Annotated in this window: 79 protein-coding genes, 1 pseudogene and 2 riboswitches; of the genes and pseudogenes, 20 read left to right on the forward strand and 60 right to left on the reverse strand. The window is 46.8% G+C overall.

Annotation, left to right across the window (positions count from 1 at the left end; translation table 11 throughout):
- Positions 1-412: 412 nt before the first annotated feature.
- Complete coding sequence (gene paeA, locus J3U76_RS11625; RefSeq protein ID WP_208006146.1) at positions 413-1,726, reverse strand: polyamine export protein PaeA; 1,314 nt, start codon at positions 1,724-1,726, stop codon at positions 413-415.
- Positions 1,727-1,937: 211 nt separating this feature from the next.
- Here paeA and J3U76_RS11630 point away from each other — a divergent pair, with 211 nt between their 5' ends.
- Both J3U76_RS11630 and J3U76_RS11635 read left to right on the forward strand, forming a co-directional pair.
- Positions 1,938-3,026 carry a substrate-binding domain-containing protein gene (locus tag J3U76_RS11630; RefSeq protein ID WP_243454231.1) on the forward strand — a complete coding sequence of 363 codons (1,089 nt, stop codon included), beginning with the start codon at positions 1,938-1,940 and terminating at the stop codon, positions 3,024-3,026.
- 109 nt (positions 3,027-3,135) lie between these two features.
- Complete coding sequence (locus J3U76_RS11635) at positions 3,136-3,954, forward strand: LuxQ periplasmic sensor domain-containing protein (protein ID WP_208006147.1); 819 nt, start codon at positions 3,136-3,138, stop codon at positions 3,952-3,954.
- A 40-nt stretch (positions 3,955-3,994) separates the two neighbouring features.
- Here J3U76_RS11635 and glmS read toward each other — a convergent pair whose 3' ends face one another.
- The 17 genes from glmS to mioC all read right to left on the reverse strand — a co-directional run bounded on the left by glmS (position 3,995) and on the right by mioC (position 20,611).
- Positions 3,995-5,827, reverse strand: a complete 1,833-nt coding sequence (gene glmS / locus J3U76_RS11640; RefSeq protein ID WP_208006148.1) for a glutamine--fructose-6-phosphate transaminase (isomerizing) — start codon at positions 5,825-5,827, stop codon at positions 3,995-3,997.
- 10 nt (positions 5,828-5,837) lie between these two features.
- Complete coding sequence (locus tag J3U76_RS11645; protein ID WP_208006220.1) at positions 5,838-6,608, reverse strand: DeoR family transcriptional regulator; 771 nt, start codon at positions 6,606-6,608, stop codon at positions 5,838-5,840.
- A 209-nt stretch (positions 6,609-6,817) separates the two neighbouring features.
- Positions 6,818-8,182, reverse strand: a complete 1,365-nt coding sequence (glmU, locus tag J3U76_RS11650; RefSeq protein ID WP_208006149.1) for a bifunctional UDP-N-acetylglucosamine diphosphorylase/glucosamine-1-phosphate N-acetyltransferase GlmU — start codon at positions 8,180-8,182, stop codon at positions 6,818-6,820.
- Positions 8,183-8,351: 169 nt separating this feature from the next.
- Positions 8,352-8,768, reverse strand: coding sequence for a F0F1 ATP synthase subunit epsilon (locus J3U76_RS11655; RefSeq protein WP_208006150.1), 417 nt, complete (start codon positions 8,766-8,768; stop codon positions 8,352-8,354).
- 18 nt (positions 8,769-8,786) lie between these two features.
- Positions 8,787-10,175 (reverse strand): F0F1 ATP synthase subunit beta, encoded by a 1,389-nt coding sequence (gene atpD / locus J3U76_RS11660; protein ID WP_208006151.1) that lies wholly within the window; start codon positions 10,173-10,175, stop codon positions 8,787-8,789.
- 33 nt (positions 10,176-10,208) lie between these two features.
- A complete protein-coding gene (gene atpG / locus J3U76_RS11665; RefSeq protein ID WP_208006152.1) occupies positions 10,209-11,069 on the reverse strand; it encodes a F0F1 ATP synthase subunit gamma in 861 nt (286 codons plus the stop codon).
- 42 nt (positions 11,070-11,111) lie between these two features.
- On the reverse strand, positions 11,112-12,653 hold the full coding sequence (atpA, locus tag J3U76_RS11670) for a F0F1 ATP synthase subunit alpha (protein ID WP_208006153.1): 1,542 nt from the start codon (positions 12,651-12,653) through the stop codon (positions 11,112-11,114).
- Positions 12,654-12,667: 14 nt separating this feature from the next.
- Positions 12,668-13,198 carry a F0F1 ATP synthase subunit delta gene (gene atpH / locus J3U76_RS11675; protein WP_208006154.1) on the reverse strand — a complete coding sequence of 177 codons (531 nt, stop codon included), beginning with the start codon at positions 13,196-13,198 and terminating at the stop codon, positions 12,668-12,670.
- A gap of 13 nt (positions 13,199-13,211) precedes the next feature.
- Positions 13,212-13,682: a F0F1 ATP synthase subunit B gene (atpF, locus tag J3U76_RS11680; protein WP_208006155.1), complete on the reverse strand. Its 471-nt coding sequence runs from the start codon at positions 13,680-13,682 to the stop codon at positions 13,212-13,214.
- Between the two features lie 49 nt (positions 13,683-13,731).
- The gene (atpE, locus tag J3U76_RS11685) at positions 13,732-13,971 is read right to left on the reverse strand and encodes a F0F1 ATP synthase subunit C (RefSeq protein WP_208006156.1); all 240 of its coding nucleotides are present in this window, start codon (positions 13,969-13,971) and stop codon (positions 13,732-13,734) included.
- A 63-nt stretch (positions 13,972-14,034) separates the two neighbouring features.
- Entirely contained in the window at positions 14,035-14,814 is a 780-nt protein-coding gene (gene atpB / locus J3U76_RS11690) for a F0F1 ATP synthase subunit A (protein WP_208006157.1), read from the reverse strand.
- An 8-nt stretch (positions 14,815-14,822) separates the two neighbouring features.
- Positions 14,823-15,206 (reverse strand): ATP synthase subunit I, encoded by a 384-nt coding sequence (locus tag J3U76_RS11695; RefSeq protein WP_208006221.1) that lies wholly within the window; start codon positions 15,204-15,206, stop codon positions 14,823-14,825.
- Positions 15,207-15,416: 210 nt separating this feature from the next.
- Positions 15,417-16,322, reverse strand: a complete 906-nt coding sequence (locus tag J3U76_RS11700) for a ParB/RepB/Spo0J family partition protein (RefSeq protein WP_208006158.1) — start codon at positions 16,320-16,322, stop codon at positions 15,417-15,419.
- A complete protein-coding gene (locus J3U76_RS11705; protein ID WP_208006159.1) occupies positions 16,319-17,122 on the reverse strand; it encodes an AAA family ATPase in 804 nt (267 codons plus the stop codon). The genes J3U76_RS11700 and J3U76_RS11705 overlap by 4 nt, the downstream gene beginning before the upstream one ends.
- Before the next feature lie 9 nt (positions 17,123-17,131).
- Positions 17,132-17,773 (reverse strand): 16S rRNA (guanine(527)-N(7))-methyltransferase RsmG, encoded by a 642-nt coding sequence (gene rsmG, locus J3U76_RS11710; protein WP_208006160.1) that lies wholly within the window; start codon positions 17,771-17,773, stop codon positions 17,132-17,134.
- Positions 17,774-17,786: 13 nt separating this feature from the next.
- A complete protein-coding gene (gene mnmG / locus J3U76_RS11715) occupies positions 17,787-19,676 on the reverse strand; it encodes a tRNA uridine-5-carboxymethylaminomethyl(34) synthesis enzyme MnmG (protein WP_208006161.1) in 1,890 nt (629 codons plus the stop codon).
- Between the two features lie 488 nt (positions 19,677-20,164).
- The gene (mioC, locus tag J3U76_RS11720; protein WP_208006162.1) at positions 20,165-20,611 is read right to left on the reverse strand and encodes an FMN-binding protein MioC; all 447 of its coding nucleotides are present in this window, start codon (positions 20,609-20,611) and stop codon (positions 20,165-20,167) included.
- 271 nt (positions 20,612-20,882) lie between these two features.
- Between mioC and gdhA the strand changes: the two genes are divergently transcribed.
- Entirely contained in the window at positions 20,883-22,238 is a 1,356-nt protein-coding gene (gene gdhA / locus J3U76_RS11725) for an NADP-specific glutamate dehydrogenase (protein WP_208006163.1), read from the forward strand.
- Positions 22,239-22,360: 122 nt separating this feature from the next.
- Here the strand turns inward: gdhA and J3U76_RS11730 are convergent, their stop codons facing one another.
- The gene (locus tag J3U76_RS11730; RefSeq protein WP_208006164.1) at positions 22,361-22,720 is read right to left on the reverse strand and encodes a RidA family protein; all 360 of its coding nucleotides are present in this window, start codon (positions 22,718-22,720) and stop codon (positions 22,361-22,363) included.
- Positions 22,721-22,916: 196 nt separating this feature from the next.
- Here J3U76_RS11730 and J3U76_RS11735 point away from each other — a divergent pair, with 196 nt between their 5' ends.
- Complete coding sequence (locus tag J3U76_RS11735; protein ID WP_208006165.1) at positions 22,917-24,722, forward strand: MOSC N-terminal beta barrel domain-containing protein; 1,806 nt, start codon at positions 22,917-22,919, stop codon at positions 24,720-24,722.
- A gap of 231 nt (positions 24,723-24,953) precedes the next feature.
- Here J3U76_RS11735 and J3U76_RS11740 read toward each other — a convergent pair whose 3' ends face one another.
- The 5 genes from J3U76_RS11740 to J3U76_RS11760 form a co-directional block, all read right to left on the reverse strand.
- Entirely contained in the window at positions 24,954-27,818 is a 2,865-nt protein-coding gene (locus J3U76_RS11740) for an FAD-binding and (Fe-S)-binding domain-containing protein (RefSeq protein WP_208006166.1), read from the reverse strand.
- Entirely contained in the window at positions 27,818-28,471 is a 654-nt protein-coding gene (locus J3U76_RS11745) for a LutC/YkgG family protein (protein WP_208006167.1), read from the reverse strand. The genes J3U76_RS11740 and J3U76_RS11745 overlap by 1 nt, the downstream gene beginning before the upstream one ends.
- Entirely contained in the window at positions 28,471-29,889 is a 1,419-nt protein-coding gene (locus J3U76_RS11750; RefSeq protein ID WP_208006168.1) for a LutB/LldF family L-lactate oxidation iron-sulfur protein, read from the reverse strand. Before J3U76_RS11750 ends, J3U76_RS11745 begins: the two co-directional genes overlap by 1 nt.
- Positions 29,879-30,652 carry a (Fe-S)-binding protein gene (locus tag J3U76_RS11755; RefSeq protein WP_208006169.1) on the reverse strand — a complete coding sequence of 258 codons (774 nt, stop codon included), beginning with the start codon at positions 30,650-30,652 and terminating at the stop codon, positions 29,879-29,881. Before J3U76_RS11755 ends, J3U76_RS11750 begins: the two co-directional genes overlap by 11 nt.
- Before the next feature lie 93 nt (positions 30,653-30,745).
- Positions 30,746-32,446 carry an L-lactate permease gene (locus J3U76_RS11760; protein ID WP_208006170.1) on the reverse strand — a complete coding sequence of 567 codons (1,701 nt, stop codon included), beginning with the start codon at positions 32,444-32,446 and terminating at the stop codon, positions 30,746-30,748.
- Positions 32,447-32,607: 161 nt separating this feature from the next.
- Here J3U76_RS11760 and J3U76_RS11765 point away from each other — a divergent pair, with 161 nt between their 5' ends.
- Together J3U76_RS11765 and J3U76_RS11770 are read left to right on the forward strand one after the other, a co-directional pair.
- Positions 32,608-33,528 (forward strand): LysR family transcriptional regulator, encoded by a 921-nt coding sequence (locus J3U76_RS11765; RefSeq protein WP_208006171.1) that lies wholly within the window; start codon positions 32,608-32,610, stop codon positions 33,526-33,528.
- Positions 33,521-34,555 (forward strand): Gfo/Idh/MocA family oxidoreductase, encoded by a 1,035-nt coding sequence (locus tag J3U76_RS11770; RefSeq protein WP_208006172.1) that lies wholly within the window; start codon positions 33,521-33,523, stop codon positions 34,553-34,555. The genes J3U76_RS11765 and J3U76_RS11770 overlap by 8 nt, the downstream gene beginning before the upstream one ends.
- Positions 34,556-34,630: 75 nt before the next feature.
- On the opposite strand, the gene J3U76_RS11775 is transcribed toward J3U76_RS11770, so the two are convergent.
- The 4 genes from J3U76_RS11775 to pyrC form a co-directional block, all read right to left on the reverse strand.
- Positions 34,631-35,107: a YehS family protein gene (locus J3U76_RS11775; protein ID WP_208006173.1), complete on the reverse strand. Its 477-nt coding sequence runs from the start codon at positions 35,105-35,107 to the stop codon at positions 34,631-34,633.
- On the reverse strand, positions 35,100-35,387 hold the full coding sequence (locus J3U76_RS11780; protein ID WP_208006174.1) for an RNA recognition motif domain-containing protein: 288 nt from the start codon (positions 35,385-35,387) through the stop codon (positions 35,100-35,102). Before J3U76_RS11780 ends, J3U76_RS11775 begins: the two co-directional genes overlap by 8 nt.
- A 219-nt stretch (positions 35,388-35,606) precedes the next feature.
- Positions 35,607-37,046, reverse strand: coding sequence for a sodium:solute symporter family transporter (locus J3U76_RS11785; RefSeq protein WP_208006175.1), 1,440 nt, complete (start codon positions 37,044-37,046; stop codon positions 35,607-35,609).
- 108 nt (positions 37,047-37,154) lie between these two features.
- Positions 37,155-37,283: riboswitch (TPP riboswitch) on the reverse strand.
- A 663-nt stretch (positions 37,284-37,946) separates the two neighbouring features.
- Positions 37,947-38,987 (reverse strand): dihydroorotase, encoded by a 1,041-nt coding sequence (gene pyrC, locus J3U76_RS11790; RefSeq protein ID WP_208006176.1) that lies wholly within the window; start codon positions 38,985-38,987, stop codon positions 37,947-37,949.
- Positions 38,988-39,531: 544 nt separating this feature from the next.
- A riboswitch (TPP riboswitch) is annotated at positions 39,532-39,634 on the forward strand.
- Between the two features lie 51 nt (positions 39,635-39,685).
- Here pyrC and J3U76_RS11795 point away from each other — a divergent pair.
- From J3U76_RS11795 to J3U76_RS11805, 3 genes are all read left to right on the forward strand, one after another.
- On the forward strand, positions 39,686-40,462 hold the full coding sequence (locus J3U76_RS11795) for a 3-oxoacyl-ACP reductase (protein ID WP_208006177.1): 777 nt from the start codon (positions 39,686-39,688) through the stop codon (positions 40,460-40,462).
- The gene (locus J3U76_RS11800; protein ID WP_208006178.1) at positions 40,462-41,769 is read left to right on the forward strand and encodes an LLM class flavin-dependent oxidoreductase; all 1,308 of its coding nucleotides are present in this window, start codon (positions 40,462-40,464) and stop codon (positions 41,767-41,769) included. Before J3U76_RS11795 ends, J3U76_RS11800 begins: the two co-directional genes overlap by 1 nt.
- A 235-nt stretch (positions 41,770-42,004) precedes the next feature.
- Positions 42,005-42,694, forward strand: a complete 690-nt coding sequence (locus J3U76_RS11805; protein ID WP_208006179.1) for a type 1 glutamine amidotransferase domain-containing protein — start codon at positions 42,005-42,007, stop codon at positions 42,692-42,694.
- Between the two features lie 76 nt (positions 42,695-42,770).
- On the opposite strand, the gene J3U76_RS11810 is transcribed toward J3U76_RS11805, so the two are convergent.
- The 5 genes from J3U76_RS11810 to J3U76_RS11830 form a co-directional block, all read right to left on the reverse strand.
- Positions 42,771-43,523 carry an ABC transporter permease gene (locus J3U76_RS11810; RefSeq protein WP_243454234.1) on the reverse strand — a complete coding sequence of 251 codons (753 nt, stop codon included), beginning with the start codon at positions 43,521-43,523 and terminating at the stop codon, positions 42,771-42,773.
- The gene (locus J3U76_RS11815) at positions 43,520-44,467 is read right to left on the reverse strand and encodes an ABC transporter ATP-binding protein (protein WP_208006180.1); all 948 of its coding nucleotides are present in this window, start codon (positions 44,465-44,467) and stop codon (positions 43,520-43,522) included. The genes J3U76_RS11810 and J3U76_RS11815 overlap by 4 nt, the downstream gene beginning before the upstream one ends.
- Positions 44,464-45,615 (reverse strand): ABC transporter permease, encoded by a 1,152-nt coding sequence (locus tag J3U76_RS11820; RefSeq protein WP_208006181.1) that lies wholly within the window; start codon positions 45,613-45,615, stop codon positions 44,464-44,466. Before J3U76_RS11820 ends, J3U76_RS11815 begins: the two co-directional genes overlap by 4 nt.
- 122 nt (positions 45,616-45,737) lie before the next feature.
- Positions 45,738-46,652 (reverse strand): glycine betaine ABC transporter substrate-binding protein OsmF, encoded by a 915-nt coding sequence (gene osmF / locus J3U76_RS11825; protein ID WP_208006182.1) that lies wholly within the window; start codon positions 46,650-46,652, stop codon positions 45,738-45,740.
- A 37-nt stretch (positions 46,653-46,689) separates the two neighbouring features.
- Positions 46,690-50,757: a hypothetical protein gene (locus tag J3U76_RS11830; protein ID WP_208006183.1), complete on the reverse strand. Its 4,068-nt coding sequence runs from the start codon at positions 50,755-50,757 to the stop codon at positions 46,690-46,692.
- A 286-nt stretch (positions 50,758-51,043) separates the two neighbouring features.
- Between J3U76_RS11830 and sstT the strand changes: the two genes are divergently transcribed.
- Positions 51,044-52,264: a serine/threonine transporter SstT gene (gene sstT / locus J3U76_RS11835; protein ID WP_208006184.1), complete on the forward strand. Its 1,221-nt coding sequence runs from the start codon at positions 51,044-51,046 to the stop codon at positions 52,262-52,264.
- A 78-nt stretch (positions 52,265-52,342) separates the two neighbouring features.
- Here the strand turns inward: sstT and J3U76_RS11840 are convergent, their stop codons facing one another.
- The 4 genes from J3U76_RS11840 to J3U76_RS11855 all read right to left on the reverse strand — a co-directional run bounded on the left by J3U76_RS11840 (position 52,343) and on the right by J3U76_RS11855 (position 57,106).
- Positions 52,343-53,752: a YfcC family protein gene (locus J3U76_RS11840; protein ID WP_208006185.1), complete on the reverse strand. Its 1,410-nt coding sequence runs from the start codon at positions 53,750-53,752 to the stop codon at positions 52,343-52,345.
- Positions 53,753-53,817: 65 nt separating this feature from the next.
- Entirely contained in the window at positions 53,818-54,927 is a 1,110-nt protein-coding gene (locus J3U76_RS11845; protein ID WP_208006186.1) for an NAD/NADP-dependent octopine/nopaline dehydrogenase family protein, read from the reverse strand.
- Between the two features lie 193 nt (positions 54,928-55,120).
- Positions 55,121-56,050: a LysR family transcriptional regulator gene (locus tag J3U76_RS11850; RefSeq protein WP_208006187.1), complete on the reverse strand. Its 930-nt coding sequence runs from the start codon at positions 56,048-56,050 to the stop codon at positions 55,121-55,123.
- 183 nt (positions 56,051-56,233) lie between these two features.
- Entirely contained in the window at positions 56,234-57,106 is an 873-nt protein-coding gene (locus tag J3U76_RS11855; RefSeq protein WP_208006188.1) for a LysR family transcriptional regulator, read from the reverse strand.
- 92 nt (positions 57,107-57,198) lie between these two features.
- On the opposite strand from J3U76_RS11855, the gene J3U76_RS11860 reads away from it, so the two are divergent.
- Positions 57,199-58,158 carry a TDT family transporter gene (locus J3U76_RS11860; RefSeq protein WP_208006189.1) on the forward strand — a complete coding sequence of 320 codons (960 nt, stop codon included), beginning with the start codon at positions 57,199-57,201 and terminating at the stop codon, positions 58,156-58,158.
- Between the two features lie 144 nt (positions 58,159-58,302).
- Here the strand turns inward: J3U76_RS11860 and J3U76_RS11865 are convergent, their stop codons facing one another.
- From J3U76_RS11865 to J3U76_RS11890, 6 genes are all read right to left on the reverse strand, one after another.
- Positions 58,303-59,160, reverse strand: coding sequence for a metal ABC transporter permease (locus J3U76_RS11865; RefSeq protein WP_208006190.1), 858 nt, complete (start codon positions 59,158-59,160; stop codon positions 58,303-58,305).
- Positions 59,157-60,014 (reverse strand): metal ABC transporter permease, encoded by an 858-nt coding sequence (locus tag J3U76_RS11870; RefSeq protein WP_208006191.1) that lies wholly within the window; start codon positions 60,012-60,014, stop codon positions 59,157-59,159. The genes J3U76_RS11865 and J3U76_RS11870 overlap by 4 nt, the downstream gene beginning before the upstream one ends.
- Complete coding sequence (locus J3U76_RS11875; protein WP_279382286.1) at positions 59,998-60,918, reverse strand: manganese/iron ABC transporter ATP-binding protein; 921 nt, start codon at positions 60,916-60,918, stop codon at positions 59,998-60,000. Before J3U76_RS11875 ends, J3U76_RS11870 begins: the two co-directional genes overlap by 17 nt.
- Positions 60,915-61,838: a metal ABC transporter substrate-binding protein gene (locus tag J3U76_RS11880; protein ID WP_208006192.1), complete on the reverse strand. Its 924-nt coding sequence runs from the start codon at positions 61,836-61,838 to the stop codon at positions 60,915-60,917. The genes J3U76_RS11875 and J3U76_RS11880 overlap by 4 nt, the downstream gene beginning before the upstream one ends.
- Positions 61,839-62,420: 582 nt before the next feature.
- Positions 62,421-63,974 carry a GTPase family protein gene (locus tag J3U76_RS11885; protein ID WP_208006193.1) on the reverse strand — a complete coding sequence of 518 codons (1,554 nt, stop codon included), beginning with the start codon at positions 63,972-63,974 and terminating at the stop codon, positions 62,421-62,423.
- Positions 63,967-65,019, reverse strand: a complete 1,053-nt coding sequence (locus tag J3U76_RS11890) for a YcjF family protein (RefSeq protein ID WP_208006194.1) — start codon at positions 65,017-65,019, stop codon at positions 63,967-63,969. The genes J3U76_RS11885 and J3U76_RS11890 overlap by 8 nt, the downstream gene beginning before the upstream one ends.
- Positions 65,020-65,136: 117 nt before the next feature.
- Between J3U76_RS11890 and J3U76_RS11895 the strand changes: the two genes are divergently transcribed.
- The gene (locus J3U76_RS11895) at positions 65,137-65,622 is read left to right on the forward strand and encodes a GNAT family N-acetyltransferase (RefSeq protein WP_208006195.1); all 486 of its coding nucleotides are present in this window, start codon (positions 65,137-65,139) and stop codon (positions 65,620-65,622) included.
- A 74-nt stretch (positions 65,623-65,696) separates the two neighbouring features.
- Here J3U76_RS11895 and J3U76_RS11900 read toward each other — a convergent pair whose 3' ends face one another.
- The 10 genes from J3U76_RS11900 to rpmH form a co-directional block, all read right to left on the reverse strand.
- Positions 65,697-66,740 (reverse strand): NADP-dependent oxidoreductase, encoded by a 1,044-nt coding sequence (locus tag J3U76_RS11900; protein ID WP_208006196.1) that lies wholly within the window; start codon positions 66,738-66,740, stop codon positions 65,697-65,699.
- Positions 66,741-66,764: 24 nt separating this feature from the next.
- The gene (locus J3U76_RS11905; RefSeq protein ID WP_208006197.1) at positions 66,765-67,922 is read right to left on the reverse strand and encodes an iron-containing alcohol dehydrogenase; all 1,158 of its coding nucleotides are present in this window, start codon (positions 67,920-67,922) and stop codon (positions 66,765-66,767) included.
- Between the two features lie 169 nt (positions 67,923-68,091).
- Positions 68,092-68,682: a TetR/AcrR family transcriptional regulator gene (locus tag J3U76_RS11910; protein ID WP_208006198.1), complete on the reverse strand. Its 591-nt coding sequence runs from the start codon at positions 68,680-68,682 to the stop codon at positions 68,092-68,094.
- A 454-nt stretch (positions 68,683-69,136) separates the two neighbouring features.
- Positions 69,137-69,454: a hypothetical protein gene (locus tag J3U76_RS11915; RefSeq protein ID WP_341534344.1), complete on the reverse strand. Its 318-nt coding sequence runs from the start codon at positions 69,452-69,454 to the stop codon at positions 69,137-69,139.
- A gap of 541 nt (positions 69,455-69,995) precedes the next feature.
- Complete coding sequence (locus tag J3U76_RS11920; RefSeq protein ID WP_208006199.1) at positions 69,996-70,991, reverse strand: branched-chain amino acid aminotransferase; 996 nt, start codon at positions 70,989-70,991, stop codon at positions 69,996-69,998.
- 182 nt (positions 70,992-71,173) lie between these two features.
- Positions 71,174-72,535 carry a tRNA uridine-5-carboxymethylaminomethyl(34) synthesis GTPase MnmE gene (mnmE, locus tag J3U76_RS11925; RefSeq protein WP_208006200.1) on the reverse strand — a complete coding sequence of 454 codons (1,362 nt, stop codon included), beginning with the start codon at positions 72,533-72,535 and terminating at the stop codon, positions 71,174-71,176.
- A gap of 88 nt (positions 72,536-72,623) precedes the next feature.
- A complete protein-coding gene (yidC, locus tag J3U76_RS11930) occupies positions 72,624-74,315 on the reverse strand; it encodes a membrane protein insertase YidC (protein WP_208006201.1) in 1,692 nt (563 codons plus the stop codon).
- Between the two features lie 3 nt (positions 74,316-74,318).
- Complete coding sequence (gene yidD / locus J3U76_RS11935) at positions 74,319-74,564, reverse strand: membrane protein insertion efficiency factor YidD (protein ID WP_208006202.1); 246 nt, start codon at positions 74,562-74,564, stop codon at positions 74,319-74,321.
- The gene (gene rnpA, locus J3U76_RS11940; RefSeq protein WP_208006203.1) at positions 74,525-74,887 is read right to left on the reverse strand and encodes a ribonuclease P protein component; all 363 of its coding nucleotides are present in this window, start codon (positions 74,885-74,887) and stop codon (positions 74,525-74,527) included. Before rnpA ends, yidD begins: the two co-directional genes overlap by 40 nt.
- Positions 74,887-75,021, reverse strand: a complete 135-nt coding sequence (gene rpmH, locus J3U76_RS11945; protein ID WP_208006204.1) for a 50S ribosomal protein L34 — start codon at positions 75,019-75,021, stop codon at positions 74,887-74,889. Before rpmH ends, rnpA begins: the two co-directional genes overlap by 1 nt.
- A gap of 374 nt (positions 75,022-75,395) precedes the next feature.
- On the opposite strand from rpmH, the gene J3U76_RS11950 reads away from it, so the two are divergent.
- Positions 75,396-77,531: a TonB-dependent hemoglobin/transferrin/lactoferrin family receptor gene (locus J3U76_RS11950; protein ID WP_208006205.1), complete on the forward strand. Its 2,136-nt coding sequence runs from the start codon at positions 75,396-75,398 to the stop codon at positions 77,529-77,531.
- Positions 77,532-78,357: 826 nt separating this feature from the next.
- On the opposite strand, the gene azu is transcribed toward J3U76_RS11950, so the two are convergent.
- The gene (azu, locus tag J3U76_RS11955) at positions 78,358-78,819 is read right to left on the reverse strand and encodes an azurin (RefSeq protein ID WP_208006206.1); all 462 of its coding nucleotides are present in this window, start codon (positions 78,817-78,819) and stop codon (positions 78,358-78,360) included.
- Positions 78,820-79,196: 377 nt separating this feature from the next.
- Here azu and dnaA point away from each other — a divergent pair, with 377 nt between their 5' ends.
- From dnaA to ilvD, 5 genes are all read left to right on the forward strand, one after another.
- Positions 79,197-80,600 carry a chromosomal replication initiator protein DnaA gene (dnaA, locus tag J3U76_RS11960; protein WP_208006207.1) on the forward strand — a complete coding sequence of 468 codons (1,404 nt, stop codon included), beginning with the start codon at positions 79,197-79,199 and terminating at the stop codon, positions 80,598-80,600.
- A 13-nt stretch (positions 80,601-80,613) separates the two neighbouring features.
- A complete protein-coding gene (gene dnaN / locus J3U76_RS11965) occupies positions 80,614-81,717 on the forward strand; it encodes a DNA polymerase III subunit beta (protein WP_208006208.1) in 1,104 nt (367 codons plus the stop codon).
- A 2-nt stretch (positions 81,718-81,719) separates the two neighbouring features.
- Positions 81,720-82,811: a DNA replication/repair protein RecF gene (recF, locus tag J3U76_RS11970; protein ID WP_208006209.1), complete on the forward strand. Its 1,092-nt coding sequence runs from the start codon at positions 81,720-81,722 to the stop codon at positions 82,809-82,811.
- A 4-nt stretch (positions 82,812-82,815) separates the two neighbouring features.
- Positions 82,816-85,233, forward strand: coding sequence for a DNA topoisomerase (ATP-hydrolyzing) subunit B (gyrB, locus tag J3U76_RS11975; protein WP_208006210.1), 2,418 nt, complete (start codon positions 82,816-82,818; stop codon positions 85,231-85,233).
- Positions 85,234-85,400: 167 nt separating this feature from the next.
- The gene (gene ilvD, locus J3U76_RS11980) at positions 85,401-87,083 is read left to right on the forward strand and encodes a dihydroxy-acid dehydratase (protein ID WP_208006211.1); all 1,683 of its coding nucleotides are present in this window, start codon (positions 85,401-85,403) and stop codon (positions 87,081-87,083) included.
- A gap of 110 nt (positions 87,084-87,193) precedes the next feature.
- On the opposite strand, the gene J3U76_RS11985 is transcribed toward ilvD, so the two are convergent.
- The 3 genes from J3U76_RS11985 to glyQ form a co-directional block, all read right to left on the reverse strand.
- Positions 87,194-88,459 carry a valine--pyruvate transaminase gene (locus J3U76_RS11985; RefSeq protein WP_208006212.1) on the reverse strand — a complete coding sequence of 422 codons (1,266 nt, stop codon included), beginning with the start codon at positions 88,457-88,459 and terminating at the stop codon, positions 87,194-87,196.
- 303 nt (positions 88,460-88,762) lie between these two features.
- Positions 88,763-90,832, reverse strand: a complete 2,070-nt coding sequence (gene glyS / locus J3U76_RS11990; RefSeq protein WP_208006213.1) for a glycine--tRNA ligase subunit beta — start codon at positions 90,830-90,832, stop codon at positions 88,763-88,765.
- Positions 90,833-90,841: 9 nt separating this feature from the next.
- Positions 90,842-91,753, reverse strand: coding sequence for a glycine--tRNA ligase subunit alpha (gene glyQ, locus J3U76_RS11995; RefSeq protein ID WP_208006214.1), 912 nt, complete (start codon positions 91,751-91,753; stop codon positions 90,842-90,844).
- Positions 91,754-92,155: 402 nt separating this feature from the next.
- On the opposite strand from glyQ, the gene J3U76_RS12000 reads away from it, so the two are divergent.
- Entirely contained in the window at positions 92,156-92,731 is a 576-nt protein-coding gene (locus tag J3U76_RS12000; RefSeq protein WP_208006215.1) for a DNA-3-methyladenine glycosylase I, read from the forward strand.
- A gap of 87 nt (positions 92,732-92,818) precedes the next feature.
- The gene (locus J3U76_RS12005; protein WP_208006216.1) at positions 92,819-93,469 is read left to right on the forward strand and encodes an OmpA family lipoprotein; all 651 of its coding nucleotides are present in this window, start codon (positions 92,819-92,821) and stop codon (positions 93,467-93,469) included.
- Between the two features lie 583 nt (positions 93,470-94,052).
- On the opposite strand, the pseudogene J3U76_RS14735 reads toward J3U76_RS12005, so the two are convergent.
- The 3 genes and pseudogenes from J3U76_RS14735 to J3U76_RS12020 form a co-directional block, all read right to left on the reverse strand.
- Positions 94,053-94,355: pseudogene (locus J3U76_RS14735) on the reverse strand (transposase); the annotation flags it as partial.
- A 119-nt stretch (positions 94,356-94,474) separates the two neighbouring features.
- Complete coding sequence (locus J3U76_RS14740) at positions 94,475-94,672, reverse strand: transposase domain-containing protein (protein ID WP_424022311.1); 198 nt, start codon at positions 94,670-94,672, stop codon at positions 94,475-94,477.
- Between the two features lie 9 nt (positions 94,673-94,681).
- A partial coding sequence (locus J3U76_RS12020; RefSeq protein ID WP_208006218.1) for a transposase occupies positions 94,682-94,925 on the reverse strand: 244 nt, incomplete at its 5' end.

The raw sequence follows: 94,925 nt of genomic DNA on the forward strand, positions 1-94,925 counted from the left end.
GGCCTGCCGCCAGCGTTCAATCTGAGCCATGATCAAACTCTTCAATTAAAAGTTCTAGCTCAATGAATTACTGATGTACTGCTATTTCTAGTTGCACTTCACAAGACATTGAAAAACAATATTTTTTTGTTCTCAACGCTCTGCGAGTGCCCACACAGTTTGCTTGATAAATTGTTAAAGAGCGTTTGACCTTGTTCAGGTCAGGGATGCGTATTCTACGCATTCCGTATTGTTCGTCAAGCGTTTGTTTCAAACTTTATTTCGTTGTCTGCAAACCCTTGTGACCGTGAGCGTGTTGCCCCGTGTCAGTGGATGCGCATTATAGGGAAGCAGAGATTTGACGCAAGTGTTTTTTACTAAAAAAATGCGATTTACTCATTAAGTGTACAAAGCTACATCAAGATGCTTATTTTTAACTCATATTATCTTCTACAGCAGGCTCAACACCCATTCTGGTTACTAATAGCTGGTCTATTTTATAGTTATCTATATCTACCACTTCAAATTTATAACCTGCGTGCAATACAAAGTCTGTGCGTTTTGGGATCTTACGCAGCATGTACATCATAAAGCCGGCAATGGTTTCGTAGTTCTCATCACTTGGGAAGCAACCAATGTCCAGTACCCGCATCACATCTTCTAAGGGCGTCGAGCCTTCGACCAACCAAGAGTTAGTATCGCGCGATACTATATGCTCTTCTTGAGATTGCACTAGCTCCCCCATCACAATGCTCATAACATCTTTAAGCGTAATAATGCCAACTACAAGCGCGTATTCATTCATGATGATGGCAAAGTCTTCACCTGCACTCTTAAAATGCTCTAAGACTTCATACATAGATAAAGTATCTGGAATGATCAAGGGCGTACGTATGACGCCTTCCTTTTGTAGGGTGATAGGTTGCTGGTGCAATACCTGCATTAATATGTCTCTTGAGTCTACATAACCCACAACTTTATCTAAGCTGTCTTCACACACTAAGAACTTAGCATGGGGGTGTTGCGCTATCTTATCTTTAATGCTGTCTTGACTTTCTTCTAAGCTAAAATAGATAAGACATTCTCGCCCTGTCATGGCCGAGGTCACGGTGCGTGACTCCATATCAAAGACATTTTCAATCAAGTGGTGCTCTTTCTCTTGCAGTACCCCCGCTTGAGCCCCTGCATCCATCATGGCAATAATGTCTTCTGGCGTAATTTCATCTTCTCGCAGGGTGGGAACTTTAAACAAACGAAAAAAGACATTAGCCAGGCCATTAAAAAACCACACTAGTGGCTTTAGCACTAGGATAAAAAAGACCATAGGCCTTACTACCGACACCGCTATTCGCTCTGGTGCTATCATGGCTAAGCGCTTAGGCATAAGATCTGCAAATAAAATAAATAACGAAGTGACCACAAAAAAGGACATGAAAAAAGCCGCTTTTTCTACCCAAACTCCCTCAAAAACCGCATATAGCAACTCAGTAATAAAAGGCGTAAATGCCGCCTCCCCTAATATCCCACCCAGTATAGCGACTGCGTTCAAACCTATTTGTACTACAGTAAAGAAGTTACCCGGCTGCTCTTGTAGTAGCAGCACCTTTTCAGCATTGGGATCACCGTCATTGGCTAGCAGCCTTAACTTTATCTTTCGCGCCGCAGCCAGCGCGATTTCTGATACTGAAAAAAACGAACTAATCGCCACTAGCAACAACAGTACTAACAGGCTTTCAAAAACAGTCATTATGCCGCTCACCAAGAAAGAGTAGAATGAAATATGTACACAGCAGACCAGTATATCACTATATTTGCGATGTAATTGTGATAGCGCCACCTTTATTGTACGAGTTTAGTTATGGTAAAGCACTATAAGTAGAAAGGTGTTATTGTAATCTTATAACGTAACTATTACTTCATTATCTAGCGGCTATACCTATATGCTAACAAGAGGATTATTGCTCACTTTTCTGCTGATGTACTCTGCAGTATCAACTTTGGCGTGGGCTACACAACCTAACTATTGGTCTTTTCAGGAGTACCTAAAGGCTTACCCCCAACAACAATCATTACTTGAATCTTTTTCAAAGCGAGTTAGAGAGCCAGCTAAGCCTTGGGGGTTAACTACAAAAAAAAAGATTCAGGTGGGTATGATAGTACCTGATCTTCAGGTTTCGGACTATTGGTTACGCAATAAGCAAAGCCTTATTCTGAGGTTACAAGAAATTGGCTTACCCTTTCAGCTAATCAGTTACTCATCGCTCCCTTCCACTAGTTATCGAGAACAAGAGCGACAATTAGCAGAAGCATTAAATAGTGATTTAGACTATCTTATTTTAACGCTCAACTCCTTAAGACATAGAGTGTTAATCGATAAGGTTATTACTCGTAACAGTCCAAAGTTAATCTTAATGAATGTCACGACTCCATTAAAAAATACGGGTAACCAACAACCTTTCTTTTATGTAGGGTTTGATCACAGAGAAGGGACACGCTTGTTAACGGATGCGATTAACCATATGCTAGATAAAAAATCCAATTATCTCATGTTATATGGTACTCATGGGTATATCAGTGAATCAAGAGGTGATGAATTTATTAAGTTAACGGCTGATCAGCCTGGCTTTGTTATGCGCCAAGCTTTTTATACTGATGTAAATAGAGATAAATCAAAGCTTGCTGTAAAATATACATTAGAAAAAAACCCAAATATTGACCTTATTTATGCTTGCACTACCGATATTGCGTTAGGAGCTATGGATGCATTAAAAGAATTAAAAAGAGATCAGCATATTACTCTTAATGGATGGGGAGGTGGTAGTGCTGAACTTGAAGCTATTGTTAACGGACAGTTAGATTTAACCGTCATGCGCATGAATGATGACAATGGTGTCGCTATAGCAGAGGCTATCCGCTTAGATCAGGAGAATAAAGCTGAATTAATTCCTCAAGTTTACAGCGGAGACTTTGTTATTGTTGATAAACATATCTCTACCGAAAAACTGGAGCGCTTGAAAGATTATGCTTTCCGTTACTCCAAACCTTAGTATAAAAGAAAAGTACTTATTAAAGCGCTTTCTTAATATACTACTGCCATTACTGTTACTTATGATAACGATTCTGCTGGTGATCATGTATCAGCAAGCTTCAACTATAATGAGTAATAGTATTCAACATCAGTTACAGGAGATCAATGATCGCTCACAAAGTCGCCTCGACAGTTACTTAAGCGGACTTGATAGCCTGCTATCCAGTACTACTGAAAACTCTGAGCTAGCAAGTATATTACTACAAGATGACAGAGTGGCAGCAAAAGAACAACTGCAGAATACGTTAAATCATAATTATGGTGAGTATTTGGACCTTCTTATTTTAACAAAGCAAAATAAGTATTGGACTAATATGAACTCTCCTCTTTACTTACTAGAGCACAGTTTAAAGCCCCTTATCACTAACACACCTTATTACAATAAATGGTCAAGTGTAGAGCTTAACCCTTCTCCTTCACCATTAATTGCGTTGATACAGCGCTATCCAATACTATCGAGTGAAACAGGACAAGTAACGGGCAGCTTATTTGGTGGTTTAATACTGAATGATAACTTGTCTTTATTAGGTTTATTAAGTGCGGGAATAAAAAACACTAACTTTCAACTAACACTAAAAGAAAGTCCCATTGGCCCCACCTTAACTAACACCAAAATCAGTGACGCTGTAATGAAACATGCCCTTTCTTCCAATAAAAAAATTGGGGTGGTGCACGGCCATTACTTTAGTAAGCAAGCGCTGATAATTAATGGGGAGCCTAGTGAGCTATCTTTACTACTAATGACAGATAAGAGTGCATCTAAATTGCAACAACAAAACACTATCTACTATATATTATTAGCCACTGTTTTATTGCTTACCTTAATTTCTGGTGTACTTATGTATCAGATAAAAGGTCAGAGTAGTATCAATAAAAATGCAAAATAACTATTCTAACCTTATCTTAACCTTTTGCTGTGCTTTGCTTTTATTCAACAGTCACTGATTTGGCTAGGTTTCTCGGCTGATCAACATCGGTACCTTTAATTAAGGCAACATAATAAGAGAGTAACTGTAATGGTATCGTATAGACAATAGGAGCAATGGCGTCGCTAACATGGCCTACTTGCATCACACGCATACTGGCATCTCCTTTAAAAGCTGCTTGCTCATCAGCAAACACATAAAGCTGCCCACCTCGGGCTCGAACCTCTTCTACGTTAGACTTGAGCTTTTCTAATAAGTCATTATTGGGGGCCACCACAATAATCGGCATATCGGCGTCAATTAGCGCTAATGGCCCATGTTTAAGCTCACCTGCGGCATAAGCTTCGGCATGAATATACGAAATTTCTTTAAGCTTTAGCGCCCCTTCCATAGCTATTGGATATTGCTCACCGCGTCCAAGAAATAAACTGTGATACTTATCGGCAAAGTCTTCTGCCAATACTTCAATATCATCTGCCAAGGCGAGCGTATCAACAATATGTCCTGGTAAAGCACGCAGGTCTTTAATCAACTCGCTTTCAGTGGCTGCTGTCATCGTATTACGGCAGCGGCCCAGCGCAATCACCAACATCAATAACCCGGCCAACTGAGTGGTAAAGGCTTTAGTTGATGCCACACCAATTTCGGCGCCAGCGCGAGTCATAAAGGCCAAATCAGACTCACGCACCAAAGATGAACTTGGTACATTGCAAATGGCTAGGCTACTCATAAAGCCCAGCTCTTTAGCCAGTCGCAATGCGGCAAGAGTATCGGCTGTTTCGCCACTTTGCGATAAGGTAATAAGCAAACTATTGGGCCGTACTACCGACTTGCGATAACGAAACTCTGAGGCAATTTCAATATCACACGCTATTCCAGCCAAGGCTTCAAACCAATAACGCGCTACCATGCCGGCATGATACGAGGTGCCACAGGCGATCAACTGAATATGTTCAACATGTTCGAAAATATTTCGAGCGTCATTACCAAATGACTCTACAACAACAGCATTATCTGTGACTCTGCCCTCTAATGTATCGGTGATAGCTTTAGGCTGCTCATATATTTCTTTTAACATATGGTGGCGATACTCGCCTTTATCGCCCGCATCATGGGTAACATTAGACTCTAATTCTTCACGCTGCACAGCATGCCCATGGGTATCAAAAATATTAATTTCGCGTCGGGTTACTTCTGCCACATCGCCCTCTTCTAAAAATAAGAAGCGGCGAGTTACCGGTAATAGCGCTAACTGATCCGAGGCAATAAAATTCTCCCCAAGACCTAACCCTATCACCAAAGGGGAGCCTGAGCGTGCGACTACCAAGCGGGAAGGATCACGCACGTCCATTAATACAGTACCGTACGCCCCCTGTAGTTCTTTTACCGTGGTTTGTAATGCTGATAACAGTGAGTTGCATTGCTGCCTGTGATAATGCACTAAGTGAGCAATCACTTCGGTATCGGTATCTGAGCTAAAGGTGTAGCCTTTATCTTGCAGGTTAGCGCGTAGTTGTTCATGGTTTTCAATAATGCCGTTATGCACCACTACTATGTCACCTGACACATGGGGATGAGCATTACGCTGAGAAGGCTCACCGTGGGTCGCCCAACGGGTATGGGCTATACCGGTCCCGCCATTTAATGGCTGAGCATCAAGAGCTTGCGCCAAAGCCTGAACCTTACCTACACGGCGTAAACGGCCTAGCTGACCCGGTGCCTCAGCAATCGCTACCCCTGCTGAGTCGTAACCTCGATACTCAAGACGACGTAACCCTTCCACTAGAATTTCTGCTACATCACGCTGGGCTACCGCCCCTACAATTCCGCACATATATAATTCCTTAAACTTTAGCCGTTATTACCAAGTTAATATTCTTATTCTTTAACGCTTGCTCTTGTTGTGCGCTAATACCGCTATCGGTCACTAAGGTATCAATCGATTCCCATGGCAACTCAAGGTTAGGAATTTTACGACCAATTTTTTCTGACTCCACCATCACTACCACTTCGCGAGCAACCTCAGCCATCACGCGTGACAGCCCAGTCAGTTCATTAAAAGTAGTGGTGCCACGCTCTAGATCTAAGCTGTCGGCACCAATAAATAATTGATCGAAGTCGTAAGAGCGTAATACTTGCTCGGCGACTTGACCTTGAAAAGAGTCAGAAGAGGCATCCCAAGTACCGCCTGTCATCAGTAGCGTCGGCTCAGGCTCTAGTTCACGTAAGGCATTGGCTACTGCCAATGAGTTCGTCATCACAACCAAGCCATGCTTGTTACCCAGCTCGCCCAACAAGGCAGCTGTGGTGCTGCCACTGTCGATAATAATGCGGTTATGATCACGAATACGCGCAGCGGCAGCTTTCGCTAATGCTTGTTTTTGTAAAGAGGCGGGCTCACTAACCCGCTCGGCCACCATTTCACTGGGCACTGGCACGGCTCCACCATAACGCCGTAATAATAGGCCGCTTTTTTCTAGGGCAGTTAAATCTTTGCGAATGGTGACATCAGAGGTAGCAAAGTGCTGAGCCAACTTATCTACCGTGACTTCACCTTGCTCATGCAGCAGTGTGATGATGGTATGACGGCGCTGTTGAGTATTAAGCTTGCCGATATGTAGGTGAGGTTTCGACATTTAAGATTTAAGTTACGAATCGAAACCAAATAGTAGCAAATCGAAAGGTTATAAATCAAGAAAAACCGTGGCAGATCCAAGATGAGGGTATAAAAATAAACAGCCTACAAAGGACGGCGTTATAAACTAAAAACGCGGCTGTGAAATTCACAGCCGCGTTTGTTTATGTTTCTCTTACCGCGTAAAGCTTACGGCTTGATCTTAGTCGGTCTTGGCCAGTCTTTAATATGGCGCTGAGGGACGCGAGTGATCACCAACTCAGCTGCGGCGACGTCTTTGCTGACGGTAGATCCCGCACCTAAAGTGGCGTTTTTACCAATGCGTACTGGGGCAACCAGCTGAGTATCGGATCCGACGAATACGCCGTCTTCGATAATGGTTTGAAACTTATTTACGCCATCGTAGTTACAGGTAATAGTACCGGCACCAATATTCACGCCAGCACCAATTTCGGCATCACCTAAATAACTTAAATGACCGGCCTTAGAGCCTTTGCCTAAACGAGCCTTTTTGATTTCAACAAAGTTACCCACATGGGCATCTTCACCTAATATTGCGCCCGGGCGTAATCGGGCAAAGGGACCAGCAGAGCTTGCTTGTCCCAACTCTGCTTGTTCAATAATAGAGTAAGGCTTGATGATGGCGTCATCGCCGATCACGCAGTCTTTAAGAATGGCACCGGCGCCAATGTGCACGCGGTTACCCAAGGTCACTTTACCCTCAATAATCACGTTTACATCTATGGTGACTTCTTCGCCGACGCTAAGCATGCCGCGCAAATCAAAACGTGCCGGATCTAACAAGGTCACGCCCTCACGCATTAAACGCTCAGCCTGCATTTTTTGATAAGCGCGTTCTAAACCCGCTAATTGTACGCGATCGTTAGCCCCTTCTACTTCGGCGCTAGAAGCTGGGTGTACGGTCGCAATATCACAACCGTCTTTATGAGCCATGGCAAAAATATCGGTAAGATAATATTCACCCTGGGCGTTATTATTATTTAACGCACTCAGCCAGCGCTTTAATAGCCCAGCCTCAGCCACTAACACGCCGGTGTTAACTTCGTTAATTAACAGTTGTTCGGCATCGGCATCTTTTTGCTCGACAATGCCAACTACTTTGCCATTTTCCCGCACTATACGGCCATAACCATTGGGGTTATCAAGCTTTACCGTTAATAACCCAACACCACCCGCAGGTTTGGCTGCGAGTAATGCTTTAAGGGTGTCGGGTTGTAATAAGGGCGTATCACCGTAAAGCACTAATACATCATCGGCATCATTAATCTCAGGCAGCGCCACTGCAACCGCATGACCCGTACCCAATTGTTCAGCTTGGTGTACCCAATTTAAGTCGGCGTCAGTAATGCGGGCTTTAAGCTGCTCAGCCCCATGGCCATACACCAGATGAATACCATCAACAGCACAGTCTTTTGCTGCAGCAATCACATGGCTAACCATAGGACGATGGGCGACCGGGTGCAGCACTTTAGGTAAAGCAGAGCGCATGCGGGTGCCTTTACCCGCTGCCAAGATAACAGCCTGTATTGTCATTATTTTTCCCGTTAATATTTTATGTGAGGCGTTAAGGGTGAAGAGTAAAAGGGAAGGCTTATCAGTAGTGTCTCCCTCTGCGCCCTTTACACTTCACACTTTAGCCTATACTAAATTATAAAAAAAAAGCGACCCTAGGGTCGCTTTTTTAGGCGCAAATGATAGCACCTTATCTTTTTAGCAACTGCAACACACGCAGCTGCGCCACAGCTCGGGCCAAATCAGCAGAGGCTTCTGCATAATCCACATCCTTAGAGGAATCATGCAACTTGGCTTCTGCCGCTTTTTTGGCTTCTTCCGCCTTGGCTTTATCCAGATCTTCGGCGCGAATAGCGGTGTCGGCTAGTACTTTGACACTGCTGCTCTGCACTTCTAGCATACCACCAGAAATATACAGAACTTCTTGTTGACCAGACTCAGTAACATATTGCACTAAGCCTGGACGAATCGATGTCAACAAGGGGGCATGTCCGTAACGGATCCCCAATTCACCCTCAGAGCCGGAAACAGTCACCGCTTGTACAATGCCAGAGAATAAACCTTCCTCAGCACTGACAATATCGAGATGAAAGCGAAAATTGCTCATCAGGTTCTCCTTCGCGGCTTACAGTTTCTTGGCTTTCTCGACAGCTTCGTCGATAGAACCAACCATGTAGAACGCCTGCTCTGGCAGCGAGTCGTAATCACCGTCTAAGATACCTTTAAAACCACTAATGGTGTCTTTCAGTGATACATACTTACCTGGTGCACCGGTAAATACTTCGGCCACAAAGAACGGCTGAGATAAGTAACGCTCGATTTTACGTGCGCGAGATACTGTTTGCTTATCATCTTCAGACAACTCATCCATACCTAAGATGGCGATGATGTCTTTTAGTTCTTTATAACGCTGCAGTACAGTTTGTACGCCACGTGCCACTGTGTAGTGCTCTTCACCTACCACTTGAGGGTCTAGCTGACGGCTGGTTGAATCCAGTGGATCAACCGCTGGATAGATACCCAAAGCAGCAATTTGACGGCTCAGTACTACGGTTGCATCTAAGTGAGCAAACGTGGTTGCTGGTGATGGATCCGTTAAGTCATCCGCAGGTACGTATACCGCTTGTACTGACGTAATAGAACCCGTCTTAGTTGAGGTAATACGCTCTTGCAGAACACCCATCTCTTCAGCCAGTGTTGGCTGATAACCTACTGCAGATGGCATACGGCCCAGCAGTGCAGATACTTCAGTACCCGCCAAGGTATAACGATAGATGTTATCTACGAAGAAGAGTACGTCACGACCTTCATCACGGAATTTTTCCGCCATGGTTAAGCCGGTTAGTGCTACACGTAAACGGTTTCCTGGTGGCTCGTTCATTTGGCCGTAAACTAACGATACTTTATCGATAACGTTAGAGTCAGTCATTTCGTGATAGAAGTCGTTACCTTCACGAGTACGCTCACCCACACCAGCGAATACAGAATAACCACTGTGTTCGATAGCGATGTTACGGATAAGCTCCATCATGTTTACGGTTTTACCAACACCGGCACCACCGAACAGACCAACCTTACCACCTTTAGCAAACGGACAAACAAGGTCAATAACCTTGATGCCGGTTTCTAACAACTCAGAGCTATTTGACTGCTCTTCGTAGCTAGGTGCTGCACGGTGGATTGACCAACGGTCTTCTTCACCGATAGGACCTTTTTCATCAATGGGGTTACCCAGCACGTCCATAATACGACCCAGTGTTTGAGTACCAACCGGTACTTTAATTGGATCATTGGTGCGCTCGATTTCTAAACCACGGCGCAAGCCGTCGGAAGAACCCATAACGATACAGCGAACTATGCCACCGCCAACTTGCTGCTGCACTTCCAGGACTAAGCCCTGGCCTTGGCCTTCAGTCGTAATCTTCAGTGCTTCGTATACGCGAGGAACCGCATCTTGCGGGAACTCTACGTCTACTACGGCACCGATGATTTGGACTATGATACCCTTACTCATGTCGAATCCTCTAAACCTTTGAATACCCTTGCCTTATACGGCACCGGCCCCTGCCACAATCTCACTTAGCTCTTGGGTAATCGCTGCCTGACGGGCTTTGTTATACACCAATTGCAATTCGTCTATCATGTCACCGGCATTGTCGGTGGCGGCCTTCATTGCCACCATACGTGCAGCCTGCTCACTGGCGAGGTTTTCTACCACACCTTGATACACCTGTGCTTCCACAAAGCGTACCAACAGCTTGTCTAATAAAGACTTAGGATCAGGCTCATAGAGGTAATCCCAGCTGTGGGTGGCAACGTGTTCTTCCGCTGCGGGTAAGGGTAACAGTTGATCGATCGTGGGTGCCTGTACCATGGTGTTTTCATACTTGTTGTACACCAAGTACAGTTTATCTATCTCACCCGTATTATATGCCTCAAGCATCACGGTAACTGAGCCTATCAACTCTGCTAGCGAGGGATTATCACCCAAGCCGCTTTTTTGAGCGATAACTTTGCCGCCATAGCGCTTAAAAAAGCTGACCGCTTTGCTACCAATTAGGCCTAAATCAATATCTACGCCTTGGTCTGACCATGCTTTCATGTCGGTGAGTGCTTGTTTGAACAGGTTAGTGTTCAAGCCACCACACAGGCCTCTATCGGTTGAGATAATAATAAACCCAACGCGCTTAACCTCACGGTCTTCCATGTAGGGGTGCTTGTATTCCAAGTTCCCTTGCGCGACGTTACCGATCACCTTGCGTATGGTTTCAGCGTATGGTCGGCTGTGGTCCATTCGTTCTTGCGCTCTGCGCATCTTCGAGGCGGCCACCATCTCCATAGCGCTGGTGATCTTTTGAGTGTTTTTAACACTCCCGATCTTGCTACGTATTTCTTTTGCGCCGGCCATGTCGCTTCTCCAATTCAGGTGGCAGCAAACGCTGCCACATGGTTACCAGGACTGAGTAGCTTTAAAGCTATCCAGCAACGCAGTCAGCTGAGCTACAACATCTTTGTTGTAGTCGGCTTTCTCGTTGATCTCTGCCATAGTGGCAGCATGTTCTGAACTGGCATAAGCGAGCAAGGCAGCTTCGAACGTAGTGATGCTTTGCAGCTCAACATCGTCCAAATAACCGTTTTCAGCAGCAAACAATACCAAGCCCTGTTCTGCAACAGACATAGGACGATATTGTGGTTGCTTCATTAACTCGGTTACTTTCTGACCGTGATCCAACTGCTTACGAGTAGCAGCATCTAGGTCTGAAGAGAACTGAGCAAAGGCGGCTAATTCACGGTACTGAGCCAAAGCAGTACGAATACCACCCGACACTTTCTTGATTAGCTTAGTTTGTGCAGCACCACCAACACGGGAAACAGAAATACCCGGATCAACTGCTGGACGAATGCCTGAGTTGAACAGTTCAGTGGTCAAGAAAATCTGACCATCAGTGATAGAAATCACGTTAGTTGGTACAAACGCAGATACGTCACCAGCTTGAGTTTCAATGATTGGCAGCGCGGTTAAAGAACCGGTTTTGCCTTTCACTTCACCGTTAGTGAACTTTTCTACATAGTCAGCCGATACGCGAGAGGCACGCTCTAGCAAACGGGAGTGCAAGTAGAAAACGTCACCTGGGTAAGCTTCACGACCTGGCGGACGACGTAACAGCAAAGAGATTTGACGGTAAGCAACGGCTTGCTTAGACAAGTCATCGTATACAATCAGTGCATCTTCGCCACGGTCACGGAAGAACTCACCCATAGCGCAACCTGAGTAAGGTGCTAAGTACTGCAGTGCAGCAGACTCTGAAGCCGAAGCTACAACTACAATGGTGTTTTCTAGAGCGCCATGCTCTTCAAGCTTACGTACAACGTTAGAAATGGTGGACGCTTTTTGGCCAATCGCCACGTACACACACTTAACGCCTGAATCTTTTTGGTTGATGATAGCGTCAACAGCCAGTGCAGTTTTACCTACCTGACGGTCACCGATAATCAACTCACGCTGACCACGACCAACAGGGATCATGGCATCAACGGCTTTATAACCAGTTTGCAGCGGCTCATCAACCGATTGACGGTCGATTACACCTGGTGCAATAACTTCTACTGGAGAGGTAGTATCGGCATCAATGCTACCTTTACCATCGATAGGCTCACCCAAGGTGTTAACCACACGACCCAATAGACTACGGCCTACTGGCACCTCCAGGATACGACCTGTTGAGCGTACTTTCATGCCCTCGGCCAGATCCGCATACGGACCCATAACCACGGCACCAACAGAGTCGCGCTCTAAGTTTAATGCCAAGGCGTAGCTTCCGCCTGGCAGTTCAATCATTTCACCTTGCATGATATCAGCAAGGCCGTGAACACGGATAATACCGTCACTTACAGAGACGATAGTACCTTCATTTCGTGCTTCACTGACAACGTTGAATTGCTCAATACGCTGTTTTATCAGCTCGGCAATTTCAGTTGAATTCAGTTGCATGCTCTATTCCCCAATCAAGATTGCAGCGTTTCAGCCAAGCGGGACAGCCTGCCCCGAACACTTCCGTCAATAACTAAATCACCGGCAGTAATAATAATGCCAGCCATTAGCTTTTTATTGACACTGCAATTCAGCTTCACTTTGCGATCTAGACGCTTTTGTAGTGAGGCTTGAATCTTGGCCATTTGTTGCTTAGTCAGTTTAGTTGCAGACACCACATCGGCTTCTACTACTCGATCCAATTCAGCCTTCATAACGGCAAATTCTTGAACCACTGCTGGCAACGCACTCAAGCGTCCGTTTACGGCCATCGCCTTTATCAGGTTCTGGCCTTGCTCATTGAGCTGTTCGCCACAGATAGCCAAAAACATATCGGCCATCTTTTCCGCGTTCAGATTGCTGTTGATCAGATCATCTATTTGCGGGTTTTGCGTTACTTCTGCAGCAAAGCCCAACATAGTTAACCATTCATCAACCGCTTTTTTCTCAACGGCAAAATCGAAAGCTGCTTTGGCATAGGGGCGAGCAATGGTAATCATATCCATAGCTCTATATCCCTTACAGTTCAGCTACTACTTTCTCTACAATGTCGCTGTTAGCAGCGGCATCAATCTGACGCTCAAGGATCTTCTCTGCACCCACTAGGGCAAGAGTAGCAACCTGCTTACGCAGTTCCTCTTTGACACGATTGCGTTCGGCTTCAACTTCAGCCTGGGCCTGTGCCAGAATTTTTTCACGTTCAGCTTGCGCTTCGCGTGTAGCATCCTCGACGATCTGGGCCTTACGCTTATTAGCCAACTCAACAATTTGAGCAGACTCAAGCTTGGCTTCTTTCAGCTGTTCGGTTGCATGATTTTGCGCCAGTGCTAAATCTTTCTTAGCACGTTCCGCTGACGATAAACCATCGGCGATTTCTTTCTGGCGAGCATCAATGGCACCCATAATTGGGGGCCATACAAACTTCATACAAAACCAAACGAAGACAATAAAGGCGACCGTTTGACCGAGGATTGTTGCGTTCATATTCATCGCAACTCTCCTTTAAAATAGTTGACAGACTGATTGATAAACCGTGGCATTAAACGGCGAAAATCAGATACAGAGCCATACCAACAGTAATCATAGGAATAGCATCAACCAGACCAACTACGATAAAGAAGTTAGTACGCAGAGCTGGCAACATGTCAGGCTGGCGAGCAGCACTTTCCATAAACTTACCACCCAGCATAGAAATACCGATAGAGGCGGCAATTGCGGCAAAACCTAACATCACAGCGGCAGCGATGTAGACGATTTCCATGTTCAGTTGCATTTCCATTTTATTCTCCAATTATTTAGCGGTTTAAACGACTGCTTGTTAAAGTATTGTTATCTTTTGTTATTAATGTTCTTCAGCTGCCATTGATAAGTAAACAACGGACAAAATCATGAAGATAAAAGCCTGCAAGGTGATTATCAAAATATGGAAAATCGCCCAAGGCACATTAAGGGCCCATTGAGACCACCACGGCAACAGGCCTGCAATCAAGATGAAGATCATCTCACCTGCATACATGTTACCAAACAGTCGTAAACCTAGAGAAATAGGCTTTGCGACCAGTGATACAGTCTCAAGCACCAAGTTAACAGGGATCATGGACCAATGGTTCAGTGGTTGTAGTGTTAGCTCTTTAACAAAGCCAGACACGCCTTTCTCTTTGATACTGAAGTAAATAATCAAAAAGAACACACCAAACGCCATTGACATGGTGATGTTAACATCGGCGGAAGGAACAACCCTCAGGTAAGGAACACCTAGCAATTGTGCGCCATAAGGTATTAAGTCGACCGGTAATAGGTCCATCAAGTTCATTAAGAACACCCACACAAAGATAGTTAACGCCAAAGGGGCAATTAACTTGCTTTTTGCATGAAAAACGTCTTTAACTGAATGGTCTATAAAGCCGAATAACAACTCAACGGCACATTGCAACTTGCCGGGTACACCACTGGTTGCACGAGTGGCAACTTTATGGAATAACCACAAGAACAGCATTCCCAGGACAACGGAAACAAGCAAAGAATCGATATTTAACGTCCAGAATCCCGAACCAACCTGTAAATGTGTCAGGTGGTGTGAGATATAATCCTGGGAAGTTAAGACATCTCCTGTTGCAGCCATGTGTTTTCCTAGTAACGGTTGTTGAGAGTGAACGAAAAAATCCACTGCATCAGCAATGCGAGGGCGTAAGTAGTAAATAGAGGCACAACTTGCACTTCCATAAACTTGAGCACTATCACAAACAATAAGATAGTACTGCCAAACTTAATCCCAGCTCCGCTGTAAAAGTCCGCCAAAATACTATCGGGTGTAGCCTGTTCAGCATTAAATGCCAGAACTCGCATACTAAATAGACATTGGGGAACCCAGTAGATTCCACCCCCAATGAGGGCGGAACGAGCAGCAGCTTCGCCTTGCATATAAAAAAACAAAGCGCTAACCACTACTACCAAGAGTAATTGTCTCGACAAAATCACCAGCGCCATTCGCTTGTCGCTAAGGTGTGGCTTCATTTGTTCCACAAAAACTCCTGATACAGTTAGGGGCCTATTGGCTACACATCACTCGCTGGCCATGTGTTGTCAGTTAAGCCCCAAAAAATCAGGTCAAATTATACCCGTGCCAGATGTAAATGCAATTATAGTAACCTGTTATTTTCTTAGGTTAACAACGGTTTTTCCGAGTATTTACTACGGGTAAACCTCATTAAGAATCTAGCTCAACTATTCACCTTCTTGGTCACTAATCCCAAAAAAATGACTTATTTTATCTAACTCATTCAATGAGTTATATGATATCACCAGCTTGCCTTTATCTTTTTGAGTCGACTTTATTTCTACTTTTGCACCTAACTTGGTGCCTATCTCTTGCTCAAGTTGACTCATTAACAAAGATCTTGGCTCTTCTAAGGGCACACTTTTTGGTGAAAGAGTCTGCTTCACTAATTTTTCGGTAGCGCGCACCGTCAACCCTTTTTGGGCCACAATACGGGCTAACTCTGTTTGTTGCTCACCGGTAATGGCCAATAAGGCACGGGCGTGTCCCATCTCTAATGAACCATGTTCTACTAATTGTTTTACATCGTCATTGAGCTGGGTCAAACGTAAGAGGTTAGACACGCTGCTGCGGCTCTTACCTACAGCTTCAGCAACCGACAAATGCGTAAAACCAAACTCGTCAATGAGTCGTGAAAGAGCCCGCGCCTCTTCCATGACATTTAAGTCTTCTCGCTGAATGTTTTCAATTAGACCAATGGCCATCGCTTCTTGATCAGCAACATCTTTAATTAGGCAGGGCACTTGGCTTAATCCTGCAATGCGTGCTGCTCGCCAGCGGCGCTCACCGGCTAATATCTCATAACCACCCTCAGACAATGGGCGTACCACAATGGGCTGAATAACCCCTTGCTGTTGAATTGAAGTGGCTAATTCCTCAAGCGCTACCTGAGACATATCACGGCGTGGCTGATATTTACCAGGCTGTAGTTCATTGAGCGCCAAAGATTTTAAATCACCACTGGCGTCTGGTTGTGAGTGAGTATCGGCCTGTTGTTGACGCAGATTAGCGGCCGAACTGGTACTCAGTAAAGCATCAAGTCCTTTACCTAAGCCCCGTCGTTTCATATTCATGCTGATGTTTCCGATGATAGATGAGAGTCTGTTGCCAATTCCTCTCGGCGTAAGATTTCCCCAGCCAGTGCGAGATAGGCTTTGGCACCTAAAGAGGACTTATCATAATACATAGCTGGCTTACCAAAGCTGGGAGCCTCGGCTAAGCGCACATTACGCGGTATCACAGTGCGATAGACCTTATCACCAAAATAAGATTTAAGCTGATCGGACACCTCATTAGATAACCGATTACGATGATCGTACATCGTTCTTAATATACCTTCGATTTTTAAGTCGGCATTCACCACGGCGGCCAATTTACTTATGGTATCCACCAAAGCGGTAAGGCCTTCAAGTGCAAAGTACTCACACTGCATCGGCACTAATACAGAGTCCGCCGCCGACATGGCATTAACGGTTAACAAATTAAGAGAAGGAGGGCAGTCTATAAAAATGTAGTCGTATTCATCCCGTACCGAAGCTAGGGCACTGCGTAAGCGGGTTTCTCGCGCAAAGACTTCCATTAACTTAATTTCAGCAGCGGTGACATCGCCATTGCCGGCAATCAGGTGATAGCCGCCACTAGTTTCACGCTCCACCACTTGCTCGATAGGAACTTCATCGACTAATAATTCATAAGCGGTATTAGGCACTTGGTACTTATCAATGCCACTGGCCATAGTGGCATTTCCTTGAGGATCCAGGTCGATTACCAAAACATTGCGCTTAGTTGCAGCCATGGAGGCTGCCAAATTAATACAGGTTGTGGTTTTCCCCACGCCCCCTTTCTGATTGGCAATGGCAATGACTTTTCCCACCGAACACCTCTATTTCGCTAATTTAATAACCACCAAGTGGCGGTCTCCGTCTTGCTCTGGCACCACTAAAGAATGCACCTTATCTAATACCAGATGTGCAGGTAATGTTTGTAATTCTTGCTCTGGATATTGGCCTTTTAATGCCAAAAACCGGCCTGTAGACGCTGGCAGATCCGCGCACCAGCTTACCATGTCATCGAGCGAAGCAAAGGCTCGACTTAGTACACCATCAAATTTTTGCTCTGGCTGATAAGCTTCAACCCGACTTTCAACCGCTATCACATTCGTCAACCCTAGCTGATGGATCACCATACGAATAAAGCGAATACGCTTACCTAAACTGTCTAATAACACAAATTGTTTATCGGGATTCGCAATCGCTAACGGCAGGCCAGGCAAGCCTGGGCCTGTGCCCACATCAATAAAATGACGGCCACTCAAATAAGGGCCAACCACTAAACTATCAACAATATGGCGGCCCACCATGGCGTCTGGGTCTCGTACCGAGGTTAAATTAAAGGCTTTATTCCATTTATCAAGCAAGGTTACCAAAGTAACGAGCTGATCGCGCTGTAGGTCAGATACTGATAACTCTGTCTGCGACAGTAAACGGTCTAACGTACTTTTCAATTGTGCTTTCATGTTTTCCATCTACGCCAATATCTTAAGCAGACTTACGCAGCAAGCCGCGTTTTTTAAGGTGAACTAACAAAATAGAAATAGCGGCTGGTGTTACTCCAGGGATCCGAGAAGCCATACCTAGCGTTTCAGGCTTAGCTTGATTTAGCTTAGCAATCACTTCATTGGACAAGCCCGGCACTTCGTTATAATCCAAATCAAGCGGTAAACGAGTATGTTCGTTACGTAAATGTTTTTGAATTTCCCCTTTTTGGCGCTCGATATAACCAGCATATTTTACTTGGATCTCAACCTGCTCGGCTGCTTTCTCATGTTGAATACCAGGCCCTATACCTTCAACCGTCATTAAGGTTTTATAATCTAATTCAGGGCGGCGTAGCAACTCCTCAAAGGTATGTTCTTTGATAAGTGGCTTATTTAATAACTTATTGAGCTCTGGTGCGACCACATGAGTAGGGCTGACCCAGTTATCACGTAAGCGTTGTGTTTCTGTGGTGATTTGTTCCATTTTATCACAGAACAGTGCCCAACGATGATCATCTACCACGCCAAGCTTGCGGCCTTCTTCCGTTAAGCGAAGATCGGCGTTATCTTCACGCAATAATAAACGGTACTCAGCACGGCTGGTAAACATTCGATAAGGCTCTTTAGTTCCTAAGGTGGATAAGTCATCCATCATCACCCCTAGGTAGGCTTGATCACGGCGCGCTGACCATTCTTCTTTGCCAAACGCACGGCGAGTAGCATTAATACCCGCTAATAAGCCCTGAGCCGCAGCTTCTTCGTAGCCTGTGGTACCGTTAATTTGTCCAGCAAAAAACAAGTTATGTAAACACTTGTTTTCCATATTAATTTTTAAATCTCTAGGATCAAAGTAATCGTACTCGATCGCATAGCCTGGGCGCATAATATGTGCTTGTTCAAAGCCTTTTATTGAACGCACGATCTTGAGCTGTACATCGAAGGGGAGGCTGGTAGAGATTCCATTGGGATATAGCTCAGTACTGGTCAGTCCTTCAGGTTCAACAAAGATCTGATGTGACGCTTTATCAGCAAAGCGCATGATCTTATCTTCGATCGATGGGCAATAACGTGGGCCGACCCCCTCAATCACACCGCCGTACATAGGGCTACGATCCAAGTTTTGGCGGATCACATCATGGGTTTTTTCATTGGTATGAGTGATATAACAGGGAATTTGCTGCGGTTGATCAGCTCGACTACCAATAAACGAAAATACCGGTGTGGGATTATCGCCTGGTTGCTGCTGCATCACTGAAAAATCAACACTATTGGCATCAATGCGCGGTGGGGTGCCGGTTTTTAAACGATCTATGCGTAATGGCAATTCGCGTAAGCGTTGTGCTAATGCCGTTGAAGGGGGATCGCCAGCTCGGCCGCCTTTGTAATTATCCATACCAATGTGGATCAAGCCATTCAAAAAAGTGCCTACGGTTAACACCACGGTTTTAGCACGAAATTTAAGGCCGGTTTGAGTTACCACACCAACAACGGTATCACCCTCTAAGATCAAGTCATCACAGGCTTGTTGAAAGATCTTTAAGTTAGGTTGATTTTCTAAGCGAGTTCTTACTGCTTGTCGATACAACTGGCGATCCGCTTGCGCTCGGGTCGCTCTAACGGCAGGTCCTTTAGACGCATTTAAGGTTCTAAATTGGATCCCTGCGTTATCAGCTGCCATGGCCATGATCCCACCTAGCGCATCGATCTCTTTAACTAAGTGCCCTTTACCAATGCCGCCAATGGCTGGATTACATGACATTTGTCCCAAGGTATCAATGTTATGGGTTAATAATAGGGTGTTTGCTCCCATGCGTGCAGCAGCGGCAGCGGCTTCTGTGCCGGCGTGTCCACCACCAACAACGATGACATCAAACGATTCTTCATAGTGCATAACTAATACTCTTGAAACAAGCTGTGAAAGGATCTCAAAGAAGGATCATTTTAGCTGTTTTCTCGTCTGGATGGAAATGCGATCGAGAGGATCTTTATTGCCCTTAATAGATCTTAGATCTTTAAAGAGATCTTTTATTATGACTACTATTAAGGATCCAAGTTTCTGTTAGTAACTCGCTTTTGATCATAAAGATCATAAACTTAAGTGCGATCATTTATTGTGTACAACCTTTAGGTAGATCCCATTAGACTAGTGGGTAACTCCATTAGTTATCAACAAGCACTGGGTGAAAAATATTTGATTAATAGGATAACTATAGGTTTAACACCGATTTTTACCATTGTTATGCACATAGTGGTTTTCTGTTGGTGATTTATAAGAAGGAATTTTAAAGCATGATCTGTTGATAACTTAGTGGAAGAAATTTTTTAGAGCAGTGGATCCAGGTGATATTAGATCCATTAAGTACAAAGAATAAACGGGATCTAGTGCGTTGTTAGCCAGTGATCAAGCCATTTTTCAGCGATCACTTCTGGAGGATCGGCTTGGCTAACATCAATGGTGAGCAGATCCCCGACTCGTGTTGCTCCTAACTGATTGAGTTGTTGATCCAATGTATGTATGGCTTGGCAAAAGGTATCGTAAGCAGAATCTCCTAACCCCACTGCTAAATAGCTCAGCCCTACCAAATTAGGTTGCTGCTCTATAAGTTGCGTGAGTAAAGGCTGGATATTGTCTGGTAGATCACCTGCGCCATGAGTTGCACACACCAGTATTAGGTAATGTTCTGGCTTGATCAAGATGTGATCAACTTGGGGAGAAGTGTGAATAACTGTTTGATGATGTCTATTTTGTAAGATCTCGGCGATGTCTTCGGCGAGATCTTCTGCCGACCCTAATGTTGAACCTACGACAAGGCTAAAATGACTCATGTTATTCCTCGATAAAAAAAATGGTCATTTTAGCACCATTTTTAGCATTAGTCGGTGTAAGATAAAGACGAAAATCAGAAAGGCTCTAAGCGTAGCAAGACTACTTTAGTCTTTATATACATGGATTATTGGGTTTTCAGCGGTTTTAATGCATAAATATTCTATTTTTTTTGTATAAAATATTGACCAGATAACGGATCCATATTTCAATAGCAGTGGGGCTCAATTCGTTTCCCAACGAAAAATGCACAAAAATAACAAGGAAGATATCGTGACGTATATTCATAACACTATCACCAAACTCAAGAAGACCAGCCCAGCGCAAGCTGAGTTTTACCAGGCTGTAGAGGAGGTGCTTGAATCGTTACAGCCCATCCTTGAGACAAACGAACAATATCAGCTTAACTCCATTATCGAACGTATTGTTGAGCCAGAGCGCCAACTTATGTTCCGCGTCCCTTGGGTTGACGATCAAGGTAAGGTCCAAGTCAATAAGGGTTATCGCATCGAATTTAACTCCGCTCTTGGTCCTTACAAAGGTGGCCTCCGTTTCCACCCCAGCGTTAACGCCAGCATCATCAAATTCCTTGGTTTCGAACAAATCTTTAAAAACGCATTAACTGGTTTGCCTATTGGCGGCGGTAAAGGCGGTGCTAACTTTGACCCTAAAGGTAAATCTGATGGTGAAATCATGCGTTTTTGCCAGTCCTTTATTAACGAACTCTATCGCCATATAGGCCCTACTACTGATGTGCCTGCGGGTGATATTGGTGTTGGCGCACGCGAAATTGGTTATATGTTTGGCCAATACAAGCGTTTAACTGGCCAGTTTGATGGAGTACTGACTGGTAAGAGTTTGTTATGGGGGGGCTCTTTAGCGCGTAAAGAAGCAACCGGTTATGGTTGTGTGTACTTTGCTCAGTATATGCTAGAAGACAAAGGCGATACTCTTACAGGTAAGCGTTGCTTGGTATCGGGCGCAGGTAACGTGGCTATCTATACCATAGAGAAGTTGTATCAACTTGGCGCTATACCTGTGAGCTGCTCAGACTCAAGTGGCACTATTTATCACGAGTCAGGTATTAATCTTGATACATTGAAAGAGCTAAAAGAAGTACGTCAAGTACGCTTAAATGAGTATTTAGACGCTCATCCTGACGCTAAGTTTATTGCTAAAGCGGATTATCCAGCCGATAGTAATGCAGTATGGCACTTAACGGGCGCTCAGTTAGCCTTCCCATGTGCGACACAAAATGAACTCAATGAAGCTGATGCCAAAGCATTGGTCGCTAATGGCTGTATTGGCGTATCTGAGGGGGCAAATATGCCTTCTACTCAAGAAGCGATAGAAGTTTTCTTGGCTGCTAATATTCACTATGGTCCTGGTAAAGCCGCGAATGCGGGTGGGGTTGCCACAAGTCAGTTAGAAATGGCGCAAAATGCCAGCATGCAACGCTGGAGCTTTGAGGAAGTAGACGAGAAGCTAAAAGTGATCATGAAGAACATTTATCTGAATGCCAGTGAAACGGCTGCAGAATTTGGCGAACCTAACAATCTAGTATTGGGTGCTAACATTGCGGGATTCCGTAAAGTAGCCGATGCCATGATAGAGCAGGGCGTGGTTTAAAAGCCGGAAGCCATAAGCTAGAAGACAAATAAAAAGACCAGAAGCCCCGAGCCTTACAGCTTGGGGCTTTTTATTTTCAGTTCTAGCCGATTTAAATATGATTCTTTTCTAGCTTCTAGCTTCTAGCTTCTAGCTTTCTCGGCTGCGATGACGGCTATTTCTACTAATACTTCTTCTCGTGCCATGGCGCCTTCTACACAAGTGCGGGCAGGGGCGTGGCCTTCGGGTACCCAAGCGTCCCATACGGCATTCATTGCGGCAAAGTCTTTCATGGTTTTTACAAAAATCATCGCCGACAGCATATGCTCACGGCTTGAGCCAGCTTCTAACAAAAGTTCGTCTACTTTCTCGAGCATACTGGCAGTTTGCTCAGTTATACCTTTGCTCGCATCTTTTGGCACTTGGCCACATAAATAGATAATGCCATTATGTTTCACTATACGGCTCATGCGTTGAGCTACTTGTTCGCGTTCAATTGTCATTATGATTCCTATTAGGTTGAGAAAGAGGTGAAGCTTTTCGAGTTGCGCTTTACGCCGTATGCTATCTGTAAAGAAAGACGGTGTTAGTCTTTAACGTATGGCCTACAGCGTAAGGCTTATAGCTTCTCTTAGTAGGTAGACCTTACCTTGTGCGTTGAACTTGTAAATATTTAATTATCAAAAGGAAGAAAATAATATGGCGGTGGTCACACAGTTAAATATCTACCCACTTAAATCGGCCGCTGCTTTATCTGCCAATGAAGCTTTTGTTACCCAAGAGGGAATAGTAGGTGATCGTCGCTTTATGCTGGCTAAGCCAAACGGTCACTTTATTAGTGCCCGTACTCATCCGCGCTTGCAACGCATTCAGGTACAGACTGTCGCCGGCGGGTTAAATTTACAATATGGTGATCACTGCTTAGCTGTACGTCATAACGCCTTTTTACAACAAGCCGTTAGCGCCCAAGTTTGGGATGATCATTTTACAGCACTTAGTACACACCCAGAGTATGATGCTTGGTTTAGCCAGATATTAGGTGAGCCATTACAATTACTTTGGTTAGGAGAGCACTCTCAGCGTTACCGTGAGCCGATTAATACCGCTGTTAGTTTTGCTGATGGTTATCCCTTGTTACTGATATCTGAAGCCTCTTTGCATGATCTGAATGCAAGAGCCGATGCTAAGCTGCTGATGTCTCAGTTTCGCACTAATATAGTGGTTGCCGATACGCGAGCGTTTGCCGAAGACGGTTGGCGGCGAGTTCGCATTGGTGAGGTTGAATTCTTAGTCGCCAAACCCTGTAGCCGTTGTGTGATGACAACCATAGAAGCTGGCACCGAACATTTTAATGCGCTTAAAGAGCCATTAGCGACCTTAGTAAATTATAGGCGTGGTAGTGATGGAGAAGTCTATTTTGGGCAAAACTTAATTCCGCTAAATAAAGGGCGTATCAAGCAAGGCGATAAGCTTAAAGTATTAGAATATACCAGTGCACCCATTTATCCCGATACTGCGCCTAAACGTCGTTTATTAACCTGTGTTGCCCGCGAGTCCCTCACCCCGGATATAGAAACCTATTGGCTAGCGGCAGCCGATGACAAGCCACTTGCAACTTATCAGGCAGGGCAGCATTTACCCATAGCGGTAGATATAAAAGGCATTCGTTATATTCGTTATTACACTCTAAGCTCGAGCCCGACTCGAGCTAACCGTTATGCCATTAGTGTGAAGCACCAAGCTAATGGCATAGTATCTTCTTGGTTGGCTGAGCATTTTCAGCTAGGTTGCACCTTATTGGCTCATGCTCCAGCGGGTGACTTTATGCTGCAATCAGCCAAGCGGTACTTATTGCTATCGGCAGGTTCTGGTATCACTCCTATGCTTTCCATGGTGCGCGCATTAGCCGATCAGTCTTTGTTAGATGATGTGCTGTTTATTCATGTTTGTCGCACAGAGGCAGATATGCCTGCAATAGAAGAGCTACAGCAATTAACGAAGCTGCATGCTGGCCTACAAGTGCAGTTTATTATTACGCAAGACGAAAAAGGCGAGGGCGGTCGACTGACCTTAGGGCAGTTAGCCGCTATTAATCGGCTGCAAGAACGACAAACTTATCTCTGTGGTCCAGCTGGCTTTATGGAACAAACCCGCAGTTGGTTGCTGGCACTCGGTCTGCCAGTAAATCGTTTGCGGCAAGAATATTTTGCTCATCGACAAAGTGAGAGTGTTTCACGTGAAACACAAGCCGTTGCTATTCAAGTGGGAGAGCAGCGCTTCACTGGTAATAACCAACAAGATCTCCTGACCCAAGCTGAGCAACATGGCATCACCTTACCTTGGTCTTGCCGAGCTGGTATTTGTGGTAGTTGTAAGCAACAGCGAGTGAGTGGTAACGTCGACCAGCCAGCAGCACCTGCATTATCAGCAGCCGAGCGTGAAGCTGGCTTAGTATTAACCTGCTGCTGCGTACCATTAACAGATGTGGTTCTTAAAATACGGTGAAGGGTGAGAGGTAAAGAGTGAAGGGAACGAGATTAGATCTAAGATCTTTTGCAACGAAACCCGCGAAACCGTAGTGATCAAGTCTGACAAGCCTTTGAACTTACCAAAATCAAGTTCTTAGTCACTTTTCGACTTTATCTCATGTTAACTTTTTCGTGGGTTTAGTGGATTTCGTTGCCAATTTTTATTTCAAGTCTTATGGTTTACGCCTCACACATTACCCCTTACTCTTCACGGCGCAGCCGCTGCTTCATCTACTAAATACAGAATAGACTCATAGTTAATGCCACTGTGGTGACTTAAGCCCAGTTCACAGGTACGACTGTTGCTAATGCCTCGAGTGCAACCTTTGGGTATTTGCTGCTTTAAGGTAGCCAGTGCCGAGGCGTTGAGCTCGGGTAGGGTAAAGCCTTTATCACCAGCAAAACCGCAGCAGCTGATGTGCTCGGGCACAATCACCTCAGTAGCGCAGCGTTTAGCCAAGGCTAACATCTTATCGGCTAAGCCCATGCGTTGGCTGCTACAAGTAATGTGTAGCATCACCGTCTCATTAATAGGAGTCAGCGGTAAGTGCTCTAATGCGTATTCAAGTACGAAAGTAATCGGTTCATAGACAGTCAACTTCTGGCTACCTTCCTTTTGCTCAACGCGGCTTTTATTGAAGCTATCTACACTTTGTTTAGCGCAGGGGCTGGTATCCATGAGTATTGGCCAGTGACCTTGTTCAGAAGCTTGCCATAATGCTTGTTCTAACTCTTGTACCTTGTTATCTGCTACATCAAACAACCCCTTGCTTTGATAAGGCATACCACAGCACAGGCTATGAAGCTGCGAGGGTATGATCACCTCAAAGCCTGCCTTGGCGAGTACCGACAGTGTTACTTCTGTTAAAGAGCGGCTGTCGGTAGCCTGCTTCGATTGCGCTAAGGTCCGGCTGGCGCAAGAGGGGAAGTACACCACTTTTTTAGCTGTCGATAGCTTCTTCGGCTGCTGGCTCAGCTGAGTTGCTACTGATGACTGAGCTGAGTTTGCTGCCGGTAGTTCAGGAAACCACATAGGAAGTTTGTTACGGCTAACATAGCGTAAACTGCTATTGAAGCGAGCCATGGCTTGGTTACCGACCACTTTACTAATGCTATTCGCAGTATTCAAACCTATGGCTACGGCTTGAGTGGTACCCGTAAAGTGTGCGGCAGTCCAACGAGCAATAGGCTGAAATTTCTGATAACGCGCCGTACGTAGTTTACGAACTAAGTCGCCAGTGTTGATGCCGACCGGGCAGCGCTGCTCACACAAGCCGGTGGCGGCACAAGTATCAACTCCTTGATATTCAAATATCTGCTGTAAGTTATCATCTATTATTTCATGGTTTGCCTGGCGGCGTTGTAGCTCTCGGTACAGCACAATGCGCTGGCGAGGCGTTAAGCTTAAGTTTCGAGAAGGGCAAACGGCTTCACAAAAGCCACATTCAATGCACTTATCAACGAGAGGTTCTGCAGGTGGTAGCGGCTTTAAATGTTGCAGGTGAGCCTTAGAGTCTGCATTAACAATAACGCCTGGGTTAAGAATGCCTTGTGGATCAAACAAGGCTTTTATTTGTTGTACTAGCTGGTAGCCATCTTTTCCCCATTCAAGCTCAACAAAGGGCGCCATATTACGGCCAGTACCATGTTCGGCTTTGAGTGATCCTTGATATTCAACGGCAACCAACTGAGTTACCGCCGCCATAAAGTCACCGTAGCGTTGGCGTTCGCTCTCACTATCAAAGCCCTGAGTAAATACAAAATGCAGATTACCAGCTAAAGCATGGCCAAAGATGATGGCTTCGGTATAACCAAACTGTTCAAATAACTGGTTGAGTTTACGCACCGCAGCTGCAAGATGTTCCACGTGAAACGCTACATCTTCGATAACCACAGTGGTGCCAGTTTCACGCACAGCTCCCACCGCAGGAAACATACCTTTACGCATTGCCCATAGGTTTGCGCATAAGGTTTTATCTTGAGTAAAAGCAACTTGATTCAGGCGAGAAAAGCGCTCGATGGTGGTCATGGCGTGAGCGCAGCTTTGCAGTAATTGCGCTTCGGTTTCGCTCCGTACCTCTATCAATAAGGCGGCAGCCTCTAAATCTAACTGCTTAATAAAATCAGGCATACCTGGGTTATCAGCAATAGAACGCAATGCTCGGCCATCCATCAGTTCCACTGCCGCTACCTGAGTGTTAGCCAGTTCGGTGACGGCCAAACAAGTGGTTTCTATATCGGGATACACCAGCAGACAAGAGGCTTTAAAAGCAGGGTCAGAAACTGTGTGATAAGTAATATCATTAATAAACCCCAAGGTGCCTTCGGAGCCAATCATTAAATGGGCGAGCATATCAAAGGGATCAGTAAAATCGAGCAGGGCGTTGAGGCTATAACCTGTGGTATTTTTTAGCCGATATTTATGGTGGATCCGCTCACTTAAAGCTGGGTTATTAAGTACCGTATTATGTAATTGCTCAAGCCCCGCCAGTAACTGTGGTTGTTGCTTAGCAAATGCCGCTTTGCTTAACTCGTCTCGGGTATCAAGATAAGTACCATCGGCTAATACCAAACTTAAGCCAGCTAGCGTACGATAAGAATTCTGAGCCGTACCACAACACATACCAGAGGCGTTGTTAGCTGCAATGCCCCCTACCTTACAACTGTTAATAGATGCAGGATCCGGTCCTATTTTTCGGCCAAAAGGAGCGAGGTATTTATTCGCATCAGCACCAATAACACCCGGTTGCAAGGTGATAGTATTGCCCTGATCACCTATTTCGTAGCCGCGCCAATCATCGGTTAAGGTGATGAGTACAGAGTCTGAAATCGCTTGCCCCGATAAACTGGTCCCTGCAGCGCGAAAGGTACAGTGAATATGATGTTGATTACACAGGGTGACGACATCTATCACTTCTTGAGTGTTCTTTAAGCGTAATACTATCTTGGGGAGCATACGATAAAAGCTGGCATCGGTTCCCAAGGCTAAACATAGCGCAGTATCCGTGATGATCTGCTCGATAGGTAATAAGTTAGTCAATGCTTTCTTTAATAAAGCATAACGAGACACCATTAAATATCCTCCAAAATAAGCACCACCAGTTGCTTCGGCCCATGAGCACCATAGGCTAACGTTTGTTGAATATCGGCCGTTTTAGAAGGGCCAGATATTAGTAGTAGGTTGGTAGGCATACTTTTAGCCCAGCCTTGTTCTTGCATCATTAGCGGGAAATTCGTATGCAGCGTTGAAGCCTTAAGAATAGCAATATGGCAAGGAGGTACTAAAGACAGCGTTCGGGGCTGTATAATTGTTGGCCAAACGACTAAGGTACCCGTAGCGGCTATTGCGCCGTGACACTCAGTAATGCCGGCATCTATTTGGTTAAATAGCTGGTCTTTCCATTGTTCTAATGGTTTATCAAAAGGCACTTGTTCTGTATGGCCTGCTAAGGCTTGAGTTATTTCAGCATGAAACTCTCCGCCAGTACCGGTAGCAATACGCTTAAGTCCCAGCTTGTCGAATTGGCTTTGTAGTGTGGTGATTAACTCTGCATATTTCAGCGTATATACGTTGGCATGATTTTGCTGTAGCAAGTCAACCAGTTTGGTGAGCATGGTATCTTGGTCGGTGATGTCCCAAATAGGATAATCAGGATCATTGACCGGTAATGGCTGAACTTCAGCTTGACGAAGTCGATTAAGAATAGCATTGCGGGCAGTCGACATTATTTATTCCTTTTAGCCATTAGCTCGCGCAAGGTGTTAGCGGCGGGCTTGGGTGCGGTTCGACAACGAGTCCATGGGCCTAGTTTGCGAGGAATAAAACCACGCAAGCGAGTAGCAAACCAACTACTCATTTTATATAAGGAAGGATGACTGGCAAACAGTCCAAAGCTGCGCCAAGCAAAGGCTTCCAAGTTATTTTTGGCGGCACCTTGGCCTCGCAATTCCAGCACATCTGGCCGGGGCTCTTGTTTGGCTTCGCGACGTAGTCTCAACAGCATCTCTGGGATCGGGATCCGCACAGGACAGACTTCACCGCAGGCGCCACATAGGCTAGAAGCGGTGGGCAAGTCTTGTGTGGCCTCTAACCCTATTAGGTGGGGCGAAATAATTTGACCGATGGGGCCTGGGTAAACGGTGCCATAAGCATGGCCGCCAACTCGAGTATAAACTGGGCAGTGGTTCATGCAGGCACCGCAACGAATGCACTGTAGCGTCTTACGCATTTCTTCGTCGGCGAACGCTTGGCTGCGGCCATTATCAAGCAGCACCAAATGCACCTCTTGGGGGCCGTCCAGCTCATCGCTCTTACGTGGGCCACTGATCATATTGAAGTAGGTGGTAATGGTTTGGCCGGTTGCCGAGCGAGTCAGCGCACTATATAGCGGGGGCACATCAGCTAAAAACTCCACTACTTTTTCAATACCCGTAATCGCAATATGCACATCGGGTACTGTAGTACACATACGGCCATTGCCTTCGTTTTCAACTAAACACAAGGTACCTGTTTCGGCCACTGCAAAGTTAACACCTGATATGCCGATATCAGCCGTGCGAAATTTTTCACGTAATACATTGCGGCCTGTTTGAATTAAGAAATCTACATCCAGTGTATGTTTAAAGCCAGGAACGTGTTCATTAAAGATGTCGGCTACCTGCTCTTTATTCTTATGGATGGCAGGCATAATTATGTGAGAGGGTGTCTCGTTATCAAGTTGGATGATGTACTCACCCATATCGCTTTCTAAACAGTCGATCCCCTCTTTTTTCATAGCGTGATTGAGTTCAATTTCTTCGCTCACCATAGACTTGCCTTTCACGGCCATAGTACCGCCATGAGACTGAATAATGTCAGCAAAGAGGGCGTTAGCCTGTTCAGCATTTTCGGCCCAGTGCACGCGAATACCGTTAGCAATACATTTGGTTTCTAGTTGTTCTAATAAAGTTGGCAACTTACTTAGGCAGCGCTGGCGAATAACTTCTGCTCGATCACGGATGGCACTTTCTTCATGGGGATCATCAAAAGCACTTTGGCGTTTATCTCTTAGATAATCCATTGCACCGCGAAAGTTAGCACGCAGCTCAGGATCGGCGAGTGCGGCTTCTGCTTGCGGATGAAATAATTGTGGCTTATTGTGCATTCGTTCCCTCCACGCGGCTCAATATAAATGTGGCTAAATGGGTGCCTTGTAGCTCTTTACCCTGATACTCCAATGCACCATTGATATTGAGTAAGCAGCCCCAGTCAGCACTAATTAATTGACTTGCATTAGTCTCAGTCAGGTGTTGGGTTTTATCTTGTACCATGGCTTCGCTGATGGCTGGGTGCCTCACCGAAAAAGTACCACCAAAGCCACAACACTCACTTTCATAAGATTGTTCACGTAGCTCTACTTGACCCAGTTGGCTTAGTAACTGACGACCAGTGGTATGAACATTCATCTCTCGGCGAGCGGCACATGAGGTGTGTAATACCACCGAAGTTGCTGCGCCTTGGTCATCAAGCTTGATGCGGCATACTTGTACCAAAAATTCAGTTAATTCGAATACACGCTCACTGAACAGGTTGGCTTGCTGCTCATGCTCGCTGCCAGCAAATAATCGACGATAGTGGTGGTGCATCATGCCGCCGCATGAGCCGGAGAGAACGACTATTGGCCAAGGCTCGGGGAACAGTGCCATTTGGCTGAGAGCAATAGTCTTGGCGTCGTCTTCATAACCTGAAGAATAGGCAGGCTGGCCGCAGCATGTTTGTTTGGGGATATAAATAATCTCGACGCCCGTCATCTCCAGCAGTTTAATGGCATCTAATCCACTTTGTGGAGAAAACATATCAATTAAACAGGTGGCATATAAATATACCTTTTTTGGTTTGGCCGGATAGATACGAATGACTGATGACATTGAGTTGTCCTTTTCAGTAGCATAGTTTCAGTTAGTTAATAAAAAGCGAGGACCATAACCATGCTCCTCGCTTTTTGCTCTCATGGAAAGGTTTTAGGATAGGTTAAATAAAGGGTCAGATATTCCTAGCCAGTAAATAGCAATCATTCCAATAATGGCCATAAATACTAAATAATATAGGGTAGGTAATGCAGTTTTACGTAGAGTGATACCTTCTCTTCCTAGAAGCCCGACCGTTGCAGAGGCTGCAACCACATTATGAATGGCAATCATGTTACCTGCTGCAGCACCGACTGCTTGTAGCGCCACCATCATGGCGGTGGACACGCTTAGTGTTTGCGCTACTTCAAACTGAAACTGAGAGAACATCATATTGGACACAGTATTTGATCCAGCAATAAAGGCTCCTAATGCACCGATAACACCACTAATCGCCGGGAAAAAGTCTCCTACTAAGTCCGCCGCGACTCTAGCGGTCATCACTGGCATACTCACAATGTCGGCTTCATTAATACCTGAGTTAATAAAAATACGAACCATGGGGACCGTAAACATCAATACAAACCCTGCACCGATCAGAGTTCGAGATGACTCACTTATTGCTGGCACTATATCTTTGAGTGAGCGAGTTTGTATTAATACAGCGACCAAAGAGACCATTATCAGGATACCACCAGGTAAGTACAAAGGTTGGATACTTGCACTTACACCTGCCTCACCTAAAATATTGTTAAAAGCCATGCTCCAGCTAGTCAACCACCCTTTGACAGTATCATTTGTTCTACTGATAACGAGTAAAATGGGTAGTAGTAGATAAGGAAGCCAAGCTAACGCTAAGTTGACTGGCTTTTTCTTTAGATCATCGGTATTAATTACGAGCGACCCCAACCACTCTTTAGGCCAAGCTTTATCATCTGGGAAGTCAAAGACGGTTTTAGGAGTTAAGAACCCCTTACGTGCTGCTGGTACAACAATCGCTAGTGAAACTAATCCACCTATTAAAGAGGGAAACTCTGGGCCTAAAAAGATACCTGTAATAGCGTAAGGGATAGTAAATGCTAAGCCTGCAAAAACGGCGAAGGGAAGTATATTAACCCCTTCTTTCCAGCTTTTATTTTTACCGAAGAACCGTGTTAGCATCATAGACATGAACAGCGGCATTAAAATACCAATAATAGCGTGAGTCACAGACACATAGCTGGTTACTGTTTGTAGGTAGGCCTCCCAGCTTGAGCCATTTTCAGATAAGGTATTACCAATAGCGTTACTATCAACACCAGATGTGACCCCTACAACTATCGGAGTTCCTACCGCACCAAAAGAAACGGGTGTACTTTGAATCATCATACCCATTAGTACAGCCGCGAGAGCAGGGAAGCCCAACGCAACCATTAACGGAGCAGCCACAGCTGCTGGTGTGCCAAACCCAGAAGCACCCTCTATAAAACACCCGAAACACCAAGCTACAATAATGGCCTGCACACGTCTATCAGGAGATATAGCAGTGAAGCCGTTACGTATACTGGTAATTGCTCCTGTGTGCTTTAAAGTATTGAGTAGTAATATGGCACCAAAAATAATCCACAGTAAAGAGATAGAAACGACGAGCCCTTGTAAACTAGAAGCTATTACTCGTGTCACTGTCATATCCCAAGCGAATAGAGCTACTAGGGCAGTTAAGATAAATGCCAAAGGCATAGCTCGTTTAGCCGGCCATTGTAGACCTACTAGTAAAACAGCAGCGAGCAAAATAGGCGTAAAAGCCAATAGTGCTAGCAGAGAGTTATTAAGCATAAAGTGTTCCTTCCTTGGTAAGATATTGCTAACAATGAGTTACATCTGACAGTAGTAATGCATGAGCACAGTAAGTGTTAACAGCATGTAACCATAAATAGTTGTTTTTTGTGGATATATAGAGGTAAAGAAAATCACTATTTCCAAAAGTGGATGAATAAATGCCGAAAGTTGATGATTTAGTGTTATTCGCTCAAGTTATTGAGCTGGGGTCGTTCAGCAAGGCTGCTGAAGTAAATGAGCTAACTAACTCTGTAGTGAGTAAGCGTATTGCTCGGTTAGAGAGAGAGCTAGGAGCTACGCTTATTTACCGTACTACAAGGCGCTTGAGCTTGAGTAAGGCTGGCCAAGTTTTGTATCAACAAGCACAAGTTATCGCTCAAACATCAAGGGAGGCGTTTGACTCTGTTATCGACTTTAATCAGTCTTTACAAGGCCACATTAAAATATCCGTACCCACTATTTCTGGTGAGTTAGTATTGGCTGAAGCGATTGCTGAGTTTTGTGAGCTACATCCGGATATCTCCGTTGATATGTCGTTAGATAATCGCTTTGTTGACCCAGTTAATGAGGGGTATGACTTGGTGATCAGAACTGGACACTTGGAGGACTCGAACTTGGTAGCGCGTCATATATTGGAGTCCCGTTGGGTCATATGTGCAGCACCTAAATATATTAGTTGTCATGGGATGCCTATGCAGCCTGAAGACTTATTAAAACATAACTGTCTTATTTACAGCTATCAGGAAAGTGGCGCTCGAGATTGGTTATTTACGCGAAACGATACAGTTTATCCTTTGCGGGTGAATGGAAGCTTCTCCACTGATAATGCTGCAGCCTTACGAAAAGCAGCACTAGCAGGACATGGTCTTGCTTATGTACCTCGTTGTTTGGTATACCCTGATTTGCAGGCAGGTACTTTGGTGGAAGTTTTACCCTATCAGGTAGGTAAAGTATTGGGTATTTATGCTGTTTACCCATACAGTCGTCAACCACCCCGTAGAACTAAAATGTTAATTGAACATATCCGGTCTCGCTATTTGGATATAAAGCACTACTTTAACGAGGTTGATCATGATTAAAACCGCCATTGTTGGCTATGGGCAGTCCGCGAGTATTTTCCATTTGCCATTTATAGACAGCCTGCCAGATTTTGAGCTGGTGGCTATTAGCACTTCTAAACCAGAAAAAGTGGCTCAAGAATGGCCAGAAGTGAAAGTTTATACTGATGTTGATCAGATGCTGGCTGAAGCAAATGCTGATTTAGTGGTGATTACAGCCCCTAACGAAGTGCATTATGAATTGGGGCGCAAGGCATTAAATATGGGCTTGCATGTGGTAATGGAAAACCCAACCGTCACCCAACTACACCAAGGTGCCGAGCTAATGCGCTTAGCTGAAGGCCAAAAACGTTGCTTGATCCCGTTTCATAATCGCCGTTGGGATAGTGACTTTGTAACACTACAAGCGTTATTAAAAGCAGAAACTCTAGGGCCTATTCATGGTTTTGAATCTCACTTTGATCGCTTTCGCCCCAGAGTTAGAGCAGAGCAGCCAGGTGTGGGTGCCGGTGTGTGGTTTGACTTAGGCGGGCATCTTGTTGACCAAGTATTAGTGCTATTTGGTAAACCGCAATCGGTAACGGCGCGTTGTTTGTCTATGCGGCCGGGATCTGAGGTGACGGATTATTTCCATGTGCAGCTGCATTATCGTGATAAAGAAGTGGTACTTCACTCTAGTCCTTACCACCCTGGGCCTACCTTGCGCTTCAAGCTACAAGGCGAGTTAGGTTGTTATATTAAGCGCGGGTTTGATCCTCAAGAAGAGCGTTTACAAAATGGCATAGTACCGGATTCTCCTTTCTTAGCTAAAGAGGCGGTGGATGATTACGGTATTTTCTATTCTGATGATGATGCACAAGTGATTGAGTCTGAAATTGGTGGTTATCGTTATTTCTATCAGGCAACGGCACAAGCTATCCGTGGCGAAGCGCCACCACCGGTTAGTATGCAAGACGCACTCGATGGGCTGAATATTATTAACTTGGCTGAAAAAAGCTCCGCAGAGGGAAGAACTGTCCCTTTAACTGCAACCAGCTTTAGAGAGTAAGGTTATAATAGCACCAAGCTAAATAAAAAAGGCCGAGCATAATGCTCGGCCTTTTTGTTGCGTTAACAGTGTAGACTACTCAGCGCTTTGATTGCGTTGTAGTGCCAACCCTTGTAAGAAGTTACGCAGAAATTGGTCACCACAAGCTTGATAATGTTTGTGGCCGACTTTGCGAAATAATGAGGTTAACTCAGGCTTTCTAATTTCAAAACCGGCTAAAGAGAGCAGGCCAAGAATATCTTCTTCTTTTAGCTCAAGTGCTACTCGTAGCTTTTTAAATACCTGATTATTAATCGGTTCGGCAGAGGTATCAGCTTTAGGTGCGGGGCCACCTTCACGTGGGCCACGATTTTTTAGGATCAAACCATCTAAAAAGCCTAATAGCTGCTCGTTGCTACAGCTGTGGTAATTGTCATCTTCTTCTTTAGCCAGTAATGCTAAAAAATCAGCTTCGTTTATGGTGATGCCACCTAAATCAAACAGGGCCAGAGACTCGTGATCTTTAAGATTAAGAGAGTAGCGAATGCGACGTAAGATATCGTTATTAGTCATTTTTTTTAGTCTCGCTTATGTTATCGGCTGCTATATTCGGCTTTTCTTCTGCTTTTTTAACACGAATTTTTTGTCCGTCTACTTCAATGCCGTTCAGATTTTTGATGGCCGCTTTAGCTTGTGCAGGGTTTGGCATAAAGGCAAAGCCAAAGCCTTTGGAATTGTTGGTGTTAGGATCCATTATTAAATGAAAATAGTGCACTAGGCCATAAGGAGCCAGCAGCGCCAATATTTGTTGTTCTGTGGTGAGGCGAGATAGGCCTCTGATCATAATTTTCATGGTGTCTCCAAATGACGCCGTCGCGCCTTACCTTCAGTGATAGGTCGGTAATAAAATAAAAAATAGGCTTAGAGTGAACGCTGTAATATCGCGCACTCAAGGGGTCGCGAGTGTAGCAGTTTGCGTGGCTAACGTCTGCCTGCTTATCGGCTGAAGTGCCGCATTTATCGATTAAAAAAGCCGACCTAGCGGTCGGCTTTATGTGTTATTTATGAGCGATTAGTTTTCAAAGCTACGAATACGTTGGCGTAAAATTGAGAAATCAAATAACTGCTGAGTCGGTATGAGTAGTAGCAAAATAGAAACCAGTACCGGTACTAAGCTTGCTAATAAGAAAGACTCAAGTAGGTAGTTAATTTCAGCTCCTGGTGCAGGGAACAGCCACAAACCTGCTACCAAACCAGCTGCAGTACTCAACACGGCGTTATAGCTTTGGTAGCGAGCACTGTAAAAGCCAAAGAACACAGGGAAGGCTGCTGCACAGCAGAGTAGGTCGGCTAACAAGAATAAATACAGCACACTAAAGCCTTGTGAGGCGACTAATAGCACCGGAATAGAGAGTAAGACAATTAGCCAGCGCGATAAGCCCAGCAATCGGTTCGCACTAAATGTGGGTAACATACGGCGCAAATCCACCACCATCATGCTGGAAATACCACTGATGGTTGAGTCGGCACTACTCATAATAAGTGCTAGACCAAAAGGTAGCAGGCCAATTGCAAACCAAAGCGGAACATTAGATAGCAAGACGTTAAACAAAGCGACTGAGCCACTGCCGGGTAGCTCTAACCCAACAAAGGCCAAACCAAACAAGCCCATAATAAAGATAAATACAAAGCTGACTAAACCGCTCACAATAAAACCGTTACGAATGGCTTTATTGTCTTGAGCAGCAAAAATACGCTGCCAGGTTCCTTGGTAAAATAGCCCTGTGAGTACCACGGCAATAAAGAAGGTAAGACCCGATTTAAAACCAGACATATCAAAAGGGTTAAGCAGTTGGGGAGCTTTTTCTTTTAGCCCACTAACAGTGGGTGCAATGCCGCCAATGGCTTGCCAGCCAAACATAATCAGTAGTAGCAAAAAGGGCAGTATCACCAGCATTTGTACGCGATCGGTAAAAATAGTGACGCGTAAGCCGCCGTATAAGGTATAGAGCAGGGTGGCTACCATTACTATGCTGGCCGTTATCCATAAAGGCACAGGAGCAAGCAACTCTACCATTTTGGCAATCGCCGTTAAGCCCGCCGTTAGTGAGATGAACATATAAAACATCATGATTACCATCACGAATAAATACATAGTTTTACCGTAACGGTGCAGTACAAACTCCGTCAGCGTGTGACCTTCTGGGATCAGTTCACGCAGGCGCTTACCTAAGGGGATCATCATAAAGCGAGGGGCTAAAGAGCCCAGAGCATAACCGGTGACGGCGCCAATTCCTCCCCAAGTTGCGGCTTCAGCAGGGCCAAATAAAATCCAGGTGCCTAATGAGGTGGCGAGTAAGGTTAACATAGTCGCCAGCCCACCTTGGCTATTACGCGCCACAATAAAGCTTTCAAGGTTATCTTGTTGGTGGCGCGCATAATAGAGGCCGGGAATGGCAAAAAAAGCGGCAAAAAAGCAGAGCCAGAGAATGGCTTCAGTCATACTTAGCATGTGTTCTCCCTTTGCCTAAAGTAGGCAAGCATCATGATTACTGTCAGTCATTGACGGTTATATGGGCGATAGTATGCCGAGTAATAATAAGCCGCGCAGGGGAGAGTGAGGATCAGTCATTTCCTTCCCTTCGCCGGCATTACCCGGATCAGGTTCGAAGGGTTACCGCTGCAAATAGCGGAATCTCAGCCAAGTTCGATGCTATTTACAACACCTTAGGCCCCCCTAGGAATATTCCAGAGAGTAAGAATAAATATGATGCTTGTCAAATATCTAAAAAAGTGAAGAGTGGGCGTGAAGGGGACGAGATAGCACCAAGCTAAGAGAAAAACCAACACCGAGACTACTTCTGCAACGCTTCTTTGTTATGAGAATCACGGAAGAGCACGAAAAGATAGTGATCAGATCTGAAGGGAGCCTTATTGGTAAAATCTAGGGCAAAGATCCGAATCCTGTAGATACTCTGTTGGACGTCAAGGTTTTGCGCTACATTGTTATGCGGCCCTTATTTCGTCTTTGCGAGCGTAGCGCGGCAATCCATTTCGAAAGAAAGCGCTACATCTAACGCTGTACGCCATACGTTAAAGAAAAACTACGATTTTGTTTTTTTTCGTCAGGCTCTCAGTGTAAAGCGTACGGCTGCTTGTTAGATGGATTGCCGCGTCGTTGCACTCCTCGCAATGACCAAAGGACGTCGCTCTGGCTTTTCGTCGGGGTCACTTATTTTAATGAAGAGTATTGGCCCTTTTTATCGGCGAACGCTTGCTCTCGCATTTCGGCTTTATGTTGTTCCACAAAAAAGCCCCAAACCATAGGTTTGAGGCTTTTTGTCTAGCTAGGCGCTTAAGTTAAGTGTTTGCTTGTTCGCTTTACCCCTTACGCCTCACTCATTACAGCCGATTATTTCACCATCCAGCTAATACTTTCACCGGCGCGAATGGGTACCAGTTTATTGCCGCCTAAAGGCAAAGTGTCGGGTACACTCCAAGACTCTTTCACTAAGGTAATAGTGTCTTGGTTGCGGGGTTGGCCGTAGAAGTCGGGGCCATTGTGGCTGGTAAAGGCTTCTAACTTATCCAGTGCGCCAGCTTCTTCAAACACTTCGGCATACAGCTCAACGGCGGCGTGAGAAGTGTAGGCGCCAGCACAACCACAAGCGGTTTCTTTATTTTGCTGAAAATGCGGTGCTGAGTCAGTTCCCATAAAGAACTTCTTATTACCACTGGTGGCGGCGCGTACTAAAGCTTGCTGATGTGTGTTGCGCTTTAATATGGGCAAGCAGTAATAATGCGGGCGAATGCCACCCACCAACATGTGGTTACGGTTAAACATCAAGTGGTGAGTGGTAATGGTGGCCGCAATATTATCACCCGCTTGTTCAACAAAGTTGACGGCATGCTCTGTAGTGATGTGCTCAAGTACAATTTTTAAGTTCGGGAAGTCACGCACTACATCTGGCAGCACGGTATCGAGGAATACTTTTTCGCGATCAAAAATATCGATGTTGGCATCGGTCACTTCACCATGTACTAACAATAGAATGCCGGTCTCTTGCATCACTTCCAGTACCGAGTAAATATTTTTTACGTCAGTTACACCCGAGTCTGAGTTAGTAGTGGCTCCTGCAGGATACAGTTTACAGGCAACTATTTTACCTGATGCTTTGGCGCGGCGAATTTCTTCGGGGTCGGTTTTATCCGTTAAGTATAAGCTCATTAATGGCTCAAACTGACTGCCTTGTGGGCGTACGGCGGTTATTTTGTTGTAGTAATCCAGCGCCAGCTCTGTAGTGGTGGCAGGTGGCAGTAGGTTGGGCATGATAAGTGCGCGACCTAAGTAACGGCTGGCATCACGAACGGTATCTTTAAGTTGCTCGCCATCTCGCAAGTGTAAGTGCCAGTCATCTGGGCGGGTTATGGTTAAGGTGGTTGCGGTGCTCATTGCGTTGGGTTCTCCATTACATCCATACTCCATTATCCACGGCTTACCGGTATTAACCAAACTCTCTGGAGCTTTAAGCGATCAGCCGTCAGCTTTCAGTTAAAGAATAGACACCATTTGTGCAGCTGATAACGAGCTTGCGGCTTCCCTAAGGACGAGGTTGTATTTTTATTTAACTGACAGCTGATCGATTATGGCTGAAAGATCCCCGTAGATACTCTGTTGGACGTCAAGGCTTTGCACTATATTGTTATGCGTCCTTATTTCGTCTTTGCGAGCGTAGCGCGGCAATCCATTTCAAAAGAAAGCGCTACATCTAACGCTGACCGCGTTACGTTAAAGAAAAACTGCGGTTTTGTTTTTTCGTAAAGCGCTGAGCGTAAAGCGTACGGCTCGGGCTGCTTGTTAGATGGATTGCCGCGTCGCTCCTCGCAATGAACAAAGGGTGGCTCTGGCTTTTCGTAGGGGAGGGGTTATGTTTTGATGTATCTTTCGACTGACAGCTTACGGCTTTCAGCTCTGTGTAGGGTTATGTTATGGTCTAGCGAGTGACACGGGGTGTCTGGTAGCAAATATGCCTGGCTGAGATAACACCCGTCGAACCTGATCCAGTTCATACTGGCGAAGGGATGTCTGCCTTTTGGCTCGCGGCAATGATTGCCCATACCTTCGCCTCTGACTCTTAGAGGTTGAAAACCATGCAACAAGCAACGCAAACATTTCCCCAACAGTTAGTATTAGTCACCGGTGGTGCCCGCGGTTTAGGTGAGCACTTAGTACGCGCCTTTTTGCGCGAAGGTGCCAAAGTGGTCATTAACTACTTAACCAGTGAGCAAGCAGCCAATCAATTGGCTGCCGACTACCCAGAACAAGCGCTGGCGCTACAGGCCGATGTCACCGATGCAGACGCGGTACAAGCCTTATTTGCTAAGGCCAAAGCGCACTTTGGGCAGCCCATCACCACAGTTATCAATAATGCACTGCCAGCATTTTCTTTTAATGGTGATGCTCGTGAAAACGCCGATCAGCTTAGCTGGAACAATGTACAGCAGCAGTTTGAAGGCATAGTAAAAGGCGCACTGAATACCACACAAGCCGCTTTGCCCGGCATGCGCGAAGCCGGTTTTGGTCGTATTGTTAACGTAGGTACTAACTTATTTCAAAACCCGGTAGTGCCATATCACGATTACACAGCTGCGAAAGCCGCATTACTTTCGCTTACTCGCACCCTCTCTCAAGACGTAGGCCCAGATCAAGTAACGGTTAATATGGTATCGGGTGGTTTACTGCGTACGACCGATGCCTCAGCGGCAACCCCAGAAGAGGTGTTTGATTATATAGCTTCCGCCACACCGCTGCGCCGTGTAACCACACCGGCTGAGTTTGCTGATGCTTGTCTTTTCTTTGCCTCACCTTGGTCACGCTCGGTCACGGGTCAAAACTTGGTGGTAGACGGCGGCTTGGTGAAAAACTAATGACAACTGCTAATAATAAGCAACGCATGATGCACCTTAATCTCTTTATTATGGGGTGTGGTCATCATAAGGGCGCTTGGCGTCATCCCAACTCATCGGTAGAGCGTTTAGGGGATATTCGCTATTACGAAGAGTTAGCGCAAATTGCCGAGCGCGGTAAATTTGATGCGGTGTTTTTTGCCGATGGCCAAGCGGCTGTAAATGTGGCAGATGGCGGCACTTTTTTCTTAGAGCCGTTAACGGCCATGGCAGCCATGAGCCGCGCGACAAGCAACATCGGCCTGATCAGTACGGTTTCTAGCACCTTTTATACCCCGTTTCACGCTGCTCGTATGATGGCGTCATTGGATCATATATCGGGCGGCCGCATGGGCTGGAACGTAGTGACATCTATGTTTGATATGGAAGCGCGTAACCATAACTATCAAGCAATGCCGGTACATGCCGACCGCTACCGTCGTGCCGATGAGTTTGTTGATGCCGCACTTAAGCTGTGGGACTCTTGGGCTGAAGATGCCCTAAGGCTTGACCGTGCCGGCTACTATGCCGACCCTGATAAAGTACAGCCAATTCACCATGATGGTGAGTTTTTTTTAGTGGATGGCCCACTGAATGTGCCACGCCCACCCCAAGGGCATCCGGTATTATTTCAAGCTGGCGCTTCTGAACAAGGGCGAGAGTTAGCATCGCGCCGTGCCGAAGCTATTTATGCGGTCGCCTACGACTTGCCAGCGGCACAAGAATATTACCGAGATATTAAGCGTCGCGTGCAAGAAGCAGGGCGAGAAGTTGATGTGCCCATCATGCCAGGTTTGGTGACCTATGTGGCGGCCACCGAGCAAGAAGCCAAAGCTAAGCAGCGTGAACTAGATGAAATGCTGCCCGTGGAGGCCTCGTTGCGCCAGCTCGGTTTGTTTATTGAACAAGACTGCTCCAACTGGGACCTTGATGCGCCCATGCCAGAGTTGCCACCTTTGTCGGAATTTACCGGACCTAAAGGCCGTTATAGTACTATTTTGCGCATAATAGAAACTGAACAGCCCACGGTACGAGAACTATTGGGGCGCTTAGCCGCGGGGGGGGGTCATTGCACCATGGTGGGCACACCTGCGCAAATAGCCGATAAAATGGAGCACTGGTTTAATAACGAAGGGGCCGATGGTTTTAATCTGATGCCACCATCACTGCCCTACAGCATTGAAGACTTCGTTGAACAAGTGGTCCCTGAACTACAACGCCGCGGCTTATTTCGAACTGAGTACGAGACCAACACACTGCGTGGTCACTTAGGCTTAGCCAAACCCTAGCCCTTTGGGCAGTTGTAAGCCGTAAGCTATAAGCGGTCAGCTACTGATAATCTACTAACAGGACAGCTGTCAGCCGTAAGCGGTCAGCTACTGATAACCTACTAACAGGACAGCCAACACATGTAGGCTGTCCTTTTTTTGGCTGACGGCGTATGGCGTAAAACGGTCAGCTTGTTTTCTTCTTAGATAATCAGCTAGGCTGATAAGTGCGTCTACTTTCTTTTAAGGAACCCAAATGGAAATATTAATGGTGATGACCTCACATGAGCAGTTGGGTAATAGTGGCAAGAAAACTGGGCTTTGGCTTGAAGAGTTTGCAGCAGCTTATTATGTATTTAAAGATGCTGGCGCGGATATTATGCTGGCCACCACGCAGGGTGATATGCCGCCAATTGATCCTAATAGTGTGGAGCCCGAGGCATTAACCCTAGCCACCGAGCGTTTATTTGCTGATGCCGCAGCCAAGGCGCAGCTGGCTTGTACCCATGAGGTAAAAGATTTTATTGTTGCTGAATTTGATGCCATCTTTTATCCCGGTGGGCACGGTCCGTTATGGGATTTGGTCGATAACCCTGACTCTATTCGTCTTATTGAAGGCATGTTTGCGGCTCATAAACCGGTAGGCTTGGTGTGTCATGCGCCGGGTGTATTGCGTGATGTAAAAGGACCTGATGGGCAGCCGGTGGTGAATGGCAAACGGGTGACGGGTTTTAGTAACAGCGAAGAAGCCGCAGTTGGGTTAACTGACGTGGTGCCGTTTTTGGTTGAAGATATGCTGAAAGCCAATGGCGGTGATTATCACAAAGCAGACGACTGGCAGCCCCACGTTGAAGTGGATGACTTGTTGGTAACCGGGCAAAACCCCGCGTCATCCACCGCCACCGCCGAGGCCTTGCTAGCAATACTCCAAAGGCCCATTCATTAACGAGCCCTTCGGGCAGCTGTAAGCTTGAAGCCGTAAGCTGTCAGATAAACACCGCTTTTTGGTCTTTGCTGATCGCTTAAAGCTTACGGCTTACCGCTGGCGATAGCCGCCGCTCTAAGTGCTGTAATAGTGAATCGGTAATAATGGCCATCAGCGCCACCATAATGCCGCCTTGCAGTACGAAGGCCATATTGTCGGTGAGCAGGCCGGCAATGATCACCTCACCAAATCCCTTCGCCGCCACCGTCGATCCTATGGTGGCAGTACCTATGCTGATCACTAATGAAATACGAATGCCTGCCACTATCACCGGCAATGCCAGTGGCAGCTCAATTGACCATAATCGTTGGTGTGGACTCATGCCCATGCCGCGAGCCGCCTCACATACCCGTTCGGGTACCTGCTGCAAACCGGTGACGGTATTTTCATAAATAGGCAGCATACCGTAGAGGAACAACGCCACTAAGGTGGGAGTTAAACCAAAGCCCAGCGCCGGTACCGCTAGTGCGAGTACGGCAACGGGAGGGAAAGTCTGGCCTAAATTAGCGATGGCACGCGCCAGCGGTAAAAATTCTCTGCCACTGGTGCGAGTCACCCAAATTCCGGCGAATAGGGCGACCAGAGTGGCGGCGGAGATAGCAATAAATACGGCAGCCAGATGCCAAAGCAATAAATTAAAGACGCTGTCGCGGCTATAAATGGCGGGCGTGCGCTCGTCGACAAAGTAATTAAACAAAGGAGCCAGCCATTCTATATTGATGGTCATTATCAGCAATAGCAGCATGGGCAACCCTAGGCCTAACCAAGTACGCACGGCCGGTATTTTCATACTCGTGCACCTTGTTGTAACAAGTCATGCAGAGAAACCTGGCCTACGGTTTGGCCTGCTACATTGACTACCTGCAGCTGCTCTACTTGCTCCCAAATCAGTAATGCCATGGCTTCGCGTAAGCTGGCCTCGGCATGAATACAGGGCAGCGGGTGAGTTGCCTGTGCTATTGGCGCTGTCATGATCTGGCTGACCTGTTTGGTGCTCAACAAGCGTAGTGGTCGCTCACTGCCGCCGACAAGCTCTTGTACAAAACCAGCTTTAGGGTTGCGCAACAGTGCTTCTGGCGTGTCTAGCTGCAGTAATGTGCCTTTATCCATTACTGCAATCACATCGGCCATTTTTATGGCTTCTTCTAGATCGTGGGTCACCATAATAATGGTGATCCCTAGTAGTTGCTGTACCTTTAATAATTCATCTTGTAGCAGCTCTCGGGTGAGCGGATCTAGGGCACCAAAAGGCTCGTCCATCAGCAGTAGTTCTGGTTTGGCGGCCAGCGCTCGCGCCACGCCTACTCTTTGTTGTTCACCGCCCGATAGTTGATGAGGGTATTTACTGGCAAAGGTAGCAGCATCTAACTTGAATAAGGTCAGCAACTCGGTTACACGAGCATCAATCTCTGGCTTTTTCCAGCCTAACAGCTTAGGTACGGTGGCAATGTTTTGCTGAACGGTGCGATGGGGAAATAAGCCCATGCCCTGGATGACGTAGCCGATGCGTCGGCGCAATTGTTCTGGCGACTGTGTAGTGACATCTTTGCCCTTGATCAAAATTTGCCCTTGGCTGGGTTCTATCAGTCGGTTAAGCATGCGTAGCATGGTCGACTTACCACAACCGGATGTTCCTACTAATACGCAGAACTGGCCGCTATCTACTTTGAACGAAAGGTTATTGACGGCAACTTGTGCGCCAAACTGTTTGCTGAGTGCTTTCACTTCGATCATGCTTTGTTGCCTCGTTGCAGGGCTATTAGAGTATCGATCACCATGGCAAATAAAAAGGCCAAAATAAGTGTTGGTACTGCACCTAATAGCACTAAGTCGGTGGCGGTTTGGCCCAAGCCCTGAAAGATATAAGTACCAAAGCCACCGCCACCGACCAGCGCTGCTACTGCCACTAGGCCGATATTCATGGTCACCACTACTCGCAACCCCGTCAAAATAACCGGCAACGCCAACGGAAATTCCAGCTGCCATAATCGCTGGTTATGGCTCATGCCCATGCCGGTGGCGGCGTCGCGCACGCTAGCATCAATTTGATCGAAACCGAGCGCGGTATTACTTACGATAGGGAGTAATGAATAAAAAAACAGCGCGATAACTGCAGGGGCTGCGCCTATACCACGAATGCCGAGCTCGGCCAATATCGGGTAGCCGGTGGCCAGCATACTCAGCGGGATCATCAACAGCCCAAACATGGCTAGGCTGGGGATGGTTTGCAAGATATTCAGCACCGGAAACAGCGCCGCTTTTAGGCGGGCCGAGCGATGACAGCGCACGCCCAGCGGAATACCGATTAACACAGCGGGCACAATGCTGCCGAGTGCTAGCTGCAAGTGGCGAACTGCCTGATCCCAGAAGTTGATTTGGTTGTGGTATTCCTGCAATAACGAGAGCGAGTCCCAGTGGCCACTGGCCAACAATAGCAACAGGGAGCCCATAATCAGCGCCACCAGTGCTAGCCGAGACAGCGGCCCGAGCGCCAGCTTAATAGTGGCATCGGTGATCAGCAATACCAGCCAAAAAAAGGCCAACCAAAAGCCACCGTTAAGAGAAATGCGAGCTAAGGGGTTGGCCTCCATCAATAGCAGAGATGCGCTGAACCCGACGATATACATCAGCGTTATCAAGGTCGCTAACGTGAGTAACATTCGGGTGGGAATTGCTGTTTTGAATAGAGATATTAAGCTAGTAAGCGCTAACAATATTAGCAGTGGGGCTAGCGTTGCTAGGCTGGCGGCATCCAGTAGCTTCAAGCTTTCACCTGGCATTATGCGGTTTGGTTGCAGGCTAACCAAGGGCAGGGCAAGCAACGACAGCAGTAGGGCTACCCCAAGCGTGCTGCCCACCTTGTCCAAATTAGAAAACGTCAAAAAAACTCCTGAAATATAGATAAGGTTTGTCAGTCACAGATACTAGCCAGTTAATAACAAGTCCTTCGTTCGGTATTCACTGTACAGATAATAGGACTGTTACTTAATCAATTTGGGATTCATTAATCCTGTAAAAATCCCTTATCAGACAGATAGTTTTTAGCAACGGCCTGGGGGCTTTCGCCACCAATGGCGATGCGACTGTTGAGCTGTTGCAGGGTTTTCACGTTCAGTGACTGAAAAATAGGTGCCAAAATAGTGGCGATTTCTGGGTGGGCCTGCAAAGTCTGCTCACGCACTATGGGGGCAGGGGCGTAGACGGGTTGCACGCCCTTATTGTCTTTCATGACTACTAGTCCTACTGAGGCGATGGCACCGTCGGTACCGTACACCATGGCCGCATTAGTATTGTCGGTTTGTAGTGCCGCCGCCTTAATGGTGGCTGCCGTGTTACCTCCAGCCAGTACTAATAGTTGGTTATCGTCTAGCGTAAAGTCATAGATTTGTTGAAAAGCAGGCAGTACTGCTGGGCTAGACACAAACTCAGCCGATGCGGCGAGTTTTATTTCGCCACCTTGTTTCACGTAGTGCCCAAAGTCAGACATGGTGTGTAGCTGGTGGTTATCGGCAACATCTTGGCGCAGCGCGATGGCCCAAGTGTTATTAGCGTTGGCGGGGGGTAGCCACACCAGCTGATGTTGGTCGTAATCTAGCTGCTTGGCTTGCTCGTAACCCTGCTGAAAGTGTCTCCATACTGGGCTTTCTTCTTGCTTATGGAAGAAGGCAGCGTTGCCTGTGTATTCTGGGTAAATATCAATTTCGCCCGAAATAATGGCCTTGCGCACTATGGGCGTACCGCCCAGCTGGGCACGATTTTCTACCTCAAGCCCAGCTTCTTTTAGCGCCAAATAGATAACATTGCCCAACAGGCCACCTTCGGTATCTATCTTAGAAGACACCACAATGGCGTCAGCGGCTAAAGCGGGAGCCGCCGCTAACGAAAGGGTAAATATGGCCGAAGCCAGCGACTTCTTCATCAATTTTTGTCCTTGTCTTAAAATGAATCCCGAAGACTTAAGGCTTTCCCTTGCCTTCAAAGTCGATATGTATATTCAACGGTCGCCATAATCCTTGCTGAGAAAAACACTCCCAGCCCCAACGTAACCAATGCAGCAGGGCAAAAGCCAACCAGAGCGCCCAACTCAACATTAATAAGCGATATACCAACAAAGGCACCGACACCACCCAAGCTTGAGGCAAGCTGTTAGCACTTCGGTCTTGATACCAACGCAGCACAGTACCATAAGAGCGATTACCACTAACTTGCATATTGGGTAATCCCAGCAAACCTTGTTGTATGGCGAAAAACAGCACGCTTAACGCCAATAAAGTGAGCAAAACTAACCCTACTTGCACCAGATTAAACACCTTACCTGCCGACTGATGTTGCCAACCTTGGCGTAAGCCCAGCGCCAGCAACCAGCCCACTACAATAAACGCCATCCATAGCGGAATTTGTGTAAGCCCAATACCCAGTAATAACCAATGGTGAAAACGCAGCGGCGTAAAGCGGATACGACTTAAGCCCACGGCTAACAGTACAATAATGGCCAGTAAACTCCAAAATAATACCGCCGGGCCCATGTTTGGCCCTGCGGTAAATAATACCCAGCGATCTTCCCCCAAATTGAGATCGATATCGTTATTTACGCTCGGGCTATTGAGGTTAATAACGGGGGTCGTGAGCAATGGCTCAACACCGCTATTATGACGCCAGCTTATCTGTATATCTTGCGCCCCCGGGGTGAGGGGAATAATTAAACTATTGTCTTCTTGTAGGCGAAGAGGCTGATTTTTATGGTTAATTACTACCGATTGTAACTTGATATTGTTGGGCAGTTGTAGGCGGTGTTGTCCGCCTTGGCTGCTGCGTATTTGTAGCGCTAAATTGGCATCCATGGCTCTGTGGCCCGGCGTTAAACTGAGCTTGGTGCTGTCTATGGTGAGCGTTTGGCCCGCCACACCTGCAGGGCGACTTATGTTAAGTGTGACAGTCTCACCAGGCCAAGGCCGCCATTCAGGTAACCTATAGCCACTGGCATTTTGCTGATAAATAACCGGCAACTCACTCGTAGTGATATGCCAAATAGCGCTAGCATCTAGTTGCCAGCGCTCGTTCCAATGCTCGGTATTGGCCGCTTTTAGCGTTAACGTTTCTGATTTTTCTAATCGCGACTGCCAACTAGCGGTTTGCTGGTTGGCGCTAAAGTGAATGATCGCCTTGCCTGCTTTAACATTTACTCCCTCGGTGAGTACCGATTCATTGGCTAACAGCGGAATAGCAAGCGACATTGGTTGGCCCAGCGGAGATTGTCGACGCACTTGAGTGCTGACATTCCAGTTGAGATCTAAACGTAAAGTACGCTCTACGCTAGCAAACTTTGGCGGTGCGCCTGGCTCTAGCTTGCGCGGTGTTGGGGTTGAGCTTACCGCCGGCACTTTATTGAGCGTCAGTTGCGCGCTGGGCACGCCATTGTCATTAACCCCTTGCCAAGTCCAGTGGGCTTGGGCGGCATGCAGTGTTACCCGATGCGGGCGCAGTAACAGTGGCAGTCTGATGGATGTTTGTTCATTGAGCGAGCCGGTTAAACGCACGGTGTGAATACCTGCGGGTAAGGGCACATATAAGGCACCATTGGGCTGGCGCAATAGGGCGCTACTGGCGTTGTCATTCACAAACACCTTATTGGGCAGCCAGTGTTGGGCATTAACAGGCAAGGGGACGGCCACGGCTTGCTGAGTATGTATTTCTAACTCGGCGCTTAGTTGCTGTTTATCTAGGGTGATATCTAACGTCGCGATTTGTGCACATTGTGGCAAGCACTCTGGCGGCGCGAGCAGCTTGGTTTTTAGCTCCGTTAATAACTGCTCATTGGGTATGGCTGCCTGTGCGGGGGTGGGGCTTGCCAGTAATAAAGGCAACAATAAGGTAGCGGGCAAGATAAGTGCCCCCACACTGCCTTTTGGTAATGCGGCTTTTGCACGGCTAAGCCTGATGCCGGTCATGCGTAGCACCAGCAGGCTAATCAATAATACGCGCAGCACATTTAATATCATGTTCACGGTGGGAGAGAGCAGTACTAATTTAATCTGTTGATCTTGTTGCACTGGGCCATTCCAAGTTAGGTTTATGCTATTCCATTGCCATTTAGGCATGCCGGGACCGGTTTGCACTTTGGTGTTGGGATCAATTTGGGTTAATGGCGCAGGCTGGCTGCTGGCCTTAGGTGAAGGCAATCGTTGGCTGGTACGCACTTGTTGCGTTAGCTCTGCGGCAGCTTGCTGCACCTGATTACTGCTTATGCTGTCCATAGCTGCTTCGTTTATTTCAGGAGCATGGCGATAAGGCGTAGTGTGTGCTAACTGCGGATACATAGCGGTGCGTATTTGATCCACCATAAATGGAATAGCAATCAGCAGCAGTACCAGCAAACTTGCGTTACGATAACCGATCACCACTTTTTTGAATCGGCCCGCTGGCAATACTTTTAGCAAAGCTGCGGCTGCTAATAAATGCAGCCATATCCAACGAGGTGGGCCAAATCCGGCTGCTTGGTGCCAAATTAACGAGAGTGTCACTAGGGTGATTAACCCCCATTGCCAGCCCCACAAGCGAAATGCAGCAACGGCGGCAATCAGTACTAAAAATAAATCAAGTAAGGTCCAACTTTGCAGCCAAGTATTAGCGCTGTCCATACCCGAGGCAGACAGCAAGCTCCAACCAGGAGGAAGATGCAATTGGGTATGCAAAGACTGTAAGTCAATATTCCAGCCTACGGCAGGCAGGCTGGAAATCTCATCTTGGTAGCGGCTATCGGCGCTCACATTAAGCTGGCCACGGCGCACTTCAACGCCTCTTTGATTGGTGCCCTCAAGCTGTGTAATAAACTGATCTTGACCATCCATAGCAACACGACCCAAGATTAATTGAGGGTGTGTTGCTAGTCGCCAACCTTGGTTCATGCGCCCAGTAATGCTGTCTTGTATACTATAACCGCGACCATCAAAATCTAGCCAAAGCTGGCGGCGTAAATTAAGTTTATCGGGCTGAGCATTCTGGTGACCACGGCGAATTTCACGCAAGCCCATGCTCTCGCCTTGGCGTATTTGATAAGCGGGTAGTTGCTGCCAAGCTTGGGGTAGGTTGGTTTGCTTAGGATCAATTGCCGTTACATTCTCCACCTCCACTAAGCGCAGCTGTGGCTTAGCGTCAAATACCCATACCTCTTGCTCCGGCCAAGGCGCGTTGGCGTTAGGTACCCTTAGCTGGTTAATATTGGTGGGGTGGCGACTAACTAAGTTAATGCTCCAGCGACCAGGGCGCACTTGCACTCTTAATTGGCCGTTGGCCTCTAATCTGGCCGGCAGTGGGCTGTCGAGCTGCAGGGGGATCTGTTGATCAAGTAGCAGTGGCCCAAGCAATAGCTCGCGTTGCTCGCCAGCTACTTCTAAGTTAATTAAGGTGGTTACCTGCAACGGAATACTATCAGAAATTTTACGAAACACCTGTAACGAGAGTGCATCACCTTGTGGCGCACTTGTGGTGTTATTACTGTTATTTTCCCCCAACCATAAACGGCCGTTTTTATCTAACTCTACCTTTTTTATTGGTTGATTATTGATAGTAAGTGCTAACAAACCTGTAGCCGGATTAAGCATTAAGTTTTTCGGTAATGTCGGCCACTGCCATTGTCCAGTTACTAAGTGCTGGCCCTTGGGGAGCTTAATACGTGGGCGCCCTTTTTTTATCGATACCGCTTTGGGTTGACCATTCACTGTAATTTGTTGTGGCCAATGCTCTCGATTACCAGGCAGCGCAACCCAGCTGTCATTATAAAGCTGCCACTGCTGACGAAACTGGCCGCTGTTATCGGTTAAATCCAGCGCAAGTTGAGTGGGCCAAGCACATTGATAGCCTTCAGCTTGGTTATAAATAAATGGGCACTGGCGGTGTTCTTCGCCTTCTAACACCCAGTTAATCCAAGGCTGTAATGGTTCAGGTACTTGCTCTGGGCTAATGGCCCGAGCAGAGGTGGTCAGCAGGCTAAGCATCATTAGTAACACTAGAATGACAGAGCGCATAAGATTCCTTTCTTTGCTAAAGGGGCAACAGACAATATAGATATTAGCTTAAGTGCTTGAGTTAGCCTGTGTATTATCGACATCCTAACATGAGGACGTGCGCAACAAAGCGCTGTACTTTTAACGTGACCAAGCTGTTAGTTAAAAGCTCAGCCGTTATAAAAAAGATCTATCTGTGCGCTTTGTTGCAAAATGCTGCGCTTTTAGTTTTTTTATAGCGTGTTCTGCTATAAAGTCGCAATAATATTGGTATATAAGATGGATTTTCAGCCATCAGAGGATGATTATGAGCCAGACACAACCCTTGTTATTTCGCCTCACTCACAGTGTGAGTTTAGTAACGCAGATTTTGATTGGTATTATTGCCGGTACGCTATTAGCCATTGTTGCCCCAGAAGCCGCTAACTCTGTCGGCCTATTGGGGAGCTTGTTTGTTAGCGCCTTAAAAGCCGTGGCGCCTATTTTAGTGTTTGTATTGGTGCTGTCTTCTATCGCCAACCATAAACAGGGCAGCCAAACTAACATCAAGCCGATTTTGGCCTTGTATTTAGTGGGTACTTTTATTGCAGCTCTTACCGCAGTGCTAATGAGCTTTATCTTTCCAACCACCTTGGTGCTGGCGCTAGATGCAGCAGATGCCACGCCGCCAGAGGGCATAGCGGAAGTATTGCACACCTTATTGTTTCAGATAGTGGATAACCCAGTAAATGCGCTGCTTTCTGGTAACTTTATCGGTATTTTGGCATGGGCGATTGGCCTAGGCTTGGTGTTGCGCCAAGGCTCTGAATCAAGCAAGCATGTGTTTCGCGATATTTCTGATGGTGTTTCTAGCATAGTGCGCTTTGTGATCCGTTTAGCTCCACTGGGTATTTTTGGCTTGGTGGCCAGCACCATTGCCGCCACCGGTTTTGATGCACTGTGGGGTTATGCGCGCCTGTTGGCCGTACTTATTGGCTCTATGCTGATTATTGCCTTGGTGATGAACCCGCTCATTGTGTTCTTTAAGCTTCGTCGCAATCCATATCCGCTGGTGTTTAAGTGCTTGCGCGAAAGTGGCGTAACGGCCTTCTTTACCCGTAGCTCGGCGGCAAACATTCCGGTCAATATGGATTTATGTAAGCGCCTAGACCTGCACGAAGACACTTATTCTGTGTCTATTCCGCTGGGTGCCACCATTAATATGGGCGGCGCGGCCATTACCATTACCGTGCTTACCTTGGCTGCGGTACACACTTTAGGAATAAATGTAGACCTAGGCACGGCACTATTACTGAGCCTGATTGCCTCGGTTTCTGCTTGTGGTGCGTCTGGTGTGGCGGGAGGGTCTTTACTCTTGATCCCACTGGCATGTAGCTTGTTTGGTATTTCTAATGACGTCGCCATGCAAGTGGTGGCTGTCGGCTTTATTATTGGCGTATTACAAGATTCGGCAGAAACCGGCCTTAATAGCTCTACCGACGTGCTGTTTACCGCCGCCGCCTGTCAGGCAGAAGAAAAGAAAGCTTGATCTCAGGCCCAGTGGATAAAAAGGCCGCAAGCGTTTGCCTGCGGCCTTTTTTGTTTGCCGGTGATCGGAGAATCGAGTTTAACTTCCTAATACCACTCCCAAGCTAAGCATGCTCATGACCATCAGGATAAGAAAGCCCAGTAAGGGTCCAATAAAGCGCAGCCAAGCGGCATAGGATACCCGTCCTATGGCTAGGCCACCCATAACGATGCCGGAAGTAGGCGTCACTAGATTGGGTAGGCCGGAAGCAGACTGGAAGGCGGTCACTACTAGTTCACGACTGGTACCGGAGAAATCGGCCAAGGGTGCCAGTATCGGCATTGATAGTACTGCCAGCCCAGAGGAGGAAGGCACGATTAGACTCATTATCGCTTCTATCCCATAAATCGCATTGATAAAGGCGATCTGATGCATTCCTGACAGCAGCCCTTCAGCATAGTTGAGTATGGTATGAGTGATGTTGCCGTTATCCATTACTACCACTAAGCCTCGGGCAATGGCGATAATCAGTGCCACCCCCAGCAGATCCCGAGCACCACCGATAAAACTGTCGGTTAGTTCTGATTCAGACAGTCGGCCTACTAGCCCCACCAATATGCTAGCACCGATAAAGAGCGCTGAGAGTTCGGCCATCCACCATCCGCCCGCCGATACACCCCACATCATTACTCCAAAAGTCAGGGCGAATATAGCCAGAATGATCTTGCGAGTTGGTGTTAGCTCGGGTGCCTTTTGCTCTTTTCCGTGCAGAAAGTGTCGCTCGTTTTCTTCCTTCTGGTGAGCGACTACGGAAAGAGATGGATCCTGCTTCACTTTTTCTGCATAGCGCATGACATAGAGCACGCAGGCCAGCCAGCCTAGTACTAAAATCGCCAAGCGCAGGCCAAAGCCGTCCATAAAATTGATCTCGGCGGCATTGGAGGCAATTACGGTCGCGAAGGGGTTGATAGTTGAGCCTAAACAGCCGATACCGGCACCTATCATGATAATAGCTATGCCCACTATGCTGTCGTAACCGGCGGCTATCATCACCGGGATCAGGAGGGCATAAAAGGGGAGAGTTTCCTCGGCCATACCGTAGACAGTTCCGGCCAGAGCAAACAGGCCCATCAGCAGCGGGATCATCCATTTTTCTTGCCCCTTGAGCCGGGCCATGCTGCCATTGATACCAGCATCTATAGCTCCTGTGCGAGTAACCACCGCCAGAAAGCCGCCAATCACTAGTACAAAAAGAGCTACATCCACGGCTCGGGCGACATAGTTAACTGGATCATAAAATCCCTGCACCGATGCCATCAGGATCTCCACGATGCCTTGCGGATTGGCATCAACCAAGTGATAGGAGCCTACCTGAGGTACTAAGCGCCCTAGGTTTTCGTTTTCTACCATCTGATACTGACCGGCAGGAATAATCCAAGTCAGTATCGCCATCACCACGGTAAGCAGAAATAATATGGTGTAGGCGGAGGGAAACTTTATTTTGGTCATTAAAATATCCTTATCACGCATCAGCCGTGTTACCGGCAATAAAGCAGTGGCTTCATCGTTCGGTATTAGGCAACCAGCTCCATGATTTCCTGAACCGATTTTCCAGTTAGGCCCATTTTATCTAGGGTGCGCCCGCTACAGAAATAGTCGGCTTCGTTATAGGCATTGTTTATATGTAGGCAGGATTCAACCAGAGTGGTTTTTACTCCGGCTAGTTGTCCTAGTTCAAAACAGGGAACCAGCAGATAAGCGGCATCTTCGGTGATATAGCGATCTTGAGCCGATTTTGGGGCGCTATTGAGTTTGCCGTGAGTTTCTGATGTACGATTTAGCTCGTAGACACTACTGGCGCTCAGACCGTAAAGGCTGTTCATGGCTTCTAGCTCAGGTTTTAGAGTTAGCCCCAGAGCTTCACCCACTGCCAGACGCTCCTGTTCCATCACTGCCGCGGCTTTGGCGGTGGCGGTTGAGCAGCAGTCTTTGTAGTAGTTGAACTGGCCGTCAAAGTTTTCCAACAACCCCATACTGAGAGTGGTCAATAACGGATGGCCGCCGAAGTTGATATTTTCCAGCCCAGCGGCAATCACGTTGTCCAGAGCAGTTAATGGTAATGGCATCAGTGGCTGGAGTCGTTTAATGGCTTCTTGCGTGCGGCTGGCTGGCAAAGCAGCTACGGGCAGCTGTTTTTTCATGCCAAGAATGGCCAGTTGAGCGGGGCCGACGATGCGGGTTGCCCAAGGGATGGAGATGGCATCAACCAGAGTGACGTCCAGCATCTGGAAGCCTTCTTCCATTTTGATACGGTTAAATACTAACGAGCCGTAGTTTCCCGGCATTAGCAATATAGTCTGGCCATCGCGCAGGTGTGGCAGCATGGCCCTGAATAAGGGCTCTTGAGCAAAGGATGGAACGGGCAGTATTAGCACATCGGAGAAGGCCACTGCATCGGCCAAGTCGCGACTTAGGGTATGGATCGACTGAGTACCGGCAAACTCTAGGGGTACACCATTAAATTCTGCCAGCGACTGTATACCGCCGAGCTGAGCGATGTCGTCTAGTGGCTGATCAAAGCCGGATGCGCCATACAGGCAAACTTGGTTTCCCATTAGGGATAAATGGTAGGCGGCGGTCAGGCCTGCATTACCGGAACCGATTACGGAGACACGAGAGCACATGGTATTTCCTCTGACGATTGATTACTGATGGCGTCAGACTAGGAAAAATCGTAATCGTAGGATAATGCTCAGGCTTTCTTGAGCTATGCAAAAAAGACATACTGAAGAGAGTGATGTGATGTAACCATTTGATGCACAAGGTGTTAAATTTATGTTTTATTCTATTGCAGCCGAGATAAAAGTGTGAGTTAAGTCACTTTTGTTCAGATAGATCTCGTATTGTTCCTATGCTCATCACTATCTCCATATCTTCGGCCAGATCGGTAAAGTGTTTGATAAAACGCTGTGCATGACGATTGAGTGGGCGCAGAGCTGGATAGAGGACTTCAAATTCGAACGGTAGCGAAAAGGCCAGTGGTCGCTCTATAACCTCTTTGTATTCGTTAGCAATGCGGGCAGTAAAAGGGTCAGTAATGGCCATACCCAATCCTTCACGTACCAAGGCTGCCGCTGTGGTGGCAAGCGAAACCTCTATTCGTTCGGTCATGTTTAGCTGATAGCGCCGGAGTAAAGCATCGAACTGGCGCTGGCTAACGTCTTTTTCATGACGGATCAGCGGCAGTTCGGCCAGATCGTCTAGATCAATATGTGACTTTTTTGCCAATGATGAACCGGCTGGCAGCAGGCATACCGACTCGCATTTCACTCGCTGGGCTCTAACACCCGGCAGTGGCTCATCGATAAAGGCAAAACCGATATCGGTGGTCTGACTTTGTACTCTACGTATGACATCTTCCGAACGATAAGTTTTTAGAGCTACCTTCATCTGCGATGTTTGATGTAGAAAGCGGGCCAAGGTACGGGGTAAAAATGCGTTGGAAAGCAGCGGCATAGCGGCAACATTGAGGCTGCCGAAGCGATTAGCGCGAATGGATGACGCAGTATGATCCAACCCAGAGAATGCTTCAAAGGCTCGGATTACTTCCAAATAAAAAGCCTCGCCATCATCACTTAGCAGCAGTCGGTTTCCTTGGCGGATAAAGAGCTGAAATCCCAGCCGCTGCTCGAGTGCCGCCAATAATCGACTCGCTGCTGGTTGACTAAGATTAAGTCGCTCGGCTGCTGCTGTTACTGTCTGGCATTCGACAATAGCCCTGAAAGCATTAAGCTGGGAAAGCTTCATCGGTATTCGTCTCCTGATTTAGCCGGTTCGAGCGGCACCTAAGTATAAATCGTTTATCAGAGCACATGCATTTACAGAAAATGGATTATTGCAAGATTATCTGGCTCTGATTCGAATAGATGTTCTTGGTCTGACAGCGTGCTGGCTATGCTAGCCGGCAGATGTGGAGGAGCGCTGTTGCACTCAATCTTGGCCCTGTTGCTGGCAAAGGGTGATAAAGCGGCGTAATAAGGCGGAGTGGTATTTTTGTTTATGCCATACCAGTTTTAAGGTACGAGATAAGTGAGTGTTTACATCTAAAGCAACCAGTCGCCCATAAGTTAGCCGGTCGCTTACCGCTCTTTTTGAAACAAATGCCAACCCTAGCCCTTGCTCTACCGCCTGTATTACCGACTCTAGCGTATTAAGCTCAAGTAACTGACCTAATGCTCCTATATGAGGGGCAATATCTCGCTCAAACTGCTCACGATTGCCAGAAAGTGGCTCGCGTAACACCCAATTATATTGCTGCAGTTGGGGCAAGCTAAGTGTCTGCTTACCTGCTAATGGATGCGTGGTGGGAGCAATAATTAACATTTCATCTGTTAGCCAATGCTGAGTGACTAAGTCGGGGTGAAAGCTTTCACCTTCAATTAATGCCATATCTAACTCAAAACGCAGCAGCATCCCACATAAATAATGAGTATTAGTGATTTTTACTTTAGCTTGTAGCTCGGGTTGCTGTGCCAATAATTTGGGGAGCAGATAGTTACCAATAGTTTGGCTAGCACCTAGGCGTAAAGAGCCGCTGGGCGCGCCTTGTTCATCAAATAAATGCTCAATATCGGTGATCCGACTTAACACTTCTTCAGCCAAGGGTTGCAGTAGCCGACCTTGCTCATTGAGCTTTAAGTGCGGGTGTACGCGATCAAACACCGGGTGACCAAGCTGGCGCTCTAATTCACCCAGAGCTTGAGATAAAGCTCCCTTACTAAGAAAGAGCTCTTCGGCGGCCACGCCTAAGCTGCCATGGTGCGCAATGCTGGCAAATACTTGTAGCTGTTTAAAACTTATCATTTAGTAAAGCTAAACACCTTGTTTAAATCATTTAGATATCTTGAATGGTAAAGTTTTTTTATGATAACTACCAGTTACCAAGGAGACCCACCATGCTGAATATTACTCGTCACCGTTTTGCCAATGTGCCCACCCCCATGGCGGGGCTCGCTTTAGGTATCGCCAGTTTAGGCTGGGCCTGGGAGAGTGTCGGCTTGTTTTCTGGTGGCGCTCAAACCCTAGGCGCTCTAATTGCCGCTGCCTTATTATTAATATTAACCGGCAAATTTGTCTTACATCCCCACTTGCTGGCGCAAGACTTAGCTCACCCTGTGGTGGGTAGCGTAGCGCCTACTTTTGCCATGGCCACTATGGTGGTGTCTAACGCCGTAGGCGGTGATTTAGGGGTGGGGTTGTGGTTGTTTGCCATCGGCTTGCACTTGGTGTTTTTGGTGACCTTTATTTGGCATCGCCTTAAAGACTTTAAACTTCATCACATGGTACCCAGCTGGTTTGTGCCGCCCATTGGTATCATAGTGGCTGATGTGGCCAGCCCAGGTGGAGCACTGGCTCCTTTAGCTGATGTGCTGTTGTGGTTTGGTATTATTTGCTACGCGATTATGTTGCCCATGATGCTGTATCGTTTAATATTTTGTGGCGAAGTGCCCGATGCGGCTAAACCGACTATTGCTATTATGGCCGCACCTGCCAGCCTATCTTTAGCCGGTTACTTAACCGTTACCACAGAGCCAGCACCGGTATTAGTGGCCGTCTTATTAGGCATAGCCGTACTGATGACGGCATTGATTTACTTGGCTTTTATTAAGTTATTACGCTTACCCTTTAGCCCAGGCTACGCCGCTTTTACTTTTCCACTGGTAATAGGTGCCACCGCCTTGTTTAAAGTGGCAGCGCTGGCAGAAACGCTAGGTTTAGATAGCGCCAGCATCAATCAACTGCACTGGATGGCAGAAGGCGAGTTAGTGATTGCTACCTTGGTGGTCAGCTATGTTGCACTACGCTTCGCCCAACACTTTAACCCCCTGCGCAAAGCCCTAGCCGAATTGGCTTAATAACCGAGAACACCAAGATTAAAGACTTTTTGCCACGGAATACACTGAATAGCACGGAAAAGTTAAACTGATATAAGACCGAAAAATGACCAAGCACTGTAAGGTTAAGGTCATTACTAATAAAAAACTTTCTTTTTTTTATCTCTATTCTTCTGTGGGTTTCGTGGATTCCGTGGCAAAAGTAGCTTTAGCCTGCTTGCGGGTGGCGCGTATAAAAGCCGCAATAAAGAACAAGGTAAGCAGCAACACTATGGTGGGGGCGGGGGCGCTGTCGAGGTAAAACGACGAATATACCCCTAAAAAAGCGCCAACTACGGCGATCACTACTGATAATAGCAACATAGTACTAAACTTATTGGTGAGCAAAAATGCGATGGCACCAGGGGCGATGAGCAGTGAAATAGCTAAAATTAACCCCACCGATTTTAAGGCCGCCACTATGGTTAAGGCAATTAAGCATAACAAGGTGTAATGCAGCAGGTTTACGCGCAAGCCAATCGCCTGTGCATGGGCGGCATCAAAGGCATGCAGTAAGAAGTCTCGCCACTTACTACCCAAAATAAACACGGTTATTAGCGCAATTACGCCAGTTTCAATAATATCTGGCCAACCTATGCCTAACATGTCGCCAAATAGAATATGGTCTAGGTGCACATCGGAATGAATTTTTACATACAGCAGCAGACCTAAGCCAAACATACCTGAGAATACAATGCCCATTACGGTATCTTGCTTAATGCGGCTGTTGTTCTTTAAAAAGCCAATCGACAACGCACACACCATGCCAGCAATAAAGGCCCCAATAGTAAAGGGTGCCCCCACAATGTAAGCAATCACTACCCCCGGAAATACCGCATGGCTCATGGCGTCGCCCATTAACGCCCAGCCTTTAAGTACTAAAAAGCACGAGAGCAGGGCGGTAGGCACGGCAATAAGCACCGAAATAATCAGCGCATTAACCATAAAGCTAAACTGAAAAGGGGCCAATAAGGTATCTATCATGGTGCCACCTCCAGTGCTTGAGCCGCTTTTTTGCGGGCGGCAAAGTAACCGTGTTTGGGAGCAAAGAAAAAGGCCAATAAAAATAATAATGTTTGTAGCACTACGATAATGCCGCCAGTGGCACCATCAAGAAAGTAGCTGGCATAAGCGCCAATAAAGCTGGTAACAGCGCCAATAGTAATGGCAATAATAAGTAACTTGGGAAAGCGATCCGTTAATAGGTAGGCGGTTGCCCCAGGGGTAACCACCAAGCAAATGACCAAAAAAGCGCCCACGGTTTGTAGTGCAGCCACGGTAGAGGCGGCCAACAGTGTAAAAAACAGTAGCTTTATTTTAGTGGGGCTAATGCCTATCGAGCGGGCATGGTTCTCGTCGAAAAATACTACCAAAATATCTTTCCATTTCACCAACAAGATCAGTAATGACACCAGACTGATGATCACCAGCTGCACAATATCCATAGGGTCTATGGCTAAAATGTTGCCCAACACTATGGTTTTAATGTTTACCGCTGTGGGTTTTAGCGACACCATAAACAAGCCAAGGGCAAAAAAGCTAGAGAAGATCAGGCCAATAATGACATCTTCTTTAAGTTTGCTGCGCTGGTTTAAAAACAACATGGTGCCGGCGGCTAAGCCCCCAGCAAAAAAGGCACCCAATGAAAACGGCAAGCCCAGCATGTAAGCGCCCGCTACCCCTGGCACAATAGAGTGCGACAGCGCATCGCCAATTAGTGACCAGCCTTTAAGCATTAAATAACAAGATAAAAATGCACACACGCCACCCACTAATGCTGATACCCACATGGCATTCACCATGTACTGATAAGCAAAGGGTTCAAGCAGAATGGTCATCGTTTTCGCCCTCCCATTTGCTTTGCGCTTCGCGGTTATGTACTTGGCCGGCTTTAATAATCAATGGGCGTTCATCATCACTAATAATACCGATGGCGTGAGGCCGGCCGTGTTTGTTTTCATTAAGCACGAAATGGCGCAATACGCCGCCGAAGGCCAGCTCTAAATTATCTTGAGTAAAGGTGTCTTGGGTGGTGCCGTGGGCCAAGACTGTGCCTTTAATTAAGATAGTGCGATCACAAAACTCCGGCACCGAGCCTAAGTTGTGAGTAGACACTAACATTACGCGGCCTTCGGCACGTAGCTCACGCAATAACTCGATAATTTGATCTTCAGTTTTTACATCAACCCCGGTAAAAGGCTCATCGAGTAAAATAATTTGGCCGTTTTGTGCCAAGGCGCGGGCTAAAAACACCCGCTTTTTTTGCCCGCCCGATAACTCACCAATTTGGCGTTTGCGAAACTCCGTCATATTCACGCGTGCTAATGCTTGAGTGACCGCCTCATGATCAACGGCCTTGGGTCGGCGTAACCAACCCATGTGGCCATAACGACCCATCATCACCACATCTTCTACTAATACCGGAAAATTCCAGTCTACTTCTTCGGCTTGGGGTACATAAGCCACTAAATTTTGGCGCAATGCGTCATCGACACTCATGCCCAATACGCTAATATTGCCCTTGGCTAAACGCACAAAGCCCATAATGGCTTTAAACAGCGTCGATTTGCCCGAGCCATTTACGCCTACCAAGGCCGCTATAGTGCCGGTCGGAATGGCAAAGCTGGCGTCACGCAAGGCAGTATGACCATTACGATAGGTTACGGTAACATCTTCTACCTTCATGCCGGCATCGGCGGCTAACGTTGCGCTATTATCTTGTTGCTGATGCCGTTCGCTCATTTATTTAATCCTTCTTTAATACCGCTAACTATGGTTTGTGAGGTTACGCCCAATAAGTCGAGGTAGGTAGGCACTGGGCCATCTTTTGCACTTAATGAGTCAACATAGAGTACGCCGCCATAATGACTCCCCGTTTCTCGGGCCACTTGTTTCGCGGGCTTATCAGAGACAGTACTTTCACTAAATACCGCAGGAATATGCTGCTTGCGTACCGTATCTATTACCTTACGCACTTGCTGTGGTGTGCCTTGTTGATCGGCGTTAATCGGCCATAAATACAGCTCTTTTAAGCCAAAGTCGCGCGCTAAATACGAAAACGCCCCTTCACTGGTCACTAACCAGCGCTTATCTTCTGGTAACTCATCAATTAACTGCTGAATGGGCGCGATAACTGCCTCTATGCTTGCTTTATAGGCAGCGGCATTATCCTGATAGGCAGCAGTATTATCAGGATCGTATTTGATAAAGGCATCACGAATATTATCCACGTAGATCATGGCGTTTTTGGGTGACATCCAGGCATGCGGATTAGGAGTGCCTTCATAGGGGCCCGCCACCACACCCATGGGATCTATGCCCTTAGACACCACCACTTCTGGCATATCCTTCATATTTTGATAAAACTTTTCAAACCAGAGCTCAAGGTTTAAGCCGTTGGCAAAAATAAGCTTTGCATCGTGAGCGCGAATAATATCGCCAGGGGTAGGCTGATAATCATGAATTTCGGCACCGGGTTTAGTAATAGACTCCACAATCGCCACATCTCCCGCCACGTTGCGTGCCATATCGGCGATAACGGTAAAAGTGGTCACCGCTTTAAACTTATCGGCGCCCTGCGCTGGTAGCGCCATTACAACGGCGATGAGTGCCGCACTTAATCCTTTGCTAAAAAAACGGCCAGTGTTGTTGCGCTTAACCATGATGCTTCCTTTTAAATGTTGTTAGCCAAGAGGGACATAGCAGCCAAAGTACTAATAAGGTTAGTCACCTCTCTACCATAGGGGAATGCAATTTATATCTCAAATATGCGGCTTAAACTGCCAGTGGCAGGGGAGTGATACCACCCTAAGGAAAATAATGCTCACTTTAAGTTCTAAAGCCAGAGCCAATCTTGCAACGGAAGAACGCGGAACCAACGGAACAATTAAGATGGGATAAGATCGACAAGTGACAGAGGGCAATAGCTTATTTATGGTAATAACTCGTCTACTGTCAGGATAGGGGTAACGCTTACCTATTAAAGCTTTTCTCTTAGTGTTGGCTTTGTCAGATTTTATCTCTCTTATTCCGTGCGTTCCGTTGCGAAAAGGTGTTGCTCAGTTAGCTTTCCAGGTTGGTATGATACGGTAAAAAAAAGGCCAGCAAAGGCTGGCCTAAAAACTCTGGAAGCAATGTGAGCAATGTCGCCTTCAAAACCTGTCTCTGCTTAACCTCAAGTCTAGCAGTCATCGTCTGAAAACAAGTTAACGATAATAGTTATCATTAATGTTATCAAGTGTTTTTTATGGTTTTTTATCTAAACTCAGCTTTGCCACTCGTTTACCGGCTTTAAATAACCGTTTGCTTTGCCCTTTAAAGCCGGCTGTTGATTGGCTATCGGTGCGGCGGCGATTGAGTTGTACGTTTTTGGCGTGCTCATATTGCGCCTGTATTTCGGCTTCTAATGAATCAAGGCCCCAGCTGGGTTTGTTTTCAGGTAGTGCCAGTGGGTAGAGGTTGGTTAAGCCGAGGGTTGAGCGGTTAAAGGCTAAGGCATCGTTAATATTTTTTACTTTGGCATTTGCGTTATCGTTGAGATTGTAGGGCGGGGCCCATTGGTGAGTGGGTTTTAGTTTATCTACTTGGTTTAACACACCAATAATTTGCGGCTTTTTGCGTGAGATATTTTTTTTATCAGCATAAAAGGCATCAAGCTGTTGCTGTAAGGCAATATCTAACTGCCGAGAAGGCTGGTTGGCCTTGAATACCCAAAGCACTAAGTCAGATTGAGTGATTTCAGTGAGTGTGTTCTCAAGGGTGGTCTGGCTGCCATCTAGCCCTGCCATATCAATAAGGCGCAGTTGTTCTTCACCATCAATAACGCAAGGGTATACCCCCACTGTGTGCGTGGATGGTAAGGGATCTTGTTCGGCTCCCATGCTTTTTATTAGCGCATTAACTAACGAAGACTTACCCACGCTCACTTGCCCCACTAAACACACCCGTACCGGCTCCGGGGGAATGGCTAACTGGGTATCATCGTGTTGATATACTTTGCTGTTGCCGACTTGGCTTTGCTCAATAACAAAGCGGCCACTGTAAAGATCGATGCCTACTTTTACTACTTCTTGTAACAGGGCGCGTTTTGCCTTGTTTTGCACAGCGGCTAGAGCCTGATCGGACATTGAGCCCAATAATTTACCCCGTACTTCACTCGCTAAGCCGGTAATGGGGTTGGTCATGCGTAACGCACGCCAAGCTAACATGCCATATTTATAAGTTTCTTTGGCTGCAGCGCCATATTTGTCGTGAAAGTCGTACAGCCTCTTCGCTTGAGAAATGCTGATTTTATCAATGGCAGGCAGATGTTCATTCAAGACTTTGCGATAGCGCCGACTGATCTCTTCTAGCATGGTTAAGCCTTCGGGCACGGTAAAATCGAGCTCTTGCTTGCCGTAAGCTTGGGCTACTTCTAGTGCCAGTGCTAAGCCATGATCTTTTAGCGCCAGCCAGTCGTTATTTTGTTGTAGCTTTTGGTTTATAGAGGCGTTGAGCTTATCCCAAATGCGTCGCTCTTCTTCTGACCAATCCGGTGAGGGATCCACCAAACTTTCTTCTGTTATATGAGTGGCGGGCCTTTTATATTGTTTTTGCAGTATCCAGCGTGGAATTGCGATCAGTAATGAAGACAGCAGCAGTACCAATACAAAATAATGGATGTAACCGTAAGTAATAATGGCATATAAGCCAACACCGCTAAGCAGTAGCAGGGGGAAGATAAAGCCCACCACAGAGAGAGTAAGCAAACGGTTGGCATGGCCATTTAAAAAACGAAACGTCTTATTTATTTTATTCATGGGGCGCCACCTTTTTACCAAGCTCAAAGGCGTCTTTATATAGCTGTTGAATATCTTGAGTGTTAACCGTCTCGCCTCTGCTCTTGCGATAAAAGTAGTAACAAGCAGCTCTACCTAAGCCATAAGTTGTGCCAAAACTAACAGCTGCGGCCGTAGCTGCGCCTAGGGTTTGCCCGTAAACAGGGATGAGTTTTACCAGCTGGCGCGCGCCAAGCTTTACGCCATATTGGGTACTAAAACTGGTGCCCAACACGCCTATTAATTCAGCAAAACCGCGGGTGTTCCAGGGCACTTCATAGTGTTTTGCTAAGCTGTGCAGCATTTTAGCCTGCATTGCGGGCACAGATACTAAGCCCACCAGTGGAAATAAATCGGTAAAGCTGGCGCCAGTGGCGTACCAAAGCACTTCGTTTTTTACCTGCAAAAAGGCTTGTTCTTCTTGGCTGGCATGCTCTTTTTTGTTGAGCATTAACCCCACCAAGGGCATCATTTTAGTAATGGCGGCCACTAATTGTTCGCGCTGGTAATAAGTTTGGCTATCGCAATCAAAATCCACTTCTATGCTAGTCAGTGCACTGCCCCAAGCTTTTTCAAATGCCTCTTGATGATAAGCAAGCAAACGGCTTTTATCGGCATCTGGCATGGTATTAACGGCGGTACAAACCAATAACACCTGTTTAATTTGTTTTTGTTTACGAATGTGGCGGAGCACCTCTAGTACGGCGCTTTGTTCTTGTTCTTCTATTTTTGCGACCACTAATAATACGTGGCTTTGCCGTTGGCACAGCCTAATGTCTTCACTGGGGTCATAATGCGCTTCGCCCAAGCCACGAGTATCTAAAAAGCGTAATAATGGTTTATCTTGCGGAAAGTGGTAAGCAAAGGAGGTGTTAGTGCAGGGCGAGAAACCATTGCCAACTTCAGCATCACTGCTGCCGGTTAAGGCCTGGATTATCGAAGACTTACCCGCGCCGGTTTTGCCAAGCAGCCACAGGGTAGGCAAGGGCTGCTCTGGTGTTTGAGATGAGTCACTCGGCTTGGCCATTAATACCCCCTGTTAATTCATTAAGAGTCTCACAATATCGTATCACTTAAGTGCACTTGCTCTTAGCGCGATGAGCGCATTTAATACAGATCCCTTAGCTTTATTAAGACTAGTATTATGATCCGCCCCATAACGAAATGCGACTTTGAATTATTTTGGCCAACTTTTTCTGCCATTATTGAGCACCAAGAAACCTATGCGTTTGCGCCTAATATGACAGTTGAGCAGGCTTATGATCTCTGGTGTGAACAGCCGCTAAAGACCTTTGTTTATGAAGAGCAAGGGGAGCAGTTGGGCTCCTATTACCTAAAAAATAATGCCGCAGGTCCCGGCAGCCATGTATGCAATTGTGGTTATATGGTGGCCGAGCAGGCCAGAGGCAAAGGCATTGCACGGCAGTTGTGTGAACATTCTCAACAGCAGGCCATCGCACTGGGCTTTCAGGCGATGCAGTTTAATAGCGTGGTGTCGACCAATGCGGTAGCGGTACAACTATGGAAAAAACTGGGGTTCAGTATCGTCGGTAGGGTGCCTAAGGCTTATCTGCATCGTCAGTTAGGTTATGTTGATACCTTGGTAATGTATAAGTGGCTTATTGACTAACCATGATCAAAAAAAGGGCGCATTTGCGCCCTTGTTACTTTTTAAATTGTACTTTATTGCTTAATCTTCCCGGGTTAGCTTAGGTCATCTTCACCGACGCGAATGACCAGCTTGCCGAAGTTCTCGCCTTGTAATAAGCCGATAAAAGCGTTGGGTGCTTGGTCTAGCTCGTCCTCTATTTGCTCGCGATAGTGAAGCTTTCCATCTTTAAGCCACTGCGCCATGTCTTTAGCAAACTCAGGGTAGCGATGGCCGTAATCATCAAAAATGATAAAGCCTTTTACCGTCATGCGTTTGATAAGAATGGTGCCCATTAGTTGGCCGAGACGATCGGGGCCCTCGGGGAGGCTGGTGGCGTTATATTGTGAGATTAAGCCACATACCGGAATACGCGCCCCTGTGTTTAACAGCGGCAGCACCGCATCCAACACTTTACCGCCCACGCTTTCAAAGTACACATCTATGCCATTGGGGCAGGCGTTGGCCAGCTGTTCGGCAAAGTCGTCGGCTTTATGATCCAAACAAGCATCAACGCCTAAGTTATCTAGCGCATAGCTGCATTTGTCTTGACCACCGGCAACAGCGACTACATGGCAACCTTTAAGCTTACCAATTTGTGCCACCATGGCGCCCACGGCACCAGTGGCGGCGGCCACCACTAAGGTTTCGCCAGGCTTTGGCTCACCAATATCTAATAAACCCATATAAGCAGTAAAGCCGGGCATGCCTAATACGCCTAGGGCATAGGAGGGCGGCGCTTGAGTGGGATCTAGCTTAATTAAGCCTTCACCGTTAGACAGGGCATAATCTTGCCAGCCGCTGTAGCTGAGCACCCAATCGCCGACGTTAAAGTCGGGGTGCTTGCTTTGGTGTACGCGGCTGACGGTGCCACCGACCATGGTTTGACCTAATGAAACCGGCTCAGCATAAGATTTAGCATCGCTCATACGGCCACGCATATAAGGATCTAAACTTAAAAATACCGTGCGCAATAACACTTCACCTTGGCTAGGCGTAGGAATGGCGGTTTCTTGCAGGGCAAAGTCACTCTGAGTGGGCGCGCCCTTGGGGCGCGCGGCTAAAGTGAGTTGGCGATTAATAGCGTTAGTTTGTTTCATACAGGCTCCTTTATTGGCGGCGCATTACAGGCTAGCTAACAGAATTTGGCGGCAATGCTCAGGCGTTACGTCGCCATGCTCACCAAGCGCAGTCATACCGTGTTGGGTTAGGCTATCGATAATGGTATCGATATGCTCGGCGCCCAGGTCATAGTCGCTAAGGCGAGTTTTTACGCCAACCGACTCAAAGAAATCACGGGTGCGCTCAATGGCCGCTTCGGCTTTTTCATCATCACTGCCCTCGGTAATGTTCCACACGCGCTCGGCGTATTGCACCAGCTTGCCTAATTTGGCGGTTTTACGTTGGCGCAGCATCTCTGGCAAAATAATGGCCAGCGTTTGCGCATGATCAAGGCCGTGTAAGGCGGTGAGCTCGTGGCCCAACATGTGGGTGGCCCAATCTTGTGGTACACCGGCACCAATTAAGCCGTTAAGGGCAAGTGTAGCGGTCCACATTAAGCTGGCACGAGTTTGGTAATCTTCTGGGTTAGCCAGCGCTTTGGGGCCAATTTCAGTTAACGTTTGCAATAAGCCTTCGGCAAACCTGTCTTGTACTGGGGCATTCGCCGGGTAAGTGAGGTATTGCTCAATGACGTGCATAAAGGCATCCACCACGCCGTTGGCAATTTGGCGAGTGGGTAAAGTGTAGGTTTTTACTGGGTCTAAAATAGAGAACTGCGGAAACACCAGCTCGCTCATAAAGGGCAGTTTAGCTTGCAGTGACTTGCGGGTGATCACCGAGCCTTTGTTCATTTCTGAGCCAGTAGCGGGCAGGGTTAACACCGAGCCAAAGGGCAGGGCGGCAGTAATGTTTTGGCCACCTTGTAGCAAAATATCCCAAGCATCACCTTCGTGCAGTGCCGCTGCCGCCACAAACTTGGTGCCATCGATAACAGAACCGCCACCTACTGCCAGCAAGTAATCCAGTTTTTGCTCACGGACTTTTTGTACGGCTTCCATCAGTGTTTCAAAGCTTGGGTTGGGCTCAATACCACCAAATAACTGTACTTGGCGATCACCTAAGGCGGCGGTAACTTCATCTAGGGTGCCGTTGCGCTTAGCGCTTTCACCGCCATACAGTACTAATACTTTGGCATTGGTGGGAACTAGCTGGTCTATGGTGGCAATTTTTCCGGCGCCAAATTCAATGCGGGTTGGGTTGTAAAAGCTAAAATCTTGCATAAGTTATCCTTTGATCTTGATGATGGTAATGGGTTGATAACCGATAGATTAGACCGGTCGTCTAGCTTTCAGGTAAATAAAAAGAGGATAAGAAAGCTCGTCTTAAGCCTGTTATCCCTCTTTAAGTTAGCCGTAATTAACCGCTAATAGTATTAAATAATGCTTTATATTAAGACTGCACGCCCAGTAACTGGCGAGTCAGTTGCATGGCCGTATTCATGTGTTGTTCATCACGGTGCAGCTTGGTTAACAAACTGGCACCTAGCCATAGCTGATATAAGCTGGTTGCTAAAAATGCCGGTTGCGTACTCTGTAAAGAGCCGTCATTGATGCCCGCTTCAATGCAATGAGTTATGCGCGCTATCACTTTATCGGTACCGGCTTTTAGAGTTAGGCGCATCGGCTCAGATAAGTCAGCAACTTCGGCACTCAGCTTAACCACTAAGCAATCGCTGCGACTATTGGGGCCACAATAGCGACGCTGCCACTCTTGCCAATAACTCATCAACTGCTGCTGACCTGTTTGGCTGGGTTGGCTAAACAGCTGATTGAGCTCGCCCAAATAAAATTCAAAGTAATCTTCTAACAGCGCTTCGCCAAACTGCTCCTTCGATTTAAAGTAATGATAGAAAGAGCCCTTAGGCACGCCCGCCTGTTGTAACAGTGCGCTTAAACCAACCGAGCTAAAACCCCGCGCCGCGAGAATGTCGCGTCCGGTATCAAGCAAATGTTGGCGAGTGTCGTGATGTTTTGTATTCATGGTGGGTACTTTATATTTTATTAGACCAGTCGTCTAGTGGTTTTTTAACAAAGCCTGATACTAATGCTTACTGTGCTCTGTGTATCATTAGATAAGGTCGCGTCCATGGGGACGTTCCTGATCCAGTTGCGAAATTGCGACTTACTACGCGTGAATTTACCGCCGCTAGAGTCCGTGTTATACCATTGGTCAACCCACTGACCTTCTACAAGTAAGCCCCATGTTAAGTCTCCATTTTTATGGATTAGCGTAAATGTCCAGTGCTAGTCACCTTTCGGCGACGATGCTGGGGAAAAGTCGGGAATGTTATATGGGGCTCACAATCTAGGCTGATTGGCCATTGAAGCGTCGAATTAAAACCTCACTGTGGTAATAACCCAATATTAGTGAATGTTCTAACGCTTCAATCAATCCTGCGGGCCGCATTTAGCAATGGGAGATCTCATCGCTGAGGTTAGTGGGTTACCGTGGGCGGTGAAGACGTAGCTTTATCAATGAGTTGACGAACTCTATCGTGAGTCTTCCCCAAAGCATCGGCCAGCTCTTCACACAGAAACTCAATGCTATGGTTTAAATGCTTGCGGTCAGTTGCGCTCAGGGGGAGCTGCTCTTGCATCACGCTCAGTCCTTTTACGACTTCAGCGTAGCCAAGTGGATCACCTTTATCGATAGCTGCTTGATTAGCCGTTGCACGAACTTTCCATTGCTCACTGAGCTTGCCTTGCCAGCTTGTTAAATGTTGAATGATTTTTTTTGCTTCCCTAGCACTCATAACGTTACGAATGCTGCTCGGCATATCGTTAGCGCGCACCAGCCAAGTGAGGTCGTTACGTTTGAAATAGAGTTTGAAAAACGTGGCTTTGCTTTCGCCAGAAAAGCTTTTTTTACGAATAGATTTAACTATACCAATACCATAACCGGGATGGTAAATACGATCGCCTTGATTAATAGTGATAATGTGCTCCTCGTGTTAAAAAACTCGCGAACAAAAATAATCAATACAATCAGTATCTTACATTAATTTACTGTTGAGTTCAAGGTGCGGTTACTCACGGACTAATTAAGCTGGTAGGAGTCGGTGAGTAACCGTGGCGCTGTGGCATCAGAATTTACGGGCCGCCCTAGCCAGTAGCAGTCAGAAAAATGGGCTTTGAGTTCGCGGTAGTAGGCCGGCTAAGTTTCGAGTAGCGATGACTTTGCTGACCTCGGCTTGGTTGGAGGTCAGCTTGTATCTTAAAGTCTTTGCCAAATACTTTCGTTTTAAAGTGCAGTATGAGCCGAATAGTCATCCCATTCGGCTCATAAGGTGCGTCTTAGCAGACTTTAGTTAACCAGCCGTGGTTGTCGGCGGCTTTGCCCCATTGAATATCATTAAGGGCTTGGCGTAGGGCATTGGTAGTGGGGCCGGCTTCGCCGTTGCCTACTGTATGCTCTTGACCATTGTGGATCAGGGTGCCAACTGGGGTTAATACTGCCGCTGTACCCGATAGAGCGGCTTCGGTACCGGGCTTTTGTGCGCGCTCTAATAACTCGTCTACGGTGAGGGCGCGCTCCGACACTGTCATGCCGCGATCGCGGGCCAGCGTTAGAATTGAGTGGCGGGTAATGCCGTGTAAAAACGAGCTATCAAGAGATTTAGTAATGATCTCGTTGCCATCAATTAATAAGAAGTTAGCAGCACCGGTTTCTTGTACGTCGCCACCCGGGCAGAACAATACTTGGTCTGCTTGCACCGATTGTTGGGCTTTTAAAATAGGTTGTAAGGCGCTGGCATAGTTGCCGCCGCTTTTTACCACACCCATGTGTGCCGCGCAGCGTGGCTCGTCCGCTAATAATAAGCGCAGGGCTTTACTGCCACCAGTGAAGTAGTCGCCTACTGGTGATAGCAACACATACAGCAAAGAGGTGCTGCTAGGGGCGGCGGCTTTACCAATGGAGGCTTCGGTGCCAATGTGAGTGGGGCGAATATACATGGATCCCGGAGGCAGCGGCACGTCTTTGGCGTAGCGTTTAACAATGTCGATGATCATGGCTGTTAGCTGCTCGGCATCCACTGCAGGCAGGGCCAATAACTCACTGCTTTGGATTAAACGGGCGATGTTTTGCTCCATACGAAAGATGTTAATGGAACCATCTTCATGCTTAAACGCCTTTAACCCTTCAAAACAAGTGCTTGAGTAATGCAGCACATGGGCACCTGGGTGCAGAGTAAGACTATCACTGCTCACAAATTCAGTGGCGCTCCATTGGCCCTGCTCGTAGCGAGCTAGGCTCATTTCTGGGGCAAAAACGGTACCAAATGCTGACATGCTGCTGTTCCTATTAACGAATAAATATGGGTAATAACTAAGCTATATTAACCGAATAGTAAAAAATACGCTCAATAATAGCGAGTAATCTTGATTGATGGTGCCAAGCAACAAACTAAAAAACCTTCTTTTGTAGTCCAACGCTTTTTGTTTAGCTTAGCGCTTGGTGCTAGGCGCTGTTTTTACTTCCCAATACAAAAGCTGGAGAATATTTTGCCCAGTAAATCATCGGAGGTGAACTCACCGGTGATCTGGCTAAGTTCTTCTTGAGCAAGGCGCAACTCTTCGGCAACTAACTCGCCGGCGACATACACTTCTAACTGTTCTTTGGCCATTATCAGGTGTTGATCTGCATGATGTAGGGCGTCTAGGTGGCGACGGCGTGCACTAAAGCTGCCTTCAACGCCGCCTTTAAATCCCATGCAATCTTTTAAGTGATCTTTAAGGGCCTCGACCCCTAAACCAGAGGTGGCAGAGATGGGGTATACCTCATGCTCACCGTCGCTTATCACATCAAGGGCTTCACCGCTTAAATCGGCTTTGTTGCGCACCACTGTGAGGCCGATATGCTCGGGCAGACGATCTACAAAATCGGGCCAAATATCTTTAGGGTGTAGAGCGTCTGTGGTGGTGCCGTCCACCATAAATAAGATGCGATCGGCTTGTTCAATTTCAGACCAAGCGCGCTCAATACCAATGCGCTCTACCGCGTCTGTGGCTTCACGCAAGCCTGCGGTGTCGATAATATGCAGCGGCATACCATCTATATGAATAAACTCACGCAGTACGTCACGGGTGGTGCCGGCAATGTCGGTCACAATGGCAGACTCTTTACCCGCCAGCGCATTCAGTAAGCTGGATTTACCGGCATTAGGTCGCCCTGCAATTACTACCTTCATGCCTTCGCGCATAATGGCACCTTGGCGGGCTTGGCGTTGTACTTCAGTTAAACGGTCGATAATAGCGTATAAGCTGCTGGCTATTTTACCGTCGGATAAAAAATCCACTTCTTCTTCGGGAAAGTCGATGGCGGCTTCCACAAAAATACGCAGCTGAGTTAAAGACTCAACTAACTCATGTACATGGTTAGAAAACTCGCCTTGTAGTGAGTGCAAGGCTGAGCGTGCGGCTTGCTCGCTAGAGGCTTCAATTAAATCGGCAATGGCTTCTGCTTGGGCAAGATCAAGCTTGTCGTTTAAAAAGGCGCGCTCACTAAATTCACCCGCATTGGCGGTGCGCAGCCCAGGCAGGGCAAGAATGCGGCGCATTAACATATCTAAGATAACCGGGCCGCCGTGGCCTTGCAGCTCTAATACGTCTTCACCAGTAAAGCTATTGGGGCCTTTAAAAAGCAGGGCTATGCCTTGGTCTAGCACCTCGCCTTGTTGATCTTTAAAAGGCAGATATTCGGCATAACGCACCTTAGGTATTTTGCCCAGCACGGCCTGAGCCACGGTTTCGGCGGCAGGGCCAGACACGCGTATTATGCCCACGCCACCGCGGCCAGGTGCGGTGGCTTGCGCCACTATGGTATCAAACGACATCTGTTACTACTCCAAGCAAGAAAAAGGCGACCTTAGGGTCGCCTTTAGTGTAGTGAGTGTTAGCACCCAGTAAAGCGAGTCTAACTGCCTAAGACTCGGCTTTATTCTTATTACCGTGCAGACCTTTTTTCTCTAGCTGGCGGAAAATATACCACTGCTGAGTAATGGTCACCACGTTACTAACTAACCAGTACAGGGTTAAGCCAGCAGGGAACCACAAGAAGAAGAAGGTAAAGATGATAGGCATAAATTGCATCACCTTCTGCTGCATTGGATCCGTGACTGTGGTGGGGCTCATTTTTTGGATCAGAAACATACTCGCGCCCATTAATACTGGCAGCACAAAGTAGGGGTCACGAACCGATAAATCTTCAATCCACAGAATAAAAGGCGCATGGCGCAGTTCTACTGATTCCATCAATACCCAGTATAGGGAGATGAAAATAGGCATTTGCACCAGAATTGGTAAACAGCCGCCCAGCGGGTTTACTTTTTCTTTCTTATACAGCTCCATCATGCCTTGAGACATTTTCTGGCGATCACTGCCATAACGCTCTTTTAGCTCTTTTAGCTTAGGCTGTAGCATGCGCATTTTAGCCATGGAGGTGTATTGCGCTTTGGTGAGCGGATACATAACACCACGCACCACAAAGGTAGTAAGAATAATCGCCAAGCCCCAGTTAACCGCAAAGCTTTGTAAGAAGTGCAGCAGCTTAAACAGCGGTTGAGCAATAAACCATAACCAACCGTAATCCACGGTTAAGTCTAGGTTGTCGGCAGCGGCGGCCATTTTCTTTTGTAGCTTAGGGCCTAACCATAAATCAGCAGACAGCGTTTGCTCTGTGCCGGGGGCCACTGTGACTAAAGGCGCTTTAAAGCCAATAGCCGCTTGGCCTCGGTTATTTAAGGCGCTGCTATATAGCTGGTTTTGCTCTTGTTTTGGGGCAATCCAAGCCGATACAAAGTAGTGCTGTAGCATGGCCACCCAACCGGCTTCTGTGCTTTGGTTTAGGTTGGCTTCTTGTACTTTTTTAAAGTCGTACTTGGTATAGCGGGTTTCGTCGCTAGAGTAAGCAGGGCCACGATAAGCCGAGGCCATTAGCATGTTGCCACTTTTACCATCAGGGCTATTAACGCTTTGTTTTAACTGACCATATAGCTGAGCTTGAACCGGCTCACCACTTTGGTTGTTAATGGCATAGCTTACGTTTACCACATGACTGTCACGCGTAAGGGTAAAGTTTTTGGTGAACACCACGCCCTTATCGTTGGTAAAGGTCATGGGCACAGTCAGGCTGTCTTGGCCGTCTGCCAACACATATTGCTGCTGCTTGCTGTGGTAAATAGGACGACCAGCAATGTTGCTATCCGGGCCATCACGGCCAATCAGGCCACTTTGCGCCACGTTTACAAAATTGGCATTGTTGGCCAGCAATACAAACTTGTCATCAGAATCTAGGCTATCGTCGTGTTCTAATAGCTCGGCTCGCACTACGTCACCGCCTTGGGTGTCTATGGTGAGCTTAAGCGTATCTGACACAACAGTAATTAAGTTTTGCTTAGCAGTGGTTGCGCTAGTGTCTGTTGGAACTTCACCTTCACCATTAGCCAGATCACCTTGAGGGATAAAGTCACCATCCCCTTGGCTTGCTTGCACCTGAGTGGTTTGGCTGCTTTGCTGCGCCGTTTCGGGCTGAGCATCTTTAGTTGTCCACTGTTGCCAGATGAGAAAACTCACCAGCAGCAGCGCGATAATTAGAATATTGCGTTGGGATTCCATAGTTTATTTTCTTCGCTTTGTCGGGACCGGGTCATGGCCGCATGGACCTAAAGGATGGCATTTTAATAGACGTTTGATAGTTAACCAACTGCCTTTTAAAAAACCGTGGAGCCGAATGGCCTCAATGGCGTACTGCGAACAGGTGGGAGTAAAGCGGCACCTGGGCCCAAGCAAGGGACTGATGACCAGTTGGTAGAGGCGAATTATGCCTACGCTGAGTCGTTGCAGCGGCGAGAAAGCGTGCGCCATAGCCTATCCAGTAATTCGAACAGCTCGTCGTTTGGCACATCTCCAATCCCTTTCTTAGCAATCACCACTATATCTACATGCGGTAAGTCATGTTGCTTTAAACGAAATGCTTCGCGGGCAACACGCTTCACTCTGTTACGCCAAACGGCACGTTTAAGTGCTTTTTTAGGTACAGCTAATCCCAGTCTGGGGTGACCCAAGTCGTTTGGTTTGGCAAGGAGTGTGACATGAGGGGAGGCGGCTCTGACAGGGTTGTCGAAGACGTTTTTAAAATGGGCGGGAGTTAACAAACGTAACTCCCGTGAGAAGGTGTGCCTGGCCATTAGGCGCTCAGACGGGCACGACCTTTGGCGCGACGAGCGACCAATACTTTACGACCACCTACAGTGGCTTTGCGAGCACGGAAACCGTGGCTGCGTTTACGCTTCAAATTTGAAGGTTGAAAAGTGCGTTTCATAGTAGTTATTACCGCTGTGTCAGTTTGCTATACAGTTTGGCCATGTGCTCGACTGACGCATAAACATCACCGAGACGGCCCACCAAAGAGGCCGAATTCTAAACAGTTCTGCTTATAACGTCAATCCACATGCCGTTGATTGATGACCAATAATAGAAAATGTTTACCTATTAAGGTCGATCCCTCGATCCTTAACGATCGCGGGGCTGGAATTATACAGTCCCTTTGGGGGTTAGCAACAAAAACAGCCAGATCAATAAAATACTTACAAAGAATGGGGTTAAAATTACTAATGCAAGTGATAGTAATTGTCATTTAGATCTAATAGTATTGCGCATCAAATCGAACCTGTTATGGAAGAAAGGTAAAAATTGATGTTCACCAAAACTTTGTTATCCGCCTCTATTATGCTGGCTGTATCTCCTGCAACTATGGCTAAGCCAACGTCATTTTTGGATGAAACCGTGGTTACGGCCACCCGCACCACGCAAGCGAAAAAAGATGTGTCATCGTCGATTGAAAGCGAAACTCGACAAAAGATGGATGCCAACCTCGTTCATGATGTTAAAGATGCCCTTAAATATACCCCTGGGGTAGCAGCTACTGGCGGCGGTCGTTTTGGTATTTCTGGTTTTAATATTCGTGGTGTAGAAGGCAGTAGAGTTAAAACCATGATTGATGGGGTGCAACAACCTGCACCTTATAACCCTGGGGCGAATGAACAGCGCAGTTATCCTAATGCGGTAGAGATCGATACTTTACAGGCCATTGAAGTAAACAAGGGGCCGGCTTCTACCTTATATGGTTCAGATGCCATAGGTGGGGCGGTATTACTTAAAACCAAAGATCCCAGTGATGTACTAGTAACCGACGAAGATGAACACCGTTTTGGGCTTAAAACCAGCTATGCCTCGGTGAATGAAGAATTTAAAAACACCTTTACTTGGGCGATGCGCCAAGGCGAGCTAGAAACCTTAGTAATGGCCACTTATGCCGACGGCGGTGAAACTAAAACCCATGGTAGTGGTGCCGATGTTGCAGGCCCAAACCGAGGGGCGGCTAACCCTGCAGACAGCGAGCTGGGCAACTTGCTGGGTAAAGTGTATTACCAAGTGAATGATGATCACCGAGTGGGTGCCACGGTTGAATATTATAAAAAGCAGTATGATGAAGATGAACTAAGCCAAAATGGTTACACCATTATGCCGGGCTTTACTTACACCGATAACTATAACGAAGATGACAGAGAGCGTATTCGTGTTGGGGTTGAGCACCAGTGGCAGATTAATAGCGCGTTGGCTGACGATATAGACTGGTCATTTAATGTGCAGCATTCAAATTCTACTTTTGAAAACTTTGATACGACCGGATTTATTGGTCAGCGTAATCGAGAGCGGATTGCTAAAGATAAAACCCTGCAGTTTGATGCGCAGTTTGCCAAGCTTGCCGGTGCCAATAAAGATCATCAACTCAATTATGGAGTGAATCTTGTTCATAATGACTTTGAATTAAATAACACTGACTTTAGACTTGGTACAGGTACGGCAGGCGCTGGTAACACAGGCGTACCCGATGCAGAGTTATTGCAGTGGGGAGTCTTCTTGCAAGATCAGATGTATCTGCTGGACGATAAATTAATTGTTACCGCCGGAGCACGTTACGACCGATTTGAAGCCAAACCAAGTAGCGATACCGGTTATATTAATGACTTTGATAGTAATAAAGATGATGCCGTTACCCTAAAACTCGGTTCGGTTTATCACCTCAATAATAATTTGTCAGTTTATGGACAGATTAGCCAAGGTTTTAAAGCTCCTACCGCTGAAGACCTATATTACTTTTATGGTATGGGATCAATATTTAACCCAAACCCTAACTTAAAAGCAGAAAAGAGCTTGGCGTATGAATTAGGGCTAAGAGGGCAAAGTGAGCTGGCAAGCTTTGAGTTGGCCAGCTTCTATACGCAGTATAGTGATTTTATTGCAGATGCTCAGCTAGGTGTTGATACGGCTACAGGTAAAGATGTATTTACTAAACAAAACTTAGACGAAGTCACTATTTATGGCGCTGAGCTGAGTTCAACTCTTTATTTAGACACTGCTTTGGGCGCACCTAAGGGCAGTTACGCTAAAGCGTCATTGGCTTACGCAGATGGCGAAGAAAAAGATTCTGGGCGTAGCCTAAACAGTGTGGCGCCGCTAACCAGCGTATTGGGTCTAGGGATAGACACAGATAACTACGGGGGACAAATAAACTGGACCTTAGTGGCGAGTAAAAATGATTGGTTAGAAGAGGATCATGCCGATACATCTGGCTATGGTGTGGTTGATTTATCAGCCTACTATAAGCCCACACAAGATTTAACTTTGCGGGCAGGGCTGTTTAATGCCTTTGATAAAAAGTATTGGAGCTATCGCAATGTATCAGGCAGTGAACATGGTACGGGTGGGGCAGATATTAATAGTGAACCCGGCCGAAACTGGAGCCTAGTGGTCGATTATCAGTTTTAATACTGTTTAGTTTGAATATAAAAGCCTCTCGATACCTGTATCGAGAGGCTTTTTCGTCATTGCGAGGAGTGCAACGACACGGCAATCCATCTAACAGACAGTAATAAGCTAGAAGCTAGAAGCTAGAAGCCGGAAGTAAAACCAAAAATAAAAATGCCTCAGTGTTTTTGTTTAGCTTACCGCTTCCAGCTTAAAGCTTTCGGCTTTCTATAGGTTTTACGCTGAGCGCCTGACGAAAAAACAAAACTTTATACCAATCGTACTAAAGAAGTAATCATTTTCACTTGCTGCAAAAGCCGAACAAAGGGGTGACTCCACCGACACGCTGCGGGGCTAATAACACTCACATTATCAGCCTACTGCGAACATTCACTGGATGTTCGGTTAAGCTGATACTGCTCGTCACGGCGAGTAAACTCGCCCCCTCTGGCTTCAGCACATGACGTCCCTGTCATGTGATGGTCGGTGGAGTCACTCCCTTTATCCGGCCATCAGCCACTGAGTCGTCTGTTAGCAGTGTTACTGACAACGCTGAGCTCTATAAGAGGTGAATCAGCTTCCTCTCTTGCAGGTTTTCAATAGAACAAGTATTTAGTGTGTTTGGTATAAGGCCGGATAACAACATAGCGCAAAGCCTTGACGTCTAACAGAATACCGACAAGGACAGAGTTTCTATGGTTTTTTTGATGGGTATAAGGCAATAAAAATTAAAAAGTGACAGTTAAAACGTAAGAGAGGTTCTGATAGTGAGTGCGAAAAGATAACGCTGGGGAAAGAAGAAAAATAAAACGCCCGCAAGGGCGGGCGTTTTTATCAACAGAAGGGCTTATTCAGTGATGTTGAATTTGCCGTTCATGATGCTTACGTGGCCTGGGAAGCTACAGAAGAAGCTGTAGTCGTCGCCGGCATTGAGATCGGCAATGCTAAAGGTAACACTGGTGCTTTCGCCGCCGCCCACTACTTCTGTATGAGCAATAACGCGATCGTCATCTTCTTTAATGTAATCGTTATCAGCACCGGCATTCATGCCATCGGTAGCAACAGGCTGCATATCTTCGGTAGCTGTTAATACCCAGTTGTGGCCCATTACGTTTTTCGCCATGGTGCCCGTGTGATGAAGGTTTAAGGTTACTTCTTCACAAGTAGCGGGTACGCTCAACTCTTTTTGGTCAAACTGCATAGCGTCATTACTGTTTATGTCCAGGGTGCATTCGTCAGCGGCAAATGTTGGCATTGCGGCTGTGGCTGACAATAATGCAATTCCTGCTAAATAATGTGTCTTCTTCATGCATGTCTCCTTAAAGTGTACATGTAACCTGTCACTGATTTACGGTGACCAAGCCAAACATACCCTAACATAGAAAATTGAGAATAATACTCAGTGATTAAAGATAACACTGTGATTATTGGTGATCCATCAAACCAAAACTATGATCTGTGTCACAAAAAAGTGTTCACAATTTAATTGTTGCATATAAATGGTCTATTAATAACTTTATCTACAACCCCTGTTTATAACTACAGGGAACCTGTGCATGAGTTATAAGTTATTCACAGATGTCAAGGATCATATTTCACAAGATCAGTACGATCTTGCTAGAGATCCAAGCGCGGCATCAGTAGAATAACCACCCCTTGATTGATCCCTCTACTTTAGGAGTTCTGATGAGCACCACGCTTTGGCAGCAGTGTCTTAACCGACTACAAGATGAATTGCCCTCGGCAGAATTCAGTATGTGGATCAGACCACTGCAAGCGGAGCTGGGTGATAACGTGCTCACGTTATTTGCCCCTAATCGTTTTGTATTAGATTGGGTGCGAGATAAATACCTATTGCGGATCAATAGTCTGTTGGGTGAGTTCTGCGGCAGTAATTGTCCACAAATGAAATTTGAAGTGGGTAAAAAGCGTACACCCGTTAATTTAGTGCCCAGTGCCACACAAAATCAGCCAAGTGAAACTGAGCAAGCTGACAGTAAAGCACCTGCGCCTACACAAATGGCACCATCTTGGATTGAAAAAGCAGAAGATAAGCCAGAGCTGATTTACAAAAGTAATGTGAATACCAGTTATACCTTCGACAACTTTGTAGAGGGTAAATCAAACCAGCTGGCACGAGCTGCTGCGCAACAAGTGGCAGAAAATCCGGGGGGCGCTTATAACCCATTATTTTTATATGGCGGCACCGGTTTAGGTAAAACTCACTTATTACACGCCGTGGCAAATGGCATACGGGCGCGCAAAGCCGATGCCAAAGTTATCTATATGCACTCAGAACGCTTTGTGCAAGATATGGTTAAAGCGCTACAAAACAACGCCATTGAAGAGTTTAAGCGCTACTATCGTAGCGTTGACGCCTTGTTAATTGATGATATTCAATTTTTTGCTAATAAAGAGCGTTCTCAAGAAGAGTTTTTTCATACCTTTAACGCGTTATTAGAAGGCAATCAGCAGATAATACTGACCTCAGATCGTTACCCTAAAGAAATAGTGGGTGTAGAAGACCGACTGAAGTCACGTTTTGGTTGGGGCTTAACCGTGGCCATTGAACCGCCAGAGTTAGAAACGCGAGTGGCGATTTTAATGCGCAAGGCCGATGAAAATAAAATGCGCCTGCCCCATGAAGTGGCCTTTTTTATTGCCAAGCGACTGCGCTCTAACGTGCGTGAGTTAGAAGGCGCGCTAAACCGGGTGATGGCCAATGCCAACTTTACTGGCCGCGCCATTAATATCGATTTTGTACGCGAAGCCTTGCGTGATTTGCTGGCACTACAAGAAAAACTGGTCACCATGGATAATATCCAGAAAACCGTGGCGGAATACTATAAAATAAAGCTATCGGATATTTTGTCTAAGCGCCGTTCACGCTCTGTCGCACGGCCGCGTCAGGTAGCCATGGCGTTGGCAAAAGAGCTCACCAATCATTCGTTACCCGAAATTGGCGATGCCTTTGGTGGACGGGATCATACGACAGTGTTACATGCGTGCCGTAAAATCGCTCAGTTGCGCGAAGAAAGTCATGATATAAAGGAAGATTACTCTAATCTTATCCGCACCTTATCTTCCTAAACCGGAGAAACCCATGCAGTTTACTATCAGTCGCGAAGCCATATTGCGCCCGTTGCAATTGGTATCCAGTGCCCTAGGTGGTCGGCCTAACCTACCGATCCTTAACAATATATTGTTAAGCGTGAGTGATAACGCCTTATCGATGACAGGCACAGATACCGAAGTAGAAATGATTGCCAAGGTAGAGCTGCAAGGCGAGGTGACGTCGGGCAGTATTACGGTGCCAGCACGTAAAATGTTGGATTTATGCCGTGGCTTGCCTGATGGTGCCGAGCTGCGTTTTTCTAAAGAAGGTGAGCGACTTATTTTGCGCTCGGGCCGTAGCCGTTTTAATTTGGCAACCTTGGCTGCAGAAGACTTCCCTAACATTGAAGAGTGGAGCTCTGAGCTGGAGTTTGATATTAACCAGCTAGAACTTAAAAAACTAATTGAATCAACGCAGTTTTCAATGGCCGTACAAGATGTACGTTATTACTTAAACGGCATGTTATTTGAAACCGATGGCCAATGGCTGCGTACTGTCGCCACAGACGGACACCGCTTAGCTACCTGTCAGCGCCAACTGCTGAGCGAAGAACTGCCGGCCCAGCAGGTTATCGTGCCCCGTAAAGGTGTGCTGGAGCTGGTTAAGTTGCTAGAGCATGACGACCAAGATGTACGCCTGCAAATTGGTAAAAATAATATTCGCGCCGTGACATCGGGCTTTATTTTTACCTCTAAATTAGTTGATGGCCGCTTTCCGGATTATCGCCGCGTATTACCTCGCGAGTGTGATAAAACACTAATTTGTGGCCGAGAAGAGTTACGACAAGCTTTTTCGCGCGCCGCCATTTTGTCTAACGAAAAATTTCGTGGCGTACGCCTGAATATGCATGATCAAGTGCTTAATATTACTGCGAACAATCCAGAACAAGAAGAAGCGGAAGAAGTCTTGGATGTGAGCTATGAAGGAACAGATTTAGAAATCGGCTTTAACGTCTCTTATGTACTCGATGTGCTTGGTACGCTCAAGTCTGATAAGGTAAAAGTCAGTCTTAAAGATGCCAGCAGTAGTGGGCTTATTGAGGCTGAAGACAATGGTGATGCCTTGTACGTTGTGATGCCGATGCGACTCTAAGCATGGCGTTGCTTAACTTACAGTTAAAAGATTTTCGTAATATTGCTTATGGCCGTTTAATACCGGCCGCTGGCATTAATATACTGGTTGGCGCGAATGGCAGCGGCAAAACCAGTATATTAGAAGCCATTCATTATTTAGGCATGGGGCGTTCATTTCGTACCCATCTGACTGGTCGAGTGATCCACCAAGGCGAGTCTGCCTTCACCTTGTTTGCGCGCATTGCACAGGATGACGATAGTTTACCTATTGGGTTAAGTAAAACCCGTGGTGGAGATACCCGATTAAAGGTAGCAGGGCGCACTGCCGAACGATTAGCCGATCTGGCACACATACTACCCATTCAGTTGATCCACCCAGAAGGGTATAATCTATTAACGGGTGGGCCTAAGTTACGCCGCTCGTACTTAGATTGGGGGTTATTTTATTCTCAGCCGCGATTTTTTAGCGTTTGGGGGCAGTACCGCCGATTGTTAAAGCAACGTAATGCGCTGTTGCGCCAACAAAGGCCTGCAACAGAATTGCGCTATTGGGACCAACAGTTGGTGACGTTAGCTGAAGAGTTGAGTCTATTCAGGCAGCAATATGCCGAGGCCATAGAGCCGGTTATTCGCCAGATTGCTGGCGAGTTTCTGCCTGAATATGATTTTACGTTTGATTTTTTTCGGGGCTGGGATCGCAGCATAAATTTAGCTGAGGTCTTAGAGCAAGGTTTAGCACGAGATTTAGGTTTAGGATATACCCACTCGGGGCCTCATAAAGCTGAAATTCGTATTAAAGCCCGAGGTATGCCGGTGCAAGATTTATTGTCTCGGGGCCAACTTAAATTGTTGGTATGCGCCATGCGCTTAGCCCAAGGGCAGTACCTAAAAACCGAAAAGGATCAGAATTGTATTTTTTTAATCGACGATTTTGCGTCTGAGTTGGATGAACAAAAACGCGCCTTACTAGCGCAGCAATTGAATAGCCTAGAAGCACAAGTTTTTGTTTCTGCCATCGATGTGGCGCAACTTAGTCAAATGATCACACGGGATAATAGCAAGCTGTTTCATGTGAAACAGGGTGACATCACCGAACACCAGGAGTGCGAGTAAGCCAATGAGTGAACACACTTACGACTCTTCGAGTATTAAGGTATTAAAAGGCCTAGATGCCGTCCGTAAACGCCCGGGCATGTATATCGGCGACACCGACGATGGCTCCGGCCTGCACCATATGGTGTTTGAGGTGGTGGACAACTCGATAGATGAATCTTTAGCCGGACACTGTAAAGACATCAGCGTTATTATTCATAACGATGGCTCGGTATCCGTATCCGATGATGGCCGTGGTATTCCGGTTGGCATTCACGAAGAAGAAGGCCGTTCCGCCGCCGAAGTAATCCTTACCGTATTGCATGCCGGGGGTAAGTTTGACGATAACTCCTATAAAGTATCCGGTGGTTTGCACGGGGTAGGTGTTTCTGTGGTGAATGCCTTGTCTGAGGTATTACAGCTAACCATTTGGCGCGACGGAAAAGTACACGAGCAAACTTACCATCATGGTGTGCCCCAAGGCCCACTCACTGCAGTGGGTGATACGGAAAAAACCGGTACTCTTATTCGCTTCTGGCCAAGTCACGACACCTTTACGGATACCGAGTTTCACTTTGAAATATTAGCAAAGCGTCTGCGTGAGCTGTCGTTTTTGAACTCGGGCATTTCTATTCGTTTAACCGATGAACAAACCGATAAAGAAGCGCACTTTGAATACGAAGGCGGCATTCGTGCTTTTGTGGAGTTTTTAAACCAAAGTAAAACGCCGATTCACCCTAATGCGTTCCACTTTGTTAGTGAGCAAGAAGGCGGTATTACGGTTGAAGTCTCTATGCAGTGGAATGACTCTTACCAAGAGAATATTTTCTGCTTTACCAACAATATTCCACAGCGCGACGGCGGTACTCACCTAGCAGGTTTTAGGGGGGCATTAACCCGCACCCTTAATAACTTTATGGACAAAGAAGGCTATAGCAAAAAAGCCAAAACTTCTGCCTCTGGTGATGATGCCCGTGAAGGTTTAACTGCGGTTATCTCAGTAAAAGTGCCGGATCCTAAGTTCTCGTCACAAACCAAAGACAAGCTGGTGTCTTCAGAGGTAAGAACCGCGGTTGAGCAAGCCATGAACGAGCGTTTAGCTGAGTTTTTATTAGAAAACCCCAGCGATGCTAAAACGGTGGTGACTAAAATTATTGATGCTGCCCGCGCCCGTGAAGCTGCGCGTAAAGCCCGTGATATGACCCGCCGTAAAGGGGCATTAGACTTAGCAGGCTTGCCGGGTAAACTGGCCGACTGCCAAGAAAAAGACCCAGGGCTATCAGAACTTTACATAGTGGAGGGTGACTCTGCTGGTGGTTCTGCCAAGCAGGGGCGTAACCGTAAGAATCAGGCCATTCTTCCTTTGAAAGGTAAAATTCTTAACGTTGAAAAAGCCCGTTTCGATAAAATGCTGTCTTCGCAAGAAGTGGCGACCTTAATTACAGCGCTAGGCTGTGGTATTGGCCGCGACGAGTACGATCCCGATAAGCTGCGTTATCACTACATTATCATTATGACGGATGCGGATGTGGATGGTGCGCATATTCGTACCTTGTTGCTGACCTTCTTCTATCGTCAAATGCCAGAAATAGTAGAGCGCGGTTATATTTATATTGCTCAACCACCTTTGTATAAAGTGAAAAAAGGTAAAAACGAGCAATATTTGAAAGACGAAGAGGCCATGTTGGAGTATCAAACCAATATGGCGCTAGAAGGCGCAAGTTTACACGTTAATGAGTCGGCACCGGCAATCAGTGGTGAGCATTTAGAGAAGTTAGTAACAGATTTTCGTAAGGTAGAAATTCTGATTGAACGATTATCACGCCGCGCGCCTGAAATCGTGCTAAATGAGCTAATTTATCAGCCTGAGCTCACGCTAGAAGCGCTAACCGATGAAGCACAAGTTGCCGCTTGGGTCAAAGCCATTAATCTTTCTTTAGAAGATGACAGCACCAATGGCGCTAACTACGCCTTAGATTATGCGTTTTTTGAAGAGCGTAATTGCTACTTGCCTAAGGTTAAGGTGCGTCAACACGGTACCGAGCGTGAATATCCGATTAGCTATGACTTTTTCGCCTCAGGTGAATATCGCAGCATAGTTGAGCTGGGTAATGGCATTGCCAACTTGATGGAAGAAGGCGGTTATGTGAAGCGAGGCGAAAAAACTAAAGAAGTTTCGACCTTTGCTGAGGCGCTTGAATGGCTGATGCACGACAGTAAACGTGGCCTGTATGTACAGCGTTATAAAGGGCTGGGTGAAATGAACCCAGATCAGTTATGGGAAACCACCATGGACCCAGACTCACGCCGTATGTTGCAGGTAAAAATTGAAGACGCCATTGCCGCCGATCAATTGTTCTCGACCCTAATGGGCGATCACGTTGAACCACGCCGCGAATTCATCGAAACCAACGCCCTGCAAGTTTCTAACTTAGATATTTAATTATCTTGCTAGTGAGCGGTTAATAAAAAGCAGCGCCTGTCGCTGCTTTTTTTGTGAGTAAAGATAGAGGCGCCACCGACTTATACGTTTGACACTTTCTTTAAAGTGGTGGGGCTGTCAAACTGTCTACTATTACTACATTCTAGATTCATATTAAGGACAGCATGATGAGCCAGGATAAACGTCGCCAGTATTCCAGCCAAGTGGTTGATGGACCTACCAAAGCACCGGCTCGCGCCATGTTGCGCGCTGTGGGTTTTACCGACGAAGATTTCAAGAAACCGCAGGTGGGTATTGCCTCAACTTGGAGTAATCTTACCCCTTGTAATATGCACATTGATAAGCTGGCAGTGGAAGCAGGCAATGGCGCCGATGAAGCTGGCGGTAAAAGCATTATCTTTAACACCATTACTATTTCTGACGGCATTGCTAACGGCACCATCGGCATGAAGTATTCTTTGGTGTCACGGGAAGTGATTGCAGACTCCATTGAAACTGTGGCGGGCTGTGAAGGCTTTGACGGTATTGTGGCGATTGGCGGCTGTGATAAAAACATGCCGGGCTGCATTATTGGTATGGCACGCCTGAACCGACCTTCTGTATTTGTGTACGGTGGTACCATAGCGCCGGGCAAAAACCATACCGATATCATTTCTGTGTTTGAAGCGGTGGGTGCGCACGCAAAAGGCGATATGTCGCTGATTGATGTGAAGCAAGTAGAAGACACGGCAATTCCGGGCCCAGGTGCCTGTGGTGGCATGTATACCGCTAATACCATGGCCTCTGCTATTGAGGCTATGGGTATGAGCTTGCCAAATAGCTCGGCGCAAAATGCCACCTCCGATCATAAAGTGCAAGACTGTCGTGACGCGGGTGCAGCGGTATTAGAACTGCTCGAGCACGATATTAAGCCGTCAGATATTATGACGCGTGAGGCATTTGAGAATGCCATTACTGTGGTTATTGCACTGGGTGGCTCTACCAATGCGGTATTGCACCTGTTGGCCATGGCTCATGCTATTGACGTTGAGCTGAGCCTAGAAGACTTTGTGCGCATTGGTGAGCGAGTACCTGTGCTCGCCGATTTGCGCCCTAGCGGTCATTATATGATGTCTGAATTGGTGGCTATTGGTGGTATTCAACCGCTAATGAAAATCTTGTTAGACGCAGGTTTGTTACACGGTGATTGCTTAACCGTGACCGGCAAGACCCTGGCTGAAAACTTAAAGGATGTGGCGCCTTACCCAACGGGGCAAGCCATTATTCGTCCACTTGATAATCCGATTAAAAAAGACAGCCACTTGCGTGTTTTATCGGGCAACTTAGCGCCTGAAGGCTCTGTGGCCAAAATTACTGGTAAAGAAGGGTTAGCCTTTACGGGTTCTGCGCGGGTGTTTAGTTCAGAAGAAGAAACGCTTGAGCGTATTTTAGACGGTACCGTTAAAGCCGGTGATGTATTGGTAATTCGTTATGAAGGCCCTAAAGGCGGGCCGGGCATGCGTGAAATGCTCAGCCCTACCTCTGCCATTATGGGTAAAGGTTTAGGCCAAGAAGTGGCCTTGATTACCGATGGTCGCTTCTCGGGTGGTAGCCATGGCTTTGTGGTGGGTCATATTTCACCCGAAGCTCAACAAGGTGGCCCGCTGGCCATTGTGGAAGATGGCGATATTATCACCATAGATGCCGAGACTAATAAGCTAGAAGTTAATTTATCGGATGCGGAAATTGCTGCACGCTTAGCCAAGTGGCAAGCTCCCGAGCCACGCTATCGCCGTGGTGTGTTGGCTAAATATGCTCACACTGTAAGCTCAGCCTCAACTGGTGCGGTTACCGATAAGTTAGAAGATTAAGTTTAGGCTATAGCAATCTGACGTTAGCAAAACGCCGACCCTAAGGTCGGCGTTTTTGTTGGCTGACGGCTGATAGCTGACCGCTTAAAGCTATGTTTTAGGTCGTTGGCTTATAGCTGTGTTTGAGGTGCCTGATAAATGGCGTAAATCTCTTCAGCTAAAATTTTGATGCCAGCCTGTACGTCGGCTTCAGATTGCGCGTAGTTGACGCGAATACACTCTTTACTGTGCTGCCAGTGTTCATCTTCAATGCCCGGAAAGAAGTAATGACCCGGTACAATCAATAAGCCTTTTTGTTTTAACCGCTCATACAACTCTTGGCAGTGAATGGGTAAGTCTTCAAACCATAGCCATAAAAAGAGGGCACCTTCGGGTTTATGAATATGAAATTGTGGCAGGGTAATGGCTTCTTGTAGCCAACGCACCGCCTGTTGTGCCTTATTTTGATAGAAAGGCTTAATCACATCATTACTGAGTGTTAGTACATCACCATTTTCCATCATGGGTAAGGTCATGGCAGGGCCCATGCTGCCGGGGGCGAGGTTAATGATGCCGCTAATATTGGTCATGGCTTTAATTAACTCAGGTTTGGCAACCACAATGCCGCAGCGTACACCGGGCAGGCCGAGTTTAGATAAGCTCATGCACAAAATAGTGTTGTCGTTCCAAAATGGCTTAGCTTCACTGAAGATAATATTTGGGAACGGCATGCCGTAGGCGTTATCAATAAGCAGCGGAATGCCTTTTTCTCGAGCGATCATGTCTAGGCGCATGATCTCTTCATCAGTTAACACATTGCCGGTTGGATTGGTGGGACGCGACACACAAATAAGCCCCACATCATCCCCCACTTCTAAGTTATCGAAGTCGACATGATACTTAAATAAACCGTCTTCTAGGGGAGTAATGGCCGGCTTACAGGCTACAAAGTGATCTTCACTGAGTGCGCCGTCGCCATAGCCAATATATTCTGGTGCGAGTGGAAATAGCACCTTCTTTTTACGGCCATCATTAAATTCACCGGCCAATAAGTTAAACAGGTAAAAAAAGGCGGTTTGGCTGCCATTAGTGAGCGCAATATGCTCAGGACCAATGGCCCAACCTAGTTCATTTGATAACAATTTGGCGAGCGCATTAATATAGGCGTCTTTGCCTTGTGGCCCATCGTAATTGGCCATGGCTTTAATTAAATCGCCGTTTTTTATCAGCTGTTGGGCTTGGTTATCGAGGTAAGAAAGTACGTCAGGAATCGCTGCCGGATTGCCGCCGCCCAGCATAATGGTGTTGGGAGTGGTAAGACCTTGGTTAAGGTCGTCCATTAATTGCGTTATACCGGCATGGCGGGTAAATTTTTGGCCAAATGTTGAAAATTCCATGAGCTCACTTACCGAAAAAAAGAAGGTTAATAATGTCTCTCACGTTATCCGATCTTGTGTTAGCTGTCGACCAACTAAAAAGCCCCGCGTGAAGCAGGGCTTTAAAGAGAGCTTAAGACATAGCCGGAAGCTGTCAGCTATCAGCGGTCAGTTAGTTCAAAAACTAACAGTCTATCCCTTCGGGGAGCTGTCAGTTAAAGGTTTAATGTGGTCACCTGCTTTAGCCGTGAAATCCGGCGCAGCCGGATATGGCGCACCGGATTAATCTAAACATCACGCATTAAAGCCGTGTCTACCAAAGGTCTACTGTAGCAGCGAGATATCTGCGATTTGCAGGAACAGGTTGCGTAGCTGATTTAACAGACTTAACCGATTGAGGCGTAAGGCTTCATCGTCCGCCATTACCATTACCTGATCGAAGAAGTTATCCACACTTTCGCGTAAGGTTGCTAGCTCGCTTAATGCACTGTTGTAATCGGCATTGGCAAATAAAGGTGTGAGGCGCTCGCTAAGCTCAGATAATTGAGTAGCCAGTGCTTGTTCCGCCTCGTCTTGCAAGAGTGCAGTATTAACTTGTGCAGGAATATCACCGTCAAACTTGGCAAGAATATTACCCACTCGCTTATTAGCAGCGGCAAGAGCTGATGAGGCTTCTAGTTTGCGGAACTCGCTCACGGCTTTTACGCGGGCGTCAAAGTCGGCGGGGCGCGTCGGGCGACGTGCCAATACCGCCTGAATAACATCCACACCATAGCCTAAGTCTTGATACCAAGCACGAAAACGTCCTAGCATAAAGTCCAACACTTCGGTGGCAGCGTTAGCATTACTGAGTTTATCGCCATATAAAGCGCGCGCTTGCTCAATAAGAATCACTAAATCGAGATCATAGCCTTTTTCAACAATGATACGCAGGGTACCTAAAGCCGCACGGCGTAGGGCAAAGGGGTCTTTATCGCCCTTAGGGGTCTGGCCAATACCAAAAATACCCACTAGGGTGTCTAGCTTATCAGCAAGTGCCACGGCTGCAGAAATATCTTGGCTAGGGAGTGCATCACCCGAGAATCTGGGCTGATACTGCTCTTTTAGCGCTACTGCGACGGCTTCATCTTCCCCGTCGTGGCGTGCGTAGTGCATGCCCATTACGCCTTGGGTTTCGGCGAACTCGCCTACCATATCGGTAACAAGGTCACATTTAGACAGCAAGCCGGCGCGCTCAGCCTTGGCTTGGTCTGCTCCCATGGCGGCGGCAATAAAGCCAGATAAGACACTAATACGTTCAGACTTTTCTCGTACCGAACCTAGCTGCTTTTGAAAGAGCACAGAGTCGAGTTGTTCAAGGCGAGAAGCTAAGCTGGCCTGACGGTCGTTATCAAAAAAGAACTGCGCATCGGCAAGGCGCGGGCGCACCACTTTTTCGTTACCGGCAATAATTTGGCTTGGATCTTTCGACTCAATATTGGTCACAAAGATAAAAGTCGGCATTAAGTTGCCAGCCTGATCGTAGACTGGGAAGTACTTTTGGTCGCCTTTCATAGTGTGTACTAAGGCTTCTGCTGGCACTTCAAGAAAATCATTTTCAAAGTTGGCGGTCAGTACCACTGGCCATTCAACTAATGAGGTCACTTCTTCCAATAAGTCTTCATCTAAGTCAGCTATGCCTCCGGCTGCTGCGGCCGCTTGGGTCACGCCTTCTTGAATAATGGCTTTACGACGCTCAAAGTCGGCCAATACCTTACCGGTGTTTTCTAGGGCGCTTAAATAGTGATCGGCACTCTCTAGCTCAAACTCAGACTCGCCCATAAAGCGATGGCCGCGCAGGGTGCGTGAAGACTCAACCCCGAGCATATTGGCTGGCAACAATTGCTCGCCAAGTAACAAGGTTAAGGTGTGCACAGGGCGAATAAACTGAATGCTTTTATCACCCCAGCGCATGGCTTTAGGGATTGGCAGATGATTTAAGGCTTTTTCAACCATATTCGGTAGTAAGTCGGCGGCGGCTTGGCCTTTAATATCTGCGATATGCAGTAACCATTCACCTTTGTCGGTTTTTAAACGACTGGCTTGGCTTACTTCAATGCCATTGCCACGAGCCCAGCCCATGGCGGCTTTTGTTGGGTTACCGTCGCCGTCAAAGGCGGCTTTTACTGCAGGGCCGCGTTTTTCTACCTGCTTGTCGGCTTGGGCCAAGCTCAAACCGGTAACATATACAGCCAAGCGACGCGGGGCGGCATACCAGTGTACTTGTGAAAAAGACAGGTCGGCACTGGTCAGTTCTTGCGTTAGGTTGTCGGCAAAAGCGGTGCCTAGGCTGCGTAATGCTTTAGGTGGCAACTCTTCGGTGCCTAATTCAACCAGAAAATTCTGTTCAGACATGCAGATCCCTTACTTTTCTTTATTACACATAGGGAAGCCAAGCGCTTCGCGAGAGGCATAGTAGGCTTCGGCCACGGCTTTGGTTAGGGTGCGAATACGCAAGATATAACGCTGACGCTCAGTAACCGAAATTGCCTTGCGGGCATCAAGCAAGTTAAAAGCATGACCGGCTTTAAGAATACGCTCGTAGGCTGGCAGCGGCAGTGGTGTGTCTAGTGCTAATAATGACTGACACTCTTGTTCGCACTGCTCAAAGAAGCTAAATAAGTGCTCAACCTTGGCATGCTCAAAGTTATAGGTGGACTGCTCAACTTCGTTTTGATGAAAAATATCGCCATAGGTGGTTTTGCCTAAGGGACCGTCACACCATACTAGATCGTATACTGAGTCTACGCCTTGAATATACATGGCTAGGCGCTCTAAACCGTAGGTAATTTCACCTGTTACGGGTTTGCACTCAAGACCGCCCACTTGCTGGAAGTAAGTAAATTGCGTGACTTCCATGCCGTTGAGCCAGACTTCCCAACCTAAGCCCCAAGCGCCCAATGTTGGGTTTTCCCAGTTATCTTCCACAAAGCGAATGTCGTGTATCAGCGGATCTAGACCCAGTGCTTGCAAAGAACCTAAGTACAGTTCTTGTAAGTTATCGGGGGAGGGTTTGATCACAACTTGAAACTGGTAATAATGCTGCAAGCGGTTAGGATTTTCACCATAACGTCCGTCGGTTGGGCGGCGTGATGGTTGTACATAAGCGGTGGCCATGGGCTCTGGGCCTATGGCGCGCAAGCAGGTCATGGGATGAGAGGTGCCAGCACCTACTTCCATATCCAGCGGCTGGACAATGGCGCAGCCTTGCTGAGCCCAATAATCCTGCAAGGTCAGGATCAGACCTTGAAAGGTATTGATATCGAATTTTTGCATGATGTAAGCGCCTTGCTATAGGTGCGTTCGCAGAGAAACTAAGGCCTAGAGTATACCCCCTGACCCGATACGAATATAGTTTGAATTGTAAGGGCCGCGCCCAGCGCCAAGCTAGACTAAGAGGCTAAAGATAATTTGTAACGGAACCCACGGAACCCACAGAAAAATAAAGAGCAGATCTGAAAAAGCCTAAACTAGGATATAAAATATTAATGGTAAGGCTAAATTCCCAGTCTCAGAGAGCGAGCTCTTCGTCATTTATGACTATAATTCCTTTTAATTCTCCGTGTTCTTCCGTTGCAAAAAATCTTTAATCTTGAGGCGTTTATCTTTAACGGATAGCGTACGGAGTAAAGCGTACAGCTGTCCTTTTCACCCCTTACGTCCAAAAAAGGAGCGATTATGCTAACCCGTTGTGCTTGGGTTAATGACGACCCCAGATATCAGGCTTATCACGATAATGAATGGGGCGTGCCGGAATATGATAGTCGCGCCTTATTTGAAAAGTTGTGTCTCGATGGCCAACAAGCAGGATTAAGTTGGTTTACCATTCTTTGTAAAATACCTAATTATCGAGTGGCTTTTGCTGATTTTGAGCCTGCGGTTATTGCCAACTTTACTGAACAAGATGTAGCACACTTAATGGCCAGTCCAAAGGCGGGCATAGTACGCAACCGATTAAAAATTCGTTCTATTATTACCAATGCCCGTGCCTATCTTGCTATGGAGCAAGCAGGGATTAATTTTAGTGATTGGTTGTGGCAATTTGTGGGAGGTCAGCCAGTTATTAACCATTGGCCAACTCATAATGATGTACCTACTTTTACTCCAGAGTCTCAAATAATGGCCAAAGCACTAAAAAAACGCGGTTTTTCTTTTGTCGGCGATACTATCTGCTATGCCTTTATGCAAGCGACTGGCATGGTTAACGATCACTCACTTGACTGTCATTGTCGCCCGAGTCGCGTCAGCAGCTGACACTCAATTCCTAACTCGGCTTTGTAGTATGGGCTCAGCAAGGCTATATTATTGAATACTCGTGCTTTTTAAATACGGAATTCTATTATGAAAAAAATCTGCTTAGCAGTAGTAACAACGGTTGCATTGTCTGCTTGTACGACTAACCCGTATACGGGTGAGTCGCAATCTTCTAAAGCGGCTATTGGTAGCGGTATTGGTGCACTGGCGGGTGCCGTTATTGGTGGTGCTTCTGCCAGCTCCAGTGACCGCGAAAAAGGTATTTTAATTGGTGCTGCCAGTGGTGCCGCACTGGGTGGTGGCGTTGGCTACTACATGGACGTACAAGAAGCGAAATTGCGCGATAAAATGCGTGGCACAGGCGTGAGTGTGACCCGTAATGGTGACAATATCGTTTTAAACATGCCAAGCTCTATCACTTTCGCAGTCGACAGTGCAGACCTATCGCCTAGCTTTTATAACACCTTAAGCGGTGTGGCAATGGTATTAAAAGAGTATGAGAAAACCTACGTTAACGTAGTGGGCCATACCGATAACACAGGTTCTGCTAGCCATAACCAAGCGCTATCTGAGCGTCGCGCCGCATCTGTTGGCCAGTACCTGATCAGCCAAGGTGCCGCGGCTAACCGCTTTAATATTCGCGGTGTGGGCTTTAACCAGCCAGTGGCCAGTAACAATACAGCTAACGGCCGTGCACAAAACCGCCGTGTAGAAATTACCCTAAGCCCAATGCAGTAAGCATTATAGGTCTCAGGTAAACGAAAGTGTCCGCTAATATGCGTAACACCATTCAGTTAAGTGTGTTTAGACTGAATGGTGTACCGTGTTTTTGATATCCGAACGGTTCTACTCTTGGGCTGTTTCCTTTGTCAGGCAGAATATGCCGCTTCACTCGTTCGCGCATGGCCCTCAGCTTTTTGGGAATAGTGCCGGGCGCGGCGATGGCGCACCACATCACTTCATCCGAATATCTCTTAACTCCATCATAAAGCTAATCCTCAGGGGTGAGACTTCTGCCTCGTGAGCAATTCGGCTGATCTCCACGCGGATCAAGTTATAGGCTAATAAAATTCCTCGCAACTCCTGTATGACTTCCTCGACCGGCTGACTATGCAATAAAATTGTGTCCTCTAACATTTGATGTTTAATTTCATGTAGCTATTTTCGATTTCCCATCGCTCAAAATAGACATCCAATAACGCTTGGCCTGAGCACTGCTGCTCATCAACTAACGAGCACAGTACCCCCTTGATACGGTTGCTGCTGACAGGCTTCGGATAAAGTACCAATCGAGCTTGCCAGTAATCTGGCAAGGAGGGATCTAATTTCTTGCCTGAGGTGACACTTTCATTTCCACTAGGTGATCGCACTCTGAAAACGAGTGCAGCACCGTATATTTAGTATTGATTTTTATAGGTACCATCCAGTGAGCATGGGGATGCTGGCGTTGCCAGTTAATCAATAATTCTGCACTGAGATAACAACGGTCAAATATCGTCAGGCTGTTATTGGGGGCATGCGCAAGCAGTTGCTTGGTATAGGTGACCTCTCCCTGATGGCTCAGACTAAAAGCTACATGATGAACCATGCGGCTGCGCAGTGAACTAAAAACACACAGACGAACAACGGGGTGTTCGGTATGAGACTTTTACTGTGCTTAACGTAACCGAAATGCTCGGTTAATTCGGGTGTATCAGAGGTGCGAAACTGGGTGCCGTCGACAGAAAAAAGTCGAAGTCCATGTCATGTATCTTTGCCGTCTTCTTCTTCAATCCAGCGTGCTGCTGTGAGGTCAAAAAAAGCTGCTAATGGCTCGCTAGTTAGACGTTGCCTAGCCTGAGAAATGGCGCTCGGTGCGACTGATGCTCCTAGCTTATCGATCAGTATAAGATCGAGTTTGTCCACGACATCACTAATCGAATGGTCGCGAAATAATACCAGCCTGTAAAATTAACTGGTCAGATTTATCCACTCTCTGGAGCACATTTGTGTCACGCGTTCGGCACTTTCAATAAAGGTGTTCCAGGCCTCGCAGACGCTGCTCATGATGTCTTCATAATTTTTAAGAACGCGATTGGCAAGACAGTGCTGACGCATCCAACTCCACACTTGTTCTATCGCGTTTAATTCAGGTGAATACGGTGGCAATTTAATGATACTGACATTCTCAAATTCGGCTGCAATGTCATCGGTA

This window comes from Oceanisphaera pacifica (assembly GCF_017498065.1).
Lineage (GTDB): Bacteria > Pseudomonadota > Gammaproteobacteria > Enterobacterales > Aeromonadaceae > Oceanimonas > Oceanimonas pacifica.

Excerpts from the sequence above, each read along its gene's own strand:
- J3U76_RS11920 (WP_208006199.1), bottom strand. The coding sequence starts at position 70,991 with ATGTCAGCATTTGGTACCGTTTTTGCCCCAGAAATGAGCCTAGCTCGC.
- J3U76_RS11875 (WP_279382286.1), bottom strand. The coding sequence starts at position 60,918 with ATGAGCGAACGGCATCAGCAACAAGATAATAGCGCAACGTTAGCCGCC.
- mnmG (WP_208006161.1), bottom strand. The coding sequence starts at position 19,676 with ATGCACTATGAAGAATCGTTTGATGTCATCGTTGTTGGTGGTGGACAC.
- J3U76_RS11855 (WP_208006188.1), bottom strand. The coding sequence starts at position 57,106 with ATGATAAGTTTTAAACAGCTACAAGTATTTGCCAGCATTGCGCACCAT.
- sstT (WP_208006184.1), top strand. The coding sequence starts at position 51,044 with ATGAGCCAGACACAACCCTTGTTATTTCGCCTCACTCACAGTGTGAGT.
- J3U76_RS11745 (WP_208006167.1), bottom strand. The coding sequence starts at position 28,471 with ATGTCGACTGCCCGCAATGCTATTCTTAATCGACTTCGTCAAGCTGAA.
- J3U76_RS11890 (WP_208006194.1), bottom strand. The coding sequence starts at position 65,019 with ATGGCCAAGCCGAGTGACTCATCTCAAACACCAGAGCAGCCCTTGCCT.
- J3U76_RS11785 (WP_208006175.1), bottom strand. The coding sequence starts at position 37,046 with ATGCTAAGTATGACTGAAGCCATTCTCTGGCTCTGCTTTTTTGCCGCT.
- J3U76_RS12000 (WP_208006215.1), top strand. The coding sequence starts at position 92,156 with ATGCTAACCCGTTGTGCTTGGGTTAATGACGACCCCAGATATCAGGCT.
- J3U76_RS11845 (WP_208006186.1), bottom strand. The coding sequence starts at position 54,927 with ATGTGCTCTCGTGTCTCCGTAATCGGTTCCGGTAATGCAGGCCTGACC.
- J3U76_RS11700 (WP_208006158.1), bottom strand. The coding sequence starts at position 16,322 with ATGAATATGAAACGACGGGGCTTAGGTAAAGGACTTGATGCTTTACTG.
- J3U76_RS11865 (WP_208006190.1), bottom strand. The coding sequence starts at position 59,160 with ATGATAGATACCTTATTGGCCCCTTTTCAGTTTAGCTTTATGGTTAAT.
- atpE (WP_208006156.1), bottom strand. The coding sequence starts at position 13,971 with ATGGAAATGCAACTGAACATGGAAATCGTCTACATCGCTGCCGCTGTG.
- J3U76_RS11770 (WP_208006172.1), top strand. The coding sequence starts at position 33,521 with ATGATTAAAACCGCCATTGTTGGCTATGGGCAGTCCGCGAGTATTTTC.
- J3U76_RS11895 (WP_208006195.1), top strand. The coding sequence starts at position 65,137 with ATGATCCGCCCCATAACGAAATGCGACTTTGAATTATTTTGGCCAACT.
- J3U76_RS11860 (WP_208006189.1), top strand. The coding sequence starts at position 57,199 with ATGCTGAATATTACTCGTCACCGTTTTGCCAATGTGCCCACCCCCATG.
- J3U76_RS11840 (WP_208006185.1), bottom strand. The coding sequence starts at position 53,752 with ATGACCAAAATAAAGTTTCCCTCCGCCTACACCATATTATTTCTGCTT.
- atpH (WP_208006154.1), bottom strand. The coding sequence starts at position 13,198 with ATGGATATGATTACCATTGCTCGCCCCTATGCCAAAGCAGCTTTCGAT.
- J3U76_RS11805 (WP_208006179.1), top strand. The coding sequence starts at position 42,005 with ATGGAAATATTAATGGTGATGACCTCACATGAGCAGTTGGGTAATAGT.
- atpD (WP_208006151.1), bottom strand. The coding sequence starts at position 10,175 with ATGAGTAAGGGTATCATAGTCCAAATCATCGGTGCCGTAGTAGACGTA.
- J3U76_RS11950 (WP_208006205.1), top strand. The coding sequence starts at position 75,396 with ATGTTCACCAAAACTTTGTTATCCGCCTCTATTATGCTGGCTGTATCT.
- J3U76_RS11695 (WP_208006221.1), bottom strand. The coding sequence starts at position 15,206 with ATGAAGCCACACCTTAGCGACAAGCGAATGGCGCTGGTGATTTTGTCG.
- J3U76_RS11655 (WP_208006150.1), bottom strand. The coding sequence starts at position 8,768 with ATGAGCAATTTTCGCTTTCATCTCGATATTGTCAGTGCTGAGGAAGGT.
- J3U76_RS11905 (WP_208006197.1), bottom strand. The coding sequence starts at position 67,922 with ATGCAAGATTTTAGCTTTTACAACCCAACCCGCATTGAATTTGGCGCC.
- J3U76_RS11635 (WP_208006147.1), top strand. The coding sequence starts at position 3,136 with ATGAGTAATAGTATTCAACATCAGTTACAGGAGATCAATGATCGCTCA.
- glyS (WP_208006213.1), bottom strand. The coding sequence starts at position 90,832 with ATGTCTGAACAGAATTTTCTGGTTGAATTAGGCACCGAAGAGTTGCCA.
- atpA (WP_208006153.1), bottom strand. The coding sequence starts at position 12,653 with ATGCAACTGAATTCAACTGAAATTGCCGAGCTGATAAAACAGCGTATT.
- mnmE (WP_208006200.1), bottom strand. The coding sequence starts at position 72,535 with ATGTCGTTTGATACCATAGTGGCGCAAGCCACCGCACCTGGCCGCGGT.
- J3U76_RS11815 (WP_208006180.1), bottom strand. The coding sequence starts at position 44,467 with ATGATCGAAGTGAAAGCACTCAGCAAACAGTTTGGCGCACAAGTTGCC.
- J3U76_RS11885 (WP_208006193.1), bottom strand. The coding sequence starts at position 63,974 with ATGAATAAAATAAATAAGACGTTTCGTTTTTTAAATGGCCATGCCAAC.
- atpF (WP_208006155.1), bottom strand. The coding sequence starts at position 13,682 with ATGAATATGAACGCAACAATCCTCGGTCAAACGGTCGCCTTTATTGTC.
- J3U76_RS11900 (WP_208006196.1), bottom strand. The coding sequence starts at position 66,740 with ATGAAACAAACTAACGCTATTAATCGCCAACTCACTTTAGCCGCGCGC.
- J3U76_RS11810 (WP_243454234.1), bottom strand. The coding sequence starts at position 43,523 with ATGAAAATACCGGCCGTGCGTACTTGGTTAGGCCTAGGGTTGCCCATG.
- J3U76_RS11740 (WP_208006166.1), bottom strand. The coding sequence starts at position 27,818 with ATGGTGTCTCGTTATGCTTTATTAAAGAAAGCATTGACTAACTTATTA.
- J3U76_RS11760 (WP_208006170.1), bottom strand. The coding sequence starts at position 32,446 with ATGCTTAATAACTCTCTGCTAGCACTATTGGCTTTTACGCCTATTTTG.
- J3U76_RS11915 (WP_341534344.1), bottom strand. The coding sequence starts at position 69,454 with ATGAGTGCTAGGGAAGCAAAAAAAATCATTCAACATTTAACAAGCTGG.
- azu (WP_208006206.1), bottom strand. The coding sequence starts at position 78,819 with ATGAAGAAGACACATTATTTAGCAGGAATTGCATTATTGTCAGCCACA.
- atpB (WP_208006157.1), bottom strand. The coding sequence starts at position 14,814 with ATGGCTGCAACAGGAGATGTCTTAACTTCCCAGGATTATATCTCACAC.
- J3U76_RS11985 (WP_208006212.1), bottom strand. The coding sequence starts at position 88,459 with ATGGAATTTTCAACATTTGGCCAAAAATTTACCCGCCATGCCGGTATA.
- J3U76_RS11795 (WP_208006177.1), top strand. The coding sequence starts at position 39,686 with ATGCAACAAGCAACGCAAACATTTCCCCAACAGTTAGTATTAGTCACC.
- paeA (WP_208006146.1), bottom strand. The coding sequence starts at position 1,726 with ATGACTGTTTTTGAAAGCCTGTTAGTACTGTTGTTGCTAGTGGCGATT.
- atpG (WP_208006152.1), bottom strand. The coding sequence starts at position 11,069 with ATGGCCGGCGCAAAAGAAATACGTAGCAAGATCGGGAGTGTTAAAAAC.
- J3U76_RS11750 (WP_208006168.1), bottom strand. The coding sequence starts at position 29,889 with ATGCACAATAAGCCACAATTATTTCATCCGCAAGCAGAAGCCGCACTC.
- dnaN (WP_208006208.1), top strand. The coding sequence starts at position 80,614 with ATGCAGTTTACTATCAGTCGCGAAGCCATATTGCGCCCGTTGCAATTG.
- glmS (WP_208006148.1), bottom strand. The coding sequence starts at position 5,827 with ATGTGCGGAATTGTAGGGGCGGTAGCCCAGCGTGATGTAGCAGAAATT.
- J3U76_RS12005 (WP_208006216.1), top strand. The coding sequence starts at position 92,819 with ATGAAAAAAATCTGCTTAGCAGTAGTAACAACGGTTGCATTGTCTGCT.
- dnaA (WP_208006207.1), top strand. The coding sequence starts at position 79,197 with ATGAGCACCACGCTTTGGCAGCAGTGTCTTAACCGACTACAAGATGAA.
- J3U76_RS11830 (WP_208006183.1), bottom strand. The coding sequence starts at position 50,757 with ATGCGCTCTGTCATTCTAGTGTTACTAATGATGCTTAGCCTGCTGACC.
- mioC (WP_208006162.1), bottom strand. The coding sequence starts at position 20,611 with ATGAGTCATTTTAGCCTTGTCGTAGGTTCAACATTAGGGTCGGCAGAA.
- rnpA (WP_208006203.1), bottom strand. The coding sequence starts at position 74,887 with ATGGCCAGGCACACCTTCTCACGGGAGTTACGTTTGTTAACTCCCGCC.
- J3U76_RS11870 (WP_208006191.1), bottom strand. The coding sequence starts at position 60,014 with ATGACCATTCTGCTTGAACCCTTTGCTTATCAGTACATGGTGAATGCC.
- J3U76_RS11755 (WP_208006169.1), bottom strand. The coding sequence starts at position 30,652 with ATGTCATCAGTCATTCGTATCTATCCGGCCAAACCAAAAAAGGTATAT.
- J3U76_RS11735 (WP_208006165.1), top strand. The coding sequence starts at position 22,917 with ATGGCGGTGGTCACACAGTTAAATATCTACCCACTTAAATCGGCCGCT.
- rsmG (WP_208006160.1), bottom strand. The coding sequence starts at position 17,773 with ATGGAAAACATGAAAGCACAATTGAAAAGTACGTTAGACCGTTTACTG.
- J3U76_RS11800 (WP_208006178.1), top strand. The coding sequence starts at position 40,462 with ATGACAACTGCTAATAATAAGCAACGCATGATGCACCTTAATCTCTTT.
- rpmH (WP_208006204.1), bottom strand. The coding sequence starts at position 75,021 with ATGAAACGCACTTTTCAACCTTCAAATTTGAAGCGTAAACGCAGCCAC.
- pyrC (WP_208006176.1), bottom strand. The coding sequence starts at position 38,987 with ATGAGCACCGCAACCACCTTAACCATAACCCGCCCAGATGACTGGCAC.
- glyQ (WP_208006214.1), bottom strand. The coding sequence starts at position 91,753 with ATGCAAAAATTCGATATCAATACCTTTCAAGGTCTGATCCTGACCTTG.
- J3U76_RS11730 (WP_208006164.1), bottom strand. The coding sequence starts at position 22,720 with ATGACAATTGAACGCGAACAAGTAGCTCAACGCATGAGCCGTATAGTG.
- osmF (WP_208006182.1), bottom strand. The coding sequence starts at position 46,652 with ATGAAGAAGTCGCTGGCTTCGGCCATATTTACCCTTTCGTTAGCGGCG.
- ilvD (WP_208006211.1), top strand. The coding sequence starts at position 85,401 with ATGAGCCAGGATAAACGTCGCCAGTATTCCAGCCAAGTGGTTGATGGA.
- recF (WP_208006209.1), top strand. The coding sequence starts at position 81,720 with ATGGCGTTGCTTAACTTACAGTTAAAAGATTTTCGTAATATTGCTTAT.
- J3U76_RS11780 (WP_208006174.1), bottom strand. The coding sequence starts at position 35,387 with ATGAAAATTATGATCAGAGGCCTATCTCGCCTCACCACAGAACAACAA.
- yidD (WP_208006202.1), bottom strand. The coding sequence starts at position 74,564 with ATGGCGCACGCTTTCTCGCCGCTGCAACGACTCAGCGTAGGCATAATT.
- J3U76_RS11765 (WP_208006171.1), top strand. The coding sequence starts at position 32,608 with ATGCCGAAAGTTGATGATTTAGTGTTATTCGCTCAAGTTATTGAGCTG.
- J3U76_RS11880 (WP_208006192.1), bottom strand. The coding sequence starts at position 61,838 with ATGGTTAAGCGCAACAACACTGGCCGTTTTTTTAGCAAAGGATTAAGT.
- J3U76_RS11910 (WP_208006198.1), bottom strand. The coding sequence starts at position 68,682 with ATGAATACAAAACATCACGACACTCGCCAACATTTGCTTGATACCGGA.
- gyrB (WP_208006210.1), top strand. The coding sequence starts at position 82,816 with ATGAGTGAACACACTTACGACTCTTCGAGTATTAAGGTATTAAAAGGC.
- J3U76_RS11850 (WP_208006187.1), bottom strand. The coding sequence starts at position 56,050 with ATGAAGCTTTCCCAGCTTAATGCTTTCAGGGCTATTGTCGAATGCCAG.
- yidC (WP_208006201.1), bottom strand. The coding sequence starts at position 74,315 with ATGGAATCCCAACGCAATATTCTAATTATCGCGCTGCTGCTGGTGAGT.
- J3U76_RS11775 (WP_208006173.1), bottom strand. The coding sequence starts at position 35,107 with ATGACTAATAACGATATCTTACGTCGCATTCGCTACTCTCTTAATCTT.
- glmU (WP_208006149.1), bottom strand. The coding sequence starts at position 8,182 with ATGACAATACAGGCTGTTATCTTGGCAGCGGGTAAAGGCACCCGCATG.